General features: G+C 63.5%; 101 protein-coding genes, 1 tRNA gene, 4 pseudogenes and 1 other annotated feature (2 of these 107 running past the window's edge). Of the genes and pseudogenes, 72 read left to right on the top strand and 34 right to left on the bottom strand.

The window, feature by feature from the left end; genetic code table 11:
* From A1D30_RS10590 to A1D30_RS10540, 10 genes are all read left to right on the top strand, one after another.
* A protein-coding gene (locus tag A1D30_RS10590; protein ID WP_063460643.1) for an electron transfer flavoprotein subunit beta/FixA family protein crosses the window boundary here: on the top strand, window positions 1-264 show its end. It extends 492 nt beyond the left edge of the window; only the last 264 of its 756 coding nucleotides appear in the window; its start codon lies off the left edge, out of view; its stop codon occupies window positions 262-264.
* A complete protein-coding gene (locus A1D30_RS10585; RefSeq protein ID WP_063460642.1) occupies window positions 265-1,200 on the top strand; it encodes an FAD-binding protein in 936 nt (311 codons plus the stop codon). It begins immediately after the preceding gene.
* 505 nt (window positions 1,201-1,705) lie between these two features.
* Window positions 1,706-3,265: a PAS domain-containing methyl-accepting chemotaxis protein gene (locus A1D30_RS10580; protein WP_063460641.1), complete on the top strand. Its 1,560-nt coding sequence runs from the start codon at window positions 1,706-1,708 to the stop codon at window positions 3,263-3,265.
* Between the two features lie 319 nt (window positions 3,266-3,584).
* Window positions 3,585-4,715 (top strand): ABC transporter substrate-binding protein, encoded by a 1,131-nt coding sequence (locus A1D30_RS10575; protein ID WP_063460640.1) that lies wholly within the window; start codon window positions 3,585-3,587, stop codon window positions 4,713-4,715.
* A 59-nt stretch (window positions 4,716-4,774) separates the two neighbouring features.
* Window positions 4,775-6,133: a DUF1329 domain-containing protein gene (locus A1D30_RS10570; protein WP_109790916.1), complete on the top strand. Its 1,359-nt coding sequence runs from the start codon at window positions 4,775-4,777 to the stop codon at window positions 6,131-6,133.
* Window positions 6,134-6,614: 481 nt separating this feature from the next.
* The gene (locus A1D30_RS10565; protein WP_060986635.1) at window positions 6,615-7,556 is read left to right on the top strand and encodes a site-specific integrase; all 942 of its coding nucleotides are present in this window, start codon (window positions 6,615-6,617) and stop codon (window positions 7,554-7,556) included.
* Window positions 7,557-7,571: 15 nt separating this feature from the next.
* Window positions 7,572-9,107 (top strand): universal stress protein, encoded by a 1,536-nt coding sequence (locus A1D30_RS24755; RefSeq protein WP_199865949.1) that lies wholly within the window; start codon window positions 7,572-7,574, stop codon window positions 9,105-9,107.
* A gap of 105 nt (window positions 9,108-9,212) precedes the next feature.
* Window positions 9,213-10,631 carry a DUF1173 domain-containing protein gene (locus A1D30_RS10550; protein ID WP_242421847.1) on the top strand — a complete coding sequence of 473 codons (1,419 nt, stop codon included), beginning with the start codon at window positions 9,213-9,215 and terminating at the stop codon, window positions 10,629-10,631.
* Window positions 10,632-10,771: 140 nt separating this feature from the next.
* Window positions 10,772-12,070: a hypothetical protein gene (locus A1D30_RS10545; protein ID WP_063460918.1), complete on the top strand. Its 1,299-nt coding sequence runs from the start codon at window positions 10,772-10,774 to the stop codon at window positions 12,068-12,070.
* Between the two features lie 11 nt (window positions 12,071-12,081).
* Complete coding sequence (locus A1D30_RS10540; protein WP_063460638.1) at window positions 12,082-13,323, top strand: metallophosphoesterase family protein; 1,242 nt, start codon at window positions 12,082-12,084, stop codon at window positions 13,321-13,323.
* Between the two features lie 41 nt (window positions 13,324-13,364).
* On the opposite strand, the gene A1D30_RS10535 is transcribed toward A1D30_RS10540, so the two are convergent.
* Together A1D30_RS10535 and A1D30_RS10530 are read right to left on the bottom strand one after the other, a co-directional pair.
* A complete protein-coding gene (locus A1D30_RS10535; RefSeq protein ID WP_063460637.1) occupies window positions 13,365-14,330 on the bottom strand; it encodes a nucleotidyl transferase AbiEii/AbiGii toxin family protein in 966 nt (321 codons plus the stop codon).
* A complete protein-coding gene (locus A1D30_RS10530) occupies window positions 14,327-14,728 on the bottom strand; it encodes a DUF6088 family protein (RefSeq protein WP_063460636.1) in 402 nt (133 codons plus the stop codon). Before A1D30_RS10530 ends, A1D30_RS10535 begins: the two co-directional genes overlap by 4 nt.
* 189 nt (window positions 14,729-14,917) lie before the next feature.
* Between A1D30_RS10530 and A1D30_RS10525 the strand changes: the two genes are divergently transcribed.
* Entirely contained in the window at window positions 14,918-17,401 is a 2,484-nt protein-coding gene (locus A1D30_RS10525; protein ID WP_242421846.1) for a DNA repair protein, read from the top strand.
* A gap of 50 nt (window positions 17,402-17,451) precedes the next feature.
* Here A1D30_RS10525 and A1D30_RS10520 read toward each other — a convergent pair whose 3' ends face one another.
* Window positions 17,452-17,760, bottom strand: coding sequence for a hypothetical protein (locus A1D30_RS10520; protein WP_060986526.1), 309 nt, complete (start codon window positions 17,758-17,760; stop codon window positions 17,452-17,454).
* A 640-nt stretch (window positions 17,761-18,400) separates the two neighbouring features.
* On the opposite strand from A1D30_RS10520, the gene A1D30_RS10515 reads away from it, so the two are divergent.
* Window positions 18,401-18,613 (top strand): hypothetical protein, encoded by a 213-nt coding sequence (locus tag A1D30_RS10515; protein WP_060984118.1) that lies wholly within the window; start codon window positions 18,401-18,403, stop codon window positions 18,611-18,613.
* A 91-nt stretch (window positions 18,614-18,704) separates the two neighbouring features.
* Here the strand turns inward: A1D30_RS10515 and A1D30_RS10510 are convergent, their stop codons facing one another.
* A complete protein-coding gene (locus A1D30_RS10510) occupies window positions 18,705-19,217 on the bottom strand; it encodes a hypothetical protein (protein ID WP_063460635.1) in 513 nt (170 codons plus the stop codon).
* A 122-nt stretch (window positions 19,218-19,339) separates the two neighbouring features.
* Between A1D30_RS10510 and A1D30_RS10505 the strand changes: the two genes are divergently transcribed.
* Window positions 19,340-19,570 carry a hypothetical protein gene (locus A1D30_RS10505; protein WP_060984120.1) on the top strand — a complete coding sequence of 77 codons (231 nt, stop codon included), beginning with the start codon at window positions 19,340-19,342 and terminating at the stop codon, window positions 19,568-19,570.
* Here the strand turns inward: A1D30_RS10505 and A1D30_RS10500 are convergent.
* Window positions 19,541-19,765, bottom strand: a complete 225-nt coding sequence (locus tag A1D30_RS10500) for a hypothetical protein (RefSeq protein WP_063460634.1) — start codon at window positions 19,763-19,765, stop codon at window positions 19,541-19,543. The genes A1D30_RS10505 and A1D30_RS10500 overlap by 30 nt on opposite strands.
* A gap of 747 nt (window positions 19,766-20,512) precedes the next feature.
* Here A1D30_RS10500 and A1D30_RS10490 point away from each other — a divergent pair.
* The 4 genes and pseudogenes from A1D30_RS10490 to A1D30_RS10475 all read left to right on the top strand — a co-directional run.
* A pseudogene (locus tag A1D30_RS10490) lies at window positions 20,513-20,869 on the top strand (transposase); the annotation flags it as partial.
* 276 nt (window positions 20,870-21,145) lie between these two features.
* On the top strand, window positions 21,146-22,153 hold the full coding sequence (locus A1D30_RS10485) for a tripartite tricarboxylate transporter substrate binding protein (RefSeq protein ID WP_063460916.1): 1,008 nt from the start codon (window positions 21,146-21,148) through the stop codon (window positions 22,151-22,153).
* A 110-nt stretch (window positions 22,154-22,263) separates the two neighbouring features.
* The gene (locus A1D30_RS10480) at window positions 22,264-23,208 is read left to right on the top strand and encodes a porin (protein ID WP_157891322.1); all 945 of its coding nucleotides are present in this window, start codon (window positions 22,264-22,266) and stop codon (window positions 23,206-23,208) included.
* 224 nt (window positions 23,209-23,432) lie between these two features.
* A pseudogene (locus A1D30_RS10475) lies at window positions 23,433-23,824 on the top strand (transposase); the annotation flags it as partial.
* 57 nt (window positions 23,825-23,881) lie between these two features.
* On the opposite strand, the gene A1D30_RS10470 reads toward A1D30_RS10475, so the two are convergent.
* On the bottom strand, window positions 23,882-25,420 hold the full coding sequence (locus tag A1D30_RS10470; RefSeq protein WP_008904893.1) for an IS3 family transposase: 1,539 nt from the start codon (window positions 25,418-25,420) through the stop codon (window positions 23,882-23,884).
* A 76-nt stretch (window positions 25,421-25,496) separates the two neighbouring features.
* On the opposite strand from A1D30_RS10470, the gene A1D30_RS10465 reads away from it, so the two are divergent.
* The 4 genes from A1D30_RS10465 (at window position 25,497) to A1D30_RS10450 (ending at window position 29,421) form a co-directional block, all read left to right on the top strand.
* Complete coding sequence (locus A1D30_RS10465) at window positions 25,497-25,874, top strand: sodium/glutamate symporter (RefSeq protein WP_063460631.1); 378 nt, start codon at window positions 25,497-25,499, stop codon at window positions 25,872-25,874.
* 143 nt (window positions 25,875-26,017) lie between these two features.
* Entirely contained in the window at window positions 26,018-27,769 is a 1,752-nt protein-coding gene (locus A1D30_RS10460) for an alpha/beta fold hydrolase (protein WP_082836391.1), read from the top strand.
* An 87-nt stretch (window positions 27,770-27,856) separates the two neighbouring features.
* Window positions 27,857-28,351, top strand: coding sequence for a universal stress protein (locus A1D30_RS10455; protein WP_003050031.1), 495 nt, complete (start codon window positions 27,857-27,859; stop codon window positions 28,349-28,351).
* Complete coding sequence (locus A1D30_RS10450) at window positions 28,348-29,421, top strand: lipid A deacylase LpxR family protein (protein WP_063460630.1); 1,074 nt, start codon at window positions 28,348-28,350, stop codon at window positions 29,419-29,421. Before A1D30_RS10455 ends, A1D30_RS10450 begins: the two co-directional genes overlap by 4 nt.
* Window positions 29,422-29,546: 125 nt before the next feature.
* Here the strand turns inward: A1D30_RS10450 and A1D30_RS10445 are convergent, their stop codons facing one another.
* Entirely contained in the window at window positions 29,547-30,251 is a 705-nt protein-coding gene (locus tag A1D30_RS10445; RefSeq protein ID WP_063460629.1) for a hypothetical protein, read from the bottom strand.
* Between the two features lie 589 nt (window positions 30,252-30,840).
* On the opposite strand from A1D30_RS10445, the gene A1D30_RS10440 reads away from it, so the two are divergent.
* From A1D30_RS10440 to A1D30_RS10425, 5 genes are all read left to right on the top strand, one after another.
* The gene (locus A1D30_RS10440; protein WP_063460628.1) at window positions 30,841-32,385 is read left to right on the top strand and encodes a Fic family protein; all 1,545 of its coding nucleotides are present in this window, start codon (window positions 30,841-30,843) and stop codon (window positions 32,383-32,385) included.
* 58 nt (window positions 32,386-32,443) lie between these two features.
* Complete coding sequence (locus A1D30_RS10435; protein WP_063460627.1) at window positions 32,444-32,758, top strand: hypothetical protein; 315 nt, start codon at window positions 32,444-32,446, stop codon at window positions 32,756-32,758.
* A gap of 63 nt (window positions 32,759-32,821) precedes the next feature.
* Complete coding sequence (locus tag A1D30_RS10430; protein WP_242421845.1) at window positions 32,822-33,946, top strand: N-6 DNA methylase; 1,125 nt, start codon at window positions 32,822-32,824, stop codon at window positions 33,944-33,946.
* 51 nt (window positions 33,947-33,997) lie between these two features.
* Entirely contained in the window at window positions 33,998-34,159 is a 162-nt protein-coding gene (locus A1D30_RS26410) for a hypothetical protein (RefSeq protein WP_242421844.1), read from the top strand.
* A 33-nt stretch (window positions 34,160-34,192) separates the two neighbouring features.
* Complete coding sequence (locus A1D30_RS10425) at window positions 34,193-34,612, top strand: hypothetical protein (RefSeq protein WP_242421843.1); 420 nt, start codon at window positions 34,193-34,195, stop codon at window positions 34,610-34,612.
* A gap of 24 nt (window positions 34,613-34,636) precedes the next feature.
* On the opposite strand, the gene A1D30_RS10420 is transcribed toward A1D30_RS10425, so the two are convergent.
* A complete protein-coding gene (locus tag A1D30_RS10420; protein WP_063460626.1) occupies window positions 34,637-35,026 on the bottom strand; it encodes an HU family DNA-binding protein in 390 nt (129 codons plus the stop codon).
* Between the two features lie 183 nt (window positions 35,027-35,209).
* Between A1D30_RS10420 and A1D30_RS10415 the strand changes: the two genes are divergently transcribed.
* From A1D30_RS10415 to A1D30_RS10390, 6 genes are all read left to right on the top strand, one after another.
* Window positions 35,210-35,812, top strand: a complete 603-nt coding sequence (locus A1D30_RS10415; protein WP_063460625.1) for a hypothetical protein — start codon at window positions 35,210-35,212, stop codon at window positions 35,810-35,812.
* Window positions 35,813-36,245: 433 nt separating this feature from the next.
* Window positions 36,246-36,797: a hypothetical protein gene (locus A1D30_RS10410; RefSeq protein ID WP_242421842.1), complete on the top strand. Its 552-nt coding sequence runs from the start codon at window positions 36,246-36,248 to the stop codon at window positions 36,795-36,797.
* 20 nt (window positions 36,798-36,817) lie between these two features.
* The gene (locus A1D30_RS10405; protein ID WP_082836390.1) at window positions 36,818-37,531 is read left to right on the top strand and encodes an RES family NAD+ phosphorylase; all 714 of its coding nucleotides are present in this window, start codon (window positions 36,818-36,820) and stop codon (window positions 37,529-37,531) included.
* Window positions 37,532-37,604: 73 nt separating this feature from the next.
* Window positions 37,605-38,372, top strand: a complete 768-nt coding sequence (locus tag A1D30_RS10400; RefSeq protein WP_242421841.1) for a Hachiman antiphage defense system protein HamA — start codon at window positions 37,605-37,607, stop codon at window positions 38,370-38,372.
* Window positions 38,372-41,869 (top strand): DEAD/DEAH box helicase, encoded by a 3,498-nt coding sequence (locus tag A1D30_RS10395; RefSeq protein WP_063460623.1) that lies wholly within the window; start codon window positions 38,372-38,374, stop codon window positions 41,867-41,869. Before A1D30_RS10400 ends, A1D30_RS10395 begins: the two co-directional genes overlap by 1 nt.
* Window positions 41,870-41,929: 60 nt before the next feature.
* Window positions 41,930-42,733 carry a hypothetical protein gene (locus A1D30_RS10390; RefSeq protein WP_063460622.1) on the top strand — a complete coding sequence of 268 codons (804 nt, stop codon included), beginning with the start codon at window positions 41,930-41,932 and terminating at the stop codon, window positions 42,731-42,733.
* A gap of 37 nt (window positions 42,734-42,770) precedes the next feature.
* Here the strand turns inward: A1D30_RS10390 and A1D30_RS10385 are convergent, their stop codons facing one another.
* The 5 genes from A1D30_RS10385 to A1D30_RS10365 all read right to left on the bottom strand — a co-directional run bounded on the left by A1D30_RS10385 (window position 42,771) and on the right by A1D30_RS10365 (window position 48,765).
* On the bottom strand, window positions 42,771-43,085 hold the full coding sequence (locus tag A1D30_RS10385) for a hypothetical protein (RefSeq protein ID WP_063460621.1): 315 nt from the start codon (window positions 43,083-43,085) through the stop codon (window positions 42,771-42,773).
* A gap of 97 nt (window positions 43,086-43,182) precedes the next feature.
* Window positions 43,183-44,394, bottom strand: a complete 1,212-nt coding sequence (locus A1D30_RS10380; protein WP_063460620.1) for a hypothetical protein — start codon at window positions 44,392-44,394, stop codon at window positions 43,183-43,185.
* Window positions 44,395-44,551: 157 nt separating this feature from the next.
* On the bottom strand, window positions 44,552-46,006 hold the full coding sequence (locus A1D30_RS10375; RefSeq protein WP_063460619.1) for a hypothetical protein: 1,455 nt from the start codon (window positions 46,004-46,006) through the stop codon (window positions 44,552-44,554).
* On the bottom strand, window positions 46,003-47,850 hold the full coding sequence (locus tag A1D30_RS10370; protein WP_063460618.1) for an SIR2 family protein: 1,848 nt from the start codon (window positions 47,848-47,850) through the stop codon (window positions 46,003-46,005). The genes A1D30_RS10375 and A1D30_RS10370 overlap by 4 nt, the downstream gene beginning before the upstream one ends.
* 198 nt (window positions 47,851-48,048) lie before the next feature.
* Entirely contained in the window at window positions 48,049-48,765 is a 717-nt protein-coding gene (locus A1D30_RS10365) for a TIGR02391 family protein (protein ID WP_063460617.1), read from the bottom strand.
* Between the two features lie 181 nt (window positions 48,766-48,946).
* Between A1D30_RS10365 and A1D30_RS10360 the strand changes: the two genes are divergently transcribed.
* From A1D30_RS10360 to A1D30_RS10320, 9 genes are all read left to right on the top strand, one after another.
* Window positions 48,947-50,740, top strand: coding sequence for a PRTRC system ParB family protein (locus A1D30_RS10360; protein ID WP_063460912.1), 1,794 nt, complete (start codon window positions 48,947-48,949; stop codon window positions 50,738-50,740).
* A 96-nt stretch (window positions 50,741-50,836) separates the two neighbouring features.
* Window positions 50,837-51,328, top strand: a complete 492-nt coding sequence (locus A1D30_RS10355; RefSeq protein ID WP_063460616.1) for a PRTRC system protein E — start codon at window positions 50,837-50,839, stop codon at window positions 51,326-51,328.
* 96 nt (window positions 51,329-51,424) lie between these two features.
* Complete coding sequence (locus tag A1D30_RS10350; RefSeq protein ID WP_063460615.1) at window positions 51,425-51,883, top strand: PRTRC system protein C; 459 nt, start codon at window positions 51,425-51,427, stop codon at window positions 51,881-51,883.
* Window positions 51,880-52,947: a PRTRC system protein F gene (locus A1D30_RS10345; RefSeq protein ID WP_063460614.1), complete on the top strand. Its 1,068-nt coding sequence runs from the start codon at window positions 51,880-51,882 to the stop codon at window positions 52,945-52,947. Before A1D30_RS10350 ends, A1D30_RS10345 begins: the two co-directional genes overlap by 4 nt.
* A 19-nt stretch (window positions 52,948-52,966) precedes the next feature.
* A complete protein-coding gene (locus A1D30_RS10340; RefSeq protein ID WP_063460613.1) occupies window positions 52,967-53,707 on the top strand; it encodes a PRTRC system protein B in 741 nt (246 codons plus the stop codon).
* An 8-nt stretch (window positions 53,708-53,715) separates the two neighbouring features.
* Window positions 53,716-54,414 (top strand): PRTRC system protein A, encoded by a 699-nt coding sequence (locus A1D30_RS10335; protein WP_242421839.1) that lies wholly within the window; start codon window positions 53,716-53,718, stop codon window positions 54,412-54,414.
* A gap of 35 nt (window positions 54,415-54,449) precedes the next feature.
* A complete protein-coding gene (locus A1D30_RS10330) occupies window positions 54,450-55,316 on the top strand; it encodes a PRTRC system ThiF family protein (protein ID WP_242421838.1) in 867 nt (288 codons plus the stop codon).
* Window positions 55,313-55,522, top strand: coding sequence for a hypothetical protein (locus A1D30_RS10325; RefSeq protein WP_013722321.1), 210 nt, complete (start codon window positions 55,313-55,315; stop codon window positions 55,520-55,522). Before A1D30_RS10330 ends, A1D30_RS10325 begins: the two co-directional genes overlap by 4 nt.
* Before the next feature lie 128 nt (window positions 55,523-55,650).
* Window positions 55,651-55,980 (top strand): H-NS histone family protein, encoded by a 330-nt coding sequence (locus tag A1D30_RS10320; protein ID WP_060984449.1) that lies wholly within the window; start codon window positions 55,651-55,653, stop codon window positions 55,978-55,980.
* Between the two features lie 10 nt (window positions 55,981-55,990).
* Here A1D30_RS10320 and A1D30_RS10315 read toward each other — a convergent pair whose 3' ends face one another.
* Window positions 55,991-57,130 carry a phage integrase N-terminal domain-containing protein gene (locus tag A1D30_RS10315; RefSeq protein WP_063460910.1) on the bottom strand — a complete coding sequence of 380 codons (1,140 nt, stop codon included), beginning with the start codon at window positions 57,128-57,130 and terminating at the stop codon, window positions 55,991-55,993.
* 1,200 nt (window positions 57,131-58,330) lie between these two features.
* Between A1D30_RS10315 and A1D30_RS10305 the strand changes: the two genes are divergently transcribed.
* From A1D30_RS10305 to A1D30_RS10265, 9 genes are all read left to right on the top strand, one after another.
* Window positions 58,331-59,362, top strand: coding sequence for a PRTRC system protein D (locus A1D30_RS10305; protein ID WP_013722318.1), 1,032 nt, complete (start codon window positions 58,331-58,333; stop codon window positions 59,360-59,362).
* Window positions 59,359-59,634, top strand: a complete 276-nt coding sequence (locus A1D30_RS10300) for a hypothetical protein (protein WP_013722317.1) — start codon at window positions 59,359-59,361, stop codon at window positions 59,632-59,634. Before A1D30_RS10305 ends, A1D30_RS10300 begins: the two co-directional genes overlap by 4 nt.
* Window positions 59,606-60,088, top strand: coding sequence for a CFI-box-CTERM domain-containing protein (locus A1D30_RS26725; RefSeq protein ID WP_337999167.1), 483 nt, complete (start codon window positions 59,606-59,608; stop codon window positions 60,086-60,088). The genes A1D30_RS10300 and A1D30_RS26725 overlap by 29 nt, the downstream gene beginning before the upstream one ends.
* An 11-nt stretch (window positions 60,089-60,099) precedes the next feature.
* Entirely contained in the window at window positions 60,100-60,633 is a 534-nt protein-coding gene (locus A1D30_RS10290) for a PD-(D/E)XK nuclease family protein (protein WP_238530016.1), read from the top strand.
* 113 nt (window positions 60,634-60,746) lie between these two features.
* Entirely contained in the window at window positions 60,747-61,187 is a 441-nt protein-coding gene (locus tag A1D30_RS10285) for a hotdog domain-containing protein (protein ID WP_013722314.1), read from the top strand.
* A gap of 401 nt (window positions 61,188-61,588) precedes the next feature.
* Window positions 61,589-63,265: a hypothetical protein gene (locus A1D30_RS10280; RefSeq protein WP_148262970.1), complete on the top strand. Its 1,677-nt coding sequence runs from the start codon at window positions 61,589-61,591 to the stop codon at window positions 63,263-63,265.
* A gap of 793 nt (window positions 63,266-64,058) precedes the next feature.
* On the top strand, window positions 64,059-65,306 hold the full coding sequence (locus A1D30_RS10275; RefSeq protein WP_082836389.1) for a restriction endonuclease: 1,248 nt from the start codon (window positions 64,059-64,061) through the stop codon (window positions 65,304-65,306).
* A gap of 486 nt (window positions 65,307-65,792) precedes the next feature.
* Entirely contained in the window at window positions 65,793-67,343 is a 1,551-nt protein-coding gene (locus A1D30_RS10270; RefSeq protein WP_199865948.1) for a hypothetical protein, read from the top strand.
* Window positions 67,340-70,420: an AAA family ATPase gene (locus A1D30_RS10265; protein ID WP_063460607.1), complete on the top strand. Its 3,081-nt coding sequence runs from the start codon at window positions 67,340-67,342 to the stop codon at window positions 70,418-70,420. Before A1D30_RS10270 ends, A1D30_RS10265 begins: the two co-directional genes overlap by 4 nt.
* Window positions 70,421-70,573: 153 nt before the next feature.
* Here A1D30_RS10265 and A1D30_RS10260 read toward each other — a convergent pair.
* A pseudogene (locus A1D30_RS10260) lies at window positions 70,574-71,015 on the bottom strand (transposase); the annotation flags it as partial.
* Window positions 70,622-70,738 (bottom strand) — a sequence feature (AL1L pseudoknot). Its footprint overlaps the pseudogene before it by 117 nt.
* A gap of 696 nt (window positions 71,016-71,711) precedes the next feature.
* Here A1D30_RS10260 and A1D30_RS24750 point away from each other — a divergent pair.
* The 7 genes from A1D30_RS24750 (at window position 71,712) to A1D30_RS10230 (ending at window position 76,667) form a co-directional block, all read left to right on the top strand.
* A complete protein-coding gene (locus tag A1D30_RS24750) occupies window positions 71,712-71,945 on the top strand; it encodes an AlpA family transcriptional regulator (RefSeq protein ID WP_013722274.1) in 234 nt (77 codons plus the stop codon).
* A 24-nt stretch (window positions 71,946-71,969) separates the two neighbouring features.
* The gene (locus tag A1D30_RS26650; protein WP_131798445.1) at window positions 71,970-72,182 is read left to right on the top strand and encodes a hypothetical protein; all 213 of its coding nucleotides are present in this window, start codon (window positions 71,970-71,972) and stop codon (window positions 72,180-72,182) included.
* Between the two features lie 190 nt (window positions 72,183-72,372).
* Entirely contained in the window at window positions 72,373-73,869 is a 1,497-nt protein-coding gene (locus tag A1D30_RS10250; RefSeq protein WP_013722273.1) for a restriction endonuclease, read from the top strand.
* Window positions 73,870-73,989: 120 nt separating this feature from the next.
* A complete protein-coding gene (locus tag A1D30_RS10245) occupies window positions 73,990-74,427 on the top strand; it encodes a hypothetical protein (protein ID WP_013722272.1) in 438 nt (145 codons plus the stop codon).
* 134 nt (window positions 74,428-74,561) lie between these two features.
* On the top strand, window positions 74,562-74,942 hold the full coding sequence (locus A1D30_RS25495; RefSeq protein ID WP_131798444.1) for a hypothetical protein: 381 nt from the start codon (window positions 74,562-74,564) through the stop codon (window positions 74,940-74,942).
* Window positions 74,943-74,950: 8 nt separating this feature from the next.
* Window positions 74,951-75,934 carry a RimK domain-containing protein ATP-grasp gene (locus tag A1D30_RS10235; RefSeq protein WP_013722270.1) on the top strand — a complete coding sequence of 328 codons (984 nt, stop codon included), beginning with the start codon at window positions 74,951-74,953 and terminating at the stop codon, window positions 75,932-75,934.
* A complete protein-coding gene (locus A1D30_RS10230) occupies window positions 75,897-76,667 on the top strand; it encodes a hypothetical protein (protein ID WP_227468462.1) in 771 nt (256 codons plus the stop codon). Before A1D30_RS10235 ends, A1D30_RS10230 begins: the two co-directional genes overlap by 38 nt.
* Before the next feature lie 248 nt (window positions 76,668-76,915).
* On the opposite strand, the gene A1D30_RS10225 is transcribed toward A1D30_RS10230, so the two are convergent.
* On the bottom strand, window positions 76,916-78,418 hold the full coding sequence (locus A1D30_RS10225) for a site-specific integrase (RefSeq protein ID WP_013722268.1): 1,503 nt from the start codon (window positions 78,416-78,418) through the stop codon (window positions 76,916-76,918).
* A gap of 368 nt (window positions 78,419-78,786) precedes the next feature.
* On the opposite strand from A1D30_RS10225, the gene A1D30_RS10220 reads away from it, so the two are divergent.
* Window positions 78,787-79,092: a single-stranded DNA-binding protein gene (locus A1D30_RS10220; protein WP_063460908.1), complete on the top strand. Its 306-nt coding sequence runs from the start codon at window positions 78,787-78,789 to the stop codon at window positions 79,090-79,092.
* A gap of 182 nt (window positions 79,093-79,274) precedes the next feature.
* On the opposite strand, the gene A1D30_RS24745 is transcribed toward A1D30_RS10220, so the two are convergent.
* On the bottom strand, window positions 79,275-79,472 hold the full coding sequence (locus tag A1D30_RS24745) for a hypothetical protein (protein WP_082836388.1): 198 nt from the start codon (window positions 79,470-79,472) through the stop codon (window positions 79,275-79,277).
* Window positions 79,473-80,011: 539 nt separating this feature from the next.
* On the opposite strand from A1D30_RS24745, the gene nirB reads away from it, so the two are divergent.
* From nirB to A1D30_RS10205, 3 genes are read left to right on the top strand one after another with little or no spacing between them, the layout of a single operon-like run.
* Window positions 80,012-82,555, top strand: a complete 2,544-nt coding sequence (nirB, locus tag A1D30_RS10215; RefSeq protein ID WP_063460907.1) for a nitrite reductase large subunit NirB — start codon at window positions 80,012-80,014, stop codon at window positions 82,553-82,555.
* A 17-nt stretch (window positions 82,556-82,572) separates the two neighbouring features.
* Window positions 82,573-82,932 carry a nitrite reductase small subunit NirD gene (gene nirD, locus A1D30_RS10210; RefSeq protein WP_242421837.1) on the top strand — a complete coding sequence of 120 codons (360 nt, stop codon included), beginning with the start codon at window positions 82,573-82,575 and terminating at the stop codon, window positions 82,930-82,932.
* A gap of 58 nt (window positions 82,933-82,990) precedes the next feature.
* Window positions 82,991-84,307: a nitrate- and nitrite sensing domain-containing protein gene (locus tag A1D30_RS10205; RefSeq protein WP_063460606.1), complete on the top strand. Its 1,317-nt coding sequence runs from the start codon at window positions 82,991-82,993 to the stop codon at window positions 84,305-84,307.
* A gap of 146 nt (window positions 84,308-84,453) precedes the next feature.
* Here A1D30_RS10205 and A1D30_RS10200 read toward each other — a convergent pair.
* The 6 genes from A1D30_RS10200 to A1D30_RS10175 form a co-directional block, all read right to left on the bottom strand.
* Window positions 84,454-84,529 (bottom strand) — tRNA-Thr (locus A1D30_RS10200).
* Between the two features lie 12 nt (window positions 84,530-84,541).
* Window positions 84,542-85,549 (bottom strand): class 1 fructose-bisphosphatase, encoded by a 1,008-nt coding sequence (locus tag A1D30_RS10195; protein ID WP_063460605.1) that lies wholly within the window; start codon window positions 85,547-85,549, stop codon window positions 84,542-84,544.
* Between the two features lie 21 nt (window positions 85,550-85,570).
* Window positions 85,571-88,327, bottom strand: coding sequence for an aminopeptidase N (gene pepN, locus A1D30_RS10190; protein WP_063460604.1), 2,757 nt, complete (start codon window positions 88,325-88,327; stop codon window positions 85,571-85,573).
* Window positions 88,311-88,985 (bottom strand): HAD family phosphatase, encoded by a 675-nt coding sequence (locus tag A1D30_RS10185; protein ID WP_063460603.1) that lies wholly within the window; start codon window positions 88,983-88,985, stop codon window positions 88,311-88,313. The genes pepN and A1D30_RS10185 overlap by 17 nt, the downstream gene beginning before the upstream one ends.
* Window positions 88,985-90,089, bottom strand: a protein-coding gene (gene prfB / locus A1D30_RS10180; protein WP_109790915.1) for a peptide chain release factor 2 whose coding sequence is annotated in 2 segments (ribosomal slippage) — window positions 88,985-90,007 and window positions 90,009-90,089 — 1,104 coding nt in all. Because the reading frame shifts where the segments join, the coding sequence is not laid out codon by codon here. Before prfB ends, A1D30_RS10185 begins: the two co-directional genes overlap by 1 nt.
* 202 nt (window positions 90,090-90,291) lie before the next feature.
* Window positions 90,292-91,200: an alpha/beta hydrolase gene (locus A1D30_RS10175; RefSeq protein ID WP_063460601.1), complete on the bottom strand. Its 909-nt coding sequence runs from the start codon at window positions 91,198-91,200 to the stop codon at window positions 90,292-90,294.
* A 154-nt stretch (window positions 91,201-91,354) separates the two neighbouring features.
* Between A1D30_RS10175 and A1D30_RS10170 the strand changes: the two genes are divergently transcribed.
* On the top strand, window positions 91,355-92,416 hold the full coding sequence (locus A1D30_RS10170; protein ID WP_063460600.1) for an aldo/keto reductase: 1,062 nt from the start codon (window positions 91,355-91,357) through the stop codon (window positions 92,414-92,416).
* 125 nt (window positions 92,417-92,541) lie between these two features.
* Here A1D30_RS10170 and A1D30_RS10165 read toward each other — a convergent pair whose 3' ends face one another.
* Both A1D30_RS10165 and A1D30_RS10160 read right to left on the bottom strand, forming a co-directional pair.
* Complete coding sequence (locus A1D30_RS10165; RefSeq protein ID WP_063460599.1) at window positions 92,542-93,969, bottom strand: M20 family metallopeptidase; 1,428 nt, start codon at window positions 93,967-93,969, stop codon at window positions 92,542-92,544.
* Window positions 93,970-93,994: 25 nt separating this feature from the next.
* Window positions 93,995-94,993 (bottom strand): annotated as a pseudogene (locus tag A1D30_RS10160) (tripartite tricarboxylate transporter substrate binding protein).
* A gap of 152 nt (window positions 94,994-95,145) precedes the next feature.
* On the opposite strand from A1D30_RS10160, the gene A1D30_RS10155 reads away from it, so the two are divergent.
* The 4 genes from A1D30_RS10155 to A1D30_RS10140 all read left to right on the top strand — a co-directional run bounded on the left by A1D30_RS10155 (window position 95,146) and on the right by A1D30_RS10140 (window position 97,738).
* Window positions 95,146-96,105 (top strand): LysR family transcriptional regulator, encoded by a 960-nt coding sequence (locus A1D30_RS10155; protein ID WP_063460905.1) that lies wholly within the window; start codon window positions 95,146-95,148, stop codon window positions 96,103-96,105.
* A 71-nt stretch (window positions 96,106-96,176) separates the two neighbouring features.
* Window positions 96,177-96,668, top strand: a complete 492-nt coding sequence (locus A1D30_RS10150) for an aminoacyl-tRNA deacylase (RefSeq protein WP_056063754.1) — start codon at window positions 96,177-96,179, stop codon at window positions 96,666-96,668.
* Between the two features lie 57 nt (window positions 96,669-96,725).
* A complete protein-coding gene (gene plsY / locus A1D30_RS10145) occupies window positions 96,726-97,400 on the top strand; it encodes a glycerol-3-phosphate 1-O-acyltransferase PlsY (protein WP_063460598.1) in 675 nt (224 codons plus the stop codon).
* A 107-nt stretch (window positions 97,401-97,507) separates the two neighbouring features.
* Window positions 97,508-97,738 (top strand): hypothetical protein, encoded by a 231-nt coding sequence (locus tag A1D30_RS10140; protein WP_063460597.1) that lies wholly within the window; start codon window positions 97,508-97,510, stop codon window positions 97,736-97,738.
* Between the two features lie 11 nt (window positions 97,739-97,749).
* Here the strand turns inward: A1D30_RS10140 and A1D30_RS10135 are convergent, their stop codons facing one another.
* The 3 genes from A1D30_RS10135 to A1D30_RS10125 form a co-directional block, all read right to left on the bottom strand.
* On the bottom strand, window positions 97,750-98,769 hold the full coding sequence (locus A1D30_RS10135) for an HD domain-containing phosphohydrolase (RefSeq protein ID WP_063460596.1): 1,020 nt from the start codon (window positions 98,767-98,769) through the stop codon (window positions 97,750-97,752).
* A 10-nt stretch (window positions 98,770-98,779) separates the two neighbouring features.
* Window positions 98,780-99,412, bottom strand: a complete 633-nt coding sequence (locus A1D30_RS10130) for a retropepsin-like aspartic protease (RefSeq protein ID WP_063460904.1) — start codon at window positions 99,410-99,412, stop codon at window positions 98,780-98,782.
* Window positions 99,413-99,488: 76 nt separating this feature from the next.
* A complete protein-coding gene (locus A1D30_RS10125; RefSeq protein ID WP_056063745.1) occupies window positions 99,489-99,974 on the bottom strand; it encodes a YajQ family cyclic di-GMP-binding protein in 486 nt (161 codons plus the stop codon).
* Window positions 99,975-100,046: 72 nt separating this feature from the next.
* On the opposite strand from A1D30_RS10125, the gene murB reads away from it, so the two are divergent.
* Window positions 100,047-101,120 (top strand): UDP-N-acetylmuramate dehydrogenase, encoded by a 1,074-nt coding sequence (gene murB, locus A1D30_RS10120; protein WP_063460595.1) that lies wholly within the window; start codon window positions 100,047-100,049, stop codon window positions 101,118-101,120.
* Window positions 101,121-101,167: 47 nt separating this feature from the next.
* On the opposite strand, the gene A1D30_RS10115 is transcribed toward murB, so the two are convergent.
* From A1D30_RS10115 to A1D30_RS10090, 6 genes are all read right to left on the bottom strand, one after another.
* Window positions 101,168-103,579 carry an ATP-binding protein gene (locus A1D30_RS10115; protein WP_063460594.1) on the bottom strand — a complete coding sequence of 804 codons (2,412 nt, stop codon included), beginning with the start codon at window positions 103,577-103,579 and terminating at the stop codon, window positions 101,168-101,170.
* 7 nt (window positions 103,580-103,586) lie between these two features.
* A complete protein-coding gene (locus A1D30_RS10110; RefSeq protein ID WP_082836387.1) occupies window positions 103,587-104,111 on the bottom strand; it encodes a molybdopterin-dependent oxidoreductase in 525 nt (174 codons plus the stop codon).
* Window positions 104,112-104,341: 230 nt separating this feature from the next.
* On the bottom strand, window positions 104,342-105,679 hold the full coding sequence (gene argG / locus A1D30_RS10105; protein WP_063460593.1) for an argininosuccinate synthase: 1,338 nt from the start codon (window positions 105,677-105,679) through the stop codon (window positions 104,342-104,344).
* 30 nt (window positions 105,680-105,709) lie between these two features.
* Entirely contained in the window at window positions 105,710-106,027 is a 318-nt protein-coding gene (locus A1D30_RS10100; RefSeq protein ID WP_063460592.1) for a pyrimidine/purine nucleoside phosphorylase, read from the bottom strand.
* A gap of 183 nt (window positions 106,028-106,210) precedes the next feature.
* Window positions 106,211-106,861 (bottom strand): glycine zipper 2TM domain-containing protein, encoded by a 651-nt coding sequence (locus A1D30_RS10095; RefSeq protein WP_063460591.1) that lies wholly within the window; start codon window positions 106,859-106,861, stop codon window positions 106,211-106,213.
* A gap of 173 nt (window positions 106,862-107,034) precedes the next feature.
* Entirely contained in the window at window positions 107,035-107,421 is a 387-nt protein-coding gene (locus tag A1D30_RS10090) for an ArsC family reductase (RefSeq protein ID WP_063460902.1), read from the bottom strand.
* Window positions 107,422-107,481: 60 nt separating this feature from the next.
* On the opposite strand from A1D30_RS10090, the gene folC reads away from it, so the two are divergent.
* From folC to gltX, 5 genes are all read left to right on the top strand, one after another.
* A complete protein-coding gene (folC, locus tag A1D30_RS10085) occupies window positions 107,482-108,807 on the top strand; it encodes a bifunctional tetrahydrofolate synthase/dihydrofolate synthase (protein ID WP_063460590.1) in 1,326 nt (441 codons plus the stop codon).
* Between the two features lie 34 nt (window positions 108,808-108,841).
* Complete coding sequence (locus A1D30_RS10080) at window positions 108,842-109,690, top strand: SPOR domain-containing protein (protein WP_063460589.1); 849 nt, start codon at window positions 108,842-108,844, stop codon at window positions 109,688-109,690.
* A 42-nt stretch (window positions 109,691-109,732) separates the two neighbouring features.
* Window positions 109,733-110,221 (top strand): CvpA family protein, encoded by a 489-nt coding sequence (locus A1D30_RS10075; protein ID WP_063460588.1) that lies wholly within the window; start codon window positions 109,733-109,735, stop codon window positions 110,219-110,221.
* A gap of 78 nt (window positions 110,222-110,299) precedes the next feature.
* Window positions 110,300-111,805, top strand: a complete 1,506-nt coding sequence (gene purF, locus A1D30_RS10070) for an amidophosphoribosyltransferase (RefSeq protein ID WP_063460587.1) — start codon at window positions 110,300-110,302, stop codon at window positions 111,803-111,805.
* Window positions 111,806-111,928: 123 nt separating this feature from the next.
* Window positions 111,929-113,167, top strand: partial view of a glutamate--tRNA ligase gene (gltX, locus tag A1D30_RS10065; protein ID WP_063460586.1) — the 5' portion only. Its footprint extends 183 nt past the window's final position; the window shows 1,239 of its 1,422 coding nt (coding positions 1-1,239); the start codon lies at window positions 111,929-111,931; the stop codon falls past the right edge of the window.

Here is a 113,167-nt window from a genome sequence, read left to right as displayed (position 1 = left end):
CTGGAGACCCTGAGCCTGACGCTGCCCGCCGTCATCACCACCGACCTGCGCCTGAACGAGCCCCGCTACGTCACCTTGCCCAACATCATGAAGGCCAAGAAGAAGCAGCTCGACACCGTCAAGCCCGAAGACCTCGGCGTGGACGTGGCGCCCCGCCTCAAGACCCTCAAGGTCAGCGAGCCCGCCAAGCGCGGCGCCGGCGTGAAGGTGGCCGACGTGGCCGCCCTGGTCGAGAAACTCAAGAACGAAGCGAAGGTGATCTAAATGTCGGTACTCGTTATTGCTGAACACGACAACGCGTCCATCAAGGGCGCGACGCTCAACACCGTCGCGGCCGCGGCCGCCTGCGGCGGCGACGTGCACGTGCTGGTGGCCGGCCACAACGCCGGTGCCGCAGCCGCTGCCGCTGCGCAGATCGCCGGAGTCGCCAAGGTCATCCACGCCGACGCCGCCGGCCTGGAACACGGCCTGGCCGAGAACGTGGCCGCCCAGGTGCTGGCCATTGCCGGCAACTACAGCCACATCCTGTTCCCCGCCACCGCCGGCGGCAAGAACGTGGCGCCCCGCGTGGCCGCCAAGCTGGACGTGGCCCAGATCAGCGACATCACCAAGGTGGTGGGCGCCGACACCTTCGAGCGCCCCATCTACGCGGGCAACGCCATCGCCACCGTGCAGTCGGGCGATGCCGTGAAGGTCATCACCGTGCGCACTACGGGCTTCGACGCCGCGCCCGCCACGGGCGGCTCCGCCCCCGTCGAGGCCGCCGCAGCCGTGGCCGATGCGGGCAAGAGCAGCTTCGTGGGCCGCGAAGTCACCAAGAACGACCGCCCCGAGCTCACCGCCGCCAAGATCATCGTCTCGGGCGGCCGGGCCCTTGGCAGCGCCGAGAAGTTCACCGAAGTCATGACGCCCCTGGCCGACAAGCTGGGCGCGGCCATCGGCGCATCGCGCGCCGCCGTGGACGCGGGCTACGCCCCCAACGACCTGCAGGTGGGCCAGACGGGAAAGATCGTGGCGCCGCAGCTCTACATCGCCGCAGGCATCTCGGGCGCCATCCAGCATCTGGCTGGCATGAAGGACTCCAAGGTGATCGTGGCGATCAACAAGGATCCCGAGGCCCCCATCTTCAGCGTGGCCGACTACGGCCTGGAGGCCGACCTGTTCACGGCCGTGCCGGAACTCGTCAAGGCGATCTCGTAAGGAGGCTCTACGCCATGGGTTTGCTGCGCCAATGCCTGCAGGAAGTGCGTGAGCGGGAATGCCCGCAACCGCCTATTTTTACCCCGCCATGCACAGTTGCGCACCACAATCCTGTGCAGTGGCATCACCTCGAAGGTGCACAGCGAGCTTCTGTTCGCGAGTTGCACCGCCATGCTTTCCATCACCGCATCTTGGGAGCCCAGAGCGTGGAGGGCTAGTCAATATGGCCGTTTTCACCCCGGCAAGCTTAGCGCTCGTTTAAGCCCAAGTCTTCCAGCGCATCACCACTGTGATCCAGCATCTGCGCTGTGGGCACGGCTACGCATAAGGCAGGCGTTGCAAGTCCACTGCCGTGCGGAATGGGGCTTCCTAATCCGTGTCATGGTTTTCATAGGGTTGCAGTGCCTGGGTTTCTCACGCTTTAGGTATCAACATCCATTTGGCGCGGTCAGCCGTTAGCAAGCCGTGCAGCCCGCGACCGGCGCGGGCCCACCAGGGAGCCTCCATGCGCATCAATCTGCCGGTGACCCAGCAGAACTTCGACTATTCCGGCGACGAGCTGCTGGTGTCCAGCACCAACACCAAAGGCGAGATCACCCACTGCAACCCGGCCTTCGTGCGCGTGAGCGGCTACGGCTACGACGAGCTCATCGGCCAGCCCCACAACATCATCCGCCACCCCGACATGCCCGCCGAGGCCTACAAGGACCTGTGGCGCACCATCGGCCGGGGCGAGCCCTGGACGGGCCTGGTCAAGAACCGCCGCAAGAACGGTGACCACTACTGGGTGCGCGCCAACGTCACGCCCATCCTGGAAGGCGGCAAGCCGCGCGGCTACATGTCGGTGCGCACCAAGCCCAGCGCCGCCGAAGCCGCCGCCGCCGAGGCGCTGTATGCCCAGATGCGCCGCGAGGCGGACGCGGGCTCCCGCAGCTTCTCGCTGGAGGCGGGCAGCGTGCGCTACCACGGCCTGCGCGGCTGGCGCCAGCGCCTGGCGCAGATGGCGCTGCTGCCCCGCATGGCGTTGATGCTGGCCGTGCTGGTGCTGCTGGCGCTGGTGCCCGACATGCTCGGGCTGCAGGGCGCGGCGGCCTGGGGCGCGCGCGTGGCGCTGCTGGTGCTGGGGGCTGGTTGGGTGCTGTGGCGCTTCCAGGCCACGGTGCTGCAGGGGCTGCACGATGCCACGCGCTTCGCGTCCGACATCTCGGCCTGCAACCTCGCGACCTCGGTCGGCACGGACTACCCCGAGCCGCTGGGCGCGCTCATGCAGCGGCTGCAGCAGACCCAGGTGAACCTGCGCGCCGTGGTGGGAGACGTGCGCACCGAGGTCGGCAACTTCACCCGGTCGGCCGCCGAGATCACGCGCGGCAGCCTGGACCTGTCGGCGCGCACCGAATCGCAGGCGAGCAGCCTGGAGGAGACCGCCGCGTCGATGGAGCAGCTGGCCAGCACCGTGCTGCAGACGGCCGAGACGGCGGCCAAGGTCTCGCAGGAGAGCGCGCAGAGCAGCGAGGTCGCCTCGCTCGGCGGCCAGGCCGTGCAGGAGCTGGGCGCGGCGATGCAGCAGATGAAACACTCGTCCGCCAAGATTAGCGAGATCGTGGGCGTGATCGAAGGCATCGCCTTCCAGACCAACCTGCTGGCCCTGAACGCCGCCGTGGAGGCCGCGCGCGCGGGCGAGCAGGGCCGGGGCTTCGCCGTGGTGGCGGGCGAGGTGCGCGCGCTGGCCCAGCGCAGCGCCAGCTCGGCCAGGGAGATCAGCGGCCTGATCGGCGTGACGGTCGACCAGATCGCCAGCGGCGCCCAGCAGATGGACCACGCGGGCACCACCATCCGCGGCGTGGTGGACGCGGTGGAACGCGTGAGCGCGCTGGTGCAGCAGATCAGCAGCGCCACGCGCGAGCAGTCGCAGGGCATCGCCCAGGTCAACGAGGCCGTGACCCAGCTCGACACGGTGACGCAGCAGAACGCCGCGTTGGTGGAGCAGTCCACGGCGGCGGCGCAGGGCCTCAAGGACGGTGCCGAATCGCTGGGGCGCGCAATGGATGTGTTTCGGCTGGGGTGAAACAGCGGTATGCATCGCTCGTGCCTGCCGTTTGGAGGCACCGTAGTGCGACGGGAGGTTAGTAACGGAAATTTTATATATAGACAAAAAATGCAAATATGTATAAATTTTGATGCCGCTGTCCCTTTGTCTAGAGAGGCGGTGCGGACGGTCCCCACCGGGTGGATAGCAAGGTCGGCGGTCAGGAAGGAAGGCGCACGCGGTAGCCGCATGCATTGCTCCTCCGACCTCTCTGGGATGCGGTTGACGCGCTGCACTCAGCCTCTGGTTCTCATGGGTAGCGGCTTGTCCTAACAAGAACACGAAGGAGACCCGCACTATGCGGAATGTGAATAGTGGGTATCGGCGCCTGGCGGTGGCTTTGTCGGCGGGCCTGGTGTGGTGCAGTGTGGCGCTTGGCGCCGACGTGATCGTCCTGGGCCAGTCGCTGAACATCGGGCCCGATTCGGACGGCGGCGGATTGCGGGTCATGGCTGCGGCCAAAGGGTACATAGACGGCGTAAATGCAGCCGGAGGCGTGCAGGGGCGTCGGCTTGATTTGGTCACGCTAAACGACGATGGTGATCCGCGCAAGCACGAGCGCAATGTTCGCGAGCTGATCACGCAGCGTGGGGCGGTGGCCTTGCTCAATTGTCAGGGCGAGGCTTCTTGCCGGGCCTCCGCCGCAGTCACGGCAGTACTGAAGGTGCCCTTGGTTGGGCCGTTGAGCGGGGCCTCAGCCTTGGCGCGCAGCAGTGCCCCCTGGCTGTTCCAGGTACGGGCCAGCAGCGCGCGTGAGGCCGAGGCCCTGGCCCGGCAGTTCAGGGCCATCGCCTGCTTTCGGGTCGCCATCGTCACCGACGCGCCGGAAAGCGAATCGGTCGCAGCGCTCAAGAGCGCCATGGGCGGGGAGGGTATGACCGCCACCGTGCTCGCCGTTCCTGTCGGCTTGCCGGGCGACAGCGTGCAGAAGCTGATCAAGTCCCTGGGCGGGGAGGGTTTTCATGGGGCCGTGCTTGCCTTGCAACTGCCGACGGCCGAGGCCTTGGTGGATCTTCAATTGGGGGCACGGGAGGAATGGCCCCGCGTTATCGCTTCGCTGGCGAGTCCTCACCTCAACACGCTACTGGCTGGCTTCAAGGGCCGTCTTTTCGGCTTCACCACTGTGGTGCCCAATCCGGAGGCGGGCAATCTGCGCCTGGTTCAGGAGTTCCAAAGGAACATGGACACCTACGGCGCGGGCCACGCGGTGACATTCGTGGGCATGGAGGCCTACATCAACACCAGGGTGCTGGTAGAGGCCTTGCGCCGCACGCCGCGTCTCACGCCCGAGGCAGTGGCTGCCACGCTATCGCAGCTCAACGATCTGGATCTGGGCGGCTTCAGCGTGAGCTTCGCGCGCCAGCGCAACCAGGGCTCCGACTGGGTGGACGTGGGGGTGCGATCGCGCTATGGGCAATTGATGCGCTGAGTCGGCACCCTTCTATCACCCAATCGTCTTTCATCTTTTCGTTTGACTGGATCGTGACCATGCGCCGTATATTTTCGCTGGCACTGCTGGCCGTGCACCTCGCCGCCGCAGCAGGAGTCTCTCCTGAGGAGGCCCGCCAATTGGGTAGCAGCCTGACAGAGTTCGGCGCGGTGCGCGCCGGCAATGCCGACGGCAGCATTCCGCCCTATACCGGGGGGCTCCGAAGCGCGCCTGCCGGACACAAGCCGGGCAGCGGTTTTTGGGTCGATCCGTTCAAAGGTGAGAAACCGCTTTACCGCATTGACGCACGCAACATGGCGCGGTACGCCGACAAGCTCTCGGAAGGCCAGCGGCAGTTGCTGGCCCGATTCCCGGAGTACTACCTGGACGTTTACCCGAGCCACCGCACTGTAGCCTACCCCGACGCGGTCTTGGCTGCGACACGGCGTAACGCCACCAGTTGCCGCAGCCTGAAGGACGGCTTGGCGGTGGACGTGGCCTGCCGTGGCGGCATGCCGTTCCCGATTCCCAAGACGGGGCACGAGGTGATGTGGAACCAGCAGTTGCGCTACCAGGGCAGCAAGGACATGGTCACCATGTCTTCGCGATCCTGGGTGGTGGATGCCAACGGCCGGCCCATTAAGACAGCGGAACAGCAGACCTATCAGAATTTTCCTTACTACGAACTGGATCAGAAAGATCGTGATCCCACCATGGCCTGGCGGGTCTATTCCGTCACCAAGTCGCCGGCCCGCAGGGTAGGTGAAATGACAGGTTTGGCCGACTACCTGGATCCCAGCGCCAGGCCCCGGAAGGCGTGGACTTATACGCCGGGCCAGCGCCGGGTGAAGCTCGCGCCCGAATTTGCCTATGACACGCCGGTGGCAAGCATGGGCGGTGTCATCGTCTATGACGAATTGTTTGTTTTCTCCGGAATGATGGATCGCTTTGACTTCAAGCTGCTCGGCAAGAAGGAAATGCTCATTCCCTACAACGGCTACAAGGCGACCTACGACTGCCCCGTACCAGAAGTTGCGCTGATGGCCCGCCATGCCAACCCAGCATGCGAGCGTTGGGAGTTGCATCGGGTCTGGGTGGTGGATGCGGTCTTGCGCTCGGGCCAGCGTCATGCATATCCACGCCGGACGTATTACTTTGACGAGGATCTTTCCGGAGCTGGCATGTTCGATGCTTTCGACCAAGAGGGGCAGTTGGCGCGAGTCATGTTCAATACCACCACTCCCATGTACGACTTGGACATTCCCTGGTCTGTCAAGAACGTGGTGTACGACTTCAGCAGGGGCCTGTACGCGTACCTGAACGACGCCATGATTGGCGGCTTCAAGCAGATTGAGACTCCGCGCAGCGAGCGCGAGCTCAATCCTGAGGCGGTAGTTGGCCGCGAAACCGCACGTTAACTTACTGCTTGAAAAGGGCTAGGTGGTTCTGGGGCGAAGCATCCGTGTCGTCAGCGACGACGAGATCGCAGCCGGTGCATTGTGCATTCGACAGGCTGTTGCTCCGCGTCAAAAAAAGGGGCTGGCTGTGAGTGAGAGCGCCAGGAACAAGCCATCGACGCGCAACGCCATGCAGTCGGTGCCCGAGCCGCATGCGCTTGTACGGCACAGCATCAAGCAGTCGCCGTCATGCGAAAAGATTCCTATGTCTGTCTCACCGAAGGGCTTGCCTCGTGATCGCGGCGCTGGTATTCGACGGCTCGCTGCTGATCCCATGGAGTGCAGGCTGGCAATGCGATCAGGTTGTGAGGCATTGCCCTTGTGCATCTCGGTAGTTGATTCCGAAACCCCCCGGACTGCGACGCGATTTCGGCTGGCGCGGCGCGTACCGGGGCGTCAGGATGCGTTCGTGGTGTGATTGCCTTGAAAGGAGGCACGCGGCGTGCAAGAGCAGGAACTCTCCGGCGATCCCCGGCCATCGTGGGACGTGTCTGTGGCGATGCTGCGCGCGGTGCTAGACGGGGCGGCCTATGACGCCGTGGCGGCACTGCACGGGGTGTCGCGCACGGCCGTCGAGCGGCGCATCAAGGCGGTGGCGACCCACCTGGCCGGCAGCGCCGGAATCGACGGGCTGAATCAGAGCGGTGCGGCGTTTGTTCGCAGGCTGCGCCTGCACCGTGACGCGCTGCAGACTGCGCTGGACGGCCTGCAGCCCCCTGGCGCGGAGCGGGCCGTGGGCACGCCCATCCTGAGTGAGGCGGAGATCGCCGCCGGCGCCGTGCGGATCCGGGGTCGCAGCCAACACCCTCTGGAAGACCTCGCGCTGTACTACATGCTGTTCGCGATCGGCGCGCGGCCGTTGGAGATCGCGCGTCTCGAGGTACGGGACTATCTGGACGCCGCAGGGAGCGTGCGGCGGATCTCCGTGCTGCGCGAGGAGGCCGCTATCACCTCCCGGGCGCGGCCGCTGTACTTCCACAGCACGCGGCTGAACGAAGCCATGAACGCTTATCTCGCCGATCGTGTGCGGTGGGGTGCCGGACTCGGTGTGGAAGGCCAGTACCGTGGCCTGGCGCCTGGCAGCCGCCTGTTCCTGTCCGCCAGCGGCAAGGGCTTCGAGATCACGCCGTACGGAGAGGCGGGGCAGCGCCGCTTCCGGTGTCGCGGCATCCAAGAGACCTATCGCAAGCTGTTCCGCTATGCCGAGTTTAAGCAGGTCACAGCGCTCACCGCGCGGCATACGGTGGCCGACCGCCTCTATACCCGGGGCGCGGATGAGGCGCAGGTGGGCCTGCTGTTGGGAATCGCTGAACGTAGTGCGGTGAAAGAGCAGTTTCCACGGCGGCAGCACACGATGGAAGAGCTGACGCGCGATCTGGTGTGAGCAGGGATGCCGGACATGTATGAGCATTTTTTGGTACCCGTTGATGGAACGTCGGCATCGGACAAAAACGTGAAAGCCGCGATCGATTTGGCTGAGAAGCTGAATGCGAAAATCACCTTCCTTCATGCCGCTCCAGATCCGGCCGCGACGCGGGGCGTCACCGCACTCTCAACAGCCTTGGCTAGTACGCTGCTGCGCGCGGCCTTCGGGGATTCCGATGCAGTTTTGTCGAGCGCGAGATCGAGCGCGGCGGCACGTGGTGTTCGCTGCGCGTCATTGGCTGTGGTGTCGGCCCACCTCGCTGAGGCCGTTGGCGCGGCCGCCAAGCTCCAGGGGTGCGACGTCATCGTGATGGCGCCGCAACGATGCCCAGGAGCGCAAGGCTGGAGTTTCCAGTTCTGCACGGAGCAGGTTCTTCGGAGCGCGCCGACGGCACTGCTCGTCACGGGCGTTGCATCCAGCGAGGTTCCCACTGTCCAGGAGCGAACCGTTGCCGCCCTATTGAGCTCGCATCGTGCGTTTGCCATTGGCATGCTCGGGGCGCTGGCCGTGCTTGACGCCGCCGGCAACGGGCAGCCGAGCGTTGATTTCGACGCAATCCGGTTGTGTGTCCAGCATGTCCCGCAGTACCTCTTGTGCGCCAATGGAGAGTTGCATTTGTACGGCGTGTTGCGGAAGCGCAAGCCGGAACTCATCGAGGTTCTGTCCTGCTTGGAGGAGCGGCACTGCCGCGAACATGGACTGGGTTTGAAGCTCATGGAGATCGCCGAGGCGGTATCCCTTGGAAACGTGGCAGCGTTGGGACAACTGCAATCGCTCGCGAGCGGCGTCCGCGGGGGCATGCGGCACGCGGATGAAGTTGAGCGGATCCTGTTGGCGGCGCGGCGGTATCTGCTGGACTCCGACTGGGATGAAATCGCCGGTGCTATCGGGCCGGACGAAGGTGTGGGGGGCGCAGACTTGGAGAGGGATGTACAAGCGCATGCTCCGCCGCCTGGCGAACTTCGCCGTCCGTTGTACGGGGATGGAGGCCAGTTCCTCCGCGATCCTTCTCGCATGGGAGACAACCTTGTGCCGATTGAATTCTATGAAGCCTCTGGCTACTACCAGGAAGAGACCGTCGGCTACTTGATGCGCCGCGTTACCACGTCGATAGTCCGGAACGCCGACATGCGCCTCCATCAGCACGGACTGACAAGCACCCAGTGGGGACCGCTTGTGAAGATCAAGGCCCGCCAGCGGCCAACGGTAGCTGATCTCGCGCAGGACCTCGAAATGGACGCGGGCGGCGTGACTCGGGCTCTTGACCGACTCGAGAAGAAGGGCCTCTGCAAGCGTGTGAGAAGCGTCGAGGATCGGCGCGTTATCCATGTCCAGCTCACGGAAGCAGGGGAGAGCGCCGTTGCCGAGGTGCCGGCCATTTTGGCCGTTGTGCAGAACGCTCATCTGGCAGATTTCTCGCGCCAAGAATGGCAGGCCTTGCTGGGCTACCTTCAGCGGATGCTGGTAAATGGCAAGTCGATGCAAAACGCGGATGCCGTGACTGGCTGAGAGCGAGTGGGCCGCATGCTTTGCTTTGCCTATTTACGGTGTGCGGGTTGTCCTATTGGTGGTCACCTAGTGGGAGAGAGGCTTCCCGCATGAGGCGATCGAGGCGTGCTTGACCTCGGAAAATTTCTGCGCCTTCAATGTCGAAATCTCACCAATTTCGATGCGAATCCGGCTCGCCTGGAGCGTCACGAAGGTCCAGGATGGGTTCGTGGCATTGACCTCAACGGGGAAGGCAGCATGCAGGAACAGATTTTCTTTGATGGTCCAGGAAGAAATGGCTTGCAACCAAGTGCGGCGGCAACGAGTAGCGACGGCGGCCTGCCGGTGTTCCCTGTGCAGCACTTCTCAATCCACGGCCGTGTGTTTACAGCCACGGATCCGGGCCTCCAGTTGGCGCTTGCGTCGATCCATGACGATGCTGAGCGGCCGCGTTGCCTGTGTGTCGCCGGTGGTGTGGAAATGTATGTGGCCCGCCATCGCAAGTACGTGGTCAAACGCATGCCAGAAACCGGCAAGGACCATCACCCGTCCTGCCCTTCCTATGAACCCGACGCGGCACTTTCCGGGCTGGGCGAACTCGTGGGAGAAGCCGTGCTGGAGCCTGAGCCTGGTCGAGTGGAACTGCGCGTGGACTTCCCATGGACCAGGACCCAGGGCCACGCCCTGCCAAGGGGCGAGATCTCGGAGCCGGCAGAGATCACAGTTCCGCGACGGCGCATGTCGCTTCGCGCCGTGATGCATTTTCTTTTCGAGCGTGCCGGCTTCAACCGGTGGACGCCCGCCATGGCTGGAAAGCGCAACCAGGGTGTCTTGTGCAAGTACCTGCTCGCTGCGGCGGCCGACATCGATGTCAAGGGCATCCCATTGGCCGAGCGTCTTTATGTCCCCGAGCCATTCCAGGAATCCACCAAGGCTGATGCCGCCCAGCGCCGACGGGAAAAGCTGGCCATCCTGCAGCCCCGCGATGGGCATGCGCCATTGGCGTTGGTGATCGGCGAGTTCAAGGCCTGCGATCGTGCGGAGCACGCCTGCCGGATCTGGATCCGCCACATGCCCGATGCGCCGTTGCTGATGCCCACCAAGAGCTGGGAGCGCCTGGCGCGTGTTCACGCTTCCTTGCTGGAGGCGCGCGACGCAGACACCGAACGTCGGATCCGGCTCATGATCGCGGCGTTGATACGCGCCCGCCGCGAATTGACCTACGAGATCGATTCGGCTAGCCTGATGCTGGCAAGCGATCAATGGATACCGCTGGAGGGCGGCCACGAGTGCCCTTTGATCGATGCGCTTGTCGGACAGGAAAGGCGCTTTCTCAAGCCGCTGCGCTACGACGCGCCGCAGGGTGGAGTCTTTCCGAATGCGCTGTTGCTGGACGGCGGTGCCACGCCCATTCCACTGCACATAGTGAGTGCGTTTGCCGGGGCCAAGGAGCGTACCGCCAAGGAGAAGGCCGTCGCCAAAGGTGAATGCTGGGCGTGGCGGACTGAGCAGCCAATGCCCGCGCTGCCATCACCGGCGGCTTAGTTCGCTTGCCTTTCGTACTCCCGGCGGTGCATGACCGGACGGGGCAGTCGGCTGGAAGCCTTGCTGCCGGGGGTTGAACACTTGGCATCACGCGAGAGCATGAAGCGTCGCAACCCCGACGTTTCATGAAGGAGCGCCACATGGCAAACGCTGTCGTTTCGGTGCAGGGCGGGCCGGTCGCCTTGCACACCCTGCTGGGCCAGGCCCCGGCACGCATCCCCACCGGGGGGAAAATCCGTCCCGGCATCATGGTCCTGACCCGCAAGGCCGCCGAGCATCCCGAGGCCAAGGCCATCTACAGGCAGGGCGTGGACGAGGGCCGGTCCTTCGAGGAGATCGAACGGCGGCTGGCGCAGGCGATGCCGCAGCTCAAGTCTCCGCTGGTGCCGCGCAACGTGCCCTGGTTCACGGTGCGAGCGTCGGACTTCGCGAACCCGGAGACCGCCCGGGAGATCCTCGATGCCTACGGCGAGGATCGAGGCCAGGGCCACCGTCTTTACTGTTTTCCCGTCGTCTTCCCCTCCGACCACTGGCAGACCGTGATGCCGCACGAGCTGGCGGCCTGGGGCACCCATGAGAAGCGGTTCTGGTCGCAGTACTCGCCCGATGGCCTGGTGCGCCACTGCATGCGCCATGCACCGGTCCCGGTGGACGACACGGGGCGGCGCGCGATCCGTATCTTTGGCGGGCGCAAGGCTGTGCTGCGTGAAGAGAACGGTGGCCTCTGCGATCCTGAATCCTGCCCCGAGTACCAGGCGCGCCAGTGCAATCTCACGGGCCGGTTCCTGTTCTTCATTCCCGGCATCCGTTCCATCAGCGCGCTGGAGCTTCCCACCACGAGCTTCTACGCGATGAGCGCGGCCATCCAGCGCTTCCAGGCCATGGCCATGATGCGCGGCGGGCGCATCTCCGGCTTCCTGGGGCGCGACCGCGCAACGTTCTTCCTCACGAAGGTGCTCAGGGATGTGCCGCACATCGACGAACAGGGGCGGGCGGTGCGCGTGCCCCAGTGGATCATCGAACTGGAGGCCCCCGTGGATGTCACGGCCCTGCTGCGCGAGCACGAGGATGAAGAGACGGCGATCCAGCAGGCCCATCTTGCAACCCAGGTGCTCGAAGGGCAGCCCGAGGCGCATCAGGACGCAGGAACGGGCGAGGAGGCCGGGAGAGGCGAAACTGCCGATGCGCCCGCCGGTGCCGGTGCCGGCCATCCGCGTCTGGAGCAGGCGCGACCTACGCTCGCGCAACTGCTGGCGCGCGTCCGGGCCATGGGTGGTGATACGGAGCGCTACTCCGCATACGCGGCCTTGCGCTGGGGCCATGGCTGGCGGATCAATCCCCACGGCCGCGGTCGTGCGTGGGACGAGCTCGACAGGTACGCCCAAGACCCGGAAGGCTACCTCGACAAGATCGACGCCGAGCTGGGCCTGGGTGCTTGAAGGAGAAGACCATGCGCATCGCACACTTTTCCGACCTGCACTATGGAACAAGGACCCTCGACGAGGCCGAGCGCTGCTTCGGCGCTGCCATCGAGCGGGCCGTGGCGCAAGGGGCGCAGGCCGCCGTGATGTCCGGGGACGCGACCGATCACGCGCTGGACCTGCATTCGCCCGCCGCAGCGCGGCTGGTGGAGCGGGTGCGGCGCTTGGCCGATCATTGCCCGGTGCTGCTGTTGCAGGGTACCTACTCGCACGAGCCCCCGGGTACCTTGGACGTCTTCCGCTCGGTCGGTGGGCGCCACCCGATTCACGTGGCCGACCGGATCCAGCAGGTGGCCCTGACCCGTGAGGGCGACTGGATCGCTTCCCCGCAATGGCGTTTCGGCGCTTTACCGGTCCGTGCTGTAGCGCTGTTCTCCTGTCTGCCCACCGTCAACAAGGCGACCGTGGCGGCTACCGCCGGGGCGACGCACGCGGCGCAGGCTGTGGGAGAGCAACTCGCCCGGCTGCTCCGCGGCTTTGCGCCGTCACACCGGATCGCGCGCAGCCGAGGACTGCCCACCATCGGCGTGTCCCACGGCACGGTGTTCGGTTGCGTGAGCGAGCACGGTGTGCCAATGGCCGGTTTCGATCATGAGTTCACGACCGGGGCGTTGTTTGCCGCCGAGGCCCAGGCTTTCATGCTCGGCCATATTCACCAGCACCAGACCTGGGCGCAGCAGGGGCTTGCGGGTGCGCAATTGATCGGCTATGCGGGTTCCATCGGCCGCTTTCACTATGGAGAAGAAGGGGAGAAGGGATTTCTGCTGTGGGAAGTGGGCACGGATTCGGCCTGCTGCACCCTGGAGCCCACTCCGGCGCGCCGGACCATGGATATCGTGTTCGAGGGCCGCCCGGATCTCGACGCCTTGCGCGAAGCGGTTGCACGGCAGGACATCGCCGGTGCCAGCGTGCGCGTGCGCTGGACCGTCGCAGAGGAGGATCGGGGATCCGTGGATCGCGGGGCCATCCAACGAATCCTTGCCGGCGCCGCGGAGACCAAGCTTGAGGGCCGCATCGTGCCCGTGGTGCGCACGCGCATGGCCGGCATCTCGCGCATGGCGAGGATGGAGGACAAGCTGCGCGCCTGGGCCCAGGTGTCCGAGGTCAACCCCGAACCGCTGGTGAGATGCCTTGCCGCGCTGGAGGAAGCGACGCCCGAGGACATTGCAGCGGATCTCTTGCGCGAGCGGGATGCCGAAACCAGCCCGTGAAACCCATGCGACTGGCGGCTTGACGCGTCCGGTGGACAGGGCTACGGCAGCACTTCCAGCAGCGTTTCGGCGACTGCGTCGAAGTCGCCGAAAGCCTGCGCGAATGCCGGTGTGCCGCCCCCATAGACCAGCGGCAGCAGGTTGCCGGTGAACTCCGCCTGGATCTTCGCGTCCGCACGGGCCTGCCGCAGCGCGCCGCTCAGCACCTGGCGAGGGGCCGTGGCAAAGTCCGGGAATTGGGTGCCGAACTCCTTCTGGTCGCCCGCGACCAGCGCAGGAAAGGCCCGCCGCGCCGCGCTCAGCATCTCAGGCTGGCGTTGGCGGATGCAATGCACGTCGTAGAGATGCCGGACCAGGGCCGTGTCCCAGGCCTGGCGCATGAGCCCGGCGCGATGCTGTGCGTAGCGGCGCAGGAATGACAGGACTTTCTCCGCGACCGTTTCGGCTACGGCGACCACCGGGACCTCGAAGGCTTGATCGGAGCGGCCGGCGAGCTGGTCGGCCAGCGTGGTGATACGGCGCACCTGCGGAGGCAGAACCGGAGTGCGTGCCGTCAATTCGATCTGCAGGTGAGGGCGCAGCCCCGCGGCGGATGCATAGTGCCGCGCATAGCTCCACTCACTCCAGAAGTACCGGTTCTCGTTGAAGGCCAGCTCTTTGCCCTTGTCCTCGACCAGGCCGATCCCGGCCAGCGTTTCGGCCACCTGGGCTTTCAGCGCGGAAAGGCGGCGGCGGATCTCGGCGCGGGGGGCCTGGCCCGCATCCGGCAGTACCACCTTCAGATCCGCGTCCTCGGACATGCGTTCGATCAGCCCGTAGGCCTTGGACAGGCTGGTGCCACCACAGAACAATAGTTGCACACCCTCAAGCCTCAAGGCGAACAGGGCCCGCAACGCATCTGTCAGGTGCTCGTCCATTTCCAGCAGGCCCGCAGTGATTCCGCCGGAAGTGGCTTCAGCGACGAGCGCCTCGATCAGTTCCCGCCGCTGCGGTGCCAGCACCCTCATGCGTGTTCGTACTGGATCGCCTTGCCGTTGAAGCCCAGCTTGCGGGCGATGCGGCGTCGGCCGACGTTGAAGACGATGCCCGCAGGCACCTGGGTGCTGTGTCCGGCGTTGTACGTCTCGGTCAAGCGGCTGGCCATGACGGTCACGCCCAGCTTGTTCAGCGCCTCGGGGGCCAGGACTTCCAGCGGCCGCACCGGAATCGGCTTGCCCGTCAGCACGCTTGGCTTGGCCTTGGCATAGACGCCCAGGCCCAGGCGCACCAGCGTGCCGTCCAGCACCAGTTCGCGCAGTGCGCGGCCCACCTGCGCGGCACTGCCGAACTGGTCGAACTCGCTGCGCAGCAGCACATCGTCGCTGCGGTTGGCGACGGAGCGTTTGATGCGATTGAGCGTGTTCATGGCGGTGGGAGGGAGGATCCTTGACGGACGATTTTACCTCTCTTGTCGATTTCGATAAGCCATTGAACGCAAAAGGAATTTTTCAGCATAACTCGATCATCCTCTTGCCAGAGTGCCGGGGAGGGGCGGCCACGGCGCTCAAGCCCTTGCTTCCCCGGGCTCTCACGGGAAACTGGGTGCGTCAAACCCATGGAGAACTTCGCCATGCAACTACTTTCTCTGACGCTCAAGGGGTTTCGCGGGATCCGGGATGGCCTGGGCCTGGATGCCTTGACCCTGGACTTCGAGGCCCTGTGCGATGGGGCCGAGCTGGTCGCCATCGTGGGTGCCAACGGGCGCGGCAAGACCACGGTGCTCGACAACATGCACCCGTACCTCACGATGCCCTCGCGCGCGTCCGCAGCGGGCGCGGGCGGCTTCAGCTACTACGACCATGTTTACCTTCCGGAGAACGAGAAGGATCTGGTTTGGGCGCTCGAAGGCCAAAGCTATCGTTCCCAGATCGTGATCCGGCCCAACGGTCGGCGCCGGACGGAGGCCTTCCTGTTCGCACTCTCCGATGCGGGCGCATGGCACCCCGTCACACTGGAGGATGGCACGGTGTCGGACGGCAAGGTGGACACCTATACGCGCTGCGTGGAGCACCTGTGCGGCAGCGCCGATACTTTCTTCACGTCGGTCTTCGGAGCACAGTGCAAGCGCCAGCTCAGCGATTACCGCAACGCGGAGATCAAAACGCTGCTGGCCGACCTGCTGGGGCAGGAGCATATCCGCGAGCTGGGGCGCAAGGCCGGTGAGACCGCCAAGCTGTTGAAGACAGGGCTGGTAGCGCTGCGCCAGGAGGCCTCTGCCTTGGAGGCCGAGGGAGAACGGCTCGCCCGCGCGCGGGTCGATGCCGCCGATGCGCCGGCGCGTGCCGCCCGGACGCAGGCGGCGGCGGCAGCGGCGGCGTCGGCGCTGGAGGAGGCGCGCCAGGCCCACGCCCGGGCCGCGGCACAGGGCGAGCAGGCGCGCGAGGCCGACGCGCGGCGAGGCCAGTTGTTGCAGGAGCGGGAAGCTGCGCAGGGAGCGGGCCGAGTGGTTCTGCAGGACCTGGCGGGTCGCGAACAGGATGCACGCCAGCGGCTGGACCGGCTCACGCGCCGCGTTGTGCAGCGGCGGGCGCAGGCCCTGCAGCGCCGAGAACGGCTGGAGAACGTACGGAGCCGGTGCCATGCCTTGCTGGAGCAGGAGCACCTGGTGCACAACGCATTGCGGCGTTTGCCGCTGGCAGAGCAGTTGCTGGAACTGCGCACCGAGCGTGCGCGTCATCGCCGAGACCAGGTGGCGGAGTGGGAGCAGGCCAAGGGCCAGTTGCGCATCCTTGTGCAGCGGGTTCAGGGTATCGAACGAGAGGCAGGGCAGGCTGTCTTGCAGGCGCAGGCACTCAGGCGCCGTTTGGGCCTGACCGCCGAGGTGCCGTGCGCCGGGATGCCGCTGCAGGGAGTTTGCCAGCTGCTGGCCGATGCGCGGGAGGCGCAGGCGCTGATTCCCAGCGCCGATGCGGTGCTGCGGCGTTTGGGCGACGAGAAGGCGGAGGTCGAGCGGGAGGGCCGGTCCGTCAAGGCGCGTGTCCAGTCGCTGTCAGCCGCGAGCGGCCAATTGGAAGCCGCCGAGCATCGCCAGGAGCGCGCTCGCAGCCGCGCATCGCGACTTGCCCTGCTGGCGGCGAAGGCGGAAGAGATTCAGGTCGCGCGCCAGCGCCTGACCGAGGTCCAGGCCGAACTGGACGGCCTTGGAGATCCCGAGAGGGACGATTCCTCGGCCGAAGCGGTTGGCGAGCGGGAGGAGCGGGATGCCATTACCGCCGCCATGCAGGCCATTGACGCACGGCGGACGCAGCAGTCCGACCTGCTGAAGCAGGCGCTGGCCCGGCTGGATGCCGTCCTGAGCACTTTGCCGGAACCCTTTGATCCCCAGCAACTGGTCATTGCCGAGTCGGCACGCGATCGCGCCATCGCCGCGCATGGCAATGCACAGCGCTCGCACGTAGACGCTTTGAAGGAGTTGGAGAGCCTGGCGGCGCTGCGTCAACAGCTGGATGCCCTGGCACAACGTCAGGCTGCGGCGCGCCGGCGTGCCCTGCGGATCGAGAGCGCGATGGGCGACTGGACCCTGCTGGCGCGGTGCATGAGCAATGATGGTCTGATTGCGCTGGCGATCGACGATGCGGGGCCGGCCTTGTCGGGACTGGCGAACGACCTGCTGCTGGCGTGCTACGGCCCGCGCTTCACGGTCTCCATCCTCACGCAGGGGGAGACGGCCAAGGGCGAGAAACGGGAGGACTTCGACATCCTGGTGCATGACGCCGATTCAGGGGAGAGCAAGAGTGTGCGGCTGATGAGCGGAGGGGAGCGGGTCTGGATCAACGAATGCCTGGTGCGGGCGGTGGCGCTGTATTTGGCGCAGGCTGGAGAACGGCGCTACGAGACCCTGTTCTCGGATGAAGCAGACGGGGCCCTCGACCCGGACCGAAAGCGCATGTTCGGGGCGATGAAGCGCGAGGTGCTGCGACTGGGCGGCTACCACCGGGAGTTCTTCGTCTCTCAGACGACCGAGTTGGCCGGCATGGCCGATGCAGTGATCGACCTGGAGGCTTTGCGGGTAGATGCCGACGCCGTGCCCATGGAGTGACAGAGGTCAAGGTGTTCACTCCGGCCGCAGTGCGCTGGCAACGGGGGGCCTCAGAGGATAGTGTCTTGGGGCGTGAAGGTCGGCAGGCCGCTAACAGTCGGCGCTTCACTATCGAACTTGAGCCAGACGATGCCAGCTTGCTCTGCAGCCTCGAAAATCTTTGCAAGATCGGACTCCGCAGGCATGCGGTAGCGCGGCGAGCCTACGTATACGAAGCCTCCAAAGTCGGTGGGGTAGGCATTGACGGACAGATCGTCTGCGTGCAGCTTTTGTCGGGTGGTGGGTGTCAGGTGGGTCAGCGAGAGAGCCGCCAGAGGCTCGGCGAGTCCGCGCAATTGCTCAATGCAATGGGTGTGCATGTTTCCTTCCTTGTGTGGCAATGCCGCACGGGTTCTGGGATGCCTTGTGGGCTTCGCAAATACCATGCCGCTATACAAGAGAATCCGATGGGATTCCCATGCGAGGCGCCGAGAGTTGCTCGCGGCGATGAAGCGGTAGATGCACGGCGCACCCAGCAGTGCTATTCGCGGATAGGAGGTTGTGAGCGCGTTTTCCACATCGCTCTCCTTGATCGAAATGCAGTGCAGCGCCGGTCGCCGAGGGGATGGCGTCCGCAGTCTGATGGAGGTGCGCAACGGCTGTCGGCATGATGGTCTTGGCTGGATGGGCTGTGACGTGAGCAAGCGACCGGAGGCCCTGATCAGGCCCTCGACCGGTATTGGGACTGTGCCCCTGGGTTTGCCGCATCACAAGGGGGAAAACCTGTGTCGGCTGGAATTCGTGACGGTGGCGGGTGTTTGTTCACGGGGCCGGATGGGAAATGCGCCGAAACGTGGCCACTCGCCAACATCTGGAAAGCCGGAGGCATGGCATATGGCAGTCCCGTGACACTCGAAAATCACTCTGCTGCCATTCAGGAAATTTTTTGATCAAGGACCATTAATTTGTCCTCAAGCACGTTGTTTTGCGTCAGCATGGTGACCATCAAGAGATTTCTCCATGATCCGCCTGGGTTCCCAGATCCGTTTGACGCAGAAGGAAATCGAGTATTTCCGTTGGCTGACAGACATCGAGCCTGCCGGTATCCGCACGCGTGCGGATCTGGATGCGTATGTGGCGAAGTGCAAGGCGCACTATTGGGGCGTGTCGCAGGATACGCAGTTCCTCCATTGGATGATCGACCGGGAGGTCGCGCGTTGCCTGGCGGCGTGAGCCTGCCGCAAGAAATTGGGCCGTTAGCCTGCCCATGGGGCGAAGCACCGCATTCCCCTAGCCACGCGGCCAGGGGAATGGGATACATGGCTCAGCCAGTGGCTTGAGCTGCTCGGGGCGCCGAATCCACCATTGCCGAATCCGCCGATGGGGAGGCGGGTTTCTCGCTGATGGAGGGTGCCTTGAATGCCGCGCGGGCGGCACGTACCTTCGGGCTTTTCGCCAGACGCTGGATCTGGGCCGTGGCAGGCTCGGAATGCTCCTCGGGCAGGCAGGCTGCGGCGAGGTCGCTTCCACGTCCCAATGCGCGCCGCACATTTGCCGGAAACCGGATGAACAGGCCGCCGAGCAGCCAGCGCACGAACCGGCCGAACCGCTGGTTGCGCGCCTCGCGCGCCTGGTGCAGGCGCAGCGACTCGCGGCAGCACAGGTACAGTGCCAAGTGCTCGCGCTTCATCTCGGGATCGCTGTCCAACTGGGCCAGCACTTCCGCCGCGATCGCGGGATCCTTGCCGGCACGCCGGTAGAAGGATACCCAGGCGCGCTCTTCCTCGATGCCGATGGCACTGCGCCTTGGCTTGGCGCGGGATGCGTTCACGGTCATGGTTTTTCTCCTTGCTTGCGGGATGCACGCGCCATGCCCCAATGGGAGGCGTCAGTCTCCCAGGGTTGTGGCGATGTGTTGGCCTGCTAAGCTGGCATTCCACCGCTTTCGAAAGCCCACACATGCTTCGTGCAGGCCATTCACTCCGGTTCACGCCCACCGAAATCGAGGAACTCCGAAGAGTCGGCATCGACGTCGATGGGGCGCGAACGCAGGACGATCTCGACCAGGCGCTGGCCCGATGGGCCGGCACGCTGGCCGAGGACCGCCCGGAACTGCTGGACAAGATCGCCTCGGCCATGGCCCAGGCGAAGGGTGCCTCGCTACCCGCGCGCTTGACGCGCGTGCGTTGAGGCTTCCTGCCGGGCGTTGGCTTCGGCGATGCCGATCCAGCGGTCGGCGATCCGGTCCAGGTAGACCAGATCGTCGGCTTCGATTTCGCCCGCTGCGCGCAGACGGGCGATGACCTCCTTGACCAGGAAGGGATCCTCCCGGGCCAGTTCGACCACGGTGGCGGCGATGCGCCGGCGGTACAGATCGACCGGCATGGTCAAGCTGCCTCGCGGCAGTCCGCACACGGGCGGCCCCCGCACTTGCCGAGGCAGGGCAGGGGACGCAGCAGTACCGCAAGCCTGGGCTGCGGCAAGGGGGCCGGGCGGGTGAGACCCGATCCACCCAACAGCACCGGAATGCGGTGCGACTCTCTGGCTGCAAAGGCAGCGAACATGGCGTTCTCCTTCGATGAAAAGGGGAACGCCCAACCCTGGCGGGGACTGGGGTCCCCGTTCGGGTGTGCCTCGCGGATGCGAAGCGGCTTGGTGCCAGCCTTGGGGCTGGCGTGGGATGTGAAGGCCCGGTGCCTTGCGGCAAGGACCTTCGCTCGGTGGCCGGCGACCCCGGGGCCGTCGACCATGTGCATGCGTCGGCCCGAAGGCCGACAGGAACTCATGGCTGCCAAGGCAGCCACCCCGGACGAAGCCGGGGAACTCGAGGGCAGGTATCGACTGCGACGCCAGCGAAGCTGGACTTCAGGGCAGCCGCAGCCGCCGATGAAGGCTTTATGGACGCGATGTCCATGGGAAGCGATCGAAGTATGGCGTGCCGTACGCGCTCTGCGAGGAGAACGAGGCCGCACTCGCGGAAACCGGCGTCAGACGCAGCCAGTTGCAGGTGGCAAGTGCTGGAGCGCAAGGCAGACGCGGTCTGTCCGCCTACGGTGACTCTGCAGGGCCCGGCGCGACGAGTCGGCTGCCGTTCGCCTGGGTCTGGGCCGGATCGACCATAGGGCTATCCGGTTGACGCACGCGGTTGCGGTGAGCGCGGCCGATCTGACCGATCGCAAGGGAGCGTTGCAGGCGCTTGAGCGCTGCAAGCCGAACCTGGCGCAAGTACAAAGCCTGCTGGTCTATGGAGGCTACGTCGGCGAGCCGTTCGCGCAGGGCGTGCGTGACATCCTCGGTGAGCGCGTCACGGTGCAGATTGCCAGGCGCAGCGAGCTGCACACCTTCAAGGTCATGCCCAAACGCTGGGTCGTCGAACGCAGTTTCGCCTGGCTGGACAAAAACAGACGGCTGTGGAGGAACTGCGAGCGTCTGCTCAACACCAGCTTGCAGTTCATCCATCTCGCTTTCCTCGCTTTGTTGCTCAGAAGATCGTCAACACGCTCTTACATCGCAGCCCATCCACTTATCTCGGGCCTCTGCGTGCTCAAACAACCGGGACCGGCTCTCAATTTCTGGATGAACATAGGTCTTCAGGGCATAGAAAAAGCACTTCGCCGATGCCTCCATCCCAGGGTAATTCCCTCCTGCCGACTGCAAGGCGCCCTCTCGTTTTTCACTCGGCAGCAGGGTTTCTCCTACTGCCATGAACTTTCGACTGATAATCTAATATAAGAATTGAATTCCAGTGCGAGAATGGTTGTGAAAATGATCAGTTATAGAAGTCCTGTTGAAAAAGAGGGGAGGCGAGCGTTCCTGCCGACTTTTCGCGCCGCCGCGTTCATGCTGGGTGTGTGTGTCGCGGCAATCGCTTCGGCCGAGAGCTACCCGGCGAAGTTGATTACCTTCGTCACGCCCTTCAGTCCCGGCGCCGGGCCCGACGTCTTCGTCCGGGCCATCGCAACCGAAGTCGGCCATGCGGCCGGCGTGCCCGCGATCGTGGAAAACAAGCCCGGCGCCAGCTCGATGCTGGCGGCGCAATCAGTGATGCGCGCCGCCCCCGACGGCTACACGGTGCTCATCACCGGCAATGTCGCGTTCACCGGCAACCCGCACGTCGTGAAGAAGATGCTCTATGACCCGGTCGCCGACTTCACGCCGGTGACGACCCTGTCGAAAGGGCCGATGTATCTGTACGTCAATCCGAAGACCTTGCCGGCCTGGAACGCGACGGAACTGGTGAGCCTGCTGCGCAAGGAACCTGGCAAGTATTCGTTTGCGTACACCAGCATCACCAGCCAGCTGCCTGCGGAGGTGCTTCAGCAATCGGCCCAGGTGAAGCTCCTGGGCGTGCGCTATCGCAGCGGCGCCGCCGCCATTCCCGATCTGATCAGCGGCCAGATAGACATGATGTTCACCGACTACACGCCATGGGCCTACGTCAAGTCCAACAAGCTGCGGGCGATCGGCGTGACCGACCTCCAGCGCAGCCCCTACACGCCCGGACTCCCGACCTTCAAGGAGGCCGGCATCAAGGGCATGGACATCGGCTTCTGGCTGGGCGCCTACCTGCCGGCCAACGCGCCGGCGCCGGTGGTGGCCAGACTGCATCAGCTCCTGGCCGCTGCAGTCAAGGCACCCGAGGCGCAGGCGGCGTCGCAGACCATGGGCATGTTCGAGTTCGTCATGCCCATCGGCGAACTCGCCAAATACCAGGCCAAGGAAAGCGCCGATTGGGGCCGAGTGATTCGCGGGGCCGGCATTCAGCCTGAATAGGCGAAGGAGCGTTGGCCTGGTTCTCGTGAGCGGGAGGCTCTCGAGTGCGCAAGCGGGCGTGTGGGTTCAAACCTAGAGAGAACGGGGACAAATTGAGATATCGGATACTTTTGACGGCCGGGTTGGCCGGTGGCTTGGCTGGGTCCTCCCTGGCGCAGTCTTCGGTCACGGTCTTCGGCAAGGTCGACAGCGGCTATGTGAACAAGATCGGCACCGCGACCGCTCGCGGCGAAAACGGTCTGGGCGAGGGAGCGCAAAGCCGTGTCGGCTTTCGCGGGACCGAAGACCTCGGCGGAGGCATGAAGGCTTTCTTCTGGCTCGAACAGCGATTCCGTTCCGACACCGGCGGACTCACGGCCGCCCGCTTCTTCCAGGGGCAATCGATCGTCGGTCTCCAGGGCAACTGGGGCAGCGTGTCGCTGGGCCGCGACTACATCGCGGGCTATGTGGAAGTCCAGATGGCGCCAGACCCGTTCATTCACACGGGCGTCGCATCGATGGTCGCGTTCAGCAACGGCAACGTCGGCACCGTCCGCAACGACGGCGCGATCACCTACAAGTTCGACAGGAGCGGCTTCAACCTCCAACTCCAGCGGGCCAACGCCGTGAGCCCGAACTCCACGACGCTGCCCGCGCCGGCCACGCCCAACAACCCGGTGGGCCTGAGCGCCTCCTACCGTTCCGGCCAATGGTTCGCTGGCTATGCGTACGAGAACCCGGGTGGCGTGAACGACGTGTGGAACTTCTTCGCGGTTCAGGTGCCGCTGGGGCCGCTCACGCTCGCAGGCGGCTATGGCCAGGGCAGGGCGAACAACCTGGAGAAGCGCCGCACCTACATCGTGAGCGCCTTCATGCCGACCTCGACGGGGCGCTTCAAAGTTGCGTTTGGCGATCTGAAGAACACCAGTGCCGACCTCGCCATCAGCCGCAAGTTCGCGGTGGGCTACAACCACAATCTGTCGAAGCGCACCTTCTTGTACCTCAACGTCGCGCGCGATCAGGTGGCGATCGCGGACAAGATGGGTTTCGACGTGGGCGTGCAGCACAACTTCTGAAGTGGCCCGGCCCCGTGATGCGCATCGCCGTGCGTCGGCGTCTCACATCCTTGCGTCTCTGACCGCCCCGACGGCTGTGTGACTTGGCGGGTCGACGAGGCGCCAGTCGGATCCGGCTTCGGGCTTTTGGAATCGCACCGGCGGCTTCACGCGCCTGCCGCAACCGGCCGAAACCCATTCTTCGCGGAGAGATTCTCGGGCGCGTGGTCATCGCGTTGCGAAGTAACCAGGCTGGCGCGGCCCGCGAGAAACTGGGGCGCAACGCATGCAGCGCGTTCTTGATCATCGACGCGCAGAGCGTGAAGAACACAGACCCGGCGGCCTTGAAGGGCTATGACGCTGGCAAGAAGGTCTCGGGCATCAAGCGCCACATTGCGGTGGATACGCCAGGGTTGCCGCACGCCGTGGCGGTGACCACGGCCGAAGTCACAGACCGCAAGGAGGCGCTGCAGGCGCTGACGCGCTGCAAACCTGGCTTGAGCCGGGTGCAAAGCCTGCTGGCCGACAGCGACTACGTGGGGCAGCCCTTCGCGCAGGGCGTGCAGGAGGTTTTGGCGGGCATGTGACGGTGCAGATCGCCAAGAGAAGCGAGTTGCATACCTTCAAGGTCATGCCTGTTGATTTCCACGCAAACCTAACCCACCGGGGGTGCGGATAAAAACTTGGACTGGTTTTATGCCGCAAGTCCAAGGCTCACCCGGTATTCGATCGGGCTGAGGGCCCCCAGGGAGATCTTGATCCGCTTCTCGTTGTACCAACGGATGTAGTCGTCGAGCACCTCAATGAACTGCTCAACTGTGACGCTCTTCCAGTCCCGAGGATAGAACAGTTCATTCTTCAACCGACCGAAGAAGCCCTCGCACGCTGCGTTGTCAGGCGAGCAGGCCTTGCGGGACATCGAGCGGGTGAGCTTGGCCTCGCTCATTCTGGATAGCCAGCCAGGCCAGCGGTAGTGACCTCCGCGGTCTGAGTGGACCACTGGTCGATCGCTTGTCTCTGTGACGGTCTCGATGGCTGCATCCAGCATGGTGTTGACCAGCTCTGCATCCGGACTCGTGCCGATGGTCCAGCTCACCACCATCCCGTCGAAGCAATCGATGATCGGCGACAGGTAGACCTTGCCTGCAGGGATCTGGAACTCCGTGATGTCGGTCAGCCATTTCTTGTTGGGGGCTGCTGCCTGGAAGTCACGGTTGATGATGTTCTCTGGTGCCGGGCTGATCTCGCCCAGGTAAGACGCATACCGACGCCTCTTGGGTTTTGCAACGACCAGGCTCTCTTGCTTCATCAGCCGCTGTATCACCTTCTCGGAGATCGGGCCTTGCTCTCTGGCCAGTGAGGCTTGCAGCCTGCGGTAGCCATAGCAGCGGTGATTGGACTCGAAGATCTCGGTGATGGACTGGCGCACCCTCACGTACTTGTCTCCGATTGCCGCGCGGGCTCGATGGTAGAAGTACGAGCTACGCGCAAGACCCAACTGTGCAAGGAGCTCTGGCAGGCCATAGTGCTCCCTGAGGGCGTCAATCAGCAGTGTCTTCTCCCGGTTGGACAGGAGCTGCAGATCGACGCCCAGGCCTTTTTTTAACAGTTCATTGGCCTTGTTCAAGAGGTCCTGCTCAAGGCGCAGTTGCCTGACTTCGTGGCGCAGTATCTCAACTTGGCGCTCGAGCTCTTCACGCTCTTGCGCCTGCGGTGATCGATCGGTGTGTTTCATTGATGCGGGTGCCTCACGCCCCAGAAGCTGGTTCTTCCAGTTGTACAACGTTGGCCGGCACACGCCGAGCCTGTCGGCAACAGCCTGTGCACTTTCCTGCCGGGTGCAAAGCTCCATCACTCCCGCGTGCTTCAAGCTCTCGGGATATCTTCGCTGGCCCACACTGCCGACAAGGGCCATCCTGGCTTCAGGGAATGCCTCGCGGACCCACTTGGTTAGCGTTCCACGCCCTGGATAGCCCAGCGCCCTCATGGTGGCAGCGATGCATCGATCATGTGTGAGGTAGTGCTCGATGGCCGCTGCCTTCTGGCCCTGCGAGAACTTCGGCTCCCGACGGGCATATCCCAGCGGCAGGTCGAGCCGCTGCTGATACTCGCGGTACCACCCCTTCAATGCATTCTTGGTTGGGTAACCCAGCTGACGGATGGTCGGGCTGGTGCGTTTGCCGAGCTTGATGTAGAGCTCAACGGCTCGGATTCGGTCTTCGTAGGAATACATGAACTACCTTCTAGTAGTCCAAGTTTTCGTCCGCACCCCCCCAAGTGGGCGCGGACGTTTATGGAACTGGCCGAGCATGCAGCCAGGCATCGCCCTGGTTTCCGACATGTCATTGAGCCTGTTTCTGACCATGGCGCTGATGGGACTCAGGCTCTGGGAACTGCAGCCCGTGCTCGCCTTCATCACGGCGGCGATGCTGGTGCAGATTGCCTTGGTCATCGCATTCGTTTTGCTGATTGTTTTTCGGGCAATGGGCAAGGATTACCAAGCCGCCGTGGTGTGCGCGGGTTTCGGCGGTATTGCGCTGGGATCTACCGCCACTGCCATCGCCAACATGACGGCGGTGACTCGGGAGCATGGTGCGGCACGCGAGGCGTTCATTGTGGTGCCCCTGGTATGTGGGTTCGTCATCGATATTGCGAACGCACTGGTAATCAGCCTGATGGCCGGTTAGGCGAAGCGAAACAGCGGAGCGAGCTGGCAGATGGATACATCGCTGACGCGCTGGCGAGGCGTCGTCGCCCAGGAAATCGCAATCGACTCCCGTTTTCAAGCAAGGGGCTCTTTCTACTTGTGCAGAAATAGAGGTAATACGCTTTGACGAATAAAAAGAACGGCAATATCGACTCAGCCATCAATCCGAAGTTGGATGGGGATGCCCATGTCGCTTGGGCACAGGCTTGGTCGTCTATTTCGCCGGAGACATCGTTGCTCGCATGGGTGGACTGGGCGAGCCATTTAGCAAACAGTCCTGGCAAGCAAGCCGAGCTTTTGGCGTTTGCAGCCTCCCTGTCCGAGCAATGGATGGCCGTATTGAAGAAGAATCGGGCCAACCCGAACCGGGGAGCCACCGCTCCTGACCGGTCACCTGTCAATGACCGCCGCTTCAACGATCCTGCATGGGATCAATGGCCCTACGACCTTTTCCGCAGTTCATTCGTCAATCAGACCAAATGGTGGGAGCAGGCCACGCAGGGGGTGTGGGGAGTGGATCCGAAACACCAACGCCTGCTGGCGTTTGGCGCCAAACAGTGGCTGGAAATGCTTTCGCCCGCCAACGCTGCGGTTTTCAACCCCATTGTCCTGAAAAGAACCATCGCAGAGCAAGGCGCCAATCTAGCGCGGGGGACGTCCAACTTTCTCGACGACTTGCGTCGGCAACTATCCGGCCAGCCTCCCGCGGGAACGGAGAACTTCGTCGTTGGGCGCGACGTAGCGGTCACGGAAGGAAAAGTCGTTCTGAGAAATCGACTGATCGAACTGATTCAGTACACGCCCACTACCGAGAAAGTCCATCCCGAACCGATCATGATCATTCCTGCCTGGATCATGAAGTACTACGTACTGGATCTGTCACCGCATAACTCGCTGATACGGTATCTGGTTGCGCAAGGGCATACGGTTTTTTGCATCTCCTGGAGAAATCCGGATGCTGAGGATCGAGATTTGGGCATGGATGAGTACCTGGAGTTCGGCCTGCATGCAGCGCTGGACGCTGTGACTTCCGTTGTCCCCGGGCATGGAGTCCACGCGGCTGGTTATTGCCTGGGCGGAACGCTACTGGCCATTGGTGCTTCAGCCATGGCGCGTGATGGCGATACGCGGCTGGTGTCGGTAAGCCTGCTTGCCGCACAGACGGACTTCAGCGAACCGGGCGAGCTGAGTCTTTTCATCAACGAGAGTCAAGTGGCGCTGTTGGAAGCCAGCATGGCTCAAACCGGTTATTTGACCTCCGACCAGATGAGCGGAGCTTTTCAGCTACTGCGCTCCTACGATCTCATATGGTCTCGCATGATTGACGAATACCTATTGGGCGATCGCCGGCCAATGACCGACCTGATGGCTTGGAATGCCGATGGGACTCGCCTGCCCGCGAAGATGCATTCGCAGTATCTCCGACGCCTTTACCTGAATAACGATCTCAGCGCGGGGCGTTATCCCGTCACGGGTCGCCCCGTTTCAGTGGGAGACATCGCTGTGCCGGTGTTTTGCGTCGGCACTGCCTCGGATCATATTGCGCCTTGGCGCTCGGTTTACAAGCTGCATCTCCTGTCTTCGGCCGAGCTGACTTTCGTGCTGACCACTGGAGGACACAACGGCGGCATCGTGAGCGAGCCCGGCCGAGGTAAGCGCCAATATCAAATCCATACCCGCGCGGCCGGTGATGGATACATGGCGCCGGATGAGTGGCAAGCGACGATGCAGACGCATCCGGATTCCTGGTGGCCCGCATGGTCGGCGTGGCTGCGAGAGCGTTCCGGTGATGTTGTTGCGCCTCCGCTCATAGGTGCTGAATCCAGTGGATACCCCACTGTTTGCGACGCCCCAGGGGAATATGTACGCAACTGAATAAGCGCATACCGCGTCCGCTATTGCGACACGGTATACGCAATATCTGTTCGTCACCCCGTTTTACTCTGATAACTGGAGACATTCATGTACTCAAGAATCCTGGTTCCGCTCGACGGAAGTCCTACTGCCGATTTGGCGCTCCACCACGCTGCGGTGCTGGCACGCCTGAATGGCGCAACCATCGTCTTGCTGCACGTCATCGAGGAGATGAAGCACAGCAACGGCTTCGAGAGGCCGAGGATCTATATTGAAGAAGTGAGGCCGGGCTTCCTGGCGGCCGGGCAGAAGCTGCTGGACGAGGCGGCGCTGCGGCTGAGGCAGGGAGGCCTGGTGGTTGAGACCGTCCTTCTGGAAAGTAACGGCGAGCGCGTCTCGGTGCTCATCGCTCAGCAGGCACTGACTACTCAATGCGAGTTGGTGGTGTTGGGTACCCACGGACGCCGGGGCGTGGACAGGCTGCTGATGGGAAGCGATGCAGAGCAGCTCGCTCGCATCGCACCAGTTCCGGTGATGCTGGTGCGCCAGTCCCAATCGGTCATTGTGACTGCAACCCCTGGGCAGGGTGGCACGCCAGCGTGACGAAAGTTCAGTCCGCCGACCCCGCTGAATGGAGGCTGGAAGTCGCAGCCTCCTTGCTGCTGCTATTGCTGAGCGCCTCCGCACAGGCCCAGTCCTGCCACCAGGACAACCCGCTGCGCTCAACGGGAACGCTCAATCTGCGGATCGACAACGACATGTTCGGCGGCATTGGACAAGATCAAGGCTACTCCAATGGATTTCTCGTCAGCTGGGTCTCCCCCAACCTTGTGGACTATCGCGATGACCCTTGCCTACCCCGTCTCGTCCGTGGGCTGAATCGTTTTCTCACGGTGCTGCAACCCGAGGGTTTTGACGAACAGAACATGACCATCGGCTTCGGGCAGATGATGTACACCCCCAGCGACAAAACGCGCAGCGATCTGATCAAAGACGACCGCCCTTTCGCCGGCGCAATGATGTTGAGCTTTGGCTACAACGCGCGGCGCGGCGATACGCTGCGCACCTCACAAATCCGCGTCGGTGTTGTGGGCCCCTCCTCCTTGGCCAGGCAAACCCAGAACTGGTGGCATGACACCATCGGCGTCGACAAATTCAATGGCTGGCGACACCAACTGCGCGACGAGCCTGTGCTGCAGTTGCTGCACGAACGCCGAACACGAGTCTTCAGGCAAGAAGACGTCAGCGGTTGGGGCTGGGATCTGACCCGCCACTGGGGTGGCAGCTTCGGTAACTTCGCCACCTACGCGAATGTCGGTGGAGAACTGCGCTATGGGCTGCGCCTGCCTGATGATTTAGGTACGGCACCGCTACGGCCTGCCGGAGAGAACACCTCGCCCGTGCGCACGACCGCTGGCAGCAACTGGAACGGCCACCTCTTCGTGGCGCTAGACGCTCACTGGGTTCTGCACGACATCACGTTGGATGGCAATACCTTCAAGTCCGGCCATAGCGTTGATAAGCGGCCACTCGTGGCGGATGTCGGCTACGGCGTCGCGATTACCCAAGGCAACTGGCGCATCGCGATAGCCCGCTACCACCGCACACGCGAATTCCGGGGACAAAAAGAAATCCCGGTCTACGGAACGATCACTGTAGGAAGGAAATTCTGATGCCGGTCGATTCCTTCCTCGACTCCATACGGGCCGTCCTGTCGTTGTTCGTCGGCATGGGATTGATTGTTCGTGTAGAGCGCCTGGCACGTGGAACGCGGCCCACTGGTATTCGACGCGGTGGCTCATGACGTGGCCTCCTCGAACAGGTTGGCCTGCCAGTCGAAGACAGGCAGGCGGTGCGGGGGCTGGGCCACGCGCCCGAGCGTCACGCGGATCCCGGCCTGCGTGTCCCCGGTCTGGGCCAGCAGCGATTCAACGTAGAACGCATGGCGCGCGGCCTCGGGCTCGCGCAGGTCGAGCGAGAGCCCGAAGCGTGTCTCGCCGGCTTCAGCCGTGATGTGGATCAGCCGCGTTCCATAGAAGGCCTCCAGATGCTCGAAGGTCTCGAATGGAGCATTCGGCCAGGGGCAGCGCATGCCGCGCACCCTGTCGAGGGTTGCGCACAGCGTGACGCGAAGGCACAGGCCATGCCGCTCGGCCAGCTGCGCTGGCGTCAGGGGGCTTTTGAGGGCCTCGCGCCACAGCCGGAGGTAGTCTTCGGGGCTGACCTCCCCGTACCAGAGCTTCAGATTGCCATCAACCGTGCGCGTGGCCCGGTCCTGGCAGAGGAAGCCGATCAGCCTCCGGCTGGTGAAGCTGGGCAGCGCACCGTGCGGATCCCGCAGGATCCGGGGCCGTCCCGCCCCGTCGTCGTTCGTATCTTCCCAGGTGATCGGCACGAAAAGCGCCTCGCCGGAGGAGGTCGCATCCGGTGGCAGGGCGACTGCCACGCGGGTGCGTTCAATCTCAGGCCGCCGGTGGGCTGCCTGGAGCATCTCTGCTTGCATGTGAATTCTCCTGTCAAAGGGAGGGCGGGGGTTGGGCCTGAAGACCCAGGCGACTCGCCCACTGCTTGGCCACCGCAGGGGTGGCGGGAAATGAAGAAGCCGCCGACGTGCAGCCATGGTGGGCTGGCCGACGGCGAAGGGGGACTGGGATCGCTCGGAATCCCGTTGTCAGCCGGGTTGTCGCTCAGATGGCGGCGAATCCCGTAGAGGCAGGTAACGACTGCTACGCCCAGCCGGAGCGGGGAAGTCTTCCGCAAGGGAAGCGAGGGAGTCCCCAGTGTGAGCGCAGCCGCGGCGCAGCAGTTGGCGTTTCCGAAGGAGTGCCGCGCAAGCGCCCCGGTCTGCGGGGGATTTCTGGTGGTATCGGCATCGGCGTTGGCATTGACCTGGCCGGTCGCTTCAAGCTATCACCGATCGGTAGTGCTCCCTGCCATCGGCTTGTGCGGAAGTATTTTTCCATCGTGTCGGCCATTGGGCATTGTTTTTCTTGGGTTGTCGGCGTATTTATGTAACCATACGCCGAAGTGTTTTTGCTCCAACGGAGTTGATCATCATCATTTTTCGTGGTGATTAAGGGGATTTTTGTAACATGCAGATTGGATTCAAGGCCCTGAAGGCTCAGTACGGCATCGCCTTGGTACAGCCCCTGCGGGTGGAATCGACCATCGGCACCACCCGCTCGGTGCGAGAGTCGCCCGAGCGCATCCTGAACCAGTACCAGGCCGTCTACCGGCCGACGGACAGCTTCGCCGGTCACTTCGAGTTCGGCCTGAAATACGAGGAGATCCACCTCGAGTTCTTCGCGCGGCTGTTCGCAGCCTGTGGGCCGGAGCCGCTGGAGCAGTGGTGCTGGGCTGAGCCCTTCGGGCAGTACGCACGCCGTGCCGGCTTCTTCTACGAGTGGCTCACCGGGCACCGGCTCGATGTGCCGGACCTGACCGCCGGAACCTATGTCGACGCCATCGCCGCAGACGCCTATCTGACGCGCACCGAGGCTGTCCGGGAACGGCGCTGGCGCATCAACAACAACCTGCCGGGCACCCCGGCGTTCTGTCCGCTCGTGCGCCGTACCCCGGCCCTCGGCCAGGCGCTGCAGTTCGATCCCTTCGGGGCGATCGCCGAGCTGGACCGCCAGTTCGGCGAGGACGTGCTTATGCGCGCCGCAGCGTGGCTCACGCTCAAGGAGTCGCGGGCGAGTTTCCTGATCGAGCACGAGGCGGACAAGACCGATCGCATCAAGCGGTTTGCCCACGTCATGGCCGAGCACTGCGGCAAGCTCGAGGAGCCACTGGGCATCGACAGCCTCACCGTGCTGCAGAAGGGTATCCTCGGCGAAACCGCGCTTCGCTTCGGCGTGCGCCAATCGCCGGTCTTCGTGGGTCAGGCCACCATTCGCGACGACATCGTCCACTACATCGGCCCGGACTTCACTTCGCTGGACGGAATGCTGGACGGACTCAAGGCGTTCGAGCAGGCGACGCGCGGACGGGAGGCGCTGGCGCGCGCTGCCGTCATCGCGTTCGGCTTCGTCTACATCCACCCGATGAGCGACGGCAACGGACGCATCCACCGCTTTCTCATCAACGACACGCTGCAGCGCGATCGGGCCATTCCCGCGGGCGTGATCCTTCCCGTGTCGGCCACCATCACCGGCGTGCGGGAGTTCGGCCATGGATACGACCGCGTCCTGGAGGTGTTCTCGCGCCCCTTCATGCGGCGCTACGACGATGCCCACCGCTTCGGGGAGATGCTCACCTACGAAGACAGCGTGCGCTCGAACCTCGTGTTCGACGCCTACGAGGACGCTGGTGCGGCCTGGCGCTACCCAGATCTCACGGAGCACGCGGTCTACACGGCCCAGCTTGTTGCCCACACGATCCGGCACGAGATGGCGGACGAGGCGCGCGTGCTGATCCGGTTCGAGGTCGCGCAGCGCCGCATCAAGGACGTGCTGGAGATGCCCGATTTGGACGCCGTGCGCATGATCCGGTCGATCAAGGAGAACGGATGGCGGGTCTCCGGCAAGCTGACAAGGGAGTACGCAGTGCTCGAAGACAAGGCGCTGGCCCTGCGCGTCGTCGAGGCGGTGCAGTCGGCGTTCGAGGACCGCGAGCCGGTGCCCATCGTCGAGTGAGCGGTTCCGCCGCAGTACAAAGCTCCTTCCGCCGTCCTCCGTTTTCCCAGGAAAGCACATGTTGAAGCGCGTTCGCCGACGTGTTCAGGAAGACGGCCCGACAGCTGAACTCGAAGCCTTCCTAGTTTCGCAAGGCTACATTCAACTCCGCGTCATCGGCACTGCTGTGTGTGGCTTGCATCGCTTCAGTTTCACGACCGGCCTCGTGGTCGGACTGAACTTTGAAGGATATGAGCGCCGGTATTGCTACGAGCATGCTGCCGATGCCCTTGCGGCGCTCGCGGCCTGGGATGGCCAGGAGCATCCCGGCGGCCCGTGGATCAAGTGCAAGGGGGCAGGGATCGATCTGTTGAATCCTTCATTTGTGGAGTAGGCCGGACGACGCCGCAGCAACGCTGGCAGATGTGCCCTTGCAGGGTGAGCACGGCTCCGTAAGGTGTTTCCGAACGGAGACTGGCTGAAAGACGATGAACTTGCCCGGCGGGCCATGCCGAGCGGCAGCCGCAACCACCGCAAGGCCGCGCGCGCCCGCGCACGGTGCTACTGGGCACGGGTGCGCTTCCATCGCGCTATGCCACCTGCCTGGCTGGCGGCCGAAGGCTGGGGGCTCGCATCGGCTGCTGCCTGGCGGCCGGGCGGTGCCGTTGATCCGGCCCTGCCGGGCGGGATGCTGTTCTGGACGACTCGCATGGGCGGGTGCGAAAGGATGGCGATGGACCTGGACGGTACCGACCACACCAAGGAACTGCTGCAACTGATCCGAAAGACCGCTCACCGCTGGAACCCGCACGAGGTGTTCTCGGATTTCGTCGAGCTGTCCTGCCTGTCGTTCAGCAACGCGGTGGACCGGCGCCAGTTCGACGCACGCGAGGCGCGCTACCTGCAGATCGCGAAGAGGTATCCGCGCGACGTATTCGAGAGCTTCCCACGCATGCTGGGACACCTGACCTTCGCGATGGAACAGCGCTATGCCGCGGGCGGACTGGGCGACGTGCTCGGAGTAGTCTACATGCAGCTCGAACTGGGCAATGACCGGGCGGGGCAGTTCTTCACGCCCTACCATGTGTCCCAGATGATGGCGCGCATGCTGGTCGGCGACGGGGCTGAGGTCAGGGCGAAGGGCTTCCTCGACGTGTTGGAGCCAGCCTCCGGTGCGGGCGGCATGGTGATCGCGATGGCCGATGCTCTGCAGCAGGCGGGGCTGAACTACCAGGGCGCGATGCATGCAACCTGCATCGACATCGACCTGTGCTGTGTCCACATGACCTATCTCCAGGCTTCGCTGCTGCATATTCCGGCCATCGTGCTGCACGGCAATTCGTTGAGCAACGAGGTCTGGAGCCGCTGGTACACGCCAGCCCATGTGCTGGGCGGCTGGCGGCGGCGCATCGAGGCGCGGCAGGCGCGCGAGCCCGAGCCGCAGCGCACCGATACCGTTTCCCCCGCCGTGCCCCATCCCGCTCGGGCGCACAAGAGCGATGCGCGGCCCGAGCGCAGGCCGGTGGTGCGTCAGGCGCCGCAACCGAAAGTGGCTGCCCAGCTCAGGCTTTTCGATGATTGACGCGGTGGGCGGCGACCTTGCACCGGGGGGCTCCGCTGGGAAGCTCCGGGCATGGACACCAATACCGATGGCCGCCTGGGGCCGCTCTTCCATGGCACGCGCAGCGCGAGCGGGCGGCGCATCTTGCGGGAGGGTTTTCGGCGCTCGGCATCATGCAGCTACACCGGCACCGGGATCTGCCTGAGCGAATCGCTGTCCGTGGCCTACGAGTAGGGCGAGTACGGCGAGTACGGAGCGGGAGGCTGTGTGCTGGAGGCCTGGGTTGCGCCCTCGGCGCGCTGGACCGAGGGGATCAAGGTGCCGGAGGGGCGCTTCGACGTGGGCGAGGCCTACGACAGGTTCTTCGAGTGCTCGGGCAACGACGCGGTCCGCGATTTCTGGGGCAACGTCTGGGTCGTGTGGAACCCCGCAGTGCTGGTCGCCGTGCGTCGGCTGACTTTCCGCGAAGCGCTGCGGCGCCTGTGCGCGGAGTTCGAGGAGGACGGCCCGGACTGCGGCTACAACGGCGCGGTCTCGGACTACGCCGGCATCTGGTGGGGCCGGGAAACCAGCGACCCCAACGTCACGCGATTTCCCGAGCACCTTTCTATGGTGCGGCAACGGCTGCAGCGCATGGTAGGGCGGTGCAGGTCGGAACGGGTCATGCCGACAGGGCAGCCCGGCTGACCGGGCCGCTACTGTCGCATCGCATCAGAGCGCGGCGTCCTTGAGCTTCTTGAGCGCGCGGGTCTTGATGCGCACGGTGGCTGGCTTGGCCGCGAAAACCTGTTCTTCCTTGGTGAACGGGTTGATGCCCTTGCGTTTGGGCTTGGCAGGCACCTTTTGTACGTCGATCTTGAGCAGGCCGGGAAGCGTGAACCCGCCCGCGCCCTTCTTGTTGACCGAGCCGAGCACGGTGGCTTCCAGGGCGGCCAGGACGGCCTTCACGGCCTTGGGCTCGACGCTCGATTGCTCGGCCAGGTGATTGATCAGCGCGCTCTTGGTGAAGGTGTCCTTGACCGGACGGATGCCGGCGGTGGCAGGGGCCTTGGCGGCCTTCTTCGCAGGCGCTGGCGCGGTGATTTTCTTCGCAGTTGCCATGATTTTCGATCTCTGTGTATTGGGATTGGGCACACCGCGCGGCAGCGGGCTGAGCGTTGCGCCGACCCTCATTTTATCGAGCAGGCGCCACGACGCCCGAGGGCTGCGGATCACCGGCGTCGGGCTTGCATCGGCACGGGGGCGGGGGATCCTGAACGTGGTGGCGATGGCGCTGCCGCTTCGATGGTCCACGCCTTCCGCGCACGGACCACGGTTCGCCGCCGCGTGGCTGTGCGCCGGAGACTACACAGGAGATTCGTCACGGAAATCAGGATCACGAACGCCGAGGGCTTCGACCGGGCGGCGCAGGGCGCGGACCTCGCCGTCGTCATCGCGCGCGCGGACATCGAGACCTGCCAAGTGGGCGGAACGGTCGCGCGTCTGATGCTGTTCAGCGACAATGCGGTCCAGGTTCACCGCTTCGCGGGCCGCATGGTGGTGCAGGTCGAGGGCTACGACGACGACCCGCGTCCGCTGCTGCTGATTCCCGAGTGCGTGCGCTTCTTCCGGGCCGTCAATGCGCAGTGGAGCCACTGGCTGCACTTCCTCCTGCCGCAGCCCGACCAGATCAAGCTCATCCTGCTGATGCTGGTGGACGTGGACCTGCAGGAGGAGGACCGGCGCCTTCCGCCCGGCTACCGGCTGCGCCATCCCGCGCAACTCGGCCGCGTGCTCCAGCGCCTGTTCATGTCGATGAACGTGCTGCACGAGACTTTCGACGTCCCGGAGGCGCACAACGAGGCGATGACGGCGGCCGTAATCGCCGCGCTGGGGCTGGTGGGTTGATGCCAGTCCCGGGCTATCGGTCCGTCCCGCAAAGCGCTTCGTCCAGCGCCGACGGCGCCGAAACTGCCGGCGCGCTTCGCCGGAGAGGGTACGCCTGTCGGACTGCTGGCAACGCCGGCTGTATGAAGCCATCCGGCAAGCACCCGGATCGATGGTTGAATCCCGGTGGCGTTGGGTGCGCGAGCACCAGCGGCACCGTTCGCACCGAGCCTTGTCCCGGTGTTTTTACCGCGATTCCGATCCCTCTCGCCCGAGCATGCCGCACGCTCTGCACTGCTCATTGGATTACATGAAGTAGAGGAAAATGAGATAATCTAGATAATCTTTCCCTGGAATAAGCCATGACCGCCATCCGTGACACCGCAGCATTCGCTACCCTGGTGGGCACCCCGAGCGAGGTGCGAAGCCGGCTCGTCAAGGTCAAGGCCGACGGGTGATCGTGTTGCCCGTGGCGCGGGCCGATGCCCAGTACGCGGGCCTGCTGGCGCAGACGTTAGCCAACGTCGTGTCGTTTATCGACGCGGCGTTGCGCGAGCAGAACGAGCAGACCCTGAAAGCATTGGTCAACGCCGTGGTGCCCAAGGCTCCACCCGAGCCGACCCTGCTTCGGGAGGCGGCGATGCTCGCGCGCTCGCGCAAGGCCGTGCTGGAAGGCGCGGACTGGCTGACCGCGGCCAAACTGGCCGAACTGGCCGGCCTGAGCGCGACCAATCCGAGCACACAACCCAACAAATGGAAGCGCCAGCGGCAGATCTTCGCGATCCACCACAACGGCGTCGATTACTTCCCCGGCTACGGGCTGGATCCCGAAGCCGACTGGAGGCCACGCAAGGCCCTGAAGTCTGTCCTGGAGGTCTGTGGCGACGAGAAGGACGGCTGGGGGCTGGCTTACTGGTTTCTCTCGGCCAACAGCTTCCTGGGGGGGGCGGCGCCCGCAGGATGTGCTGGCGATCCAGCCGGAGCAGGTCATTGCCGCCGCCAGTGACGAGATGGAAGGCGTCGTGCATGCCTAAATCGCGCAAGGCCCCGTTGGCCGCCAGCGCGTCACCTCCCACTGGCGGCGACGGCACGGCAACCCCGGCGCCACCGGCCACGCTTCACATCACGCCATGGGCATTGCCCGCCAAACAGGTGCTGCACCGTGTGCATGAGGATCTGTACAAGGCCGACCAGTTCAATCCGGGCCTCAAGGGCAACGCGCGCTTCAGCCCGATCCGCGACGCCCAGGGCGACCTCATTCCGACTCTCTATGCCGCGGCCACGTTCGAGGCGGCCTCCATGGAGTCCGTGTTCCACGATGTATCCCATGCACCCGGCTTCAAGCACTACGACCAGCGCGAGCTGGAGGGGCAATTGCACTCCGAAGTCAAGGTCAAGCGCGAACTGAAGCTCGCCGACCTCAGCAGCGTTGCGTTGCGCAAGCTGGGTGCGCAATGCAAGCAACTCATCGATACCGAGAAGGATCAGTATCCGGCGACGCGCCGCTGGGCCGAGGCCCTCCACGCTCAGCACCCAGAAATCCAGGGGCTGTCCTGGATCTCCCGGCAGGACGATTCGGCTCGCGCGGTGATGCTGTTTGGCGACCGAATTCCGAAAGGCGCGCTGCATCAGGTCGGCGACTCGCGCAGTTTGCTGAAGGAAGAACAGACCTATGCGCAGTTGCTGAATCTGGCCGATCGGATTGGCGTCGACATCGTGCCGGGCAAGGGGACGCCGTAGTTCAAACCCGAGAAACTTGCGGGCGAGGGGCGTTCCCAGATCGGCTGATCACCAAGAACAATGGGAGGAGATGATGGAGTTCGCGAAGTGGTGCGTGGCAACCGAGGAGTCCGTTCAGACGCACAAGTTGCGCGGGCTGGGTATTGCTACCGGAGGGCAGGCACATGCGATTGGCGCGATCGCGAAAGCCGTCCCAGGCTACTACACGGATCCGAAACGCGTCGCGGATCTGCTTAGAAAGCTGGGCAAGCCGGCCGCTGCCGCCCATGTCGAGCAGAAGCTTCCGACGCAGGCATCCATCCGCTCCGGCGATCTGGGCGAGATCCTGTGCAACGCCTATGTTTACGAGGCCACTCCCTTCATTCTCGGCATCAAGCGTTTGCGCTGGAAGGACCATCGCAACATGTCGATGCGCGGTGAAGACGTGCTGGCCTTCAACTTCGACTCGAAAAGCGGCAGCCTGAAGATCCTCAAGGCGGAGGTCAAGAGCCGGGCAGGAATGCGCACGGCCGTCATCGACGAGGCCAGGGCGGCGCTCTGCGCCAACAGCGGGCTCCCGTCGCCGCATGCGCTCGCGTTCGTCGCTGACCGCTTGAACCAAGCCGGCGACACGTTTCTCGGCGATGCGCTGGACAAGGCTCAGCTCAAGGATGGCATCCGCGTCTCCCAGGTCTCGCACATGCTGTTCACATTCTCGGGCAACGACCCGCTGAAGCTTCTGAAAACCAACCTGCAGTCCTATGCCGGCCCCGTGCCGCAGCACTACGTCGGTCTTCGTGTCGATAGGCACCAGGACTTCATCAAGGCGGTCTTCGCGGCAATCGGCAAGGTGGGCAAGTAATGGCCGCGACGCTCGAGGAACTGAAAGCCAACATCGACGCTGCCGTGGTGCCCGGATTCAGGGCCAGGCTGCTTGCCCGCGGCCAGGCGCGCGCGATGATCTGGCGCGACGGTGCTCTACCGGAGGAAGCGCCCAACTTCGGTAGTGAGCTGTCGGACGACTTGCTGTCCTACGGGTACTCGCTGTTGCAGCACGGCCTGCGGTATGTCGATATGGGCGGCGACGCCGAGACAGCCCGCAAGAGCTTCGAGGTGGCCGCCGAAGCGCTCGAAGCCGTAGTTGCGCGGGGCGAAGCCAGCGCGGAGCGCGACTTCCACCGCCTCGTCGCGGCTGCGGCCTATCACCTGGGTCGTTTCTCGGCGAGGGCCTACTCGCTGCTGCACCAGGGGCTGGCCGAGGCAAATTTCTCGGCGATGGAAAAGGGGCTGGCGAAGCTGATGCTCCGCGATCTCGACGGCCTGGCCGGGGACGTCGGCGCATGGTTCGCCTCGGGCCAAGGGAGCGAGGGTGCGGTCGTTGCCGCGCTGGACCGGCCCGACACATTGGCCGATGGCGACGACACGGACGGCGCGGGGGCGACCGACGAGCGGATTGGCGCCGTGCTTGTCGCTCTGGAGGACAACTTCATGGCCGCGCTGGCGGTCGCGATGCTGGCCCTGGAACGCGGCGACGAAGCCTTGTTGTCGCTCGTGCGCGAGCGCCTGCAGCGCGGCCTCGAGGCCGCCGGCGAGCTCGAGCTCGTGCCCGCCTGGTGGTGTCACCGCCTGGCGATCCATCTGCTGGGGGGCCTCTGGGAGACCAGCTTCCACAAGATCCTGCCGCTTTCCGGGCCGCCCGGCGCAGAGATTGGCGACTGGGCCCGGCTGCGCAAGCTCTTCATCGCCTCGCTCTACCGCAGGAGCAAGTCCGAGGTCGAGCTCTGGCCGTCACAACTCCAGGCGGCGCGGCGTGTGCTCGACGCCGGCACGAACCTCGTGCTGTCGCTGCCCACCAGCGCGGGTAAGACGCGCATCGCGGAGCTGTGCATCCTGGCCTGCCTGGCGCGGGGCAAGCGCATCGTCTTCGTCACACCGCTCCGGGCCTTGTCTGCACAGACCGAGGTCGGCCTGCGGCGCACCTTTGCCCCGTTGGGAAAGTCCGTATCGAGCCTGTACGGCAGCATCGGCGCCAGCGGCGCGGACGTCGACGCCTTGCGCTCGACCGACATCGTCGTGGCCACGCCCGAGAAGCTCGACTTCGCGCTACGCAGCGATCCGACGCTGTTGGACGACGTCGGCCTGGTGGTGCTCGATGAGGGCCACATGATCGGCCTGGGCGAGCGCGAGGTGCGCTACGAGGCTCAGATTCAGCGCTTGCTACGGCGTTCGGACGCAGCCGGGCGGCGCATCGTGTGCCTCTCGGCGATCTTGCCGGATGGACACCAATTGGAGGACTTCGCCGCCTGGTTGACGCGCGACCAGCCCGACGGGTTGATCAAGGACGACTGGCGTCCGACCCGGCTGCGCTTCGGCGAGGTCGAATGGAAAGGCCAGCATGCTCAGCTCAACGTGAGCGTGGGGGACGAAAAGCCCTTCATCCCGAAGTTCGTGGTTCCGAAGAGACCGACCCGCGGACGCGCCAGAAAGTTGTTCCCGGCCGACCAGGGGGAATTGTGCATCGCAACCGCGTGGCGTCTGGTGGAAGAGGGTCAAACCGTCCTCGTCTTCTGTCCGATGCGCCGTTCGGTGCTTCCTCTGGCCGCGACCATCATCGAGATGCACAAGCGTGGCCACATCGACTCGATGCTCGCACAACCGGTCTCCGCGCTGGCCACGGCACTGGCCGTCGGCACGGAATGGTTCGGGCCCGATCACGACATCCTTGCGTGCCTGAAATTGGGCGTGGCGGTCCACCACGGTGCGCTGCCCACGCCTTACCGCAAGGAAGTCGAACGGTTGTTGCGGGAGGGCGTGCTTCGCGTCACGGTGTCATCGCCGACCTTGGCCCAGGGACTCAACCTCGCCGCGACCTCGCTGGTCTTTCGTGGGGTGAGGCGCGGCCGTGATCTCCTCGCTGCCTCGGAATTCCGCAATGTCGTCGGCCGGGCTGGGCGTGCTTACATCGATGTCGAAGGCTTGGTGCTTTATCCGATGTTCGATAACATGCGGCAACGGCGTAAGGACTGGCAGGAACTGGTCGCGAACCAGGCGGGTCGGGAGATGGAGAGCGGGCTGCTCCGGCTGGTCGCAGCGTTGCTCAGCCGGATGAGCAAAAGGTTGGGGTCCAGCGACGCCGGCCAACTGGTCGAGTACGTCGCGGGGCAGGCCGCGTGGGAGTTCCCGGTGCTCGCCTCCGAGTCGACCGAAGAGGCCGGCGACGCAAGGCAGCGATGGGACCAGCATCTGGCAAGCCTGGACACCGCGATCTTCAGCTTGCTCGGCGATTCCTACGTGCTGGACGCCGAAGTCGAGGCCAAGCTTGATGAGATCTTGGTGGCTTCGCTGTTCCAGCGGCGCCTTGCGCGCTACAACGAAGATGTTCAGAAACTGTTGCCGGCAGGGCTGCGCGCCCGCGCCAAGTACATCTGGCGCAACAGCACGCCCACACAGCGGCGGGGGTACTTCCTGGCCGGCGTGGGTCTGGCCGCCGGAAAGGCGCTGGACGAACGGGCGCCTGAGTTGGAGCGCCTCCTGCTGGCGGCCAACGTTAACATCGGCGTCGGCGATCAGGAAGAGGCGGTCGCGGCGATCACGGCCTTCGCCGAGATCGCGTTTGGCATCTCGCCGTTCCGCCCGGAGAGATTGATCGACGGCTGGAAGCCCTTGCTTAGACGCTGGCTTCTCGGGGAACCGGTGTCCGGGGCCCCGTCTGGGGACAACGACCAGTCCGTCCAGTTCATTGAGCAAGCCTTCGTCTACAACCTGCCTTGGGCGATGGAGGCCGTCCGGGTGCGTGCCGAGGCGCATGAAGATCTGTTCTCGGATGAGGTCAAGCTGTCCGACTACCCGCGGGCGCATGCAGTTGCAGCGCTGGAAACGGGAACGCTGGTGGTCGCTGCCGCAATCCTGATTCAGGCGGGCTTCGGATCGCGGCTGGCAGCCATCCAGGCCGTCACTTCCACTGGGGCGAACTTCGATTCGATGCGCGGCCTGATGGCTTGGCTTGCTTCGGAGGAAGTGCAGGCATTGTCCGCAGCGCCAAACTGGCCAACGCCGGAATCGCACGCGCTGTGGCTCGATTTCCACGGCCCCGGTGGCGCGCAGGCTGTGCAAGCGTGGGCCGCAACCGAATACACGAGTCCCATCACGTGGCAAGGCGTCCCGATGCCACCCGGCACGCCATTGCGCCTTGGCGGCGGGCCGGGGAAGGAGCGAAGCGTGTTCACGGCCGACTTCCGGGAGGTCGGGACGCTCGGCTGGACGCCCAGTTCCATGGGTTTGATCGTCGCGACCTCTACCAACGATCTCGGCAAATTCTCCCTGGAGTACCTGGGGCCTGGCAACGTGAATCGTGGCTGAGTGCGGTGGCGTTGAGAGGAGATAGCAGTGGCGGACGAACTGATTCTGAATCACTAAGACTTGAACAACCTTCATCGGCACTACATCAACCTGACCTGCGTGGACTCCGGTGAGCATGCCAGGGAGTCCAATGGCGGAAAGCCGAAGCGCTACAACTTCAGCGCTTTCGTGGTCGATGTTGAGGGCGTCCTGCTCGCCATCACGGCCGGGCATGTCTTTGAAGAACTGAGACAAGCCGTCGCGCTGGGTTCGATCCTGTCGGATTGGGCCATCGATGATTCGATGGTCTCTGACCACGGGTTCCCTGCATACCCGGTGGACGTGAACCTCGATAAGGACATCCTCTTCTTCCATGAGGATGGACTGGACTACGGGGCGTACCTCTTGGATCCGATGGCGTCGATCGCGCTCGAAAAGAGCGGCATCGTTCCGGTCCGGAAGGAGCAGTGGGACTCGGAGGATCTGGAGGAGTTTTCGTTCTGGACGCTGGTCGGCCTGCCAACCCAGTTCGCAACCCTGAGTCATGACCGGCCTTCCCTGAAAAGCCATGTCACGGTGCGCGTGATGCACCTGCCTGAACGCCCTGGCGACTTGTTGCCGACAAAGCATTCACGTCTATTCGCGAGGGTCGATTTCGAGTCCGTCGCGGAATGGGAACGACAGTTCGATATTGGCGGAATGAGCGGGGGTCCTGTCTTCGTTACACGGCTGCCGCCACAGGGTTCCGCCTATGACTATCGGCTGATCGGGATCCAAAGTGCCTGGGACAACCGTGAGAACGTTGCGATGTGTGCGGCGCAACCGTTTTTCAGGGCACTGGCCCAGATGATCAGGGGGCGGCGGGATAACCAAAGGGGCGAGTGAGAGCGAACGTCTTTGGCCTCCGAACCTGAAGTGGTTTTCAGTTCAGGTGCTGATGAACCAGCCGTCGGAACTCGGGGCGCAGCGAGGCATCGGGGGCAGACAATAGAGCGTTTTGCCCTCCGTTGTGCCAGCGCAGCTCGCCTCGCAGTCCGTTGAGCGTCAGGACTGCACCGTCGAACACGCGCATCGTGGCCGTGCCTTCAATCATGGGGAGCAACAGCGTCACCCAGTTGGGCTCGATCCAGAGCCAGCGGCGTTCGCCGTTCGGCATGTCCGGGTGCGACAGCTCGATCTCGGCGAGACTGCCCTCGGCGGAATCGAACAGCTGGAGCATGGCGAAGTGGACGGGCATGGCAACGGAGGACTGCGAAGCGATGGTCGCATTGTCCTGCTACTGGTTCGGGTCTGTGTTTTCGGCTTGGCATCGTGTTCCTACGATGCCAACTCGTTCAAGCGCGCAGGATAGCCTGGGCCTTCGCCTTCGCCTGCGCCTCGCCGTGCTGGTTGCGTTCGAGTTCAGGTAGCGCAAGTCCTTCGTCGCCATCGACGTACAGCGGCCCGCCGAAGTCGCTGTCGTAGAACTCGCCATCGTTCGATCCGCCGTCGTGGCGGGCCGCCAGCGTGGAGAGCGTCAGGTCCTCACCGCGCGCCAGCGCCACGTATTGCCAGATCCAGGCACGCACCGGATCGCCTTCGGTGAGGGCACGCTCTGCAGCGTCTCGCAACCAGTGCAGGCCGGCCAGGGGCGCCACGCGTTCTTGCGCCCATGGGTCGCCGAGATCGGCAAGGTCTTCCAATGCCCGGTGAGAGCCCGCTTCGGCCGCCCGGCGCAGCCACCGGGTGCGGGCTTCGAGGCTCGTTGCCACCCGTGCCATCTGCTCGGGGTCGACGTCGCCGTTCAGGCGTTCGGCCAACGTGATGAACTCCGGGCGCTCGAAGGCCACTCCGTACTCCAGCGCGGCGGCGCGCACACCAGCTTCGGCGGCAGCCTTCAAGTGCGCCTCGTAGCGGGCGTACCGGGGCGCCAGCAGCAGGTACTGCTCGACCCAGCCGCGTTCACTGGCGGTGAGCTGGCGTCCCTTTTGCGACTCCTCGTAGAGGTAGGTATTGGGCTTGCTGCAACGGAACAAGGCAGCCAGCACCTGATGTGCGTGCGGATCTTTCGTCGCAGCCTGCTCCAGGCTCTCCAGGAGAAGCCCCGAAGCCAGGAACTGTTCGCGGGGGAAGGTGCTTGCGTTCTCGGATAGGCGGGAGGTATCGTCCCAGTCCTGCAGGTCTTCATCCGCATCGCCGTTCTCTTCGTGCTCGCCGGGTGCCTCGGACCGCCTGGCCATGCGCAGCAGTGGGGCCAGGGTTGCCCAACGGACCCGCCTCAACTGCTTGTCGGCGATGAATTCGCCAAGGGCGTCAGCCATAGCCAGTGCCTCGGCTTGGCCGTACTGCAGTTGCAGTGCGCGGCCGGTGATCTGCGGCTCGGCAGAGTCCTGCGGGGCCTGTCCGACGCCGTGGTCGGCCAGCAGCGCGTCTGCGGTCAGTGCGGCCCAGGTTCTGTAGCCGAACGCCGCGGCCAGCAATTCGTGAACGTGGCTGTGGCGGATGTTGCAGCCCGCGCGGGCTTGCAGGGATTGGTGGGTGGCGCGCGCCAGTGCTTTGAACATCATGCGTCTTCCTTTCGGTTCACCTCGCCGCGTCGGGGCAGACGCACGCGTTTAAGTCCCCGACGACGAGGCCCGGAAGGGAGATCGATGACGATGGAAGAAGAGCCTGTTTCTACTCGCGTGCAAGTACGGCGGGCGCCTTGCGCATGATTGTAGGTTCTTACATGAACAGCCGATAGGGGTAGCTGTGCGCGGGCAGGCTGGGCACATTGGAGATGGTGCGCGACAGCCGTTGCGAGTACATGATTGTCACCGGCAGGGGGTCGTACAGCGCATCGTTGTTCCAGTCCATCTTCGCCAGCGCCATGGCTTCGGAAGCCAGGAGTTCAAAGGGGCCGCGCCCCATGTGACGGCGGAGAACAATGGGTTTCGGGATGCTCTTGCCTCCCTGGAAATAGTCCCTGCCGCCGACAGCCGACGGTGCATTGCCGGCAAGCCAGAGGAGGGCCGCGTTGCCCGAGGTCATGACCAGGGTGCCGCGCGGAACCGGAAAGCGCGCTGGCTGGACGCTGGGTTGCTTGCCTGGTGCCTCGACCATCCAGACCCCTCGCCATGCCGAACTCGAGCCAATTTCGATGCACTCGACTTCCGGGATCGACTGCGTCGCGTCCTGCACTCCCTTGAGCTCGCCTTCAGTAAAGGCGGTAGTCTTGTGGATCACAAGGCGACGCGGGACGCGGCCCGCATGTCCTTCAAGGTAGAGCCGGACGCTGCGCGTGAGGACCGCCCGCATGTCAGCTTGCGATAGAAAGGGGTTGCGTCGTGCCTCCGCTTCGTCGGCAATGGCGTCATTCGCTTCGAAGGCGATGAACTGCATGCCGCCTCCTTCCATGTCGAAGACCTGCGAGCAGCAGGTCACATAGTGGGCTTCGTCCGAGGATCGGCGGATGGCATAGGCCAGCCCGATGTAGGCGGTGTCCTCGGGAATGCCCTCGATCGGCGCCAGCTTCCAGGGCGTCCCGCCGGCCTTGGCATACAGCGCCACGGACAGCCGCCACGCGCGTGCGCCCCAGTTGCCGAACTTCAGCGATTTGTCGTTGATGACTTGGGTTGGAATGCCCAACTGAGCCCCCAGTGCCTTGAGTTCGTCGTGTGCATCGAACTCTTTGGTTCGAAGATGCGGAAGCCATCGATCGGGAAAGTACACCAGCGCCACGTCAAACTGGGCGCGCGCCGCCTCAAGGCGCCTAAGTGCGTGATGGAGCGCGGCACGTACCCGCTCGCTGACCGTGTCGCCCTGACCGAGGTCGTACAGCTCCTCTGGCCACACGACATGGGCCTGCTTGTCGGCACTGAGCAAGTCCACCCCGAACAGGCTTTCGAATCCCGGATAGGCTTGTGCGTAGCTGTTGTTGTCGGTATTGCGTTGCGGTCCACGCAGGCTCTCCCGCATGTCGCGCACCAGCGCAGCACCTGACCTGGGGCCCACGTACGCGACGCGAAGGTCCTGGCTGTAGTGTCGATACGATGCCTGGTCGAACGCGCCAAAGCGCGACAGTCCCAATAGGGGGTGTCGATGGCGGGCCTTGGGGTTTCCAGACGCGAAGGCCAGTTCGGGTTCCTCCAGCAGCGTGAAGGCAGGCAGATTGATCGGGAGCGGCTTCTCGACACTCATCGTTGCCCCCGCGGCACATGGAAGAAATCGTGGTCGTGCGCTGGCCTGCTGCGTGCGGTCTTGGCGCCCAGCTCGAACACCGCATCGATACCCGTCTCCGCGGCCAAGCCGTAGGCGCTGCGTCGGGGACCTTGGGCATGCGTCAGCAACTCCGCCCACGCATCGAGGATCGCGGACCAGCGGTGGTTGTACTTCTGCACCCAGCGCTCCCTGCGCCAATCTTCGGCCTTACGCCATTCGGCGTTCGATTGAGGGGGATCGGCATCAGGTGCGCGATGGTTGAGGTCAATGAAGGTCGCCGGTTCAAACACGGCCCACCAGCGGTCGTCGGCCTGCTCCAGCCGGATTGAAAGACCTTCGGAGTATTTGCCGGAAGTACCTGGGACCGGACCAGTTAACTCGGACCCATACGCAGTTTTCAAGCGCGACAGCAGCTCACGTCTGGCCTGGGCCAGCTCCCTGGGGAGCTCGCTGTTCGGACGTGACACCGAGAGGCTGTGGCCACGGCCATGCAACCGTGCGAACAGAGGCAGCTCCCTGCAGAGCGCGCGAACGAGTGCATCGTAGATCACACCCTTGGCCCAGGAGTCCCTGGCAATGTTCAGTGCGACCTCGCCGGCCAACTTGGCTCCGTATGGTGCCAGCGCTTTCTCCAGCGCCGCATCGGCCCCGAATGCGGCCAGCACGCCGGGGCCCCCTGCCTGGCCCACGGTGGCTCTCACGCCGGCCTGTTTGAGCAGGGCGCGAACGTCGGCGATGCCAGCGTTCGAGTTGAGAGCGATCCTTCGAGCGGACTTGGGCATCTCGATCAGAGGCATGGCCGAAAGCCTGAGCACCGGCGCTCGCAATGCCGCCTGTCGCAGCAGCGGTACCTGCGCCACAGTGGCGGCGCTGCGTTCACCGAACACATGGGTGACCAGGGGGGCAGGGAGGTCCGTGACGTCCGCGATGTCTCCGCATAGCTCATCGAAGGTGGTGCCCTTGACGAGGTGCACATCCACCTGTGCGAGCTTGGCTTGTTCAAGCAGTTCTCGAACGGCCGGGAGCAGGCTGTCCGCGTCACGGCACAGCCAGTAGATGCCCTTGGGGTAGCGCACGGGGGAACGAAGCACGGCGCCCAACGCCTGCATGACGGAATCGTCGCGTCCGCTGTAGCCGACCACGACCAGTCCGAACCGCTGCAGCGATTGGGTCAACACCAGACGCAACTGGGCATCCTGCTGTGCCAGTTCCTGATCGGTATTCTTGAGCTCGACAGACTGGTAGTCGCCATGCAGCTTCACGATTAGCGGCCACTCGCTCTCGCGCAGGCAGGTTTCGGCGCGGGCCGCATTGTCGATCGCGGCGAGGGTCGGCGTACCGCGTTCGTTGGCGGGCAGAAGCTGCGATGCAATCGTGGCAGCGCTTTCGACAAGCGAATCGAAGTTTGTGGTGAATACGCAGGGAGTCTTCCGTGCTCCCAGGAGTGAGCCCAGCACCTTGTGGCCGAGCGACGGGCTTCCTTTGCTGACCTGGTTCCTGATGAAAAGCCGACGATCGTCAGCTGTGGGGTACAGGGCCTCGAACGCCCGGCTGTATTCAGAGGGGTCTCCCTTGGGCGGGAGAACTCCCTTCCTCTCATGGTGCAGGTCGATGCGCGATTGCCAGACAGGGTCCGCCGGGTCGATCTCGCGCAGGCTGATGCCGGTCTCCGAAGCGAAAAGGCGCGTGCGGAACTCCTGGATCATCTGATAGCCCGTCGGTATGCCGGCCGTGGCGGAAGCGCCTGCGCCAAGCAACCACGCAAAGCCCAAAGGGTTCAAAGCAAAACGCTCTGCAAAAGCCCGGCCACTGATTTCCTTCATCCTGAATTCCTCTGGATCTCTTCTTCTTGCCAATTTGTAACGTATCACAAACGCAGTCTGGCGCAGGCGTGGCACCCGGAGGGCATGACTTGAGCTGCGGCGTGGATAGGTGCGGCGGATTCCCGGAGGTGCGGCAATTCACGCAGATGGGTTTCTTCCCATGCGCGCGAGTCCCGTGATCGTCTACACGGACAGTCGCTACGGGCGATCATTGCATTCCTCAACGCGCCGCGCCAGCAGACTCAGAGTGACGAGGTACTGAGCTGCCTTCTGCTCGTTCAGATCGTGATTGAGCGAATGCGCTTTCACGTTGCGCACACCTGTGTAGATACCCTCGTAGATCAGAAGAAATCCTTTTTGATCGTTCCTTCCCGTCTCCGTCCCGATCTCGCTGAAAACTAGCTTCCCCTTCTCCATACCGAAGGCCTGTCCCACGAGGTCCTTGCCATCCAGGTTGAGATTGGTGCGTGCCCGGATCATGTCGAACACCGCGATGACGCCGTTGAGTACCGCGTCCCGCAGATGGCCGTTACGGTACTGGCTCAGAGAGCTGGCAACAATGGCCGGATGCAGCAGGCCTTCGAACCCCATGGCTCCTGCATTCTTGGAGCCGTCCCGCGCCAGCGCTTCAGCGGCATTGAGGACGGAGGGGATGTCGTGGACCACGATGTCCTCGTAGTCGTTGTTCATGCCGAACCGGACGTGCCGGGCCATGTCGCTCAGTCGCCCGGTGTTCTTCATCTCTGGATCGACTTCCTTCCACAATCGAATGAGCGCGTCGTAGTCCTGCTTCATGTAGCCGTTGATCGTCTTGGCGGCGTCGTCTTCACCCACAAGCAGGCGGTCTTTGGCGTCATTGGCCTTCGCCGCCAAGTCGCGACACCTCTCATACACTGAAATTAGCCATTCGATCATTTGAAGTCCTTCCGTCTCCAGATTGAGAGCAAGTCTACGGCCCGGTGGCGGTGAGACTCTGCAATCTGGCGGTTACTCGCATTCCTGTGTCCTTTGGAAAGGGGCGTTGGCGTTGTCCCTTGAAGGGCTGTTGAGCAGCGAGAGCATGACTGCATCCCACCCGATGCAGACAGGAGGCACCGTGAACGATCTCAGCCAACCAAGTCAGCCCACCTTGCCGATCCGCCGGATCGTCCAGGGCAAGAACCCGCGCACGTACTTCGATCCCGACAAGATGGCCGAACTGGAGGAGGGCATCCGCGCCGTCGGCGTGCTCGAACCCATTGTCGTGCGGCCGATTCCGGGCACCGACCGCTACGAAATCATCGCGGGCGAACGCCGCTGGCGTGCCGCCAAGAACGTCTTCGGAGACGGCTACGACATGCCCGTGGTCATCAAGGACGCCAGCGACGAGACGGCCGAGGCCATGTCGGTGATCGAGAACTACCACCGCGAGGACATGTCACCCGCCGAGGAAGCCCATGCGGCCCAGCGCCAGCTCCTGCGCCAGCGCGGCGACAAGGAGAAAACCGCCCGCCTCATGGGCTGGTCGCCCGACGTGCTGGAGCGGCGGCTGGCGCTGCTGGCCTGTACGCCTGCCGTGCTGCAGGCGCTGACCAGCCGCACCATCCTGCTCGGCCACGCCGAACTGCTCTCGGGCATTCCCCCCGACAAGCAGGACACCGTGCTCGAGGGCATCCTGGCGCAGAAGGTGCCGGTGGCCGTGCTCAAAGCGCAGTTGGGTCGCTATGCGCGTCAGCTGGCCGATGCGATCTTCGACACGGCGCCGTGCGGCGGCTGCGCGCACAACTCGGCGCGGCAGGCGGGCCTGTTCGCCGAATCCCTGGGCGAGGGCTACTGCCAGCACCCGAGCCATTTCGAGAAACTGACCTTGCAGGCGGTCCAGGCCCGGGCCGATGCCCTGCGCGACGAGTTCCCGGTCATCCGCATCGTGAAGGCGTCCGACGGCTTCACGCCGCTGCCGCTGACCGCCGCGGGCGACCTGGGTGTCGGTGCCCCGCAGTACACCTCCTGCCAGGGGTGCCAGTCCTTCGGCTGTTCGGTGTCCGCGATGCCGGGCAGCTACGGCGAGGTCACACGGTCGCTGTACTTCGATGCCGCATGCAACAGCCAGAAGGTCGCCCTGTGGCGCAAGGCGCAGCGCGACGCGCAGGCGGCAGTGGCCGAGGCAGCGGGCAAGGGGAGTGCGAAGGCTGGCAAAAGGAACAAGAGCGCTGCGAAACCCGCAGCCGTCGCACCAGCGAACCAGACCCCGCAGCGCGTGGTGGCGCACCGCCTGACGGAGTGGCGCAAATGGCTGGCCAAGGCCCTGATGGCCCAACCGCAGCGCAGCCAGCGCGTGCTGATTGCCCTGGCGCTGGCCGGGCGCGGTGCCGATCTGCGCGAGGCGCAGTTCCGCAACGCCTTCGAGCGGATCGCGGGCCAGCCCGGACGCGCTGGTTTCGGCGTGCGAGGCGGGCTGCAACGCGCCGATGCTGCACCTGAGGCGCAACTGGAGCGGCTCTTGCAGGCCGCCACCGCGTCCGCCGCCTTCGGCGTCAGCACCAGCGACCTGGAACTTCTCCTGAACTACGCCGAGGTCGATGAAGGCCGGTACTTCCAGTGGGACAAGGCATTCCTTGACCTGTTCACGACGAGCGAACTGGAGAGTCTCGCGGCCGAGGTGGGGTTGAAGAAGGCGATGGGCTCAGGCTTCAAGGTGGCGCGCTCGGGCAAGAAGCAAGAGTTCATCGCGGCCTTGCTCAAGGTGCCGGGGTTCGCCTACCAAGGCACTGTGCCCGCCGTGATGTGCTATCCGCGCCAGCCGATCCTGGCCGATGAAGCGCAGGACGGAAGCGGCGAAGCGGATGAAGTGGAAGGCTCCGAGGCCACCGACACCGCAGCCGAACCGCAGCCAGAACCGGCCCTGGCCTGATGCCGGATTGGCCCCTGGACAGCGGGGGAGCCGGTTCTAGCATGGTCTGGACGGCCCCACGGGGCCATGTCCCCCCATTCCCCCAAGGAGCATGACATGACGATGTTCGAGGAACTGTTCGCGCTGGCTTGCAGTGCCACGCTCACCATGACGGTGAGCGCCGACGAGAAATCCGGCCGCCTGACGGTCAACGTGATTCCCAAGCCCAGGCAGGACGCGGGCGAGCCCGCGCTGGCCCAGCCCCTGAGCCTGACGGCGACCCCGCAGGAGTTCGACACAGGCTTCATTGAAGCGCTATGCGGCTATCGCGAAGTCCGGCGCAGCCTCGCGCAGCAGGCCGAGGCCACCAAGGAAGTGATCGAGGCGGCCAAGGCGGCATCGGTCAAGAAGGCCAGCGATGCGACGGCCAAAGCTGCAGCCCCCAATCCGTCCGCTGCCAAGCCAGCCCCGGCATCCACGGCTGCGACCACGGTCAGCCCGGCTCTGCAAGACGATGACGATGGGGCGGATGGCGGGGATGCCGCGCCGCAGGCCGCAACGGTTGGCGTGGCGGCGGGCAGTGGCGAGTCCTTCGACCTGTTCGGATGATCCGCCGCAGCACCCTTGCGCCGGAGGCGTCCGGCGAGAGACTGACCGCAAGGCCATCGCCGTGGTGGCCGCATCCGAACCCAAGGAGCCATCCCCATGTCGATCGAAATCACCCCCATCGTGCGTACCTTCACCTACAACGGCATCCTGCTGCCGGACGTGCCCGGCCTCGCGCCACGCGAAGTGCGCGACCTCTACAGCGCCCAGTTTCCCGAACTCGTCAGCGCCGAGGTCGAGGCGGGCGAGGTCGCCAACGGGCGGCAGGACTTTGTTTTTCGCAAGGCCGTGGGCACCAAGGGCACGGGCACCCATGACGCCGTGCCGCAAGCACCATCCGGCCCACGCCTCGCGGCGCTGCTGGAGCGTGTGCAGGCCGTGGAGCGCGGCAACCTGGGTGCGACGGGCAAGCTGTCACGCGCCTTGTCGCGTCGCAGCGTGCAGACCCGTTCGTCGGCCTGGAGCCAGTTCGCGCATCGGATGCTGGAGGAGCAGCACCACGCCGCCTCTGTCCACCGGGCCAGCGCCACCAGCGACATGCTGGTTCCACTGCCATGACGGCGCTCACCGTCCTGCCCTGTTCGCCGTTCCTGGCGTTGCCGGGCCTGGGCGCAGGGGTGCCGCTGACCGTTGCATCGAATTCCCAGGCCCGGGCCAACGCGGCGCTATGCCGCTTCCTGATCGAGGCGGGCGCGGTGCGCGAAGGGGACTTGCCGGAGAGCGAGTCCGACCCACTCAAGGCGTGCGAGCGCGCCATCGACGCCTGGGTCAAGCGGCAGGTCGGGCCGCTACAGTGCCTGGAGCCGCGTTTCGCGGTCAGCGTGCTGGACGAGCATGGCCACCGCCCGGCGATGCGTGGCGAGCGGCAGGCCGCCTACGCCCAACTCGATGTGTACTGGTGCGAATACCGCGAGGCGGAGTGGGCCGTGGGCGAGGGCCTGGAGGCGCTCAATGCCGCCATGCCGCGCCTGGGGGCCACGGTTCTGCAAGTGCTGCGCGAACAGAGCCGACATGTGTACCCGCTGTTCACCCCCGACATCGCCTGCGACGTGGCCTCCTACGTGTACTGGCAGGGCGAAATGGACGAGGAAGCCGCCCTGGACATGATGTGCGAGGACTGCGACGAGGCCGAACGCGACGCCATGCGCGAGGAAATGGTCACGCGCGGCAAGCTGGATGCTTCCTACCCCGAATGGGCGCGGAGCTGGCTCTCACTGCCCCGCAAGGGCGAGCGGCGGTCCAAGGGCAAGAAGGCGTGGAAACCGTGCAACCTGCGGCATGCGGCCAAGACGCTCACCGACCCTCGGATGCGCCAGATCGCCGCCGATGCGCTGGCGCTGTCGCGCCTGACGATCACCGACGAGTTCCTGCCCGACATGGACGGCGAGTACATCGGCTTCGGCGCGGTGCTGTCCTGGGACGAGGGCGACGTGACCACGCGCATCTACGACGACCTGCTCCAGATGGCGCATCAGGCTGAGTTCTGCGACCGCATGGGCGAGGCGCAGATTCCGATGAGCGACCCCGGTGCGCTCGGGGCGTGGTTCCACCGCATGGGCCAGCGCTTCGAGGCGATCGGACTGATCGACCGCTTGATCCACGCGCTGTCCGCTGGACACTGACAGCAGGAGGTCATCGAAGATGAGCGAAGCGGAATTTTCCATCCACACACCCACGGACGACGTGCTGACGCTGGACCAGGCCGTGCTGCTGTACCACGGACGCTCGGGCGGCGCGCTTGCCACCGTGCATGAGATTCTGACCGTGGACGGTGCGCCGGTCATCGGCGCGGGACGGGCCATGACCGCCCAGGCGGCGCGGGAACTGGCCTCGGCCTTGCTCCAGCGGGCCGCGCACGGCGGCTTTCTGCCTGAGACGGTGCTTTACGTGCATGGCGACGTGCTGGTGTGGTGGGCACCACCGGCGCGCAGGCACATCGCGTTCCGCGTGGGCACCGACCATGCCGAATCCTTCGGCGGTGGCGAGCGCGGTGAGGCGGTGCCGCTGCCAGGGCTGGTTTTCGGGGCCTCCAGCCGAGCGTGGCGGGTGTGGGCGGTCAAGGGCAGCCGCCGCCCGACGCTGGGCACGCCGCTGTTCCAAGCCCCGTTCTTCAATGTCAATGCCCACGGCCACATCTGTCAGGGCAACGTGCCGGTGCCCGAGGGAACGACCGTGGAGAAGATCGGTGCCTGGAACGATGCGTTCTTCCACTCCTACTTCACGCACCCTAACGTGGCGGGCAAGCTGCTGAACTACCGGGGCGGCTCCTTTGCATTCTGGCGCGACATGCTGAACCAGCGCTTCAAGCGCTTTCCCGAACGGGTGCTGGTCGATACCAAGACCACGTTGGGCCAACTGCTCGGCGAACCGGAGGCACCATGACGTACACGATGGACCCCAGGGACCAGGCCCTGCTCGCCGCCTGTCCCGTTGTGGCCGCGCCGCGCTTCGGCGCGCTGCCGGACATGGCCAACGGCCAGCGCATTGTGGTCGCCCGCAACGGCTGGTTCGTGCAGACCCGGCTGGACTGGCTCGACAGCATCACCGCCTTGGGGCTGGAGCCCCCTGCGATGCGCCTGCCCTACGGGGAGGTGCAGGAGTGCCTGCGGTTCAGCTTCGGGCAACTGCCGATCAGGATGATCGAGGAATTCGTGGCCTATGGGCGGCAGCACCTGCCCGATGAGGCCGCCGGGGTGCTGATCTACTCGCGCAGCACCGGGCGGCTGCGCTTGGCGATCTGCGAGGCCGAACGTGCCTCGCCCGTGCGCATCGACTATCGCAGGCCGCCGATGGCCAGCGACGAGACGGTAGCGGTGGACTTGCACACGCATGGCCACGGCCCGGCCTTCTGGTCGGCCGACGATGACCGGGACGACCAGGGCATCAAGGTGGCCGGGGTGTTCGGGCTGCTGGACCAGCCCGCGCCGGTGGCGTGCTTCCGGCTGGTGATCAACGGCCTCTACAAATCGCTGCCGCACCATCCGTGGCAGGGGCCGCTGGCGCTGGCATCCATGCCGGACGCAGGGGAGCCCGGTGCAGGCCGCGATGGCTGGGTGCTGCGCTTGGTGCGACGCTGGCACAGCGCTTGAAAGCCATCCTCCCCGCGAGAAACTGACGGCAGGACATGGAACTGGAGGCGCTGGTGGAACACCTGATTCATCCGAGGTTGCTGGAACGCCGCGTTGCGGTGCATCTGGTCGGCGTGGGCGGCAACGGCGCGCAGATGGCGGCGTGCCTCGCACGCCTGGACATTGCGATGCGCGCCCTGGGCCATCCCTACGGCCTGCACGTCACTGCCTTCGACGCCGACCGCGTCAGCGAAGCGAATGTCGGGCGGCAGCTCTACAGTGCCGCCGACATCGGTAGGCACAAGGCGTTGGTCACCATCCACCGCCTGAACCAGTTCTACGGCCTGGACTGGGACGCCCACCCGATGCGCTATGAGGAGCATGTGAACGGCCAGCGCTACTGGGCGGGTACGGACTTGCTGATCAGTTGCGTGGACAGCCGCTCGGCGCGAGGTGTGCTGCACCGCATCGCTTGGCGGGACACCAGCTGCTACCGCTACTGGCTCGACCTGGGCAACACGGAAGCCATGGCGCAGGTGGTGCTCGGCCAGCCCGAAGGCGGGAGGGCATTGGACCCGCGGGCAACGGGGCCGCGGCTGCCGTGCGTGACCGAACTGTTTCCAGAACTGCTCGACGACACGGCACCCGAGGACAACCAGCCGTCCTGCTCGGTTCGCATGTCGCTGGCATCCCAGGGGCTGTTCGTCAACGACGTGGCGGTGCGCTTCGCGGCGCAACTGCTCTACGAACTGTTTTCCAGGGGGCGGCTCGCGCAGCATGGGGTGGTGGTCAATCTCGACTCCAAGCGCGCAGGCCCCATCGAAGTTGATCCTCGCACCTGGGCGCGCTTCGGGTTCTTCCATGCGGGCAGTGAATCTAACCAGTCCGAATCCAGGACTCTCACGGAGGCAGAAGCCGAATGAGCATGCAGCAATGGAATGTGCGCGTTGTGCGCGACGGAGAGGCCGTCCATATCGGAAAGGTGGGCGAGTCCACCGAAGCACTGGCGCGCTGCGCAGCGTTGTCGCGCTTCGGCCTGTCCGAGGACGAAGTGGAAGCGGGCGGAATACGCCCGCGCGGCGCGGCGATCTATCCCGACGAGGACTTCGACGTATCGCCGTCACTGTGATTGACTGGCTGGATAGACTCCCAAACCGAGCCGGATGCATACTGCTATAGACTCGCGGTGCGGTTGGGTCACCATGCCTTGCACCGCATGACCGCGCAATTCCGCGCACTCAATATCCAGAGACTGCTATGGCCCGCAAACGGACGGCTCTAGAAATCGACGCAGAGATTGCCAAGCTGCAAAGGGAGCGGGAGGAGACCCGCGTTGCAGAGAAGGCAGGGGTGGTTGCCCGCATGAAAGAGGCTATCGCCTATTACGGCATCACGGCCGCCGACTTGGGATTGGGCGGTGCCTCGCGCAAGGCATCCGGTAACGCCAAGAAGCCCAGGCCCGAAGCGGGTCGCATCAAGTTCAAGGACGATGCGGGCCACACTTGGTCAGGCTTCGGCCCCAAGCCCCGATGGTTCGCCGAGGCGCTGGCCAGCGGCAAGACCGAGGCCGATCTGCGCGTCGCCTGACACCGGTTCTTCAAAAGAGGGCGGTGGGGCCTCGGCTGCCCGTGGGTTGCTTCGGCAGTACCGCTCCTATATAGGCACCGGAAGCCCTGGCCCTCGAATGGCCGGCTCGCTCTGACACGGCCAGCCGTGCCGCATGGTCCACATCTGCGGCCACGGTCCCGCCCCCACGCACGGGCGACGGCACGCCCGCAATGCTCTCGTACAGATCGTTCACATTGCCATGGCGCAGTCCATGCCCCGTGGTGCCCACCAGACGTTTCGTGATTCCGAACTTCTCCAGGGCGTAGTCGAGTCGGCGCAGATTGCGCTTCAGGTCGAGCGCTGGGTGGCCCAGGTGGGCGTCGCGGCTGGTAACCAGCGAGCGCGCCAGCGCCACCGAGGCCCGCTGTTGTTCCGTTTCCAGCGCGACCCAGCGCACGCGCCCACCCTTGCCCTTGATCCACACGTACTCATCCGCCTTGCGGCGCTCGGCAGGCAGGCCCGTGTCCTCGAAGGGCGCGACGTGCTCGAAGGGGCGGAACATCACCGATTCCTTGCGCCGCAGCGCCAGCGTGTGCATCAGCCGCATCGAGGCCGCGATCCGTGCGTCGTACTGCGTGACCTGGGCGAGGATGGCTTCCACATCGATGCCGTGCGCGCTCCAGCTTTTGTCGTGCTGGGCGTACTCATGGCGCTGGTATTCCTCCAGGCACAAGCCATAGCGCACCGGAAGTAGCACGAGGCCGGGCTTGTTCATCCAGGATGCCAATCCGCGCAGGAAAGACAGGTAGGTCTGAATCGTCGCGGGTGCCAGATGCTCGCGCTGCCACACCTGCACCATCGCGTGCAGATGCTTCTGCCCCAGGTTGCGCGGATCCGGCATGGTGTGGAAGCCAGCTTTCAGCTTGAGGTCGAGGAAGAAACGCCGCAGGAAGCGGGCGCGCTCGGCGCGGGTCTTGTGCGAGACGGTTTTCTCGCGCGCCGTGTGCCGGGTGTTGAACAGCTCGATCAGTGTCTCCAGCACGCGCATGGGATCGGCATGGCCGGGCCGCAGTCGGGCGAGGATTTCCTGGGGTGTTTTGTCTATCCAGGATTGCCGGCGCGGCCGATCTGTGCCGGGTATGCGCCTCGCGCTGATGGGATTGGTTGACTGAGTGGAAGGGTTCGTCATGGTGCTTTCCAAATCAAAGGGGACAACACGCCGCCCGAACGGCGCACTGGCAGGAATCCGGGAAGGTCGGCACCAGCGACGGATTCCGTCAGCCGCTGGTGCGGGAGGTCGATTCATCACGGCGGCGCACGCGACCACGGCATGCGCCACCGACCCAGGGGTTGCGCCAGCCACATGCGCGTGCAGGGCCAGCTCGGTCGGTCTTAAAAATGAAAACGTGTGATCCGGCTCCGCATATGCATTTCTGCAACGGCGGAGGCTGGTGACGCACTGCTGCCTCGAGGGCAAACAGTCGCATCGGCGCCGAGATCAGGTCTCGCGCTATCTGGTGGATCAATCCTGGAATTCGCAGCGCCATCCGCGCGCATGGGTCCGCCCCTGACCGAAAGTCCAGGGCGGTGTCGAGCGTTTGAGCGGGGACAAGCGGGGAGCCCCTTCGGGGGCAAGCACAACCGCTTGCGGCGTGAAACACGCGTGCTCAGTAATGGCGGGATCGGGAGCCGGCATCGGGTGCCAAGTCGGGAGATCGATGGCCTTGACGCGCTTCTGGGAGCGCCCAGCCACAGGGCTGGCGAAGGTCATAGGCAGATGCACTACGAAAGAGAACCTCGGGGCGGTCGCCTCGGGGGCGACGGCCACCCCGGTTCAGGACCGGGGCTTGAAGGGCAGGTAACGACTGCGACGCCTTCTGCTCCTTGATGGAGCGGGCCAAGGTTGGCCCTCGGGAACCTGTAGTGGATGACGAAAGGGGCTTGCAGGTCAATGCAGGCGTGGCAATGCGACGGCATGAAACCTGGGTTGCCGGTGGCGCTTGCGCCGACGCGACGGCCTGATAGGGGCCATTTAGTGTCCCGCAGGGCGGCAGAGCGAGGCTGCATGCGGGCTTGACAGGCGAACCGCCTGCCTCTGGTCCAACACGGGGCGCTCAAGGCGGGTGTGGGACAAGCACCGCTGAATGGGGCAGTGGCTTGCGTTCGGGGTTGACGAGTGCCAAAGCAGTGAGACCGTGGTGACACACGGGCAAGTCTTGAAGGAAGAGGCCAGCGACAGGTGTCAGTGCATCGTCGCTGTCGTTCCACCCGGATGACGGCACAGAGAGCCTGATGCCGAAATGCGGGGCATTCCGAGCGGATTGCGCGTGGCGTGGAGGCATCGGCGTGCCGATGCTGATCGACATGGTTCTTTACTTGGAGCACTCACATGGAATTGATCGTCCGAGCGGTGGATGTCGGGTCCGGCAACACCAAATTCGTCACTGGCGTCGTGGGAAACGAAATCCGCTGCGCCAGCTTTCCGTCCGTCGCCTATCCGTCCAGCGGAGAGACGCCTCACTGGCCAGCCAGCGAACGGCGCAAAACCGTCTGCATTCCGGTCGGGCCGCTGTTCTACGAGGTCGGACCCGACGTCGGCCTGGCGGCCGACACCTTCCGTGCCAAACAGCTGCACGACGAGTACACCGAGTCACCGGAATACATGGCCCTGCTGCGCGGCGCGCTCAGCATGATGAAGGTGTCCCACATCGATCTGCTGATCGTCGGGTTACCGGTGGCGCTCTTCTCGCTGAAGAAATCGGCGCTGGAAAAGACCATGGCTGGAGAACATCAGATAGGCGGCGGGAAGACAGTCACCGTCGCTAAGGCGATGGCCGTTGCCCAACCGCAGGGTGCCTTGGTCCACTACGCGGCCGAGCACAAGAAGATGGCAACCATCGGAACCGAGCAGAGCCTGGTGATCGACCCTGGCTCTCGCACCTTCGATTGGTTGGTCACGCGTGGCATGCGCCTAGTGCAGAAGCAGTCGCATTCGATCAACCGTGGCATGTCGGACGTGCTGCGGCTGCTGGCAGCCGAGATCTCCAAGGATGTCGGCTCACCGTACCGCGACTACGACGCCATCGACCTGGCCTTGCGCTCCGGCAAGTCGCCTGTGATCTTCCAGAAACCCTACGACATGGGTCGGCACTTGCCTCTGGCCGAGAGCGTTGCGCAGCAAGCGGTGTCGACGATGCGCCAGTGGATCGAGACGCCGGAGAGCCTGCAGAACATCATTCTGGTGGGCGGTGGTGCCTTCTTGTTCAAGAAGGCGGTGAAGGCGGCATTCCCGAAGCACCGGATCCACGAGGTCAAGGAGCCGATGTTCGCCAATGTCCGCGGATTCCAGCTCGCCGGGCAGAACTATGCCGCCAGCGCGATAGCTCCCGGCCGCGACCGCGGGGCAGGGGAGATCGCATGAACGGGAACACACAACAGGATTCCAAGCCGGTTCGGCTGGTGTTCGAGCTGGCGCGTGCGGACAACCCGCGGCTGTATGACGAGCTGGTGCGATTTCCGAAAGGTGGCAAGCGGGTCAACCGGCTGCGCGTGCTGGCCTACGACGGCTTGCTGGTGCAGTACGGAATCTTTGCCGTCGACGGTGCTCGCCCTGTGCTGGCATCGGCGGGCCGCGAGGTGCTGGCTTCCGCAGGCGTGACCAACGATGTGTTCGGGCCGAGCCTGGCTGAGTGAGGTGCAAATGCCAAGACAAGGAATGGGGCGTCATGGCGAGGTGGCCGCGAAGGATTTGGCCGAGATGGGCTTCTGCGAGAAGCGAGTGCAGCTGGCCCATCTCCATGGGGAGCGGGCTACCCCGAAGCAGCGAAAGGCCATGGCCCGAGGGCAGGTGGCTCACCAGCGGTACTGGGAAGAGGGCGTGGCAGCGACGGCGGATCGCCGGTGTTTCGTGGCGACCTTCGTGTTTGGCCCGGATGCATCGGAGACGCAGGTGCTTCGCGCGTACCGCGATGCGGTGCTCTTGCGCCAGTGCTGGGGGAGAGCCCTGGTTGCGGCGTACTACCGGGTTGCACCAATGGGCTGCCGCATCATGGCGCGATCGCCTGGGATAGTGATCGGGGTGCGATGCGTACTGCGCATCGTGGTTGCCTGGTGTGCGAAGGCGATGGGCGACAGGGGGCTGCCATGACATGGTCTGCCATGTATGTGCTCGCCGGTTTCGTTGCGTTCGTCCTGTGGCTGGCGCGGCTATGGATGGGACGCCATAGGTCTGGCGAACGGGCCTCCCGACCGCGAGGGCTGGTCGGTGCCGAGCTGGCCTATATGGAGAGGCTCTTTCGCATGCGGCACCCCTTGCGGCTCGTTGCCAGGGTCGATCGCGTGTACCGTCGTGCCAATGGCATGTTGGTACTGGTCGAACTCAAGACGCGTCTGGCAGCTCGTGTTCATGAAACTGACCGAATCCAACTGTCGGTGCAGAAATTGGTGATCGAGGCACAGACCGGGGAGGTCGTCGAGCCACAAGCCTTCGTGAGCTTCGCAAGCCCGACGGGCAGGCACGCACGCAGTTCGCAGAGTGTGAAATTGCTGGGGGTCGAGGAAATTGTCGCCCTTGTGCGTCGCCGCGAAGCGATCCTGGAGGGACGTATTGAGCCGACTTATGCGCGTTCGCCAAATGCATGCAGTGGATGTGCCTTTCGGTCGGAGTGCGACCGGCTTTCTGTTCGCCGATAAGGCCTGATCGCGAAATGCTCGAAATTCGGGCAGGATTTCTCGTGGACTGGTGTGGGCATTGCCGGGGATATTGCTCTGGTCATCATCCACGCTGGCGCGAGCCATCCCGATCCATGAACCATGAGAGCATCAGCCAGATCTCCTTCGACGAGGTCTATGTCGTTCCGTCCCATCAAACCGCCCGCTCGTTGTTCACGCAGTTGCCGCATGGGCGTGGTTACGCTGAGACGCTCATTGAGTGCATCGCTACGGGGTATCTCGTGGCCGTCGTCGAATCTATCTGCATCAAGGAAATGCAGCGGCACGTTGACCACGAACGAGAGGTTGTCGTGGGCCGCAGCATTCACTTGGAACACCGTGGACCTATACCTCCTGGCGCAGAGATTCGTCTGTCGGGATGGGTTGAGCGATTGGGACCCCGAAGCGTGACATTCAATGTGCGCGCCCATGATTCTCATGAACTGGTGTGCGAGGGTCATGTGACGTTTGTGGCTGCCGATCGCAGCGCACTCGAGTCGAAGATCGCGCACAAGGTAAACGTTTCCGCCCGGTAATCCAATTCGCTTCAATCCAGAGCTCGTGCCGCTAGTCACCGGACAGATCCGGGTGCGCCAGCGCGATTTTGACCAAGCTGTCGTGAGTGGCATCCAGGAGAAAGAGCATGGTGAACTGGACGGGCATAAAGGCGGTTGGCGATGGAAAGGCGGCGGTATTGTGTCCTAGATCGCCTGCCGCTGGCGTTGCCTCGCCTGCGATAAGACGAAGCCGACCACGGCCCGCTGACCGCAGTGCAACTGCGCCAGTTCAGGAAGCCCTACAGTACCGAGCGGTTTTCCGTGGTCCAGGCTGGGTGTGCTGCATCCGTAGCTCATGCATGCTGCCCAGGCTGTTTTCAAGGCTGCCACCGGATGACTGCTGACGCCTGGCCCCCGTTCTGCGGGCCAGCCGGACGTGGATGAAGACAAAGAAACATACAGCAACCATGACCAGATATACCCCGGACTCTTCGTTGAACGATCAATCCTCATCTGTTCCTTCCACAGAAGGAACGCAGAAACCGACAGAAGAGGCTCCATTGAAGACTCCAGGCGGCTCATCCTCGCAAGAGGGCCGTCAATATCAAGCATCTGCCCAACTCTCGGGCAAACAGCTGGAGACCGCCACCAAGCCTGCTGAGGTCTGGTGGTTGGCGCGCCTGAAAGAGCATCCTTTCAAGGCTTTCAGCCTCGCGGTATCGGTCTATGGAGGACTGATCCTGCTGGCATTTTTCACGCATCTGGGTTCGATGCCCGACCTGGACTTGGCGGGAGCGACCGCCACAGTAGCAGCAGTTGCAGTGATAGGGTTGCTGGTGATTTTCACGCTGGGGGGCTCTACGATCGCCGCAGGGGTTGTAACGCGGTCTCTGGCATCGTATGTACCTCATTTGGCGAGCCTCCGGAGCCTAATGTTCCTGGCTGCGCCGGGCGGCATTTTTATTGCCGCGGTGGTGGTTTCTGTCATCTCTGAGAAAACTCTGTCGACCACCTGTTGGATTTGGTTCACGCTGGCTCTCTCTTTTTTCGTCCCCGCGTTGGGGTGCTGGTATCAGCAGCAGAACAAAAGTGTCTTTGAGGCAGAACCAGGAGTCGAAAGCGGAGCGCAATGCAAATCACCGTCAGAAGGCGGTGCGAAATCGATATTGGAGAATGGCAATGCTGCGGCGCGGCGCAAGGAGCCCGAGACCTGGGAAGAGTACGTCGCCTACCTTGCGAGCGGATTCATATGGCTTGTTTCGGCCATGATGGCATTTGTGACCTATGAAGCACTGACCCGGCAGAGTAACGTCGACAGCTTGAAGTTCGCCGCCGGGCTGGGTGGTTGGGGTGTCATCAGCATTCTCTTGAACATGGTGGTTGTGAGGATTCCCCAGAAAGCTCAAATCCCAGCATTTATCGCCTCGGGCGCCGCCGCGGTTTTGATTCTGACGATGCTGACTTCAGCATGGATGGCCATTCCCGTGGCAGTTGTGCGTACTCTGGGACTTGGGGAAATACCCGTTGGTGTGGTGTTGACGCCCGAAGGATGCGAGACCTTCAACAAGAGCGCACGTGGACAGCAGATATGTCAATTGGATGCTGACAAGAAGCTGGGTTGGGCATGCCCAGTCATTCTGAAGTCCCGTATTGGCGCTCCCATGGTGTTTGAGTTGGCATCATTTGGGGACGATGGGAGGTGGCCGATCTGGCCTGCCGAGATCGAGAAGGGCCGACTTGGCGGCAGTGTGGGCCATCTGCGCTACCAGCGCATCCAGGTGGCTAAATCCGAAGTCAGATCTTGGCCGTCCGTCACCCCATTTGTGCCGAGTGAGCCGAAAGAATCCGGTCAACAGCCTGCCCAGGATGCTGGTCCGGCCGAGGGAGGGGGAACCAGGGGAGAAGCGGGTGGTGATGTTGTCAGCAAGCAGGCAAACCTCAGTCCGCTTGTCAGCTATCTGAACCTGAAAGATGCAGGATTGAGCGATGCGCAAAGACAATGGCTTGCGAGGCAATGCGGGCCCGCTTTAAATTCGGAGGCTGCCACCCCACCGAAGGCTATACCGAATCGGACAGCGCCCATTGCGCGCAAAGCGAATACCGGCAAAGAACCTTGACTTTGCAGGCTGGGCTTTTGCTAGTCAAAATAGTGTCTGCACCCTTGAGCGCGGGCTGTGAGAAACGACTGCGCGCTGGAAGCAGCGTTGGCACCATATCTCCAGTTTGACGCGGATCCGCGCAAAAAACCTCCGCAAGCATACGCCGATGCCGCCGCTGACGAGGTATTGGACGATGATGGCGCGGAGGGCGAAAACTGAGCGTTGCGTCGTGTTGCGTTGCGTTGCGTTGCGTTGCGGGCATGCGTAGAATGAAGCGCGCACAGTTCATTTATAAACTCGCTGCGTATTCCACCTATCCTGAACAGAGTCCTGGGATGTGAACACCTGAACGGCACGCCCACTCAACTGGCTTCAATCGGCCAACTGTCGCCATCCACGCGATGCGGGCCGACGTCTGGTTCAGGCTGGCTGCGGTCAGTCGGCGCAGCCCACCGAACGTCTGCTGTGCGCCGCAATCGAGCCACCTGTCGGCGCATCATTTTGCTCATCATCGCAGCAAGGCGGACGGATCTGCGCCGCTCAATCGTCGCTCGCTCAGATTTTCGTCTGCGCCGAGATCTGCCGGGCGCCCACCGCTACACGGCGCCCAAATGGCTTGACATCGCCGTTCGGATGCTCCGCGTCGAAGAGTTGATTTTGTCGAGCGCTCCAGCGGTCTAGAACGCGCTCTGTCCCTAGGACTCGCGCGCGTTGCCGGATCCGGACTTCGAACTCCCGACGCTTTCCACCCGACCGTCTCGCACCGAGGGCGCTTCATAATGAACTATCGCCGAAAATATCGAGGATTTCCATGGCATCCAAGGGCGCTCCGCGCAGTTCAAGCAAGAAATCGCGGAAATCTGGCGCCGCCCGGATAGCCACGCAAAAGGTCGACTCGTCGGCGTCCGACATCAGTGGCGTGAGCGCCTCTGGGTTCATGCACAAATACTACGATTGGGCGGCGTTCGAGAATTTCGTGAAAGGACTATACGAAGGCGACGGCGAAACCAGCGTCGAACGGGATGTCACGGAGACGGACAGATATGGTGCAACGCGCCAGATCGACGTGAAGATCACAAGGAAGACTCGCTTCCACAAGTTCGTCACGATCATCGAATGCAAACGTTGGAAAAGTCCGGTCAGCCGCAGCCGCATCGATATTCTCGCCTCGACGATCGAGGCGCTGGGGGCTTCGAACGGTGCGATGTTCACGACGCGAGGCTTTGAAGCCGGAGCCGTCGCATATGCGAAGGCGAAGGGGATCGAACTGTTTTTGGTCCGTGATTTGACTCCCGAGGAATGGGGCCTGCCAGGACGGCATGTTTCCTTGACCTTGCATGTCAACGCGGGCGAGTTTAAGGACATGCGATTTGAGGCATCAGCGATCATGTTGGTCGATGGGCCGCCGCCTACGGATGCCTCGCTGGCGATAGACATGAGCGTCAAAGGCCCCGGGCATCCAGATTTCGATCTGTTCTCCGTGAAGACGGGGGAGCGTGGCCCGAACTTGGTAGACATACTCGGCGATGCTCACGGGATGCTGATGAACATGGTCGGAAAATCATTTGGAGTTTTCGACGGTGGCATCAAAAGCACCGTGGAGTTGATCACTCCGTGTGAGATCGATTTCACTGGCACCGAATTTCATCAGCTAAGGCTGGCCAAGATTGCCGCGCGAGTCCAAAAGATCGGTATGAGATTCCGCGCGCACGTGGACCAAACACCAATGCACTTCGACCGCGGTGCGAATCTAGACTTCGCCGTCATGGTGGAGAGCTTCGTCTCCGAGCAGCGATTGGTCGCACATCGACGGCCGGGCGACAGCGAGATTTCTTTTCGCGATGGGTCCATCAAGCAGCCGACGGCTGCCGAGGCTGCGGACGTTTTTCAAAACAACTCCTTGCTCACAGTGGCATGCGCGCGCTGGGTAGGAGTGGGCGAGGCCGTTGCTCAAAAGTCATTGACTGCGGATCGAATGATTCGCGTCAAAGTAGACGTCGCCAACGGCAAGCCCTCTTTGTCGCTTGTCGCTGCGCGTTATGAAAACGGGGCGCCGTAGAGGGCGTAAGCACAGTCGGAGGAATCTTGCCGACCTGCCTCGGCTTTCCATCCCTCGCCTCGTTGGCGAACCCTAGAATGGCCTGCTATCTCGTTGCCGCGCCCATCGCTACGCGTGGTTACACTGAACCCGAAACGAATAGCTCGAAACACATGAGTTTCCTGAACAGAACGAACTCTTTCGTGTTTCGTCCGCTCTAGATGAGGAGGAATGGTGGCGATTAATATCGTAGACGTCGAAGATGTGTTGAGGAGGCAGCAGCCCCGTCCGCTGACGCTTATGAGCTTGCAAGCCCTCAATCCAGCACGAGAGCCCTACAGGGCAATCTTGCTTCAGCCAACAGGCCGGGTTGAAGCCAATGACGTGCGGGTCGGACACGCAGACGCCGCGCTAGGTCACGCCCTATGCACCGGATTCCTTTCCTCGGCAGCACAAAGCCATTCTGACCTCGCAGTAGCACCCGAATACTGCGTCCCTTGGACCGTCGTGGAAGAAATCGTCGCGGGGAAATATCGGCCGCCGCACGGAGCTATCTGGGTACTGGGCTGCGAAAGTATCTCCCCAGCTGATTTTCAAGATTTGGCTCGACGGTACAACGCGGCTGGTGAATGCGTGTTTCACCACGAACCCCTCGATCCTCGGCAAGCTGCGCAACGTCGTTACATCGACCCGCTTCTCTATGTCTTCTGGGCCCAGAACGAAGATGGACAGCCATTCCTGTGTCTGCTTGCACAACTGAAAACAGTAGCGTGCCGGGACTACAGGGATGTAGAGCAGACCTCGCTTTGCCTTGGCAGTACGGTTTACGCATTCAATCGTGGCATCAACTCCATCAGTCTGGCTTCGATCATTTGCTCCGATGCCTTTGACTTCGCCGCGCATATCGACACGATTCATACCAACTGCCTTCTCATTCATATCCAACTGAATCCAAAGCCGGCCCACGCCGACTATGCAGCCTACCGTACAAGGCTCTGCTCAGTAGGAACAAACAGCCACGTTGAACTCCTGTGCCTGAATTGGGCCAAGAGCATCCATGAGGTCAAGGGCGCAGGCAAAGATCTGGATTGGAACAACGTCGCAGGCTCAGCCTGGTATGCGCCGCCAGCAAAATTCAGCGCCGACGATGGCCTCATCGATGCACTGCACCAGGGCGGTCTCTATTACTGCTTGCTAGCCCAGCGCTGGCATTCATTCTTCCTGAACTACGAAGGTCAGGTCATTCAACTACAGAAGCAGAAACTGCTTTTTCCTGGCGAACAAGCGCTGGCACCCAAAAATTTCATTGCAGTGGAGGAGCGCTGGTCCTGGAATCCAGTCAGCAACAGTTGGGATGCCGGTGCGGTTGCAAACGACGGATTTTCCGATGCGCTGGTGGGATACAACGCCATTTCCGAGCACCTGCACGTCGCCTCCCAGGCCAGCCCGCTCGCGGTGGAACGCGCTATCGAGATTCTCATGGGACCCCGCGGAAATCCAGGATCCTGGTACACAGTCAAAGAGCTGGATGCGGTCCATCTGGACAAGGATGAGGAATCGATACGCAGGGTGACGGTTCATCAAGACCCTGACATTAATCGACCAGGATCGTTCTACCGCCTGCAACGACTGCAACGTGCACACGATGCGATCAGACTCGCACAAAACGACGTGCCTTGGCCGCCTCCAGTACAAGACCTGGCTAACGGCTTCAAACTTTCATGGAAGCGCAACTCCCCGCACCACAACGTCGAACCAGACACTGGAGAGCGCGGACCTGCAGCCCTTGTCTACCTCTCGGACCAAGCAAACGATTCGGCAATAGAGAGTACGCACCAAAAGCTCAGGACGGCCATGGCTACCCACGCGGTGGCCAAGGCCTGCGAAGCCGGGAAAAACGCCGAGGAGCTAAGCGACGCTGTCGTGCGCTCCCAAGACAGGCTCTGCGTCGTGTTCCGACGCGACAACCGCTTCGGCGCACGCGGTCCGGAAGGTACGAATCTCATTGACACCCCGGCCAGCGCATCGCCGGTGGACTTCTCAGAGGACAGATCATGATCGATGCGCAACGCGTTGAAGCGCTGCTCAAGAGCCGCTACCCAGATCTTGAAGGCGTTGGGCCAGGTGTTTTCCGAGGCGTCGACCGCTTCGGCACCCGCGACTATGCGATTCGCTATTTCGACCTAAACGACCGGCTCGCAACAACAGCTGAATCGCTCAAAAGCTACCAGGAAGAAGTGCTTTCGCCAATGTACTTCTCAACCGACGTCGCTACCGATCTGCGATGGAACCACTATCTGTACTTCGTCACGAGTGATGAAGAAGCTCAACGGGGAGAATTCGGTCGGCTCAAGGCCAAGGTAGAGGCTGACAGGGAGTACGCGAGAAAGCAGGTCATCCGAGAGGATGAGGTCGTTCGGTTGCTGACCAACGCGCGAGCGTCCGAAACTCCGACCGCCCTGCCGATCGACCTCGCGACGACATGGTCCAACACCCTTGAAGAGCACGGCCTCTCTTTCATTCTGGACAGTGACATCTCCGTCCCGGACGCAGTTCGGCGAATCGTTGCAGGAACCAAGGACGGAGCATCGCGTCTGGTTTCCACCGTCGCATTACTCGATGCGGAACAGGCCGCTGCGAGCCAATTCATCAGCCACCTGACGATCAAGGGCTTCCGCACCCATCCTGAAGAAAAGGAGCACCCGCTAGGTCAAGTGAACTTGATCGTCGGAAGCAACGGAGTTGGGAAGACCTCGCTCCTGGAAGCCATTGAGTTCGCCTACTGCGGAAGAAATCGCCGATCGTCCACATTGCTTGGAAATACATCCATCACTGCGAATCTCGTCGGCGTCGAGCACAAGTTGTCTTCGACCACGGATGCCACAAGACTTCGAGCGCGCCATTCCAATTGGTATGCCAAGACAGAGCTAAAGACGGTCACTATCCAGGACAGCTTCGGCAAGTTCAACTTTCTTGACACCGATGCGGCGGTAAATCTCAGCGTGTCGAACAGTTCAACCCAGATCGGAACGGACGTCACCCGATTGGTGTTGGGAGCGACGGCAGAGAATCTGGCGGATAGGCTGCGTCGCGTCCTCAAGCAATTGCAGGACGAATTGAAGGATCAAAGACGCGACAAGGAAAACAATGAGCATTTGAAGCTGGCCGCCCAAAACCGACTGGACGCCATAAAAACGGCCCCCAAGCTATCCGACAGCTTGTTCCTCGAGCTTCTCACCGCCCTGAAGGGGCTGGGATGGAGTCAACCTCCCGATAAGAAAGGCCAGCTTGATGCGTTGCGCGAGGATCTGCAGGAGGCCAATTCCGCCATCGCGCTGGTCCGTCACTCGTCGGCAAGTGTGCTCCATGCCGAACCAGAATCCGTGCTTCGACTCATAACAGACCTCAACGATGAGGCGACCAAAGCGGACGCTTTGGATCAGCGTGCGAAAGCCGCGCGATTGGCACAGGCCAACGCAAGGCGCGCTGCGGAGGCAGCAGCAGGACTCAGCGCCGCCATAGAGATCCTTCTTCCTTATGCCCGCGCCGACTTCCCCAAACTTGTCAAAAAGGTATCGGAGACGAGGGATCAGGTCCGCACGCAGACTGCAAGGCTAAGCACAGTCGCCAACATCGGGGATACAAGCGCGATCCAAGAATATCTGGAAATCCCCGTCGCCCACGCCATTGACTTGACCGATGCGGAGATCAGGGAGCATCAGCAGCGGCACGATGCAGCAAAAATCTCGCTTCAAGCTCTGGAGAAGACACAGAGCACGATGACCGTTCTGAGACAGCGCCTTGTTGGCACTGCCCAAGACATACTGCAACGATCGGCCGATCCCGACCATTGCCCTTTGTGCAGGACAAAGTTCGAGGAAGGACAACTGCTGGCTCGAATGATGGCAGATGTCGAAGTCAGCACATCGGAGCATGCCAGCCAGCTGCAGGCGGACATGTCGTCGGCCAGCGAATCGATAGTGGGTGCCCGGGCTATTCTGGCCCTGCTCAATCCCTTGCGTGAATTTACTGCGGATCACGCAGAAACACTCACGGTCGCTCAGGCTCTCGAACAGATCTCCCTAGAACGATCTGCGCTTGATCGTGATCGACAAGAGCTGGAAACAACTCAATTGCAGCTTCAGCAACTCCATTCCGATGGACTGTCATCCCAAGACCTTTCCAGCAAGCTACTGGCTGCAGGCATCACGGAACTGTTGCCGACTGAGGAACTGCAGAGCCTCCATTCAAGTCATATTGAGACGTTGGAGAAACTGCAAGATGCTGAGAAGACGGCGCTACATGACTCGGACTTGGTCAGACAAGAATGCGATGCAATGGCCAAGCGCTTGTCCATAGAAGCACTGGGGGACACGAACCAGCTCACCAGATCGGTCAAAGAAATGATCTCCGATGCGGAAGCTGCTTTAGGAGCTCGGCAGATCCTCGCGTCGCTCCTCAATGTCAGCGGGGAGGCAAGCGCTGAAGAAGTTGCATTGAAACTCGCAGCTATTCAACAACTTCTTGCCCAGGTCGCTACGGCTGTTGCTCAAGAAGACTCAAATGACAAGGCATTCAACGACGAAACCAAAGTCGTTGAAGATCTCGCGCGGAAGATTGAATCCAGCACGACGAAGATCACGAGCGCCGCCTACGCGGAAGGAGTGCTCGACACGCTGGCGCAGCAGCGCTCAGGAGGCGAGTTGGAGAGTCAGATCTTGACCGAGAACGCCGCGGAGATTGCTCGCACCTTTGCGAGCATTCACATGCCCAACGAGTTTGAAATTCAGATATCCGGGGGAAAGCTCGCCATCATTCGCAGAAGTACTGGAGTAGAGGTCCAACTCGAACAGATGAGCACAGGGCAGCGCGCAGCGTTCGCTTTGTCGCTGTTCCTGGCGATGAATGGTCGTCTCCGGTCAGGTCCCCCAGTACTGCTTTTCGACGACCCCGTAGCGCACATCGATGACATCAACATGCTGTCTTTCCTCGACCATCTTCGCCAGCTTGCGATCAGCGGATCACGGCAGATATTTTTCGCCACGGCAGACACCAAACTTGCAGGGCTTTTCCGACACAAGTTTCGCTTCCTTGGCAATGAGTTCAAGGAACTGCGCCTGTCACGGAGTTCTTAAGCATAAGCGGCATTCGACGCTATAACTTACGGCGACTACTCTCCGTGCCGCCGCGTCCTGCCTAATATAAGGTTCGACAGGGGGGCACTCGGAGCTCGAAGACGGTGAATTGGCACGAACCGCGCGCGTGCCTTTCCCAAGCCAGAGTTGGCAGCGCCTGCCGGGCTCGCGCATCAGCGCTGCGTGTCTACGATACCCCGACGGGGCGATCTGCAACACCTTGCAGATCGGCTCGACCCCGAGGGTGCCACGATGCCTGTCGATGAAATCCCTCAGGACTTCAAACGACTGTCGAGCTCCGTCTGGGCGAAAAACGCGCTGGCCAGCTTCAGTATCTCGTTGGCCCGACGCAGCTCCTTGTTCTCGCGCTCCAGTTCACTGACCTTTTGGGCTTCGGCTGTTGTGACACCTTCTCGCGCGCCTGCATCCACTTCGGCACGTTTGCCCCATTTGTTCAAGGTCTGCGGCACACAACCAATCTTGGGTGCGATGGACTCGATGGCGGCCCACAACCACGGGTACTTCCCGCGGTGCTCTTGCACCATCTCACCGCTCGCTCACGCACCTCGGGTGAGAACTTGTTCGACTTGCTCATGGCTCAATCCTCTCAGAGTGTTGAGCCCTCAAATCCCGGGGCGGTTCAGCGCGCACATGCTGGTGTGCTTGTTTTAGAACTAGCAGACCCGGGCAGGACAAAGTCCTGGTTCGGCACCCTTGCTTGAAACCCCGGGTTTTTTGCCCCTTTGTAAGCGTTGAAATCGACGACGGCTTTCCGCAGTCAAGCAGTCACTTGTCGCTTTGTCGTGAAGTGCAGCAACCGCTGCGTTGCGGACTTGCAAGCAGGCCAATCGTGGGACGGCTTCGGGTCGATTCCAGCCGATCACGATGTCGGCTTAGGTGGTCACTTGAATGCCACCGAAATCTACCGGTAGACGCCTCCCTTTTCCGCGGGAGCGCTTTCGGTTGCGGATGCGGCAGGGGGAACTACCTGTTAGTCTTCCAATGTGCTGCCAGTCCCAAGGCGCATGTCATGTTTCCACCGATTATCGGTGGCGTCGCGGTCGTTACCCGCCTGTATAACTGAAGTGGTTCGGTTGCCCTGGCAATGATCTGGCCGGACAGGACATGCGGTGTAGCCGTCCGACTGTGACGGTGCTCGGCACCATCGCGCCAAATTCTTGCGGCGCCGATTACCTCCCCACGCTGGCATAGAGTCCAGCCCCCTCTCCAGTTCAGCCCATGCACACGCGTGAGCCAACTGGCCCTTCACATCTTCAGCACCGAGGTTCTTATGGAGCAACAGTTCTCCTCTTTTACATTGCTACGTCTGCCAAACGTCATGCGACTTACCGGTCTTGCCCGCTCGACGATCTACAAGCTCATTGCGGCTGGTGAGTTCCCTGCACCTAGAAAATTAACCCGCCGCGCCGTTGCCTGGCCGGCTTCTGAGGTCGAACAATGGGTGGTGGCCAGGGTACGAACGCTATCGGGCAGTTCCCATCGGTCGCACCAAAGCAAGAGATAAAAAGTTTCCTCAAGGACCAACCCATTGCGTGATCGACCTTCTCCGGAGGGCGTGCTGGATATCAAATCAAAGCAGCGTGAATCCCATAGCGGTATTCACCGATTCTTTTACAGCATCGAGCGCCGCATTGATTGCCGCCTGCCGCGCACGATCAAGACCGACAACGGCAGCGAGTTCATCTCCAAGGTGATGGACAAATGGGCCTATGAGCGCGGTGTCCCTCCCACGATGAAGTAAATGGTGTTGCCTGTGGCGTTTCGTTCGATTATGGGGCGGCCCATTCAGCAGCCGTGCGTATCGCTGGAACGACGGCCGACCGCACTGGCATCATGCGTATGCTCGCTGGCAAGGTCGGCGCAGCGTTCGGGCCATCGCGGGCCAGCGGCAGCGGGTCCGTCTCGTCCAACAACATGGGAGGCAGAGGTCTATGGCTAAACCACACATCACGCGAACGGTCGGACCGATTCACTTCGAAGACCTTGATCCTCACCGGTTCGAGGACCTAGTCCGCCAGTTGGCCTATGACTTCCGGCCGTGGAAGTCCATCGAGTCCACGGGGCGCGGCGGCGCCGACGACGGTTTCGATGTCCGCGCTTTCGAGGAGGCGAGGGTGCCGGCGACCGTGATGGACGACGAGGCGGACGCCGAGGACATCCCGCACCCGATGGAGGGCAACCTCTGGATGATCCAGTGCAAGCGCGAGAAGGAGGTCGGGCCCAAGAAGGTGGCCACCATCATTTCGGATGGGGTGGCGGCGCAGGCGCCGCCCTACGGCTACATCCTGGCGGCGCCAGTGCATTTCTCCAAGGCCGCGCACGACCGCTTCCGCGAGGAGCTCAGGTCCCGCGGAGTCATGGAGTTCTATCTGTGGGGCGCCGGCGAGCTGGAGGACATGCTCTTCCAGCCCAAGAACGACCACATCCTGTTCGCCTTTTTCGGCCTGTCGCTGGCGACCAGGCGGCGGTCCCGGGCCGCCTCCGTTCGTTCCACGGTGCTGGCCAAGAACAAGCTGATGCGGGTGTTGGGCGACCGCCCTGTCCAGCGCGTGCTGGTCCGCGATCTGGACGACGAAAGCTATCCCTACGAGGGCGACTACCCGGACTTCGACAAAAATCCCCGGTGGAAAGAGTACAAAGCGCACTCCTTCGATCCATGTGGCCTGGTCGTGACGGAGGCCAGGCACTTCGCCTACCTCGACCGCGAAGGCGGCGAATGGGACAGCACGGAGTTGGTGGACGAAGACGTGTCCCTCGGAGACCAGCAGGAGGAACAGCAACAAGCGCAATGCCTCGCGGTCAAGGGCTTCTGGGAACTGCTACCCAGGGCCCGCCGCGCGATCTTGGTGCGCCGTGCGCTGCTTCGCTTTGACGCGATCGCGTACATCGATGACAAGGGCGACAGCGTGTTCGATATGCCCCATCTCTATGTGCCGTACGAGGCGAAGCATGGCCCCTTCGCCGGTTTCCACGAATACCTGGAAATCAATGAGCACACGCAGGTCCCGCTGGAGGGGCTGACCCGCAAGGCCGTCTTTCCCGACAGATTTTCCGCGCCCAGTTTTGGCACGGTCCACAGTGGCCCTGCCCTTACCCTTGATGCGGCCACGCATGCGCGGCTTCAGCACGGACGCCGGGAGGTCACGCTCTATGGGCTTGGCAGCCAGTATGGGCAACTGAAGCCGACTGATGTAGTGCCAGTGAGTCTACATGGCTCGCGGGCTGCGGAGAAGTTCTTCATCAAGGTCACAAACATCGGTGTGGTGAAAGGCGGGGTTCTGCTCAAGCAGGCCGAGCACAGCCTAGCCATGCAGCACGACATCGGGAGCCAGTTGGGGGGCACGTTAAAGGCTTCGGACAAGGTCCGGGTCGTCGAGGCGGCCGGGATCTATGAATGGCAGATCGATCAGAACCGTCCAGTGATCTAGCCCTGCGGCCGAGCCGTGGGGCCGCGCCGCTGGATGGAATGATCGGAATCCGCAAACCACGAAGGAAACGCTGTGGGCTGGAACATGCCATGGTCGCGCCGATCTGCAAAGCTAGATCCCATGCTGGACGACGACGTGATAAGGCAAGCGTTGGAGCACCGGTTTGTCCGATACGCCTGCCTCTATCAGCAGCACGAGGGAATCGGGTTACTGCAGAGCGCCAGAGCTTCCACCCCGGATCTGTACATAAGGATCAACGGGAGGCAGGGTGCCTATGTTCATCAGTGGCGCTTGCGCGACAGCAAGACCGCAGTGGTGGAGCACTTCGCGGTTGAAACCGAATTTGTGGGGAAGGGTTTTGGTCTTGCAATTGCGCGCGGCCTCGCAAGTGCCCTGAGGGATGAGTTTGAAACCGAGACCATTGTGTTCAGCGAGCGCGCGTACTCCGAGGCGCATGAACGCTTTTTCAAGCGCCTTGGCGCGGTGCCTAGCGACAGCAGCCAGTATCCTGGGAAGCCGGATTGGGCCTGGTCCCTGGCGACCGCAGCAGCGGACTGAGCGTTGCCACTGTCCGCGCGTAGCACCCGTGCGGCAGGAGTGGATGGCATCGCATAAGTGACCGCCCGATGGGCGTGGGAGACAGAGGAAACGATCCGGTCGATGTTTCTCCCTGCTACGAATAAGATAGAGGCTTGAGCCTTTTGCTGCATCGTTTCCGGGAAGAAAACATGACAGAGCCCCAATTGCAACCGCCGCCAAGGGGGCGGATTAGCCCGCTGCTCACCGCAGCGTCCATTGAGCGCACCGGTAACGCCCAGTTGCCGGGGGCCTATTGTGGACAACGGCATGTATGGCTTATGGAGGGGGCGCCAATCGTCGAAGCGCTGGCGAATTTGGCTGAGCTGACCACGAAAACCGAGGCACAGTTGGAGCGGGACGACAGTTCCGAGCCCTCCTTGCTGGAACTGCAAACTAAAACAAAGGCCGAGGCGGAGCAGGATGACCAGGACTGGAATGCGCACCTGCTGGGGCTCACTACGAAGACGTTTGCCAACATGGAACGCGACGACTGAAGTAGGCCATGATTCTCATCGTCACCAGCCAAAGGGACCTAACGAGCGATTTCATCGTACTTGAGCTTCAACGCAAGGGGCTCGCCTACCTGAGGCTCAATACGGAAGAACTCCCGAAAGGTGCCTTCTACTGTCGGCCAGAAGTAGACGATGCTTGGCATTTCGATCTCCAAGGGGTGTCTTTCGACCTGTCTCGTGTCAAGGCTGCGTACTTTCGGAGGCCAGGCACCCCCGAGCCGCTTTCGGACATTCACGAGGCCGAACAGGCTTACGCTGCCGTAGAGTGGCAAGCGACATTGCAATCGCTCTATTGGGCGGTCGGGGATCGCTGGCTCAATGCCCCTCACGCGATAGCGCTTGCTGAGGACAAGATCAGGCAGTTAACTGTTGCCCGGAGGCTCGGGTTTCTGATACCCGAGACGCTGATCGGCAATTCTCCGGTTGCTGCACAGGCGTTTGCCGCGGAAAGAAGGGTTGTCGGCAAACCGCTGAGAAACGCTGTCGTGAAGGGGCAACGTACCGACAGGGTCGTCTTCACCTCCCGCGTCCACATCGATGCGCAAACCGACCCTCTCTCCATCAGGGTCTGCCCACTGATACTTCAACGGGAAATCAAGAAACGATATGACGTGCGCGCCACGGTTGTTGGGGATCGGGTGTTTGCCGTAACTATTGACTCCCAAGGCCACCCTGAAACGGAGGTGGACTGGCGCAAGACTTCGGCGCCGGACCTGGCGCACTCCGTTTACGTCCTTCCGTCCGAGATCGCCCGGAAATGCATAGCTATGACGCGTAGCCTGGGCCTGCGCTTCGGAGCGCTGGATTTCGTCTTGGACCCTGAAGGGCAGTTGTGGTTTCTTGAGATCAATCCGAATGGCCAGTGGGCATGGATAGAGACCCGGACGGGGCATCCCATCGCCGCCGCCATCGTGGCCGAGCTGGCGCAGATCGCGAATGAACAAGCTACTGCAGGCGATTTGGCCACGGCCTGAAATGTGCTCTCCTGCGGAGCTCGCTAAGCTTCAGCAGGACGGCCGCGAACTGGATGCGCGCATCCAGGACCTGCAGGGCATAGGTGACGCCGAGGCCTCCTTGTATCTCGAGGCGGCGAGGCGCATCACGGATGAAGAAGACAAACGAAAAGCTGGAGCCGAAGCCCGGGCGACGACCTACCTTGCTGCCGTCGCCGCGTTGATTCCATTGATGACATGGGCTATCGGCAACGCCGGGCCCTCGTTGACTTGTTCTCCGGGTTGGGGATGTTTCGCGTGGACAGGCATCTTTATCCTGGCGGTCATCTACTTCATTACCGCGGCCCACTGGGCCCTCAAAACCCTCGCAGTCGCCAATTATCACGTCATAGGCGTGGAGGACATTGTCCAAGTCAAGGAGCAGAAAAAGAACCTTCAAAAGATTCTGATCCAACAGTCGCTACTGCAAGGCAGGCGCAACCGCGACACCATTAACCTGAAGCTCACCTTCATCAAGGTGGCGCAGCGGCGCTTTTTCAATGGTCTTGTGATCCTGGGGTTGTTGCTGATGTTTGATCCTGCATCAAGGCTTGGCCTGATCGACGCGGCAAAAAGTCAGCTCGCTGCGGGGGCGAGCTACTTGAAAGTGGTGTCCAGCGTTCGTGCAAACAATTCCCAAGTGGGCAAGACTGAACCGAAAGATGAAACCTCTGAGCTTCTCTTGCGAATGACTCTGCAGTTACCGGCCCAATAGTTTCCCAAATACAAATACCCGCCGAGCAGCAAGCAGCGGCAACGCCGTCGCGCGCATCTCCTTGTCCAACATGCGTACCAGGTTATTGAGGTAGTGGTCAGGGCGCTTTGCGGGCTCGATGCCGGGCTGCTGCCGGGGCAGCTTGCGCGGGACATGAAGCGATCCTGCCGATTGCTCGCCGGACCTGCTGTGCTCACGTTCCAGGATTGACTGATCGGCATCGCCGGAATACGCACATTTTTAAGAGATCATGCCGGGGCCTCAAGAGCCGCCTCTTCTTTCAGCGATTGGATGAAAAGCGCCTCGATGTCGACTTCAGGCGCGCGGGTCGATTCATCCTCGTCCTTTCCTTCGAAGATTGCCGTGAGCCTTTCTCCAAGGAGCCGCCACGCTTCGCGCTTTTCCTTGCTGTATTTGTAGTGCAGATAGTGCCGTCGCACTTTGCTTCCCGCCAGCACATGGTTCTGGCATTGGTCGATGACCTCTGGTGTCACTTCCAGATGCTGCATCATCGTTGCGGCTGTCCTTCGCATGTCGTGAGGTGTCCACTTGCCGTTTTCACCCCCGGACAGGACCAGCGTATCGTCGTGAACCCGGTTCTTCAACGGCTTGCGGTCCTTGAAGCGGCACTGCCGGTCGCCCACTTGCTTGCTGACTGTCTTTTCGTTCACGTGGTTTTCCCCGTCGGCACACGGGAAGCACCATTTGGAGGCCTTCGTCAGCTCGTGGAGTGCCTTGAACTGCTTCAGCGCAAAAGCGGAGAGATAGACAACCTGGTCCTGCTTCTTGCCGCGCTTCCCTTTGGCATTCTTTTTGGGGATGAACCACGCCCCGATCTCCAAGTTCACGTGCTTCCATTCGGCCATGAGCAGTTCGCCGATGCGGCAGGCCGTGGACAGGCTGATCCAGAGGGCCAACTGCGTCTCCTTCAAGACAGGCCGCTTGGCCCGGCGCTTGTCGGGAGCCGCTTCGTAGGCCTGGTGCATGGCAGCGAAGATGTCACGCAGCTCCCTGATTTCCTTCGGAGAAAGGGTTCTGGTGCCCTCGTTGGAAAGATCGTAGTCGGCATCCACAAGGTTCTCGACTGCCACAAGGGCTGTCGGATTCCCTTCCTGCAGCAGGCGCCGCCATGGCTGCCGCTCCTCCGCCCAGACGAACATCTGCTTGAGATCATGGGAGGCGATGACGGCGAGCCGATTGACTCCTCGATCGACCATCGCTCGAAGCAGAGCCCGAATGTGGTGCTCCGTCACATCCTTCACAGGTAGGGTGCCGATGGCGGGCAGAACGTCCTTGTTGAAAGAACGCTTGATTTCCGCGTTGTTGTCCTCGCGCTTGACGCCATCGGTTACCCAGGCGTCGAACAGGGACTGCACAGTAATGTTGTCGGCGTCCCGTTTTTTCTGCTCTGCGATAACCCGTTCTACTTGAAGGCGGTTCTCGATGCGAACAGCTTTCCGCTGGTCATTGGGATTGATGCCGTCCCGTACAGCTTTCCGTGCGTTGTCTCGATTCGTCCGGATCTCGTCCAGCGTCGCGGTCGGCCACGCACCGCAGTAGTGCCATGTTTTCTTGCCATCCCATTTGAACCCGTAGCGGAACTTGATGGAAACGCTGCCGTCAGCGGCGGCCAGCACTTGGCCGCTGAGGCCGTCACCGTCGCTCAGGACCTCGCCCTTCCAGGATGGACCAATGGCTTTCAGCTCGATGACCGTCCACTTCCGGCCAATGCCAGATTTTGGGTAGCGCATAGTTTCTCCAGCTTCCAGGGGTCCACCCAGGGGTCCACCAGAAATGGGATGGTAGGGGATTTGTTGGGACTCCTTTTCTTTAATTTTATCGCTTAACCTATTGTTTTTAAAGGATTTTATTGATCCACGGAAATCCACCAAAATCTACCCAAAAATGAATGGGGTGCAAGGGGTAGCGAGTTCGAATCCCGCCACGCCGACCATTGTTAGCAAAAGCCCAGAACCGAAAGGTTCTGGGCTTTTTTGCTTTTGCGCCTCAATACCGACTTTGCGCAGGCTGTTGGATCACGTCCCTTTCATTGGCGCTGTGCTCCAGCAAGGGTGTCACGGCAGAACAAAGCAACGCCCGCAGCGGGCCAAGGATCTTCATGATTGATGGACTGGTGGCCGGAAGGCTGTATGGCGAGACCGAGCAACGCACGGACAAGGCGGGCAAGACTTTCACCTTGGCCAAAGTGCGTGCCAGCACCGCCGATGGGGAGCTGCTGTTTGTCAATGTGATTGCGTTTGATGCAGCGGTCTGTGCCGAAATGCGTGCCATGCAAGACGGCGACTCCGTGGCGCTGTCGGGCAGCCTTTCTCCGCGTGTGTGGACCGACAAACAGGGCAACGCCCGGCCCGCGCTGGACATGGTGGCGCACCGCGTGATCGTGCTGCCTGGGATTGGCGGCTGAGTGCCCTGTGGGCAAGAGCGTCATTGCCCGTGAAAGGGGGCACGCAATGCCGCGCATGTATGGCGCCTGCGTTGTCCTGACTGGTGGACGGCTCACCCGGATTCAGGTGGCGTGGCCGTCTGTGTTGATCGTGCTGCGGGAGGGCTTGCACAGCCACCATCGCTGCGCTGGCACCTGAGTCATTACTTTTGAGGCGCAGGCGTCCCTGGCGCAAACCCCAGGGCTTTGAGTTCATCCTCGCTCAGGTGCAGCTCTGTCAGCTCGGGTTGCCGCGCTTCGACATTGCGCCGCCGTTCAAAGTTGGTCGGGGGGCCGGCTTCCGTCTCTCGCCGGTCCTTGCCACTGCGCCGGTCTGAGGCGACTCTGCGTTCTACGCTCATGGTCGTGATCTGCTGTTGAAGATGGGGATGGGGTGCCTGGCACCCACGCGGCCCTGTGGGGGCGGGTGAGGTGCTTTGCTCGCAGTCTGCCCGAGTTGATGCTGTTTGCAAATCAGAAAACAACCTCCTGTGATGCGCTGCGCTGGACGCTGAGCCCTTGCAGATTCCCCATGTTGGGGAAGCGCATCGCACCGCATTGATGCGTCTTTGCCCTGCGGCGTGAGAAAACAGCTTCGGTAGCGCCAGTTTTCGCTCTGAAGTGGTTTTCGCGCTTTTTCGCCCGGGGGTGAAACGTCGGCATGGATATTGCTGAAATGTTGTTGATCCCTCGGTAATGCTGCCCCGGGGTCCCATGAAATCCTCCGCTAACGATGGCGGAACCCAAGCGAGTGGTGGGCACGTTGGCCCATCGTTTGGTTGTTCCAACCCACGCCCGTGTTGTCTGCGGAGGGTGAGGTGTCATGCTGCCCTGTTGGGGCAGGCAAGGCGCACATCCTGTATCCCCCAGCGGCGCAACGGGCCATTGCAGGATGAAAAGCATGAAGATTGTTCTTATCGGCCACGGCATGGTGGGCCACAAGTTCCTGGAAAGCCTGGCGGAAACGGGCCTGTCCCATGTGGACGTGACGGTGCTGTGCGAAGAGCCCCGGGCAGCTTATGACCGAGTGCATTTGTCCGAATTTTTCAGTGGCAAGACGGCTGAGGACCTCTCGCTGGTCGAGCCTGGTTTCTTTGATCGAACAGGCTTTTCGCTGCGCCTTGGGACGCGTGCCGCGTCCATCGACCGGCGCACCTGCACCGTGACCACCGTCAGCGGCGAGGTCTTCCCCTACGACAAGCTGGTGCTGGCTACGGGCTCCAACCCCTTCGTGCCGCAGGTGCCGGGGCGTGACCGTGACCATTGCTTCGTCTACCGCACCATCGAGGACCTGGAGGCCATGCAGGCCTCGGGAGCCAAATCCAAAACCGGTGTGGTGGTGGGCGGTGGCCTGCTGGGCCTGGAATGCGCCAAGGCGCTGCGCGACATGGGCCTGGAAACCCACGTGGTCGAGTTTGCGCCCCGCCTGATGGCCGTGCAGGTCGATGAGGGCGGCGGGCGTGTGCTCAAGGCCAAGATCGAGGAGCTGGGCGTGCAGGTGCACACCGGCCGCAACACGCAAGAGATCACCGATGGCGCACGCGCACGCCACCGCATGAAGTTCGCGGACGATTCGTACCTGGAGACCGACATGATCGTGTTCTCTGCGGGCATCCGCCCGCGCGACGAACTGGCCCGCCAGTGTGTACTGGCCATCGGCCCGCGCGGTGGTGTCGCCATCGACAGCGCTTGCCGCACGAGCGACCACAACGTGTATGCCATTGGCGAATGTGCGTCCTGGAACGAACAGACTTTTGGCCTGGTGGCACCTGGCTACGACATGGCGCGGGTGGCGGCACGCCATATCGCGGGTGAAGTGGATGCCGCCTTTGTGGGGGCCGACATGAGCACCAAGCTCAAGCTCATGGGGGTGGATGTGGCCAGCATCGGCGACGCGCATGGCAAGACGCCGCACAGCCGCAGCTGCCAGTACGTGGATGAACGTCGGCAGGTCTACAAGAAGATCGTCATCAGCGAAGACGGCAAGCAGTTGCTGGGCGCCGTGCTGATCGGTGACGCCACCGAATATGGCACGCTGCTGCAGATGGCGCTCAACGGTATCGCGCTGCCCGAGGACCCCGAGTTCCTGATTTTCCCGTCCGGCGACGGCAAGGCCAAGCCTGGCCTGGGCGTGGAGGCGCTGCCTGATACAGCACAGATCTGCTCTTGCAACAACGTCACCAAGGGCGGCATTTGCGCTGCTGTGGGCAATGGCGCCTGTACCATCGCCGAGATGAAGGCCTGCACCAAGGCGGGCGCTACCTGCGGTGGCTGCGTGCCCTTGGTCACCCAGGTCATGAAGGCCGAAATGGCACGCCGTGGCATGGCCGTGAACAACCACATCTGCGAGCACTTCGCGTACTCGCGCCAGGAGATCTACCACCTGGTGCGTGTGGGGCAGATCAAGAGCTTCGACGACCTGCTGGCCAAGCACGGCAAAGGGCTGGGTTGCGACATCTGCAAGCCCGTGGCGGCCAGCGTGTTCGCCTCGTGCTGGAACGAATTCGTGCTCAAGAAGGACCTGGCAAGCCTGCAGGACAGCAACGACTACTACCTGGGCAACATCCAGAAGGACGGCTCCTACTCGGTGGTGCCGCGCATGCCTGGTGGCGAGGTCACCCCCGACGGCCTGATCGCCGTGGGCCAGGTGGCCAAGAAGTACGGCCTGTACACGAAGGTCACGGGCGGTGCGCGCGTGGACATGTTTGGCGCGCGGGTTGAGCAATTGCCGTTGATCTGGGAAGAGCTGATTGCCGCTGGTTTCGAGTCCGGCCATGCCTATGGGAAGTCCCTGCGCACCGTGAAGAGCTGTGTGGGCTCGACCTGGTGCCGCTATGGCGTGCAGGACAGCGTGGGCCTGGCTGTGGAGCTGGAGAATCGCTACAAGGGCCTGCGCGCCCCGCACAAGATCAAGTTCGGCGTCTCGGGCTGCACGCGCGAATGCGCCGAGGCCCAGGGCAAGGACATCGGCGTCATCGCCACCGAGAAGGGCTGGAACCTCTACATCTGCGGCAACGGCGGCATGAAGCCGCGCCATGCCGAGCTGTTCGCGTCCGACCTCTCGAAGGAAGAGCTGGTGCGCATGATCGACCGGGTGCTAATGTTCTACGTGCGCACGGCCGACCGGCTGCAGCGCACCAGCACCTGGCGCGAAAACCTTGAAGGCGGTCTGGACTACCTCAAGGACGTGCTGCAAAAAGACAGCCTGGGCCTGTGTGCTGAGCTGGAGTCGCAGATGCAGAACGTGGTGAATACCTACCAGTGCGAATGGAAGACGGCCGTGACCGACCCCGAGACGCGCAAGCGCTTCCGCTCCTTCGTGAACAGCGAGAAAGCCGATGAGAACGTGCTGTTTGTGGAAGAGCGCGGCCAGATCCGCCCGGCGCGTGCCGAAGAGCGCGGCCAGACTTCGGCCAAGGTCATCCCCATCCACCAAGCCGCTTGAAGAAAGACGAGAACACCATGAGCGCACTCCCCATGACCAGCACCGACTCCTCCCTTGCCTGGACCGACATTTGCGCGGTCGATGACATCCTGCCCAGCACCGGCGTATGCGCCCTGGTGGCCAGCCGCCATGTGGCGGTGTTCCGCGTCGGCACAGACCAGTTTTTTGCCATCGACAACGTGGACCCCAAGTCTGGCGCCAGCGTGCTGGCCCGGGGCCTGGTGGGCAGCATTGGCGACCGTGTGGTGGTGGCCTCGCCGCTGTACAAAAACCACTTCGACCTGCGGACCGGCGAATGCCTGGAGACACCGGCGCAATCGGTGAGTGCCCACAGCGTGCGCGCTGTGGGTGGTCGTGTCAGCGTGGCTTTGGCCTGACACAATCGCAGTCAGGTCGCGGCACGCCTGCTGCGCCACAACCACCCAGGAATCCTGCATGCCAGACCCGGCCGCGCCTTTGTCGGTATCGAACCTTGTGCTCCGCTCCAAGCAGCTGGAGATCGACGCCGTGCGCCACCTTGCCAGCCGTGCCGAGCTGGTGGACGTGATCGGGCAGCTGATCCAGGGCCTGCAGCGGGAGCGGGGCGTCTCGGGCGCGTATCTGGCCTCCAAGGCCCTGCGGTTTGTCGATGTGCGGCTGCGTGTCATCGACGAGGTTGCGCCCCTGGAGGCGCGGCTGCGCGAAGTGTTTGCACAGCACATCGAGCCGGGGCAGGGCGCCACCGCCAAGGCGCTGTCGCTGATGGCATGGGCCCTGCTGGGCCTGGAGTCGCTGCCCGCGCTGCGCACCCAGATCGAGCGGCAGGCCATGTCAGCGCACGACTCCGTGGCGGCCTACAGCCACCTCATTGCGGGGCTGATTGAGTTGGTATTCCACGTGGCCGATGCGGCGGGCCTGCCCAGCGTGTCGCGCATGCTGGTGGCCTTGCTGCACCTGGTGCAGGCCGAGGAAGAGGCGGGCCAGGAGCGTGCGCTGGGAGCCTTGCTGTATGCGTCTGGCAGCAGCAACGAGGCGCACCAGCAGCGGGTGATTCACCTCATCGACGCGCAGGAGCGCAGCCTGCGTGTGTTCTCTGAGTTTGCCGAACCCGCGCTGCGTGCCCGTTGGGAGCAGCAGCAACTGGTGCCTGCCGCCGCCCAGCTGGAGCGCCTTCGTCGCGCGCTGTGCGTGGCCAGACCGGGGGCGGCGCTCGACAGCGACCTCAGCGACACCTGGTTTGACCTGTGCTCCGAGCGCATCAGCGCGCTGTGGCACCTGCAGGTGGATCTTGTCAAACGCCTGCGCGAAGACTGCGAGGCGCGCATCCTGGAGGCCCAGCAGGACCTGCAGGATTCCAAGGGCCTGCTGCGTGGCCTGCGCGACAACCCGCCACAGCGCACCCATGCGGTGGACCGTTTTTTCGACATGGCCCAGGTGCCATCAGCCATGCCGGACCCCGTCGGTGCGGCTGCCCACGCAGGCGAATCGGCCTCGCTGGTGGACCTGCTGCAGAGCCAGTCCGCGCGCATGGCCAGCATGGAGGCGGAGCTGGAGGTCGCCCGCCGCACGCTCAATGAGCGCAAGGTGATCGAGCGGGCCAAGGGGGTGCTGATGGCGCGGCTGGGCATGAACGAGGAAGTGGCCTTCCGGGCACTGCAGAAAACCTCTATGGACCAGAACCGCCGCCTGTTGGAGGTGGCCGAGGCCACGCTGTCGCTGCCGGATTTTGCGTTTGCGCAGCAGGGCGCTCAAAACCCCAAGTCCGGGTCCTGAGGATGTTTTGTTGGGGGGCATCGTCGGCGGCCATGCCTGCGCACCGCTGTGCTTGATGGCGCCGATGCTCTGAGTTCGCCGAGAAAGAATGCTTCTGTCAGGCCCATGAAAAAAGCCCTGACTCTTGCGAATCAGGGCTTTTTATCTGGTGCCGGAGAGATGAATCGAACACCCGACCTTCTCATTACGAATGAGCTGCTCTACCGACTGAGCTACACCGGCGTAAGCCTCAAATTATAGCGTGGAATGGTAGCTTGTCACGCGCTCGACCTCATTTTTTGAGCCGAGGATCACGCTCACGCGCTCGTGCAATTGGGTGGGCTGGATGTCCAGGATGCGCTGCTTGCCGTTGGTGGCCGCGCCCCCGGCTTGCTCGACCAGCCAGCCCATGGGGTTGGCTTCGTACATCAGGCGCAGCTTGCCGGGCTTGTTGGGCTCGCGCTTGTCCCAGGGGTACATGAAGACGCCGCCACGGGTCAGGATGCGGTGCACGTCGGCCACCATGCTGGCAATCCAGCGCATGTTGAAGTCCTTGCCGCGCGGGCCTTCCTTGCCCTGCAGGCATTCGTCGATGTAGCGCTTCACGGGCTCGTCCCAGTGGCGCATGTTGCTCATGTTGATCGCGAATTCCTTGGTGTCCTCGGGAATGCGGATGTTCTCTTCGGTCAGCACGAAGGAGCCTTGTTCGCGGTCGAGCGTGAACATGGCCACGCCGTCGCCCACGGTGAGTACCAGCGTGGTCTGTGGGCCGTAAATGCAGTAGCCCGCAGCCACTTGCTGCGTGCCGGGTTGCAGGAAGTCGCCTTCCTCCACGCCCCGGTCACCGTCGGGCTTCTTCAGCACGCTGAAGATGGTGCCGATGCTCACGTTCACGTCGATGTTGCTGGAGCCGTCGAGGGGATCGAACAGCAGCAGGTATTCGCCTTGCGGGTAGCGGTTGGGCACCAGGTAGATGCCGTCCATTTCTTCGGACGCCATGGCCGCCAGGTGGCCCCCCCATTCGTTGGCTTCGATCAGCACCTCGTTGGCGATGATGTCGAGTTTTTTCTGGATCTCGCCCTGCACGTTTTCGCTGCTGGCTGTGCCCAGCACGCCGCCCAGCGCGCCTTTGTTCACGGCGTGGCTGATGCTTTTGCAGGCGCGGGCCACCACTTCGAGCAGCAGGCGCAGTTGTGAGGGGATGAGGCCGTCCACCCGTTGCTGCTCAACGAGGTAGCGGGTCAGGCTGATGCTTTTTGCCATGGGTCTTTGCTTTCAGATGGATTAGTCGGCCAGAGCGCGGGTGACAACCTCGCGCACGTCGTTGGACAGATCGGGCTTGGCGGCAACGCGGGCGATGGCCTCGCGGGCGGCGCTGCGCCAAGGGTCTGCCAGCTTCTTCCAGCGGTCGAGTGCGCGCGCAAGGCGGGCTGCGACCTGCGGGTTGATGGCATCCAGCTCGATCACGCGGTCGCTCCAGAACACGTAGCCCGCAGCATCCGCACGGTGGAAGGCGCCGGGGTTGGCGCTGCAGTAGCTGAAGATCACGCTGCGCGCGCGGTTGGGGTTCTTGAGACTGAAGTCCGGGTGCTGCATGAGCTGGCGCACGGCGGGCAGCACATTGCCGCCCCGGTCTGGCGCACCTGCCTGCAGGGCAAACCACTTGTCGATGACCAGGGGCTCGTCCTTGAACATGGCGTGAAAGCGCGCGAGGGCCGGTGCTGCGAGTTCGCTGCCACTGGCCACCAGGGCGGTGAGCGCGTTGAAGCGGTCCGTCATGTTGCCCGCCACCTTGAAGCGCTGGTAGGCCTTGCCCGGCCAGATGGCATCACCGGTGCGCTGGGCCGCAATGCACAGCATGTGCAGCGCCAGGCCGCTGAGCGCGCGGCGGCCGGAGGAGACGGGGTCGGGGCGGTAGCCACCGGTGTCCTGGTTCTGCTCCCAGGCCCATTCCCAGTCGGCCTGCAGCGAGACGGCCAGTTGCTCGCGCATGGCTTCGCGCACGGCGTGGATGCGCTGGGGGTCCACCACGTCCTGCTGCTCGGCGATGTAGGTTTCGGACGGCAGGGTGAGCACCAGTTCCTTGAACGCTGCATCCAGCGAGGGGTTGCGCAGCACGGTGCGCATGGCGTCTACAAACTCTGCGGGCAGAATTTGATGCTCAAATCGGCCGTTACCGCCTGTCTGTAAAGCATTGTTTGCTATTGAATTAATAGCGATTCGCAGTGCCAGGCGCTGGCCCGCTTCCCAGCGGTTGAAGGCGTCGGTGTCGTGTGCGAGCAAGGCCAGCAGCTGTGCGTCGGTGTAGTCGATGTCCAGCACCACGGGCGCGCTGAAACCGCGCAGCAGCGAGGGCACAGGTTCGGCATCGAGGTTGGTGAAAGTCAGCGTCTGCGATGCCTCGGTGAGCACGACCACGCGCGATGTGCTGCCCGACGACCCTTCGCCCGACAGATGCAAGGGCAGGGCGGCGCCGGTGCGGGCGTCGATCAGGCCCAGGTCCACCGGGATGACGAAGGGCAGTTTCTCGCTCTGGCCGGGCGTGGGAGCGCAGCTTTGCGACAGCGTGAGTGCGTAGCAGCGCGTGGCGGCGTCGTAGCGGCCCGTGGCGCGCACGCGGGGCGTGCCGACCTGGCTGTACCAGCGCTTGAACTGGGCCAAGTGCTGCGTGAGCGGGCTGGCCGGGTTGGCGTCGGCTATTGATCGCACGAAGTCGTCGCAGGTCACGGCCTGGCCGTCGTGGCGTTCGAAGTACAGCTTCATGCCCTTGGCAAAGCCTTCGCGGCCCACCAGGTTGTGCTGCATGCGCACGACCTCGGCACCCTTTTCGTAGATGGTGACGGTGTAGAAGTTGTTGATCTCGACGTAGCTGTCGGGCCGCACCGGGTGGGCCATGGGGCCTGCGTCTTCGGGGAACTGCGCGGTGCGCAGCACACGCACGTCTTCGATGCGCTTGACGGCGCGGGCCGACGGGCTGCCCGCCAGGTCCATGCTGAATTCCTGGTCGCGGAAGACGGTGAGGCCTTCTTTCAAGGAGAGCTGGAACCAGTCGCGGCAGGTCACGCGGTTGCCGGTCCAGTTGTGGAAGTACTCGTGGCCGACCACGCTTTCAATGTTGGCGAAGTCGGTGTCGGTGGCCGTGGATTCGCTGGCCAGAACGTACTTCGTGTTGAAGATGTTCAGGCCCTTGTTCTCCATCGCGCCCATGTTGAAGTCGCTGGTGGCGACGATCATGAAGCGCTCCAGGTCCAGCGGCAGGCCAAAGCGGGCTTCGTCCCAGGCCACGCTGTACATCAGCGAGTTCATGGCGTGTTCGGTCTTGCCCAGGTCGCCGGGGCGCACATACACCTGCAGCAGGTGGTTGGAGCCCGAGCGGCTCTTGATGAGCTGCTCGCGCGCCACCAGCTTGCCCGCCACCAACGCGAACAGGTAGCAGGGCTTCTTGTGCGGGTCCACCCATTTGGCGAAGTGCCGTGCGCCATTGGGGCCGTCTTCCAGCGCGCCGCTGTCCACCAGGTTGCCGTTGCTGAGCAGCACCGGGTACTGGGCCTTGTCGGCGCGCAGCGTGACGGTGTAGCTGGCCATCACATCGGGCCGGTCCAGGAAGTAGGTGATGCGGCGGAAGCCCTCGGCCTCGCACTGCGTGAAGAACGTGCCCTGGCTCACATACAGGCCCATGAGCTGGGTGTTCTTGGCGGGGCAGCAGGTGGTGAAGATTTCGAGCGCGAAGGGCTCTTCGCCTTCGGGCAGGTTCTCCAGCACCAGGCGGGCGCCCTCCATCTTGAACGAGGTGCCCTGGCCGTTGACCAGCACGCGCGCCAGGTTCAGCTCGTCGCCGTCCAGCTTCAGCGGCTCGGCTGCCACGTCGGGGTTGCGGCGCAGCACCATGCGGTTGAGCACGCGGGTCTTGTTCGGGTCCAGGTCGAAGGTGAGTTCGACGCTGTCGATCCAGTAGGCGGGGGCGGTGTAGTCCTCGCGGCGGATGGCGATGGTCTGGCCTGCTCCGTCTCCACTTCCGTCTGCGCTATGCAGTTGCAACATGGATGCTCTCCAGAAAGTCGGTGTTCATGAGTTCGGTGTAGTCGCGCACGGCGGCCAGCACATGTGGCCCGGCCAGTTGCTCGGGTGTGTGGGTGCTGCAGATGGCCACGGCGCGCATGCCTGCGCGGCGCGCGGCTTCGATGCCAAAGGGCGCGTCTTCAAAGACGATGCAGTGTGCCGGGTCGGCCGCAATGCGGCGTGCGGCCTCCAGAAAAATGGCGGGTTGGGGCTTGCCGGGCAGGCCCTCGTCACCGCGCACGATGGCTTGCGGCGCAGGCTCCAGCCCCAGGTGGCCCAGGGCGAATTCCACGTTGCCGATGTCGCCCGCCGTGCCCACCGCCACTTTGAGGCCACGCGCACGCACCTGGGCTGCAAACTGGCGAAAGCCCGCTACTTCGGTAAAGCGGGGCGCGAACAGTTCGCGGTAGATGGTTTCTTTTTCGTGCGTGAGCGCGTCGGCCTCGTCCTGCGACACGGCACGGCCCAGCAGTTCCACGATGCACTCGGTGCCGTTCTTGCCGGTGGTGCGGGCCATGAGGTCGGGCACGTCGATGTCCATGCCCCGGCGGCGTGCAAACTCGACCCACGCCTGGGCGTGCCAGGGCATGGAGTCGATCATGGTGCCGTCCATGTCGAAGATGATGGCTTCGACGTGCATCACACGCCTTGCTTCAACGACGCTTCGATGAACGCGTCCAGATCACCATCCAGCACCTTCTGCGTGGCCGAGATTTCGACGTTGGTGCGCAGGTCCTTGATGCGGCTGTTGTCCAGCACGTAGCTGCGGATCTGGTGGCCCCAGCCCACGTCGGTCTTGGTGTCTTCCAGCTTTTGCTGCTCTTCCATGCGCTTGCGCATCTCGAAGTCATACAGGCGGCTGCGCAGGCGCTGCCAGGCCACGTCACGGTTGCTGTGCTGGCTGCGGCCGTCCTGGCACTGCACCACGATGCCCGTGGGGATGTGCGTCAGGCGCACGGCCGAGTCGGTCTTGTTGATGTGCTGGCCGCCCGCGCCGGAGGCACGGAAGGTGTCGGTGCGAACGTCGGCCGGGTTGATGTTGATCTCGATGGAGTCGTCGATCTCGGGGTAGACGAACAGCGACGCAAACGAGGTGTGGCGGCCGCCCGAGCTGTCGAACGGGCTCTTGCGCACCAAGCGGTGCACGCCGGTTTCGGTGCGCAGCAGGCCAAAGGCGTATTCGCCCTCGATCTTGATCGTGGCGCTCTTGATGCCGGCCACGTCGCCCGGGGTTTCGTCTTCGACCGTGGCCTTGAAGCCCTTGCGTTCGGCGTACTTGAGGTACTGGCGCAGCAGCATGCTGGCCCAGTCGCAGGCCTCGGTGCCACCGGCACCTGCCTGGATGTCCACAAAGCAGTTGAGCGGGTCGGCCTCGTTGCGGAACATGCGGCGGAACTCCAGCTCTTCCACCGCCGCGCGCATCGTGGCGGCTTCCGACTCGATGGTCAAAAGGCCGGCTTCATCGCCTTCCTCTTTGCTCATCTCATACAGCTCGGCGTTGTCGGCCAGATCGCGGGTGAGCTTGTCCAGCGTGACGACCACGCTGGAGAGCGATTTTTGTTCCTTGCCCAGCTCCTGGGCCTTCTTCGGATCGTTCCAGACCGAAGGGTCTTCCAGCGATGCGTTTACCGTGCGCAGGCGTTCGAATTTGGCATCGAAGTCAAAGATACCTCCGTAACTCTGCCGTGCGCAGAGCCAGGTCGCTGAGGGTGGTGCCGATGAGGTTGATGCGTTCTGCGTCCATGGTTCTTGTCCTGCGTGTTCTGTTGAATAACCCGCGATTTTCTCATGGGACAAGCAAAGTGCCCCGCCAAAGCCCTGCGATGGGCGTTGGCGCGCAAAGGCCCGGGCCCGCCGGGCCGCTGCGGATGTGCTGTTAAATCAAAAACGATAGCTAAAAAGGCTTATCCGACGCGCGGTAGGGCCTGTTTTTGCTTGAATCTTTGCTAGGCCTGCTCCAGAAACTCCTCGATCAGGCGCGCCACCTGCGCAGGCTGGTCGTGGTGCAGCATGTGCGCGGCGTCGTGCACCACGGCCGTGCGGCAGTTGCGCACATGGGTCAGGCGCTGGTGGTATTCGTCCAGCGTGTAGCGGCCCTTCCACCACTGGCTCAGGCTGTCGTCGCTGGCCTCCACGGCCAGCACGGGGGCGGCGATGTTCTTGTACAGCTCCATCGCTTCGTCCAGCCGGTAGAGCTGGGCGCTGGTGATCTTGTGGGCCGGGTCGCCCAGGATTTCCCACTGGCCTTGCGCGTTGGGCAGCGCCCAGTGGCCCGCGAGCCATTGGGCCTTGTCCTCGGACAGGCGCGGGTTGGTCTTCATCAGCCTGCGGGCCACGCCGTCCTGACTGTCATAGCCCTTGAGGGCCATGTCGCCGGTGTGCAGCTGCTTGATCTCGTCGATCCACTGCGCATACCGCTTGGGCGCCTGGTCGGGCTGCGTGGCGGGCAAGCCAAAGCCCTCCAGGTTCACCAGGCGGCGGATGCGTTCGGGCCGCACGCCCGCATACATCATGGCCACGTTGCCGCCCATGCTGTGGCCCACCAGGTCAATGGCTTCGCCGGGGGCGTAGTGGTCCAGCAGCAGGTCCAGGTCGGCCAGGTAGTCGGCAAACACATAGTGGTCCACGGGCGCGCCGGTGGTCAGGCCAAAACCGCGCCAGTCGGGCGCGATGATGCGGCGCTCGTGCTGCAGCGCGTCCACCGTGAACTGGTACGAGGCGCTCACGTCCATCCAGCCGTGCAGAAGCACCAGCGTGGGCAGCGGGCTGGTGTCGGGGCCCCAGTGGCGGACGTGGTAGCTCAGGTGGCGCATGGCCAGCGTGCTGCTGCGCGAGGGTTTGAGAACTTGGTACATGTTCCGCGAATGGTAAGTCGATGGTGCGCCCACCCCGGTGCCCGGCTGTCACCAAGGAGTCCGGCGCCCGGCAGGTTTTGGCGTTCGCTTGTACCATCGCCAGCCACGGCCGCCGCAGGCCGCGTTTATCCCGATCATCTGGAGCTTTCACCGCATGAACACAGTCCGCTTGGGTCAGAGTGACCTGCTTGTCACCCCCATTTGCCTGGGCACCATGACCTTCGGCGAGCAGGTCAATGAAGCCGATTCCCACGCCATCCTGAGCCAGTCGCTCGCGCGCGGCGTGAACTTCATCGACACGGCCGAGATGTATTCAGTGCCCGCCAAGGCCGAGACCTTCGGCGCCACCGAGACCATCATCGGCAACTGGTTTGCCAAGAACCCCGGCGCGCGCCAGAAGCTGGTGGTGGCGACCAAGGTGGCCGGCCCCTCGCGCGGCATGCCCTGGGTGCGCGAGGGCAAGGGCATGACCCCGGCCGACATCGTGGCATCGTGCGAGGCCAGCCTGCGCCGCCTGCAGACCGATGTGATCGACCTCTACCAGATCCACTGGCCCGAGCGCCATGTGCCCGCGTTCGGTAACCTGTATTACGACCCCGCCAAGGAAACCTCGCAAACCCCCATCCGCGAGCAGCTCGAAGCGCTGGCCGGGCTGGTGAAGGCGGGCAAGGTGCGCTATGTCGGTCTGTCGAACGAAACCCCCTACGGCGTGCACGAGTTCGTGCGCCTGGCCGAGCAACACGGCCTGCCGCGCGTGGCCACGGTGCAGAACCCGTATTGCCTGATCAACCGCACCTGGGAAAACGGCATGGACGAAACCTGCCACCGCCTGGATGTGTCGCTGCTGGCGTACTCGCCCCTGGGCTTTGGCCTGCTGACGGGCAAGTACGACGAGAGCGGCACCACCGGCCCCAACGCCCCCCAAGGCGCGCGCATTGCCACCTATGAATCGGTGCGCAAGCAGCGCTGGGGCCGTCCCGAGGCGCTGGCTGCCTCGCGCCGCTACAACGCGCTGGCCCGCGCCAATGGCATGACCCCCACGCAGATGGCGCTGGCGTTCTGCTACACCAAGTGGCAGGTGGCCAGCACCATCATCGGCGTGACGTCGGTGGCGCAGCTGGACGAAGACCTGAACGCCTGGGGCACCACGCTGTCGCCCGAAGTGCTGAAGGAAATCGACGCGATCCGCTGGGAGCTGCGCGACCCGGCTTTGTAATGGCTCCCCCCTGAGTCGCCTGCGGCGCCTTCCCCCTGAGGGGGACGACACCATCGCTGCGGGGCGGCCCTTGCTGGGTGTCTCTCGCTTGGGCCGCGCCAGTTTTGGCGGCTGTTGCTTACCGTTCAAGCATCCGTTGTAGTTTGTGCTGCCAAGGCGCCTTCCCGCCACGGCGTGCCTTGCGGCTCGCCCAGGTCCCAGAATAACCCGGCCATCACCGCCAGCCCTTCGCGCGCCACGGGCGCCAGCAAATGTTCGTTGGGCGCATGCTGGGCGCAGGCGGGGTACGAGTGGGGCACCCACAGCGTGGGCAGGCCCAGCTGGTCGGCAAAGATGTCGTTGGGCAGCGAGCCTGCCAGGTTCGGCAGCAGCGTGGCGGGCTGGCCTGCGCTGGCCTGCAGCGAGGCCATCGTCCAGTCCACCCAGGGGTTGTGCAGATCGAGCCGCGTGGCGCCGCAGAGCATGCCCATGGTGATCTCGACCTGGCTGAAACCGTGCGCGTCCAGGTGTTCGCGCAGCGTGGCTTGCACGTTCTGCCAGTTGGTGCCCACCACAAAACGCAGCTGGCAATGTGCCACTGCCTGCGCGGGGATGGCGTTGATCGGCCGCTGCGCATTGCCCGCGCCCAGCGCCAGCACCTCCAGCGTGTTCCAGCCCACCAGCTGTTCGGCGGGTGTCAGGCCAGGCTCGCCCCAGCCGGGCGTGAGCGCCGGGGCGTCGGCATCGGCGCCGATCACCACGTCTTTGAGCGCCGTGCGCAGCTTGTCGGGCACTGCAGGCGGCAGCAGGCCTTTGACGAGGATGCGGCCCTTCGCGTCCACCAGCGTGGCCAGTGCGTGGGTGAGCACCGTGGCCGGGTTGGCCAACACGCCGCCCCAGTTGCCCGAGTGGTAGGCCTTGTCGCGACTGCGCACGGTAAGCGCAAAGTTGATCGCACCGCGTGATCCCAGGAAGAGGGTGGGGTGGCCCGCATTCACCCGGGGGCCGTCGCTGGCTACAAACAGGTCGGCCCGCAGTGCCTCGCGGTGCGCTTCGCAGAAGGCGCCCAGGCCGGGCGAGCCCGCCTCTTCACCCATTTCCATGAGCAGCGTCACGTTGTAGCCCAGGCGGCCGCCCCGGGCCTCAATGGTGTGGGCGAGTGCGGCCAGGCTCACGGTGTGCTGGCCCTTGTTGTCGGCCGTGCCCCGGCCGTACCAGCGCTCGCCTTCGATGGTCAGCTCCCAGGGCGAGAGGCCCTCGCGCCATTGGGCGTCCTGCCCGTTGACCACGTCGCCATGGCCGTAGGTGAGCACGGTGGGCAGGGCGGGGTCTTCCACACGTCGGGCCACCAAAAAGGGGCCGCCTTGGGGTGAGGGGTTGTCGAGCACCTGGCACTCAAAACCCAGGGGGGTGAGCCAGGGCACCATTTCGTCGGTGAGGTAGGCGCGCAACTCGGGCGGCACCTTGCCGGTGTCGCTTTCGGTGCGCCAGGCCACGCGGCGGCGCAGGTCGGTGGCAAATTGGCCATCGTCAAAGTAGCGCTGGACGTTGTCGATCAATTGTTGGCGTGTCATGGTGCGGGTCCTGTTCTGGTGTTCGTCAGTCCACCACGATCTTGGCGCGGTGGGCCAGTGCGCGGTAGCGGCCGATTTCGTTATCCATGGCTGCGTGCATGGCTTTGGGGCCCAAAAACACGGGTTCCATGCCCTGGGCGCGGATCTGTTCCTGCAGGTGGGGGTCGCGCATCGCGGCTTCCACTTCCTAGATCAGCTTGTTCACGATGGGTGCGGGTGTGCGTGCTGGCGCGGCCACGGCATACCAGCCGTCAAAGGCGGCATCCGGCAGCTTTTGCTCTGTCACGGTGGGCACTGAGGGCAGGGCGCGAGCGCGTTCGTTGCCCGCAATCGCCAGCGCCCGCAGCTTGCCGGAGCGCACATGGGGTGCTGCGCTGGCCACGGTGTCGATGGCCATCTGGATCTCGCCGCCGATCAGGCCCATCATGGCCTGCGCGCTGCCCCGGTAGGGCACGTCTTGCAGGCGCACGTCCGCCGCCTGCTCTAGCAGCGCACCGACCAGGTGCGGGGCCGAGCCCGAGCCGAACGTGGCGTAGTTGATGGTTTTGGGCGCCGCCTTGGCCGCCGCCAGCAGCGCGGCCAGGTCCTTGTAGGGCGCGTTGGCGTTGACCACGATCACGAGCGGTGCGCGCGCCACGATAGCCACGGGGGCGAGGTCTTTGAGCGGGTCATAAGGCAGTTTGTGGCGCAGCGCGGCGTTCACGGTGTAGCTGGTGGAGCCTGACACCAGCAGCGTGTAGCCATCGGGTTCGGCCTTCACCACAGTCTCGGTGCCAATGATGGTGGAGGCACCGGGTTTGTTGTCGGTGACCACTGGCTGGCCCAGGCGCGCAGACAGCTTCTGGCCCAGGGCGCGGGCCACGGCATCGGTGCCGCCGCCGGGCGGGAAGGGCACCACCACACGCACAGAGCGCTGGGGCCAGGCATCCGATGGTGAGGGGGTCTGGGCATGCGAAAGGTTGCTGACGCTGGCGAGGGCGGCCAGGGCTGCGGACAACAACGAGGCTCGAACAAGGTATTTCATGCGGACTCCGGTGGGAAGTGCCCTGGCACCAACGGGTGCGGCGGGGCATGGGTGAATTGGAGTCTCAAGCCATGCAAGATGGATGCTGGTTTACCATTGCTTTGAATAGAGATTTGGCAACTGACCATTGCCTTTTTGTGATTGGATACGCCGTGGCCGTTTCATTGCTCAGCCTGCCTCTGCGCTACTTCTTGGAGGTGGCGCGCACCGGCTCCGTCAACCAGGCCGCGCAGCGCCTGCACGTGGCGGCGTCGGCGGTGAGCCGCCAGCTGGGCAAGCTGGAAGACAGCCTGGGCGTGGTCCTGTTCGAGCGCCAGGCGCGCGGCATGACCCTGACCGAAGCGGGCACCCGGTTGCTTGCCCACGCCAGTGCACACGATGCACAGGCGCTCGAGCTGGTGGAGCAACTGCAGGATTTGTCGGCCCAAGGGGCTTTGCGGGTGCGGCTGGCCTGCACCGAAGGGTTTGCGGCCGCTTTCATGCCGCTGGTGATGGCGGGGTTTCGGCAGGCGCACCCGCAGGTGCAGCTGCAATTGCAGGTGGCGGTGCCGCAGGAGGTGTCGGCCCTGGTGCTGCGGGGCGAGGTCGATCTGGCGCTGAAGTACAGCACCGCGCCCGAAAAGGGCTTGCAGGTGCTGCATTCGGCGATTGCCCCCATCTATGCCGTCATGCCCGCGCAACATCCGCTGGCCCGCCAGCGCAGCGTGAGCGTGGCCGATGTGGTGCGTTACCCGCTGCTGCTGGGCGCGGCCAATACCACGGGGCGGCAGCTGTTCGATCTGAGCTGTGCGGTGCAGGGGCTGCGCTACGTGCCTGCGGTGGAGAGCAATTTTTCATCGGCACTGCTGCCGCTGCTCAGCGGGCAGGATGTGGTGCTGGCCAGCTACCTCACGGCGGCGCGCTGGGTGGAGGCGGGCCTGCTCGCCGCCCGGCCGTTTGACGAAGCCCAGTTGCAGCAGCGGCGCCTGCAGGTGCTGGCCGCCGAGGGGCGGGTGCCATCCGCCCTGGTGGAGCTGTTCACCAAAGCGCTGGTGGTGGCCATTGAGGAGTACGGCAAGCGCAAGGTGGGGCGGCGCCGCAAGGCCGCCGCGGCGCCAACTACGGTGTTCTGACACTCTGCAACGGGTTCCGGCGCGTTCACATTTGGATACGGATACCATCGGTGCCCTATCCGCACCACACCATGGCCAAGAAAGAACACGTTTCCGAGACCCAAGCCACCCAGCTGCTCAAGGCGAACAAGGTGGCTTTCACCGAACACCCTTATGAGTACCTGGAGCACGGCGGCGCCATGCACAGCGCCGAGGTGCTGGGCCTGGACCCCTTCACCGTGGTCAAGACCCTGGTGATGCAGGACCAGGACGCCAAGCCGCTCTTGGTGCTGATGCACGGCAACCGCAAGGTGTCCACCAAGAACCTCGCGCGCCAGATCGGTGCCAAGTCGGTCGAGCCCTGTGCACCCGAGGTGGCCAACCGGCACAGCGGCTACCTGGTGGGCGGCACATCGCCTTTTGGCACGCGGCGCACCATGCCGGTCTATATCGAGGAAACCATCCTGGCGCTGCCCCGCATTGCCATCAATGGCGGGCGCCGGGGTTTTCTGGTGCAGCTGGACCCGCAGGTGTGTGTGCAGTTGCTGGGCGCCAAACCCGTGCAATGTGCGCTGGCAGAATAGGCCGCCGCGCGATACAGCCCGTCAGAAGGCTGACCATTTGATTTCCAAGGAGTTGCTTTGACCGCCGTTTATCCCGTTCTCGCCGCTGTGGCTGCCTACCTGCTGGGCTCGCTGTCGTTTGCCGTCATCGTGACGCGGGTCATGGGCCTCTCTGACCCGCGCACCTATGGCAGCAAGAACCCGGGCGCTACCAACGTGCTGCGTTCGGGCTCCAAGGCCGCCGCCATCATCACGCTGCTGCTGGACGCCGTGAAGGGCTGGCTGCCCGTGGCGCTGGTGATGTGGTTTGGCCACCCCTACGGCCTGGAGGATGGCACCGTGGCCCTGGTGGGGTTGGCGGCTTTCCTGGGGCACCTCTGGCCGGTGTTCTTCCGCTTCGAGGGCGGCAAGGGCGTGGCCACGGCGCTGGGCGTGCTGGTGGGCGTCAGTGGCTGGCTGGGTCTGGCCACGGCACTCACCTGGGTCGTCATCGCCTTTTTCTTCCGCTATTCGTCGCTGGCTTCGCTGGTGGCCGCTGTGTTTGCGCCGGTGTACTACCTGCTGGTGGACGGCGTGGTCTGGTATGCCGAAGGCACCATTGCCGCTTCGATGGTGGTGATGGCGCTGTTGCTGGCCTGGCGGCACAAGGAGAACATCCAGCGGCTGATGGCAGGCAAGGAGTCGCGCCTGGGCAGCAAGAAGGACAAGCCGGGTGCCGAGGCGGGCGCGCCGTCTGGCAAGGCGCACAAGTAGCCGCAATGAACACGTTGGTGGAGCTAGGCTTGCAGTAAGGAAGGGGTCCTATGTGATCGTCGCCGTCGGTTCAGGAGATCGCCTCTGCCGCTTTGTCCTTGTGGGACATGAATGCCGAAGAGGTTGAGAACGAACTTGCTTTGAAAGTCGCTATTGCTCGGGGCCTGACAGAGATGGGCGTATCCACGGAGGATGCCGCTTTTGCGGCGGCGCTAGTGGACAGGGCATTGAATGCGCACGAGTTTCCCGACAGACCGGTGGATGAGGCAATTGCTCAACTGCCTCTTTATCAGGCATTGGTCGCAGAAATTCAGAGCGCAGGCTACGGCTACGATTGAACTGCGGGCGCTCAGAGCGCTCCAGGCCCTGTGACCAGCCCCCGCAGCCCGGCACTGTGCTGGGCGGCATACAAACCCAGCCGCACCATGGTGCGGTGGTTGAGTTCCAGGCTCACCGCCGAGCGTGCCAGTGCCGACTGGATGCGCGGTTTGCCGGAGGCCGTCTGGTACAGGCTGGGCTGCGCGTTGTGGCTGCCGCTGCGGTCGAGCAGGCTGGCCACCAGGGGATGGTTGGCCTTGTCGCTGCGGCGCAGCACGATGGCCGTTTCACCGTTGTCCAGTTTCACAAAAGTGCCGGGCGGGCACAGCCCGATGGAACGGACCAGGGTGTAGCTCACTTCGTCGCGCTGGTCCACCTCCTGCCCCACGATGGCGCGCACCGAGTCGGTGGCGCTGCGGCCCGCACGTGACTTGCGCGGGCTGATCATGGCCGCATAGCGGTCGATGGTGCCCAGGATGCGCGTGAGCCGGTCTTCCGGGTCCTGTCCCGCCAGGGGCACGCGTTCGGTGATGCTGGCATGGTGTTGCCCCACCACGTCCAGCCAGAGCGCATCGCTGATGAACAGGCGCTCCAGCAGCAGCATGCTTTCTTCGGGGTGGCTCTTGATAGCCTCCTGCTGCGCGGCAGTGGGGCGTTCGCGCTGCTCGGCCAGTTCGTCCTGCAGCGCGGTCATGCCGATGTTCATGGTGAGCGCCGCGCGCACCAGGCTGTCCCGCTCCCGCTGGGGCAGCTTGAGCTCCAGCGCCATGATGTGGCACAGCGTGCCGCACACCAGCGCGTGGGATGCGCTGTAGCCCACGGTGGACGTGGACGCGAGCTGGAACATCAGGTACAGCGCCGCATCGATGTCGTGCGCCACCAGGTCTTGCAGCCAGGTGTCGAACTGCCGCACCTTGCCGGGGAAATCCTGCACCTGCAGCGGCCGCGCCAGCAACACCGACAGCGCCGATTCCAGGTCCGACCAGAGGCTCAGAAGATCCTCGTACTCCCCCTCGGAATGCGGATGGCTGATGGCGGGGTGGGCGGACATGGCGGGCGGGTCAGTTGCGTTTTTCAAGCACCATCTGGTCGTTGCTGCGGGTCATCTGAAACTCGTTCAGAAAACTGTTGCCCAGCAACACATAGGGCATGGGCTGGGAGGTGACGATGGCCTCCACCCCAAACACCTCCACATCGCCAACGCGCACGGAGTCAAGCTTCATGCGCCAGCCTTGCCCAACGCCATTGGCAGTGCCCATGCGCACGAGCTGGCCGTTCTGGTAGTTCAGCCCCATCCGGTCTGCATCAGAGCGGCCGATGGCGACGGTGGAGGCACCCGTATCGACCATGTACTGCATGACCTTGCCATTGATGGTGCCGCTGTTCACAAAATGCCCCCGGCTGTCGGCGGTGAGCACAAGGCGCCTGCCGCTGGCGCCGCTGCGGCCCCCTACGCGCACCGGGGCTTCGCCCAGCCGCAGAATGCGCCGCTCGCCCTTGACCTCGACGGTGGCTTCTTCCTTGAGCACCGCGATGACCTTGACCCCCTGGAACTCATCCCCGGCGCCCACCGCACGCGGCGGGTGGGCATCCACCACCAGCAGGGCCTTGCTGCCCAGCATGCCGGCCAGCGCCACCGATTGCGCATGCACCGCTCCGGCGGTGGCCAGCAGAAGCCCGCCAAGGGCCACCATGGCGGCGGGCAGCAGGTGTACGGGCTTGGTCATGGTGTGGGGGATCAAAGTGGGTGGATCTTGCCGGGCGTCAGGCTCAGTCGCGGAAGTTGTCGAACGACAGCGGCACGTCGGTCACGTCCTTGCGGATCAGCGCCATGGCGGCCTGCAGATCGTCGCGCTTGGCGCCGGTCACGCGCACCTTGTCTTCCTGGATGGCGCCTTGCACCTTGAGTTTGCTTTCCTTGAGCAGCTTCTGGATCTTCTTGGCCAGCTCGCTCTCGATGCCGTTGCGCACCTTGATGACCTGCTTGACCTTGTCGCCGCCCATTTTCTGGACATCGCCCATGTCGAGGAAGCGCACGTCCACGCTGCGCTTGGTGAGCTTGTTGCGCAGCACGTCCTCGATCTGGGTGAGCTGGAAGTCGGCATCGCCGATCAGGGTGATGTCCTTGTCCTTGATCTCGATGCTGGCCGAGGTGCCCTTGAAGTCGAAGCGGGTGGCGATTTCCTTGGCGGTGTTCTCCACGGCGTTTTTCACTTCAACCAGGTTGGCTTCGCAGACGGTGTCAAAAGATGGCATGGTGGTTCTCAATCTCGGGAAACAGGGGGCAAATCGCAGCCCTTCCAAAGGGCGAATGCGACAATCGGGCCAATGGTAGTCGAGAAAAACGTCCCTTTGCAGCCCTGCAACACCTTCGGCATTGCTGCACGCGCGCAGACGCTGGTGCGTGTGCACTCCTCAGCCGATGTGCTGGCCGTGCTGGCCGACCCGGAGCTGGCATCTGCGCCCAAGTTTGTGCTGGGCGGTGGCAGCAACATCATCCTGACCGGCGATGTGAAGCCCGTGGTGCTCAAGATGGAGATCAAGGGCCTGCGCCTGGTGGAAGAAACCCCCAAGGCCTGGATCGTGGAGGCAGGCGCTGGTGAGGTCTGGCACGACTGCGTGGCCTGGACGCTGGCGCAGGGCTTTCCGGGGCTGGAGAACCTGTCCCTGATCCCGGGCACCGTGGGCGCCTCGCCCGTGCAGAACATCGGCGCCTATGGCGTGGAACTGCAGGACCGGTTCGAATCGCTGGACGCCATCGACCTGGCCACGGGCCGCACTTTCACGCTGGACGCCGCACAGTGCGGCTTTGGCTACCGGGATTCGGTGTTCAAGCACGCGCCCTCGGACATGCCCGGTGCGGACGGGTTGCCCCGGGGCATGGGTCTGGAAGGGCGTGCTGTGATCACCCATGTGCGTTTTCGCCTGCCCAAGCCCTGGAAACCGGTGCTGGGCTATCTGGACCTGGAGCGCCGCATGGTGGAAGAGGGTGTGTCGCAGCCCACAGCCCAGCAAATCTTCGATTGGATCTGCGACATCCGCCGCGCCAAGCTGCCCGACCCGGCCGTGGTGGGCAATGCGGGCAGCTTCTTCAAGAACCCCACGGTGTCGCCCGACCAGTGCGCCGACATCATCGCGCGCGAGCCGCGCATCGTGCACTACCCCATGCCCGACGGAACCATCAAGCTGGCGGCGGGCTGGCTGATTGATGCCTGCGGCTGGAAGGGCAAGTCCATCGGCAAAGCCGGCGTGTACGAAAAGCAGGCGCTGGTGCTGGTGAACCGGGGGCAGGGCGCCGACAGCGTGACGGGCGGCGAGGTGATGACGCTGGCCAAGGCCATCCAGACCAGTGTGTACGAGCGCTTCGGTATCCGGCTGGAGCCGGAACCGGTGGTGGTTTGAGCCGTGGGCTGGCTGCGCTGGTTGTCTTTTGCTCTTTGCGGTCGCTCTCAGTTCATCAATCCGACGTCGTGCCGTTCCAACACTGATTCAACATCCGTCAGTCCCATGCGTAAACACATCGCGTGAGCCATTACCCAGGCACTCGCAAGTTCGATTCGCATTGCGGGGACCTCTGCAGGAGCTATATAGGCCTTTTCCAATTGCAAGGCCAGTGTTGCGAGCTTATGGAAGCCCAGGTTGGCTGCTGCACCTTTGAAGGCATGGGAGGAGTTCCGCAGATCATGGGGGCGCTCTTCCTCGACTTCCTTCAAGGCTCTCAGCAGCGCATCCAGCGCCCCGGACTCATCACAAAAAAAGCTGCGCAGCAGTGATCGATAGCCTTGGGCGGACACGCCAATGCACACGTCTCCAACCATTGCCATGTCGATGTGCGCCCCGAGGTCGCCAGGTTTGAACCGCTGGCGCGGGCGTGGCAGGTTATTTCGTGCCGATGAGTCCACTGCTGACGACGTTGTTGCCTGTCCCCCTGCGGGCGTGAACGGGAGTGTCGCCGAATCGTTGAAATTGCCGGTCGGAGCCACTGTGTCTGTAGCGGGCAGCCCGGGCGCGCCACGCAGCCCAAAAAAGCCCATCAGCGTTGATTGCAGTGTTGCCGCATTCACCGGTTTGCTGACGAACCCGTTCATGCCACATCCCACGGCCTTGTCGCGTGCCTGGGCGAAGACATCGGCCGTGAGCGCGATGATGGGGAGTTGCTTGGGGCCCATCGATTCGCGGATGCGGCGGGTGGCGTCGAAACCGTCAAGCACGGGCATGTGCAGGTCCATCAGCACCAGGTCCGGGCGATGGCTTTGCACTGCGATGCAGGCCTGTTCGCCGTTTTCGGCAAACACCACGGTGTGCCCCATGTCTTCCAGCAATGCGCCCATGTACTTGCGGTTGACCAGATGGTCGTCTGCCACCAGCACGGTCAGGCCCTGCACGTCAACCGGGCGCAGCGCGGGAGGCTGCTCGATGGCCTGCCCGGGCTCGGTGTCGGCCTTTGTGGCGACGGGCAGCGGTAGCAACACGGTAAAGGTGCTGCCGTTGCCGGGCGTGCTGGTCACCGAGATCTCGCCACCCATGCGCCGCGCAAGGTTGCGCGATATCTCCAGCCCCAATCCGGTGCCGCCAAATCGACGGGATGTGCTGTCGTCCCCTTGTGAGAAACGCTTGAACAGTTTGGACAGGGTGTGGGCGTCCATGCCGATGCCCTCGTCGCTGACCTGCAGGCGCAGCGGGTAAGCGGCAGGCGACCCCGCAGGGCCGGGAACTGCCTCGCCACGCAACAGCAGCAGCCGCACTGTGCCGCTCTCGCTGAACTTGATGGCGTTGGTGATCAGGTTCAGAACGATCTGTTTGAGCCGCGTACTGTCGGCCTGTACCCACTGCGGCAAGTCTGCAGCGCAATGTGTGTGAAAACTGAGGCCCCTCTGTGCGGCCACGGGTTGCATCAGGTGCTCGACACTGGCCACCAGGGCGTGGAGGTCCATGGCATGCGGGTGGATCGCCATCTCGCCCGTTTCCATGGCAGACACGTCCAGAATGTCGTTCAGCAACGAGAGCAGGTGGTCTGCAGAGCCCTTGGCCGTGCCCACGTATTCCTTCTGCCGGGCGGTGAGCGCCGTTCGCTCCAGCAGGCTCAACATGCCCAGCACGCCGTTGAAGGGCGTGCGCAGTTCGTGGCTCATGTTGGCCAGGAACTGGCTTTTGCCACGGTTGGCCTCTTCTGCCGCTAGATTGGCTTCCTGCAAGTTCTGGGTGAGCTGTTGCAGGGCGCAGCGCGCTTCTTCAACCCGGCGATGGCGTCTGGCCAGCGCGGTTGCGGCTGCAAGCAGCAGCACAAGCTGCGCCACGATCAGCACCATGATTTGCCGCCCCTGGTGGATCATGGTCGATTCCTGCTGTTCCAGCTGTACTGCTGTGTGTCGCGTCGCTGCCATGGTCAGTTCCTGAACCTCAGGCCCCATAGCGTTCAAGTTGGGCAGCAACCCGCCCAGCTGTGGCCGTGACGGTACGGAGGGAGGCAGTAGCAAGGCATCAACTTCGCTCATCAAAGCCGCGAGTTTCGTCAGAGTATTTCTGTACTCCGCGCGTTCCTGCAGGGCCGTGGTGCTGGGGGTGTCTTGCATAAGCTGCAGGCGGCTGGCAAACAGATCGCTGCGCAACCTGAGGGCATCGAGGTCCAGGTCTGCAGAGCTGTTTGCGGCGACTTCGATGGTCTGCCGCAACCGCAGAAATTCCCGCTCCAGCTGGAACGACAGCGCCGTAATGGAGTCACTGCGTAAATTGGCGCTTTGAAGGACCGCTTGCTGCTGCGTAGCCTGCATCACCAGCAGGACAGCCATCACGCCCGCCATGACGACGGTGCCCAAGGCCAGCCATAGCAAGTAGCGCTGACTTTCGTGGTAGGCAGGCATTTGGGCGTCAATCCACCTTCAGGGATTTGAGCTGCCAGGCAGAGCGGCCATAGTATTTGGAGGCCTTCAGCTCAGGCGTAGTATCGAAAGGATAGATGATGAACAGCGGCCCCTTTGTGCGTACTGAGATTGGCTGGTCATTGACGCGGTGGGCCACGATCACGTCGAATTGCCGCGCGTCATCCACCGGAATGCTGGTTTTGTAGTCGTTGATTGCCATGGCTTCCAGCGTGGTGCCTTGGGCTTTGGCCGCAGCAAGCACATCGCGCAGCAGTGGGCCAGTGAATTTAGTGGGCTCTTTGTACCAGGGCGTACTGGTCACAAAACTACGCTGGGGCAGTGCTTCCAGCATGGCAAGGTCGAATACTGCGGCTCCTGCGTGGTTCATCTCCCCCACCTTCCCTGAAATGGTCAGGATCACAGTTCCTGTTGGCGGCTGCAACGCCCAGGCCGGTGCTAGCAGAAGCAGGACCGTACTCAGCACAAGCGCGCGGCGCGAGACGGATTTCGGGGGCGAAAAAGGAATAGGCATCGCAAGCTCCGTGAGTAAAGTGTTCGAAGTGATAATTATAATGGAAATATGATTTAAATGATATTTTCGTAAGTGTGAGATGAAATTTCGCAAAAATGCCAGCGGATTTGGCAAAAAAAAAGCCACCGTCTCCGGTGGCTTTGCTCATTTTTTGATAGCTGCTAGCGCATGATGGTCGCGCGCAGGAGCCATTTTTTACCACTATTTTGAGTGGCAAACCCCCGCCAAACTCACTTGCGGTCGTTTTCCAGCTGCGCCAGGGCTGCATTGCCACCCAGCGACAGCAGGCCTGCACGCGCATACACACCCAGCTTGTCGCGCGTGTCCGAGATGTCCAGGTTGCGCATGGTCAGCTGGCCGATGCGGTCCAGCGGGCTGAACGGCGCGTCTTCCACCTTTTCCATCGACAGGCGTTCGGGCGCGTAGGTCAGGTTGGGCGATTCGGTGTTGAGCAGCGAGTAGTCGTTGCCACGGCGCAGTTCCAGCGTCACGGTGCCGGTCACGGCGCGGGCCACCCAGCGCTGGGCGGTTTCGCGCAGCATGATGGCCTGGGGGTCGAACCAGCGGCCCTGGTACAGCAGGCGGCCGAGCTTCAGGCCGTTCAGGCGGTACTGCTCGATGGTGTCTTCGTTGTGGATGCCGGTCACCAGGCGTTCGTAGGCAATGTGCAGCAGTGCGAGGCCGGGGGCTTCGTAGATGCCGCGGCTCTTGGCTTCGATGATGCGGTTTTCAATCTGGTCGCTCATGCCCAGGCCATGGCGGCCGCCGATGCGGTTGGCTTCCAGGATCAGCTCGACCGGGTCATTGAACTCCACGCCGTTCAGGGCCACGGGCTGGCCTTCTTCAAAGCGCACCGAGACTTCCTCGGCCTTCACTTCGACTTCCGGCTTCCAGAATGCCACGCCCATGATGGGGTTGACGATGCGGATGCCGCTGTTCAGGAACTCCAGGTCCTTGGCCTCGTGCGTGGCGCCCAGCATGTTGCTGTCGGTGCTATAGGCCTTCTCGGCGCTCATCTTGTAGCCAAAGCCGGCCTGGGTCATGAACGCCGACATTTCGGCGCGGCCACCCAGCTCATCGATGAACAGCTGGTCCAGCCAGGGCTTGTAGATCTTGAGCGAAGGGTTGGTGAGCAGGCCGTAGCGGTAGAAGCGCTCGATGTCGTTGCCCTTGAAGGTCGAGCCGTCGCCCCAGATGTTGACGTCGTCTTCCTTCATCGCGGCCACCAGCATGGTGCCGGTCACGGCGCGGCCCAGGGGCGTGGTATTGAAGTAGGTCAGGCCGCCGGTGCTGATGTGGAAGGCGCCGGCCTGCAGGGCTGCAATGCCTTCGTGGGCCAACTGCGTGCGGCAGTCCACCAGGCGGGCCTTTTCGGCGCCATATTCCATCGCCTTGCGGGGGATGGCGTCGTAGTCGGGCTCATCGGGCTGGCCCAGGTTGGCGGTGTAGGCATAGGGCATGGCGCCCTTGAGCTTCATCCAGTGCAGCGCGGCGCTGGTATCGAGGCCGCCCGAGAAGGCGATGCCGACTTTTTGCCCCAGGGGCAGGTTTTGGAGAATGGTGGCCATGTGCGGGGTCCGTTGCGGTGTGGGGTGCGATCAGCCGAAGTGGCAGATGTAGTGGTAGGCCTCGGTCACGCGGATGTCGAACTTCGAGTTGCCGGGCACGCTGAACTTGTCGCCTGCGGACGACTTCACCCAGGCATCGGTGCCAGCCAGTTTGTATTCACAGGAGCCTGCGACGCATTCCATGATCTCGGGCGCACCGGTGTTGAAGGTCAGCGTTGCGGGCAGCACCACGCCCACCGACTTCTTCGTGCCATCGGGGAAGGTGATGCCGTGGCTCACGCACTTGCCGTCAAAGTACACATTGGCCTGGGTGGTGACGGACACGCCGTCGATTTTTTCGGTGGTCATGGATAGCGCAGGATGGGGTTAGAGGAAATCCGCGATTTTAGGGCAGGGGTGGCGCGGCCTCGGCGGCCAGGCCCAACGAAACCTGCGCGAGGGGCCGGAGCGCCAAGAAAAAGAGCCCCGAAGGGCTCCAATCCTGGGTGGCGAATGCTCGGGGCCTGGGTGTTGGGGGCCCCAGGCGCCCGTTCAGCGCCAGTAGGGGTTGCGGTGGTGCGGGTAGTGCGGCCGGTCGTAGCCGTACTCGATCACCGTCACGGGCGGCGTCACATAGGTGGGCTGCTGGTAGACCGGTTGCACCGGGTAGGTGGATGTCACCACGCCGGGCTGGCTGTACACGCCTTGTTGGGCATACGGGTCAGGCTGGGTGGAATAGGTCTGGCCCGTGGGCTGCACGCTCAGCGGAATCCAGCGGCCGGGGTCGTTCTGGGTGCGCGTGGTGTATTGCCTGCCTGCGTACTCGTACACCACGTTGTAGCCTACGGTACGGTTTTCGTAGTAGGTCTCGGTGGTGCAGTGCTGCACGTTTTGGTACTGCGGCTGGCCGCCTTCGATCTGGTTGCCCAACACGGCCCCGCCGATCACGCCGATGGCCGTGGCGGCTGCGCGGCCGCTGCCCTTGCCGATGGCATTGCCAGCGGCACCGCCTGCAATGGCGCCCATCACGGCGCCTGCGCCGCTGGTGCGGTTGCCGCTGTACACGGTTTCGTTGCCACACACCTGCTGGGGGATGCCCACCTGTTGCACGATGGGTGTGGCGGACAGCACACGGCCCTGTTCCTGGGCGCTTGCCAGGGAGGCGATAGCAGCCATGGCGGAAAAAACGACGATCTTTTTCATGGAGAAACTCCTTTCGGGTCGGTACATAACGCGCCGAACACAAGAAAAGTTTAGGCCCGTGACGTCAATTCGGGTCCTGGCAGCCGTAAATCTGCGTAAAGATTTGTGCGATTTTCCCGCGTTGGCGGGCAAATGTCAGCCGGTCATTCAGTCGGTATGACCCTGCAGGTTCGTCAGCCTTTGGGCGCTGCGTCGCACCAGGCCTGCCACTGATCGGGCACAAAGCCCACAGATACCTGGGTGTGGTCTGCGTTGTGCCATTCGACCACCGGCCGTTTGATCACACTGGGCTGGTCTTGCATCAGGGTGCTGGCGCTGGTGTCATCCGTGACCGCCGCCTGGGTGCTGGCATCCAGCTTGCGCCAGGTGGTGCCCTGGCGGTTGACGAGCTTCTGCCAGCCCACGGCGTTCAGCCAGCCGGGCAGTTGGCCGGTGGGCACGCCTTGTTTCTTGAAGTCGTGGAACTGGTAGTCCAGCCCTTGTTCGGTGAACCAGGCGCGGGATTTTTTGACGGTATCGCAGTTGGGGATGCCGTAGAGGGTGATGCGGGCGTTGGTCATGCCGCGCATCATCCTCGAAAACGCCGTGGGGAATGGGGCTCGGCGACAATCCCGGGCTGTATGCAAACCAAACCCCACACTCTGGAAGGCTGGCTGCGCCATTGCGAGCAGCTGCACCCCCGCAACATCGACATGGGCCTGGACCGGGTCAGCGTGGTGGCACGCCGCATGGCGCTGAGTTTTGAATGCCCGGTGATCACGGTGGCGGGCACCAACGGCAAGGGCTCCACCTGCGCCATGCTGGAGGCCGTTGCCCAGCAGGCGGGCTACCGCACGGGGGTGTACACATCGCCCCATCTGGTGCATTTTGAGGAGCGCTGCCGTGTGCATGGCGAAAGCGTTTCTGCTTCTGATTTGGTAGCGCACTTCGAAGCTGTGGAGCGCGCAAGGGTCCAAAATGGCGATGAAATATCGCTGACCTATTTCGAGTTCACCACCCTGGCCATACTGCGGCTGATGAGCCATGCGCGGCTGGATGTCGCGATCCTGGAAGTGGGCCTGGGGGGGCGGCTGGATGCGACCAACATCATCGATGCCGACTGCGCCGTGATCACCAGCATCGACATCGATCACACCGAATTTCTGGGGCCCGACCGCGAGAGCATTGGCCGGGAGAAGGCGGGCATCATGCGCACCGGCCGTCCGGTGATCGTGAGCGACCCCATGGCCCCGCAGAGTGTGGTGGACCATGCGCGCGAGATCGGGGCAGACCTCTGGAGCTTCGGGCGCGACTTCAACTTCTCGGGCGACAAGCAGCAGTGGAGCTGGGCGGGGCGGGGGCGGCGTTATGCCGGGCTGGCCTATCCCTCGCTGCGGGGCGCTAACCAGCTGGTGAACGCCTCGGGCGTGCTGGCGGCACTGGAGGCCCTGCGCGACCGCCTCCCGGTGACTGCACAGGCCGTGCGCAATGGTCTGGCCCTCGTGGAGTTGCCCGGCCGATTCCAGATCGTGCCCGGCCAGCCGACCCTGGTGCTGGACGTGGCGCACAACCCCCATTCGGTGGCGGCGCTCACGGCCAATCTGGATGCGATGGGGTTCTTCCCTACCACACACGCTGTTTTTGGTGCCATGGCCGACAAGGATCTCGGGCCCATGCTGGCCAAGGTGGGCCCCCTGGTGGACCGCTGGTACTTCACCAACCTGCCCACCCCGCGCGCCGAGGCTGCCGCCACGCTGCAGCAGAAGTGGAATGCCGTGCAGATGGTGGCCGGTGGCCGCCGGGATGTGACATCGAGCGTGCATGCAGACCCCATGCAGGCCCTGGCTGCGGCGGTGGCTGCGGCAGACCCCGCTGATAGAATCGTGGTCTTTGGCTCGTTTTATACGGTGGGCGGTGTGCTGATCAACGGAACACCTCGCCTGCAGGCCAAACATCTGGGCCAATAGGGCAGGTTCTGAGGTCCGCACGGGTCGTTACTCCATGGCATTTTTCAAGTTTCGGTGGCCCGGGCAGGGTGAGCAGCAACAGGCCGAAAAACCGTCCAAGCGTGGCGCACGCACGCCGCAGGCCGAGAGTATCGAGGTGATGCGCCGCCGGGCCCGCCACCGGCTGATCGGCGCTGCCGTGCTGGTACTGGTCGGGGTGATCGGGTTCCCCCTGCTGTTCGACACCCAGCCCCGGCCTGTGCCCGTCGATATCCCCATCGAGATTCCTGACCGCAACAAGGTGGCGCCGCTGGTTGTGCCTGCGCCTGTGGCCGAAGCCCCCGTGGCCAAGCCTGCGACGCCTGCTGTGCCCCCGGTGGCCGCCCCTGCGGCGCAGCGTTCGTCGGCGCCGCGCAGCGCGGCTGCCAATGGGCTGACGGAAGGGGAAGAGCTGGTGCAAAGCCCGCGTCCGTCCGCCGCCAAACCAGCGCCTGCAGCGCCTACCGTGGCTGCGGCCGCCCCTGCTGCTGCACCCAAGCCCGACACCAAGCCGCCCGTGGCACCTGCGCCCGCGCCGGAGCCCAAACCTGCGCAACGCCCCGATGACTCGGCGCGTGCCCGGGCCTTGCTGGAAGGCCGCAGCGCCGAACCGGCAGCCAGTGCAAATGCCGAAGAAAGCCGTTTCATCGTGCAGGTGGGGGCGTTTGCCGATGCCGAAAAGGCCCGTGAAGCGCGCACCAAGGTGGAGCGTGCCGGCCTCAAGACCTACACCCAGGTGGTGGACACCAAGGACGGAAAACGCACACGGGTGCGTGTGGGGCCGTTCAACAACCGGGCCGAGGCAGATAAAGCGGCTGCGCGCATCAAGGCGCTGGAGCTGTCGGCCTCGGTGCTGACGCTGTAAGCCGGGCGGCCTGGCCTTTTCTGTTTTCTGCTGTTTGTGCCCATGGCTGCGCTGGATTGGATTTTTGTCGCGGTGCTGCTGGCTTCGATGCTGGTCGGTGCCTGGCGTGGCCTGGTGTTTGAAGTGTTGTCGCTGTTGGGCTGGGTGGTGTCTTTTTTTGTTGCGCAGTGGTTTGCGGCGGACATGGCCGCGCTGCTGCCCCTGGGCGAGTCGGCGGGGTCGTTGCGGTATGCGGCGGGCTTTGTCATGGTGTTCGTGGCGTCGGTGTTTGCCTGCGGGTTTGTGAGCTGGCTGGCCAAGAAGCTGATCGAGGCGATTGGCCTGCGGCCCGCTGACCGCACGCTGGGGGCTGTGTTTGGCGTGCTGCGCGGCATGGTGCTGCTGCTGGTGGTGGCTGTGGTGGTGGGGCTGACCTCGCTGCACGAGGCGTCCTGGTGGCAGGAGTCACAAGCCGCCCCGGTGCTCGCCGAAGTGCTCAGGGGCTTGAAACCGGCGTTGCCGGAAGAATTTGGTAGGCATCTGCCTTCTTGATATCGGTGGGGTGGCGGTCACAAGCTGCTGCCATGGGGTTGCCGCGGGGCTGTTCCCGCAAACGGATGGAAACTTACTATGTGTGGAATCGTCGGCGTCGTCAGCACAGCGCCCGTCAATCAGCTGATCTATGACGCCTTGCTGCTGCTGCAGCACCGCGGCCAGGACGCAGCGGGCATCGTGACCCAGCAGGGCCGCAAGTTCTTCATGCACAAGGCCAAGGGCATGGTGCGCGACGTGTTCCGCACGCGCAACATGCGCGCCCTGCCGGGCAATGTGGGTCTGGGGCAGGTGCGCTACCCCACGGCAGGCAATGCCTACAGCGAGGAAGAGGCGCAGCCTTTTTACGTGAATGCGCCGTTTGGCCTTGTGCTGGTGCACAACGGCAACCTGACCAATGCGCGCGAACTGCGCAACGAACTGTTCCTGACGGACCACCGCCACACCAACACCGAGAGTGACTCGGAAGTGCTGCTCAATGTTCTAGCGCACGAGCTGGAGCGATCCACCCGGGGTGTGCCGCTGCAGGTCGAGGATGTCTTCGCTGCCGTGCGTGCCGTGCACAAACGCGTCAAGGGCTCGTACGCCGTGATCGCCCTGATTGCGGGCCATGGTCTGCTCGCGTTCCGGGACCCCCATGGCATTCGCCCCCTGGCCCTGGGCCGCAGCCAGGACGGCACGGTGATGGTGGGCAGCGAGTCGGTGGCGCTGGAAGGCACATCCCATGTGTTCGAACGCAACATCGACCCCGGTGAGGCCGTGTTCATTACGCTGGACGGCCAGGTCCATGCGAGCCAGTGTGCCGAGAAGCCGCAGCTCAACCCCTGCATTTTCGAGTTCGTGTACCTTGCCCGTCCTGATTCGGTGCTGGATGGCATTTCGGTGTACCAGGCGCGTCTGAATCTGGGCGAGGCCCTGGCCAAGCGCGTGGTGTCCACCGTGCCGCCCAATGAGATCGATGTGATCATCCCAATCCCCGAATCGAGCCGCCCCAGCGCCACGCAACTGGCGCACCTGCTGGGCATTCCGTACCGCGAAGGCTTCGTCAAGAACCGCTATGTGGGCCGCACCTTCATCATGCCGGGCCAAGGCGTGCGCAAGAAGTCCGTGCGCCAGAAGCTCAACGTGATCGGCAGCGAATTCAAGGGTCGCAACGTACTGCTGGTGGACGACTCCATCGTGCGCGGCACGACCAGCCGCGAAATCGTGCAGATGGCGCGCGATGCGGGCGCCCGCAAGGTGTACCTGGCCAGCGCCGCACCGCCGGTGCGTTACCCCAATGTGTACGGCATCGACATGCCCACCAGCAGTGAACTGGTGGCCCATGGCCGCACGGTGGAAGAGATTCGCCAGGCGATTGGCTGCGACGCACTGATCTACCAGGACGTGGACGGCATGAAGAAGGCGGTGGGTTCGCTCAATGCGTCCATTGCTGGCTTTGATGCCTCGTGCTTTGACGGTGTGTATGTCACGGGTGACATCACGGCAGAAGACATTGCCCGCCTGAACGAAGGGCGCGTGGGCGTGGAAGAGGGCGAGGAAGACACCTCCCGCCTGGCGTTGCCGAACGCGCAAGAGGCCTGAGCGCCAAGGCCGCATAGCTGAGAGGGCGGTGTGGCGGTTCCCCGCCCGCCGCCCGTCGGATTGATGGCAGACCGATTGACCGAATCTTGACACTGGCCCCGAAAGGGGCCAGACCTTATTGATATGACTGAAACCACTGCTTCCAGCGCGGGCCGCGTGCGCACCCGGTTCGCCCCGTCTCCCACGGGCTTTATCCACCTGGGCAACATCCGCTCGGCGCTCTACCCCTGGGCGTTTGCACGCGCCACGGGGGGGGATTTCATCCTGCGCATCGAAGACACCGACCTGGAGCGCTCCAGCCAGGCGGCGGTAGACGTGATCATCGAAGGCATGGCCTGGCTGGGCCTGGACCACGATGAAGGCCCGTTCTACCAGATGCAGCGCATGGACCGCTACAAGGCGGTGCTGGCCGACCTGCAGGCGGCTGGCCATGTGTACCCCTGCTACATGAGCGTGGCCGAGCTGGATGCCCTGCGCGAAAAGCAGATGGCCGCCAAGGAAAAGCCCCGCTACGACGGTACCTGGCGCCCCGAAGACGGCAAGACCTTGCCACCGGTGCCCGCAGGTGTGTTGCCCGTGCTGCGCTTCAAGAACCCGCGAGGCGGTGTGGTGGCGTGGGACGACAAGGTCAAGGGCCGCATCGAGATCCGCAACGACGAACTCGATGACCTCGTGATCGCTCGCCCCGATGGCACGCCCACCTACAACTTCTGCGTGGTGGTGGACGACATCGACATGGACATCACCCATGTGATCCGTGGGGACGACCATGTGAACAACACGCCGCGCCAGATCAACATCTTCCGCGCGCTGGGCAAGGAGCCACCGGTGTACGCCCACCTGCCCACCGTGCTGAACGAGCAGGGCGAGAAGATGAGTAAGCGCAACGGTGCCAAGCCCGTCACGCAGTACCGCGACGAAGGCTACCTGCCCGACGCCATGGTGAACTACTTGGCGCGCCTGGGCTGGAGCCACGGCGATGACGAGATCTTCAGTCGTGCTCAGTTCCTTGAATGGTTCAACCTCGACCACCTAGGCCGCAGCGCCGCCCAGTTTGACGAAGCCAAGCTGCGCTGGGTGAATGCCCAGCACCTCAAGGCCATGGCCGACGACGCGCTCGCCGCTCTGGTCGCGCCGCAGCTGCAACAGCGGGGTGTGTCGGAGCAGGCGCTCGCCGATGGCCGCCTGGTGCGCATCTGTGCGTTGTTCAAGGACCGTTGCGACACCACGGTGGCGCTTGCCCAGTGGGCGCATGTGTTCTATGGCGACGTGACGCCCGTGGAGGCCGAGCGCGCGCAGCATGTCACCGACGCCATTGCGCCCGCGCTGGATGCGCTGGCCGATGCACTGTCTGTCTGCGAA

Origin of the sequence: Acidovorax sp. GW101-3H11, assembly GCF_001633105.1 — a bacterium.
In the GTDB taxonomy this organism is placed as follows: domain Bacteria; phylum Pseudomonadota; class Gammaproteobacteria; order Burkholderiales; family Burkholderiaceae_C; genus Acidovorax.
This window is presented reverse-complemented; position numbering and strand designations above follow the sequence as displayed.

What these genes read in the sequence shown, in the direction of transcription:
- A1D30_RS10585 (WP_063460642.1), top strand. Translation starts at nt 265, where the DNA reads ATGTCGGTACTCGTTATTGCTGAACACGACAACGCGTCCATCAAGGGC.
- A1D30_RS10580 (WP_063460641.1), top strand. Translation starts at nt 1,706, where the DNA reads ATGCGCATCAATCTGCCGGTGACCCAGCAGAACTTCGACTATTCCGGC.
- A1D30_RS10575 (WP_063460640.1), top strand. Translation starts at nt 3,585, where the DNA reads ATGCGGAATGTGAATAGTGGGTATCGGCGCCTGGCGGTGGCTTTGTCG.
- A1D30_RS10570 (WP_109790916.1), top strand. Translation starts at nt 4,775, where the DNA reads ATGCGCCGTATATTTTCGCTGGCACTGCTGGCCGTGCACCTCGCCGCC.
- A1D30_RS24755 (WP_199865949.1), top strand. Translation starts at nt 7,572, where the DNA reads ATGTATGAGCATTTTTTGGTACCCGTTGATGGAACGTCGGCATCGGAC.
- A1D30_RS10545 (WP_063460918.1), top strand. Translation starts at nt 10,772, where the DNA reads ATGGCAAACGCTGTCGTTTCGGTGCAGGGCGGGCCGGTCGCCTTGCAC.
- A1D30_RS10540 (WP_063460638.1), top strand. Translation starts at nt 12,082, where the DNA reads ATGCGCATCGCACACTTTTCCGACCTGCACTATGGAACAAGGACCCTC.
- A1D30_RS10535 (WP_063460637.1), bottom strand. Translation starts at nt 14,330, where the DNA reads ATGAGGGTGCTGGCACCGCAGCGGCGGGAACTGATCGAGGCGCTCGTC.
- A1D30_RS10530 (WP_063460636.1), bottom strand. Translation starts at nt 14,728, where the DNA reads ATGAACACGCTCAATCGCATCAAACGCTCCGTCGCCAACCGCAGCGAC.
- A1D30_RS10525 (WP_242421846.1), top strand. Translation starts at nt 14,918, where the DNA reads ATGGAGAACTTCGCCATGCAACTACTTTCTCTGACGCTCAAGGGGTTT.
- A1D30_RS10520 (WP_060986526.1), bottom strand. Translation starts at nt 17,760, where the DNA reads ATGCACACCCATTGCATTGAGCAATTGCGCGGACTCGCCGAGCCTCTG.
- A1D30_RS10515 (WP_060984118.1), top strand. Translation starts at nt 18,401, where the DNA reads ATGATCCGCCTGGGTTCCCAGATCCGTTTGACGCAGAAGGAAATCGAG.
- A1D30_RS10510 (WP_063460635.1), bottom strand. Translation starts at nt 19,217, where the DNA reads ATGACCGTGAACGCATCCCGCGCCAAGCCAAGGCGCAGTGCCATCGGC.
- A1D30_RS10505 (WP_060984120.1), top strand. Translation starts at nt 19,340, where the DNA reads ATGCTTCGTGCAGGCCATTCACTCCGGTTCACGCCCACCGAAATCGAG.
- A1D30_RS10500 (WP_063460634.1), bottom strand. Translation starts at nt 19,765, where the DNA reads ATGCCGGTCGATCTGTACCGCCGGCGCATCGCCGCCACCGTGGTCGAA.
- A1D30_RS10485 (WP_063460916.1), top strand. Translation starts at nt 21,146, where the DNA reads ATGATCAGTTATAGAAGTCCTGTTGAAAAAGAGGGGAGGCGAGCGTTC.
- A1D30_RS10470 (WP_008904893.1), bottom strand. Translation starts at nt 25,420, where the DNA reads ATGTATTCCTACGAAGACCGAATCCGAGCCGTTGAGCTCTACATCAAG.
- A1D30_RS10465 (WP_063460631.1), top strand. Translation starts at nt 25,497, where the DNA reads ATGCAGCCAGGCATCGCCCTGGTTTCCGACATGTCATTGAGCCTGTTT.
- A1D30_RS10455 (WP_003050031.1), top strand. Translation starts at nt 27,857, where the DNA reads ATGTACTCAAGAATCCTGGTTCCGCTCGACGGAAGTCCTACTGCCGAT.
- A1D30_RS10445 (WP_063460629.1), bottom strand. Translation starts at nt 30,251, where the DNA reads ATGCAAGCAGAGATGCTCCAGGCAGCCCACCGGCGGCCTGAGATTGAA.
- A1D30_RS10440 (WP_063460628.1), top strand. Translation starts at nt 30,841, where the DNA reads ATGCAGATTGGATTCAAGGCCCTGAAGGCTCAGTACGGCATCGCCTTG.
- A1D30_RS10435 (WP_063460627.1), top strand. Translation starts at nt 32,444, where the DNA reads ATGTTGAAGCGCGTTCGCCGACGTGTTCAGGAAGACGGCCCGACAGCT.
- A1D30_RS26410 (WP_242421844.1), top strand. Translation starts at nt 33,998, where the DNA reads ATGGACACCAATACCGATGGCCGCCTGGGGCCGCTCTTCCATGGCACG.
- A1D30_RS10420 (WP_063460626.1), bottom strand. Translation starts at nt 35,026, where the DNA reads ATGGCAACTGCGAAGAAAATCACCGCGCCAGCGCCTGCGAAGAAGGCC.
- A1D30_RS10415 (WP_063460625.1), top strand. Translation starts at nt 35,210, where the DNA reads ATGGTCCACGCCTTCCGCGCACGGACCACGGTTCGCCGCCGCGTGGCT.
- A1D30_RS10405 (WP_082836390.1), top strand. Translation starts at nt 36,818, where the DNA reads ATGCCTAAATCGCGCAAGGCCCCGTTGGCCGCCAGCGCGTCACCTCCC.
- A1D30_RS10400 (WP_242421841.1), top strand. Translation starts at nt 37,605, where the DNA reads ATGGAGTTCGCGAAGTGGTGCGTGGCAACCGAGGAGTCCGTTCAGACG.
- A1D30_RS10395 (WP_063460623.1), top strand. Translation starts at nt 38,372, where the DNA reads ATGGCCGCGACGCTCGAGGAACTGAAAGCCAACATCGACGCTGCCGTG.
- A1D30_RS10385 (WP_063460621.1), bottom strand. Translation starts at nt 43,085, where the DNA reads ATGCCCGTCCACTTCGCCATGCTCCAGCTGTTCGATTCCGCCGAGGGC.
- A1D30_RS10380 (WP_063460620.1), bottom strand. Translation starts at nt 44,394, where the DNA reads ATGATGTTCAAAGCACTGGCGCGCGCCACCCACCAATCCCTGCAAGCC.
- A1D30_RS10375 (WP_063460619.1), bottom strand. Translation starts at nt 46,006, where the DNA reads ATGAGTGTCGAGAAGCCGCTCCCGATCAATCTGCCTGCCTTCACGCTG.
- A1D30_RS10370 (WP_063460618.1), bottom strand. Translation starts at nt 47,850, where the DNA reads ATGAAGGAAATCAGTGGCCGGGCTTTTGCAGAGCGTTTTGCTTTGAAC.
- A1D30_RS10365 (WP_063460617.1), bottom strand. Translation starts at nt 48,765, where the DNA reads ATGATCGAATGGCTAATTTCAGTGTATGAGAGGTGTCGCGACTTGGCG.
- A1D30_RS10355 (WP_063460616.1), top strand. Translation starts at nt 50,837, where the DNA reads ATGACGATGTTCGAGGAACTGTTCGCGCTGGCTTGCAGTGCCACGCTC.
- A1D30_RS10350 (WP_063460615.1), top strand. Translation starts at nt 51,425, where the DNA reads ATGTCGATCGAAATCACCCCCATCGTGCGTACCTTCACCTACAACGGC.
- A1D30_RS10345 (WP_063460614.1), top strand. Translation starts at nt 51,880, where the DNA reads ATGACGGCGCTCACCGTCCTGCCCTGTTCGCCGTTCCTGGCGTTGCCG.
- A1D30_RS10340 (WP_063460613.1), top strand. Translation starts at nt 52,967, where the DNA reads ATGAGCGAAGCGGAATTTTCCATCCACACACCCACGGACGACGTGCTG.
- A1D30_RS10335 (WP_242421839.1), top strand. Translation starts at nt 53,716, where the DNA reads ATGGACCCCAGGGACCAGGCCCTGCTCGCCGCCTGTCCCGTTGTGGCC.
- A1D30_RS10330 (WP_242421838.1), top strand. Translation starts at nt 54,450, where the DNA reads ATGGAACTGGAGGCGCTGGTGGAACACCTGATTCATCCGAGGTTGCTG.
- A1D30_RS10325 (WP_013722321.1), top strand. Translation starts at nt 55,313, where the DNA reads ATGAGCATGCAGCAATGGAATGTGCGCGTTGTGCGCGACGGAGAGGCC.
- A1D30_RS10320 (WP_060984449.1), top strand. Translation starts at nt 55,651, where the DNA reads ATGGCCCGCAAACGGACGGCTCTAGAAATCGACGCAGAGATTGCCAAG.
- A1D30_RS10315 (WP_063460910.1), bottom strand. Translation starts at nt 57,130, where the DNA reads ATGACGAACCCTTCCACTCAGTCAACCAATCCCATCAGCGCGAGGCGC.
- A1D30_RS10305 (WP_013722318.1), top strand. Translation starts at nt 58,331, where the DNA reads ATGGAATTGATCGTCCGAGCGGTGGATGTCGGGTCCGGCAACACCAAA.
- A1D30_RS10300 (WP_013722317.1), top strand. Translation starts at nt 59,359, where the DNA reads ATGAACGGGAACACACAACAGGATTCCAAGCCGGTTCGGCTGGTGTTC.
- A1D30_RS26725 (WP_337999167.1), top strand. Translation starts at nt 59,606, where the DNA reads ATGTGTTCGGGCCGAGCCTGGCTGAGTGAGGTGCAAATGCCAAGACAA.
- A1D30_RS10290 (WP_238530016.1), top strand. Translation starts at nt 60,100, where the DNA reads ATGTATGTGCTCGCCGGTTTCGTTGCGTTCGTCCTGTGGCTGGCGCGG.
- A1D30_RS10285 (WP_013722314.1), top strand. Translation starts at nt 60,747, where the DNA reads ATGAACCATGAGAGCATCAGCCAGATCTCCTTCGACGAGGTCTATGTC.
- A1D30_RS10280 (WP_148262970.1), top strand. Translation starts at nt 61,589, where the DNA reads ATGAAGACAAAGAAACATACAGCAACCATGACCAGATATACCCCGGAC.
- A1D30_RS10275 (WP_082836389.1), top strand. Translation starts at nt 64,059, where the DNA reads ATGGCATCCAAGGGCGCTCCGCGCAGTTCAAGCAAGAAATCGCGGAAA.
- A1D30_RS10265 (WP_063460607.1), top strand. Translation starts at nt 67,340, where the DNA reads ATGATCGATGCGCAACGCGTTGAAGCGCTGCTCAAGAGCCGCTACCCA.
- A1D30_RS24750 (WP_013722274.1), top strand. Translation starts at nt 71,712, where the DNA reads ATGGAGCAACAGTTCTCCTCTTTTACATTGCTACGTCTGCCAAACGTC.
- A1D30_RS10250 (WP_013722273.1), top strand. Translation starts at nt 72,373, where the DNA reads ATGGCTAAACCACACATCACGCGAACGGTCGGACCGATTCACTTCGAA.
- A1D30_RS10245 (WP_013722272.1), top strand. Translation starts at nt 73,990, where the DNA reads ATGCTGGACGACGACGTGATAAGGCAAGCGTTGGAGCACCGGTTTGTC.
- A1D30_RS10235 (WP_013722270.1), top strand. Translation starts at nt 74,951, where the DNA reads ATGATTCTCATCGTCACCAGCCAAAGGGACCTAACGAGCGATTTCATC.
- A1D30_RS10230 (WP_227468462.1), top strand. Translation starts at nt 75,897, where the DNA reads ATGAACAAGCTACTGCAGGCGATTTGGCCACGGCCTGAAATGTGCTCT.
- A1D30_RS10225 (WP_013722268.1), bottom strand. Translation starts at nt 78,418, where the DNA reads ATGCGCTACCCAAAATCTGGCATTGGCCGGAAGTGGACGGTCATCGAG.
- A1D30_RS10220 (WP_063460908.1), top strand. Translation starts at nt 78,787, where the DNA reads ATGATTGATGGACTGGTGGCCGGAAGGCTGTATGGCGAGACCGAGCAA.
- A1D30_RS24745 (WP_082836388.1), bottom strand. Translation starts at nt 79,472, where the DNA reads ATGAGCGTAGAACGCAGAGTCGCCTCAGACCGGCGCAGTGGCAAGGAC.
- nirB (WP_063460907.1), top strand. Translation starts at nt 80,012, where the DNA reads ATGAAGATTGTTCTTATCGGCCACGGCATGGTGGGCCACAAGTTCCTG.
- nirD (WP_242421837.1), top strand. Translation starts at nt 82,573, where the DNA reads ATGAGCGCACTCCCCATGACCAGCACCGACTCCTCCCTTGCCTGGACC.
- A1D30_RS10205 (WP_063460606.1), top strand. Translation starts at nt 82,991, where the DNA reads ATGCCAGACCCGGCCGCGCCTTTGTCGGTATCGAACCTTGTGCTCCGC.
- A1D30_RS10195 (WP_063460605.1), bottom strand. Translation starts at nt 85,549, where the DNA reads ATGGCAAAAAGCATCAGCCTGACCCGCTACCTCGTTGAGCAGCAACGG.
- pepN (WP_063460604.1), bottom strand. Translation starts at nt 88,327, where the DNA reads ATGTTGCAACTGCATAGCGCAGACGGAAGTGGAGACGGAGCAGGCCAG.
- A1D30_RS10185 (WP_063460603.1), bottom strand. Translation starts at nt 88,985, where the DNA reads ATGCACGTCGAAGCCATCATCTTCGACATGGACGGCACCATGATCGAC.
- A1D30_RS10175 (WP_063460601.1), bottom strand. Translation starts at nt 91,200, where the DNA reads ATGTACCAAGTTCTCAAACCCTCGCGCAGCAGCACGCTGGCCATGCGC.
- A1D30_RS10170 (WP_063460600.1), top strand. Translation starts at nt 91,355, where the DNA reads ATGAACACAGTCCGCTTGGGTCAGAGTGACCTGCTTGTCACCCCCATT.
- A1D30_RS10165 (WP_063460599.1), bottom strand. Translation starts at nt 93,969, where the DNA reads ATGACACGCCAACAATTGATCGACAACGTCCAGCGCTACTTTGACGAT.
- A1D30_RS10150 (WP_056063754.1), top strand. Translation starts at nt 96,177, where the DNA reads ATGGCCAAGAAAGAACACGTTTCCGAGACCCAAGCCACCCAGCTGCTC.
- A1D30_RS10140 (WP_063460597.1), top strand. Translation starts at nt 97,508, where the DNA reads ATGAATGCCGAAGAGGTTGAGAACGAACTTGCTTTGAAAGTCGCTATT.
- A1D30_RS10135 (WP_063460596.1), bottom strand. Translation starts at nt 98,769, where the DNA reads ATGTCCGCCCACCCCGCCATCAGCCATCCGCATTCCGAGGGGGAGTAC.
- A1D30_RS10130 (WP_063460904.1), bottom strand. Translation starts at nt 99,412, where the DNA reads ATGGTGGCCCTTGGCGGGCTTCTGCTGGCCACCGCCGGAGCGGTGCAT.
- A1D30_RS10125 (WP_056063745.1), bottom strand. Translation starts at nt 99,974, where the DNA reads ATGCCATCTTTTGACACCGTCTGCGAAGCCAACCTGGTTGAAGTGAAA.
- murB (WP_063460595.1), top strand. Translation starts at nt 100,047, where the DNA reads ATGGTAGTCGAGAAAAACGTCCCTTTGCAGCCCTGCAACACCTTCGGC.
- A1D30_RS10115 (WP_063460594.1), bottom strand. Translation starts at nt 103,579, where the DNA reads ATGCCTGCCTACCACGAAAGTCAGCGCTACTTGCTATGGCTGGCCTTG.
- A1D30_RS10110 (WP_082836387.1), bottom strand. Translation starts at nt 104,111, where the DNA reads ATGCCTATTCCTTTTTCGCCCCCGAAATCCGTCTCGCGCCGCGCGCTT.
- argG (WP_063460593.1), bottom strand. Translation starts at nt 105,679, where the DNA reads ATGGCCACCATTCTCCAAAACCTGCCCCTGGGGCAAAAAGTCGGCATC.
- A1D30_RS10100 (WP_063460592.1), bottom strand. Translation starts at nt 106,027, where the DNA reads ATGACCACCGAAAAAATCGACGGCGTGTCCGTCACCACCCAGGCCAAT.
- A1D30_RS10095 (WP_063460591.1), bottom strand. Translation starts at nt 106,861, where the DNA reads ATGAAAAAGATCGTCGTTTTTTCCGCCATGGCTGCTATCGCCTCCCTG.
- A1D30_RS10090 (WP_063460902.1), bottom strand. Translation starts at nt 107,421, where the DNA reads ATGACCAACGCCCGCATCACCCTCTACGGCATCCCCAACTGCGATACC.
- folC (WP_063460590.1), top strand. Translation starts at nt 107,482, where the DNA reads ATGCAAACCAAACCCCACACTCTGGAAGGCTGGCTGCGCCATTGCGAG.
- A1D30_RS10080 (WP_063460589.1), top strand. Translation starts at nt 108,842, where the DNA reads ATGGCATTTTTCAAGTTTCGGTGGCCCGGGCAGGGTGAGCAGCAACAG.
- A1D30_RS10075 (WP_063460588.1), top strand. Translation starts at nt 109,733, where the DNA reads ATGGCTGCGCTGGATTGGATTTTTGTCGCGGTGCTGCTGGCTTCGATG.
- purF (WP_063460587.1), top strand. Translation starts at nt 110,300, where the DNA reads ATGTGTGGAATCGTCGGCGTCGTCAGCACAGCGCCCGTCAATCAGCTG.